The organism is Ferrimonas marina, assembly GCF_900129905.1.
Lineage (GTDB): Bacteria > Pseudomonadota > Gammaproteobacteria > Enterobacterales > Shewanellaceae > Ferrimonas > Ferrimonas marina.
The window spans coordinates 1-111,975 of record NZ_FQXG01000009.1; the positions used below are offsets into that span (position 1 = coordinate 1).

109 protein-coding genes, 7 tRNA genes and 1 riboswitch are annotated in these 111,975 nt (G+C 60.1%); of the genes, 69 read left to right on the forward strand and 47 right to left on the reverse strand.

Annotated elements, in window-relative coordinates; all coding sequences use genetic code 11:
• Nucleotides 1-1,171 precede the first annotated feature (1,171 nt).
• From BUC04_RS19505 to BUC04_RS19545, 9 genes are all read left to right on the forward strand, one after another.
• Nucleotides 1,172-1,744, forward strand: coding sequence for a glutathione S-transferase family protein (locus tag BUC04_RS19505; protein ID WP_067665983.1), 573 nt, complete (start codon nt 1,172-1,174; stop codon nt 1,742-1,744).
• Nucleotides 1,745-1,825: 81 nt separating this feature from the next.
• The gene (locus tag BUC04_RS19510; protein ID WP_143165802.1) at nt 1,826-2,128 is read left to right on the forward strand and encodes a hypothetical protein; all 303 of its coding nucleotides are present in this window, start codon (nt 1,826-1,828) and stop codon (nt 2,126-2,128) included.
• A 220-nt stretch (nt 2,129-2,348) separates the two neighbouring features.
• Nucleotides 2,349-3,164, forward strand: coding sequence for a phosphate ABC transporter substrate-binding protein (locus BUC04_RS19515; protein ID WP_067665978.1), 816 nt, complete (start codon nt 2,349-2,351; stop codon nt 3,162-3,164).
• A gap of 95 nt (nt 3,165-3,259) precedes the next feature.
• Nucleotides 3,260-4,174 (forward strand): phosphate ABC transporter permease subunit PstC, encoded by a 915-nt coding sequence (gene pstC / locus BUC04_RS19520; RefSeq protein ID WP_067665976.1) that lies wholly within the window; start codon nt 3,260-3,262, stop codon nt 4,172-4,174.
• Between the two features lie 2 nt (nt 4,175-4,176).
• A complete protein-coding gene (gene pstA, locus BUC04_RS19525; protein ID WP_067665975.1) occupies nt 4,177-5,022 on the forward strand; it encodes a phosphate ABC transporter permease PstA in 846 nt (281 codons plus the stop codon).
• A gap of 22 nt (nt 5,023-5,044) precedes the next feature.
• A complete protein-coding gene (gene pstB / locus BUC04_RS19530; RefSeq protein ID WP_067665973.1) occupies nt 5,045-5,794 on the forward strand; it encodes a phosphate ABC transporter ATP-binding protein PstB in 750 nt (249 codons plus the stop codon).
• A gap of 129 nt (nt 5,795-5,923) precedes the next feature.
• A complete protein-coding gene (locus BUC04_RS19535; RefSeq protein WP_067665971.1) occupies nt 5,924-6,277 on the forward strand; it encodes a TM2 domain-containing protein in 354 nt (117 codons plus the stop codon).
• Nucleotides 6,278-6,441: 164 nt separating this feature from the next.
• A complete protein-coding gene (locus tag BUC04_RS19540) occupies nt 6,442-7,605 on the forward strand; it encodes a dicarboxylate/amino acid:cation symporter (RefSeq protein WP_067665969.1) in 1,164 nt (387 codons plus the stop codon).
• 220 nt (nt 7,606-7,825) lie between these two features.
• Complete coding sequence (locus BUC04_RS19545; protein WP_067665967.1) at nt 7,826-8,452, forward strand: YchE family NAAT transporter; 627 nt, start codon at nt 7,826-7,828, stop codon at nt 8,450-8,452.
• Between the two features lie 29 nt (nt 8,453-8,481).
• Here the strand turns inward: BUC04_RS19545 and BUC04_RS19550 are convergent, their stop codons facing one another.
• The 9 genes from BUC04_RS19550 to BUC04_RS19590 all read right to left on the reverse strand — a co-directional run bounded on the left by BUC04_RS19550 (nt 8,482) and on the right by BUC04_RS19590 (nt 15,678).
• The gene (locus tag BUC04_RS19550; RefSeq protein ID WP_143165803.1) at nt 8,482-8,712 is read right to left on the reverse strand and encodes a hypothetical protein; all 231 of its coding nucleotides are present in this window, start codon (nt 8,710-8,712) and stop codon (nt 8,482-8,484) included.
• A 163-nt stretch (nt 8,713-8,875) separates the two neighbouring features.
• Nucleotides 8,876-10,264 carry a DUF4397 domain-containing protein gene (locus tag BUC04_RS19555; RefSeq protein WP_067665962.1) on the reverse strand — a complete coding sequence of 463 codons (1,389 nt, stop codon included), beginning with the start codon at nt 10,262-10,264 and terminating at the stop codon, nt 8,876-8,878.
• 57 nt (nt 10,265-10,321) lie between these two features.
• Nucleotides 10,322-11,653 carry an anti-phage deoxyguanosine triphosphatase gene (locus tag BUC04_RS19560; RefSeq protein WP_067665959.1) on the reverse strand — a complete coding sequence of 444 codons (1,332 nt, stop codon included), beginning with the start codon at nt 11,651-11,653 and terminating at the stop codon, nt 10,322-10,324.
• Nucleotides 11,654-11,709: 56 nt separating this feature from the next.
• Entirely contained in the window at nt 11,710-12,312 is a 603-nt protein-coding gene (gene yfbR, locus BUC04_RS19565; RefSeq protein WP_067665956.1) for a 5'-deoxynucleotidase, read from the reverse strand.
• A 9-nt stretch (nt 12,313-12,321) separates the two neighbouring features.
• Nucleotides 12,322-13,536, reverse strand: coding sequence for a pyridoxal phosphate-dependent aminotransferase (locus tag BUC04_RS19570; RefSeq protein ID WP_067665953.1), 1,215 nt, complete (start codon nt 13,534-13,536; stop codon nt 12,322-12,324).
• A gap of 224 nt (nt 13,537-13,760) precedes the next feature.
• Entirely contained in the window at nt 13,761-14,285 is a 525-nt protein-coding gene (gene fldA / locus BUC04_RS19575) for a flavodoxin FldA (protein WP_067665950.1), read from the reverse strand.
• Nucleotides 14,286-14,323: 38 nt separating this feature from the next.
• Nucleotides 14,324-14,611, reverse strand: a complete 288-nt coding sequence (gene ybfE, locus BUC04_RS19580) for a LexA regulated protein (RefSeq protein WP_067665947.1) — start codon at nt 14,609-14,611, stop codon at nt 14,324-14,326.
• 12 nt (nt 14,612-14,623) lie between these two features.
• On the reverse strand, nt 14,624-14,845 hold the full coding sequence (locus tag BUC04_RS19585; RefSeq protein ID WP_067665944.1) for a DUF2788 domain-containing protein: 222 nt from the start codon (nt 14,843-14,845) through the stop codon (nt 14,624-14,626).
• Between the two features lie 38 nt (nt 14,846-14,883).
• Nucleotides 14,884-15,678 (reverse strand): alpha/beta fold hydrolase, encoded by a 795-nt coding sequence (locus BUC04_RS19590; RefSeq protein WP_067665942.1) that lies wholly within the window; start codon nt 15,676-15,678, stop codon nt 14,884-14,886.
• A gap of 139 nt (nt 15,679-15,817) precedes the next feature.
• On the opposite strand from BUC04_RS19590, the gene seqA reads away from it, so the two are divergent.
• The 4 genes from seqA to ylqF all read left to right on the forward strand — a co-directional run bounded on the left by seqA (nt 15,818) and on the right by ylqF (nt 19,943).
• Entirely contained in the window at nt 15,818-16,387 is a 570-nt protein-coding gene (gene seqA / locus BUC04_RS19595; protein WP_067665939.1) for a replication initiation negative regulator SeqA, read from the forward strand.
• Nucleotides 16,388-16,414: 27 nt separating this feature from the next.
• The gene (pgm, locus tag BUC04_RS19600) at nt 16,415-18,055 is read left to right on the forward strand and encodes a phosphoglucomutase (alpha-D-glucose-1,6-bisphosphate-dependent) (protein WP_067665936.1); all 1,641 of its coding nucleotides are present in this window, start codon (nt 16,415-16,417) and stop codon (nt 18,053-18,055) included.
• A 324-nt stretch (nt 18,056-18,379) separates the two neighbouring features.
• Nucleotides 18,380-18,895, forward strand: coding sequence for a GNAT family N-acetyltransferase (locus tag BUC04_RS19605; protein ID WP_143165804.1), 516 nt, complete (start codon nt 18,380-18,382; stop codon nt 18,893-18,895).
• Between the two features lie 118 nt (nt 18,896-19,013).
• Nucleotides 19,014-19,943, forward strand: coding sequence for a ribosome biogenesis GTPase YlqF (gene ylqF, locus BUC04_RS19610; protein ID WP_067665930.1), 930 nt, complete (start codon nt 19,014-19,016; stop codon nt 19,941-19,943).
• Nucleotides 19,944-19,999: 56 nt separating this feature from the next.
• Here the strand turns inward: ylqF and msrA are convergent, their stop codons facing one another.
• A complete protein-coding gene (msrA, locus tag BUC04_RS19615; protein ID WP_067665927.1) occupies nt 20,000-20,482 on the reverse strand; it encodes a peptide-methionine (S)-S-oxide reductase MsrA in 483 nt (160 codons plus the stop codon).
• Nucleotides 20,483-20,622: 140 nt separating this feature from the next.
• Between msrA and astE the strand changes: the two genes are divergently transcribed.
• From astE to BUC04_RS19660, 10 genes are all read left to right on the forward strand, one after another.
• Nucleotides 20,623-21,630 (forward strand): succinylglutamate desuccinylase, encoded by a 1,008-nt coding sequence (gene astE, locus BUC04_RS19620; RefSeq protein WP_073326103.1) that lies wholly within the window; start codon nt 20,623-20,625, stop codon nt 21,628-21,630.
• A 170-nt stretch (nt 21,631-21,800) separates the two neighbouring features.
• A complete protein-coding gene (locus BUC04_RS19625; protein ID WP_067665924.1) occupies nt 21,801-22,982 on the forward strand; it encodes a thiamine pyrophosphate-dependent dehydrogenase E1 component subunit alpha in 1,182 nt (393 codons plus the stop codon).
• Nucleotide 22,983: 1 nt separating this feature from the next.
• Nucleotides 22,984-23,961, forward strand: coding sequence for an alpha-ketoacid dehydrogenase subunit beta (locus BUC04_RS19630; RefSeq protein WP_067665921.1), 978 nt, complete (start codon nt 22,984-22,986; stop codon nt 23,959-23,961).
• A gap of 9 nt (nt 23,962-23,970) precedes the next feature.
• Nucleotides 23,971-25,572 carry a dihydrolipoyllysine-residue acetyltransferase gene (locus tag BUC04_RS19635; RefSeq protein ID WP_067665918.1) on the forward strand — a complete coding sequence of 534 codons (1,602 nt, stop codon included), beginning with the start codon at nt 23,971-23,973 and terminating at the stop codon, nt 25,570-25,572.
• A gap of 100 nt (nt 25,573-25,672) precedes the next feature.
• Nucleotides 25,673-25,867, forward strand: coding sequence for a hypothetical protein (locus BUC04_RS23760; protein ID WP_143165805.1), 195 nt, complete (start codon nt 25,673-25,675; stop codon nt 25,865-25,867).
• Between the two features lie 58 nt (nt 25,868-25,925).
• Complete coding sequence (gene nadA / locus BUC04_RS19640; protein ID WP_067665915.1) at nt 25,926-26,990, forward strand: quinolinate synthase NadA; 1,065 nt, start codon at nt 25,926-25,928, stop codon at nt 26,988-26,990.
• Between the two features lie 60 nt (nt 26,991-27,050).
• Nucleotides 27,051-27,827 carry a CHAD domain-containing protein gene (locus tag BUC04_RS19645; RefSeq protein ID WP_067665912.1) on the forward strand — a complete coding sequence of 259 codons (777 nt, stop codon included), beginning with the start codon at nt 27,051-27,053 and terminating at the stop codon, nt 27,825-27,827.
• A gap of 253 nt (nt 27,828-28,080) precedes the next feature.
• Nucleotides 28,081-28,168: transfer RNA gene (locus BUC04_RS19650), tRNA-Ser, on the forward strand.
• Nucleotides 28,169-28,391: 223 nt separating this feature from the next.
• Nucleotides 28,392-28,479 (forward strand) — tRNA-Ser (locus BUC04_RS19655).
• Between the two features lie 581 nt (nt 28,480-29,060).
• A tRNA-Ser gene (locus tag BUC04_RS19660) sits at nt 29,061-29,148 on the forward strand.
• 125 nt (nt 29,149-29,273) lie between these two features.
• On the opposite strand, the gene BUC04_RS19665 is transcribed toward BUC04_RS19660, so the two are convergent.
• The 5 genes from BUC04_RS19665 to BUC04_RS19685 all read right to left on the reverse strand — a co-directional run bounded on the left by BUC04_RS19665 (nt 29,274) and on the right by BUC04_RS19685 (nt 32,982).
• The gene (locus BUC04_RS19665; protein ID WP_073326105.1) at nt 29,274-29,621 is read right to left on the reverse strand and encodes a hypothetical protein; all 348 of its coding nucleotides are present in this window, start codon (nt 29,619-29,621) and stop codon (nt 29,274-29,276) included.
• 157 nt (nt 29,622-29,778) lie between these two features.
• A complete protein-coding gene (locus BUC04_RS19670) occupies nt 29,779-30,258 on the reverse strand; it encodes a DUF2878 domain-containing protein (RefSeq protein ID WP_067666138.1) in 480 nt (159 codons plus the stop codon).
• On the reverse strand, nt 30,255-30,701 hold the full coding sequence (locus BUC04_RS19675; protein ID WP_067666141.1) for a nuclear transport factor 2 family protein: 447 nt from the start codon (nt 30,699-30,701) through the stop codon (nt 30,255-30,257). Before BUC04_RS19675 ends, BUC04_RS19670 begins: the two co-directional genes overlap by 4 nt.
• Nucleotides 30,685-32,031, reverse strand: a complete 1,347-nt coding sequence (locus BUC04_RS19680; RefSeq protein WP_067666144.1) for a cryptochrome/photolyase family protein — start codon at nt 32,029-32,031, stop codon at nt 30,685-30,687. Before BUC04_RS19680 ends, BUC04_RS19675 begins: the two co-directional genes overlap by 17 nt.
• Nucleotides 32,032-32,034: 3 nt before the next feature.
• A complete protein-coding gene (locus BUC04_RS19685; protein ID WP_067666147.1) occupies nt 32,035-32,982 on the reverse strand; it encodes a YbgA family protein in 948 nt (315 codons plus the stop codon).
• Nucleotides 32,983-33,096: 114 nt separating this feature from the next.
• Here BUC04_RS19685 and BUC04_RS19690 point away from each other — a divergent pair, with 114 nt between their 5' ends.
• Genes BUC04_RS19690 through BUC04_RS19700 form a run of 3 tightly spaced genes read left to right on the forward strand, consistent with a single transcriptional unit; the run spans nt 33,097 to nt 36,017 of the window.
• Nucleotides 33,097-33,594, forward strand: coding sequence for a putative 4-hydroxy-4-methyl-2-oxoglutarate aldolase (locus BUC04_RS19690; protein ID WP_067666149.1), 498 nt, complete (start codon nt 33,097-33,099; stop codon nt 33,592-33,594).
• Between the two features lie 9 nt (nt 33,595-33,603).
• Complete coding sequence (locus tag BUC04_RS19695) at nt 33,604-35,430, forward strand: AsmA family protein (protein WP_159437710.1); 1,827 nt, start codon at nt 33,604-33,606, stop codon at nt 35,428-35,430.
• On the forward strand, nt 35,430-36,017 hold the full coding sequence (locus BUC04_RS19700) for a BsuPI-related putative proteinase inhibitor (RefSeq protein WP_082766823.1): 588 nt from the start codon (nt 35,430-35,432) through the stop codon (nt 36,015-36,017). The genes BUC04_RS19695 and BUC04_RS19700 overlap by 1 nt, the downstream gene beginning before the upstream one ends.
• Here BUC04_RS19700 and BUC04_RS19705 read toward each other — a convergent pair.
• A complete protein-coding gene (locus BUC04_RS19705; protein ID WP_067666158.1) occupies nt 36,006-36,701 on the reverse strand; it encodes a YIP1 family protein in 696 nt (231 codons plus the stop codon). The genes BUC04_RS19700 and BUC04_RS19705 overlap by 12 nt on opposite strands.
• 83 nt (nt 36,702-36,784) lie before the next feature.
• Here BUC04_RS19705 and BUC04_RS19710 point away from each other — a divergent pair, with 83 nt between their 5' ends.
• Both BUC04_RS19710 and BUC04_RS19715 read left to right on the forward strand, forming a co-directional pair.
• Nucleotides 36,785-37,615: an ABC transporter ATP-binding protein gene (locus BUC04_RS19710; RefSeq protein WP_067666161.1), complete on the forward strand. Its 831-nt coding sequence runs from the start codon at nt 36,785-36,787 to the stop codon at nt 37,613-37,615.
• On the forward strand, nt 37,593-38,795 hold the full coding sequence (locus tag BUC04_RS19715) for an ABC transporter permease subunit (protein ID WP_067666164.1): 1,203 nt from the start codon (nt 37,593-37,595) through the stop codon (nt 38,793-38,795). The genes BUC04_RS19710 and BUC04_RS19715 overlap by 23 nt, the downstream gene beginning before the upstream one ends.
• Nucleotides 38,796-38,850: 55 nt before the next feature.
• Here BUC04_RS19715 and BUC04_RS19720 read toward each other — a convergent pair whose 3' ends face one another.
• Both BUC04_RS19720 and gloB read right to left on the reverse strand, forming a co-directional pair.
• Nucleotides 38,851-40,416 carry a LysM peptidoglycan-binding domain-containing protein gene (locus tag BUC04_RS19720; RefSeq protein WP_067666167.1) on the reverse strand — a complete coding sequence of 522 codons (1,566 nt, stop codon included), beginning with the start codon at nt 40,414-40,416 and terminating at the stop codon, nt 38,851-38,853.
• Nucleotides 40,417-40,500: 84 nt separating this feature from the next.
• A complete protein-coding gene (gene gloB / locus BUC04_RS19725) occupies nt 40,501-41,265 on the reverse strand; it encodes a hydroxyacylglutathione hydrolase (protein WP_067666170.1) in 765 nt (254 codons plus the stop codon).
• 165 nt (nt 41,266-41,430) lie between these two features.
• On the opposite strand from gloB, the gene BUC04_RS19730 reads away from it, so the two are divergent.
• Nucleotides 41,431-42,180, forward strand: a complete 750-nt coding sequence (locus BUC04_RS19730; RefSeq protein WP_067666173.1) for a methyltransferase domain-containing protein — start codon at nt 41,431-41,433, stop codon at nt 42,178-42,180.
• On the opposite strand, the gene rnhA is transcribed toward BUC04_RS19730, so the two are convergent.
• Nucleotides 42,177-42,653: a ribonuclease HI gene (gene rnhA / locus BUC04_RS19735; protein ID WP_067666176.1), complete on the reverse strand. Its 477-nt coding sequence runs from the start codon at nt 42,651-42,653 to the stop codon at nt 42,177-42,179. The two genes, BUC04_RS19730 and rnhA, sit on opposite strands and share 4 nt — an antisense overlap.
• A 66-nt stretch (nt 42,654-42,719) precedes the next feature.
• Between rnhA and dnaQ the strand changes: the two genes are divergently transcribed.
• The 6 genes from dnaQ to BUC04_RS19765 all read left to right on the forward strand — a co-directional run bounded on the left by dnaQ (nt 42,720) and on the right by BUC04_RS19765 (nt 50,961).
• Nucleotides 42,720-43,451, forward strand: coding sequence for a DNA polymerase III subunit epsilon (dnaQ, locus tag BUC04_RS19740; protein ID WP_067666179.1), 732 nt, complete (start codon nt 42,720-42,722; stop codon nt 43,449-43,451).
• Nucleotides 43,426-44,703: a TIGR03503 family protein gene (locus BUC04_RS19745; protein WP_067666181.1), complete on the forward strand. Its 1,278-nt coding sequence runs from the start codon at nt 43,426-43,428 to the stop codon at nt 44,701-44,703. The genes dnaQ and BUC04_RS19745 overlap by 26 nt, the downstream gene beginning before the upstream one ends.
• A 131-nt stretch (nt 44,704-44,834) precedes the next feature.
• Nucleotides 44,835-44,911 (forward strand) — tRNA-Asp (locus tag BUC04_RS19750).
• 76 nt (nt 44,912-44,987) lie between these two features.
• Nucleotides 44,988-45,064, forward strand: a tRNA-Asp gene (locus BUC04_RS19755).
• A 108-nt stretch (nt 45,065-45,172) separates the two neighbouring features.
• Nucleotides 45,173-45,249, forward strand: a tRNA-Asp gene (locus BUC04_RS19760).
• A 1,086-nt stretch (nt 45,250-46,335) separates the two neighbouring features.
• On the forward strand, nt 46,336-50,961 hold the full coding sequence (locus tag BUC04_RS19765; protein WP_073326107.1) for a DUF3320 domain-containing protein: 4,626 nt from the start codon (nt 46,336-46,338) through the stop codon (nt 50,959-50,961).
• Nucleotides 50,962-50,967: 6 nt separating this feature from the next.
• Here BUC04_RS19765 and cls read toward each other — a convergent pair whose 3' ends face one another.
• Together cls and BUC04_RS19775 are read right to left on the reverse strand one after the other, a co-directional pair.
• Nucleotides 50,968-52,428 carry a cardiolipin synthase gene (gene cls, locus BUC04_RS19770; RefSeq protein WP_067661852.1) on the reverse strand — a complete coding sequence of 487 codons (1,461 nt, stop codon included), beginning with the start codon at nt 52,426-52,428 and terminating at the stop codon, nt 50,968-50,970.
• Nucleotides 52,429-52,495: 67 nt separating this feature from the next.
• Nucleotides 52,496-53,314, reverse strand: a complete 819-nt coding sequence (locus BUC04_RS19775) for an endonuclease/exonuclease/phosphatase family protein (RefSeq protein ID WP_067661854.1) — start codon at nt 53,312-53,314, stop codon at nt 52,496-52,498.
• A 143-nt stretch (nt 53,315-53,457) separates the two neighbouring features.
• On the opposite strand from BUC04_RS19775, the gene BUC04_RS19780 reads away from it, so the two are divergent.
• Nucleotides 53,458-53,970: a lipocalin family protein gene (locus BUC04_RS19780; RefSeq protein ID WP_067662114.1), complete on the forward strand. Its 513-nt coding sequence runs from the start codon at nt 53,458-53,460 to the stop codon at nt 53,968-53,970.
• A 51-nt stretch (nt 53,971-54,021) separates the two neighbouring features.
• Here the strand turns inward: BUC04_RS19780 and BUC04_RS19785 are convergent, their stop codons facing one another.
• The gene (locus tag BUC04_RS19785) at nt 54,022-56,082 is read right to left on the reverse strand and encodes a M13 family metallopeptidase (protein WP_067661856.1); all 2,061 of its coding nucleotides are present in this window, start codon (nt 56,080-56,082) and stop codon (nt 54,022-54,024) included.
• A 227-nt stretch (nt 56,083-56,309) separates the two neighbouring features.
• On the opposite strand from BUC04_RS19785, the gene BUC04_RS19790 reads away from it, so the two are divergent.
• Nucleotides 56,310-56,684, forward strand: coding sequence for a VOC family protein (locus BUC04_RS19790; protein WP_067661858.1), 375 nt, complete (start codon nt 56,310-56,312; stop codon nt 56,682-56,684).
• Here the strand turns inward: BUC04_RS19790 and BUC04_RS19795 are convergent.
• Nucleotides 56,669-57,565, reverse strand: a complete 897-nt coding sequence (locus BUC04_RS19795) for a DMT family transporter (RefSeq protein ID WP_067661860.1) — start codon at nt 57,563-57,565, stop codon at nt 56,669-56,671. The two genes, BUC04_RS19790 and BUC04_RS19795, sit on opposite strands and share 16 nt — an antisense overlap.
• An 80-nt stretch (nt 57,566-57,645) precedes the next feature.
• Between BUC04_RS19795 and BUC04_RS19800 the strand changes: the two genes are divergently transcribed.
• Complete coding sequence (locus BUC04_RS19800) at nt 57,646-58,473, forward strand: AraC family transcriptional regulator (protein ID WP_082766733.1); 828 nt, start codon at nt 57,646-57,648, stop codon at nt 58,471-58,473.
• A gap of 33 nt (nt 58,474-58,506) precedes the next feature.
• Nucleotides 58,507-59,145 (forward strand): pyridoxamine 5'-phosphate oxidase, encoded by a 639-nt coding sequence (gene pdxH, locus BUC04_RS19805; RefSeq protein ID WP_067661863.1) that lies wholly within the window; start codon nt 58,507-58,509, stop codon nt 59,143-59,145.
• On the opposite strand, the gene BUC04_RS19810 is transcribed toward pdxH, so the two are convergent.
• A complete protein-coding gene (locus BUC04_RS19810) occupies nt 59,036-59,554 on the reverse strand; it encodes a GNAT family N-acetyltransferase (RefSeq protein WP_073326110.1) in 519 nt (172 codons plus the stop codon). The genes pdxH and BUC04_RS19810 overlap by 110 nt on opposite strands.
• Before the next feature lie 171 nt (nt 59,555-59,725).
• Between BUC04_RS19810 and BUC04_RS19815 the strand changes: the two genes are divergently transcribed.
• From BUC04_RS19815 to BUC04_RS19825, 3 genes are read left to right on the forward strand one after another with little or no spacing between them, the layout of a single operon-like run.
• Nucleotides 59,726-61,933: a sensor domain-containing diguanylate cyclase gene (locus BUC04_RS19815; protein ID WP_143165806.1), complete on the forward strand. Its 2,208-nt coding sequence runs from the start codon at nt 59,726-59,728 to the stop codon at nt 61,931-61,933.
• A gap of 41 nt (nt 61,934-61,974) precedes the next feature.
• A complete protein-coding gene (can, locus tag BUC04_RS19820; protein WP_067661868.1) occupies nt 61,975-62,631 on the forward strand; it encodes a carbonate dehydratase in 657 nt (218 codons plus the stop codon).
• 13 nt (nt 62,632-62,644) lie between these two features.
• Entirely contained in the window at nt 62,645-63,136 is a 492-nt protein-coding gene (locus BUC04_RS19825) for a hypothetical protein (protein ID WP_067661869.1), read from the forward strand.
• 75 nt (nt 63,137-63,211) lie between these two features.
• Here BUC04_RS19825 and BUC04_RS19830 read toward each other — a convergent pair whose 3' ends face one another.
• The gene (locus BUC04_RS19830) at nt 63,212-63,391 is read right to left on the reverse strand and encodes a hypothetical protein (RefSeq protein ID WP_067661871.1); all 180 of its coding nucleotides are present in this window, start codon (nt 63,389-63,391) and stop codon (nt 63,212-63,214) included.
• Between the two features lie 74 nt (nt 63,392-63,465).
• On the reverse strand, nt 63,466-65,226 hold the full coding sequence (locus BUC04_RS19835) for a M61 family metallopeptidase (RefSeq protein ID WP_067661873.1): 1,761 nt from the start codon (nt 65,224-65,226) through the stop codon (nt 63,466-63,468).
• 166 nt (nt 65,227-65,392) lie between these two features.
• On the opposite strand from BUC04_RS19835, the gene hinT reads away from it, so the two are divergent.
• The 3 genes from hinT to BUC04_RS19850 all read left to right on the forward strand — a co-directional run bounded on the left by hinT (nt 65,393) and on the right by BUC04_RS19850 (nt 66,732).
• The gene (hinT, locus tag BUC04_RS19840) at nt 65,393-65,743 is read left to right on the forward strand and encodes a purine nucleoside phosphoramidase (RefSeq protein WP_067661874.1); all 351 of its coding nucleotides are present in this window, start codon (nt 65,393-65,395) and stop codon (nt 65,741-65,743) included.
• A 151-nt stretch (nt 65,744-65,894) separates the two neighbouring features.
• A complete protein-coding gene (locus BUC04_RS19845) occupies nt 65,895-66,227 on the forward strand; it encodes a hypothetical protein (protein WP_067661875.1) in 333 nt (110 codons plus the stop codon).
• Between the two features lie 163 nt (nt 66,228-66,390).
• Nucleotides 66,391-66,732: a hypothetical protein gene (locus tag BUC04_RS19850; RefSeq protein WP_143165807.1), complete on the forward strand. Its 342-nt coding sequence runs from the start codon at nt 66,391-66,393 to the stop codon at nt 66,730-66,732.
• 318 nt (nt 66,733-67,050) lie between these two features.
• Here BUC04_RS19850 and BUC04_RS19855 read toward each other — a convergent pair whose 3' ends face one another.
• Nucleotides 67,051-67,380: a DUF3861 domain-containing protein gene (locus BUC04_RS19855; RefSeq protein WP_067661880.1), complete on the reverse strand. Its 330-nt coding sequence runs from the start codon at nt 67,378-67,380 to the stop codon at nt 67,051-67,053.
• 101 nt (nt 67,381-67,481) lie between these two features.
• Complete coding sequence (locus BUC04_RS19860; RefSeq protein WP_067661883.1) at nt 67,482-67,973, reverse strand: DUF2798 domain-containing protein; 492 nt, start codon at nt 67,971-67,973, stop codon at nt 67,482-67,484.
• A gap of 102 nt (nt 67,974-68,075) precedes the next feature.
• Between BUC04_RS19860 and BUC04_RS19865 the strand changes: the two genes are divergently transcribed.
• Nucleotides 68,076-68,504, forward strand: coding sequence for a MarR family winged helix-turn-helix transcriptional regulator (locus tag BUC04_RS19865; protein ID WP_067661885.1), 429 nt, complete (start codon nt 68,076-68,078; stop codon nt 68,502-68,504).
• A 12-nt stretch (nt 68,505-68,516) separates the two neighbouring features.
• Here the strand turns inward: BUC04_RS19865 and BUC04_RS23765 are convergent, their stop codons facing one another.
• Nucleotides 68,517-68,747 carry a hypothetical protein gene (locus BUC04_RS23765; RefSeq protein WP_143165808.1) on the reverse strand — a complete coding sequence of 77 codons (231 nt, stop codon included), beginning with the start codon at nt 68,745-68,747 and terminating at the stop codon, nt 68,517-68,519.
• 243 nt (nt 68,748-68,990) lie between these two features.
• Between BUC04_RS23765 and BUC04_RS19870 the strand changes: the two genes are divergently transcribed.
• A complete protein-coding gene (locus BUC04_RS19870) occupies nt 68,991-69,215 on the forward strand; it encodes a hypothetical protein (protein ID WP_067661887.1) in 225 nt (74 codons plus the stop codon).
• Between the two features lie 15 nt (nt 69,216-69,230).
• On the opposite strand, the gene BUC04_RS19875 is transcribed toward BUC04_RS19870, so the two are convergent.
• Nucleotides 69,231-70,613, reverse strand: coding sequence for a magnesium transporter (locus BUC04_RS19875; RefSeq protein ID WP_067661889.1), 1,383 nt, complete (start codon nt 70,611-70,613; stop codon nt 69,231-69,233).
• A gap of 424 nt (nt 70,614-71,037) precedes the next feature.
• Here BUC04_RS19875 and BUC04_RS19880 point away from each other — a divergent pair, with 424 nt between their 5' ends.
• The 13 genes from BUC04_RS19880 (at nt 71,038) to BUC04_RS19935 (ending at nt 80,973) form a co-directional block, all read left to right on the forward strand.
• The gene (locus BUC04_RS19880) at nt 71,038-71,532 is read left to right on the forward strand and encodes a PaaI family thioesterase (protein ID WP_234977463.1); all 495 of its coding nucleotides are present in this window, start codon (nt 71,038-71,040) and stop codon (nt 71,530-71,532) included.
• Nucleotides 71,533-71,964 carry a PaaI family thioesterase gene (locus BUC04_RS19885; RefSeq protein WP_067661892.1) on the forward strand — a complete coding sequence of 144 codons (432 nt, stop codon included), beginning with the start codon at nt 71,533-71,535 and terminating at the stop codon, nt 71,962-71,964.
• Between the two features lie 53 nt (nt 71,965-72,017).
• Complete coding sequence (locus BUC04_RS19890; RefSeq protein ID WP_073326113.1) at nt 72,018-72,404, forward strand: YcfL family putative periplasmic lipoprotein; 387 nt, start codon at nt 72,018-72,020, stop codon at nt 72,402-72,404.
• Between the two features lie 160 nt (nt 72,405-72,564).
• Nucleotides 72,565-72,723, forward strand: a complete 159-nt coding sequence (locus BUC04_RS24030) for a hypothetical protein (protein ID WP_156480022.1) — start codon at nt 72,565-72,567, stop codon at nt 72,721-72,723.
• A 91-nt stretch (nt 72,724-72,814) separates the two neighbouring features.
• A riboswitch (TPP riboswitch) is annotated at nt 72,815-72,935 on the forward strand.
• A 42-nt stretch (nt 72,936-72,977) separates the two neighbouring features.
• The gene (locus BUC04_RS19895; RefSeq protein ID WP_082766735.1) at nt 72,978-75,110 is read left to right on the forward strand and encodes a TonB-dependent receptor; all 2,133 of its coding nucleotides are present in this window, start codon (nt 72,978-72,980) and stop codon (nt 75,108-75,110) included.
• A gap of 9 nt (nt 75,111-75,119) precedes the next feature.
• A complete protein-coding gene (locus BUC04_RS19900) occupies nt 75,120-75,380 on the forward strand; it encodes a YkoF family thiamine/hydroxymethylpyrimidine-binding protein (protein WP_067662121.1) in 261 nt (86 codons plus the stop codon).
• The gene (pnuC, locus tag BUC04_RS19905; RefSeq protein WP_082766736.1) at nt 75,364-76,008 is read left to right on the forward strand and encodes a nicotinamide riboside transporter PnuC; all 645 of its coding nucleotides are present in this window, start codon (nt 75,364-75,366) and stop codon (nt 76,006-76,008) included. Before BUC04_RS19900 ends, pnuC begins: the two co-directional genes overlap by 17 nt.
• Nucleotides 76,009-76,066: 58 nt before the next feature.
• Entirely contained in the window at nt 76,067-76,813 is a 747-nt protein-coding gene (locus tag BUC04_RS19910; protein WP_067661903.1) for a phosphotransferase family protein, read from the forward strand.
• Between the two features lie 2 nt (nt 76,814-76,815).
• A complete protein-coding gene (locus BUC04_RS19915) occupies nt 76,816-77,652 on the forward strand; it encodes a DUF6279 family lipoprotein (RefSeq protein WP_073326117.1) in 837 nt (278 codons plus the stop codon).
• Nucleotides 77,653-77,731: 79 nt separating this feature from the next.
• Nucleotides 77,732-78,322 (forward strand): HvfX family Cu-binding RiPP maturation protein, encoded by a 591-nt coding sequence (locus BUC04_RS19920; protein WP_067661907.1) that lies wholly within the window; start codon nt 77,732-77,734, stop codon nt 78,320-78,322.
• A 63-nt stretch (nt 78,323-78,385) separates the two neighbouring features.
• Nucleotides 78,386-79,795, forward strand: coding sequence for a DNA-3-methyladenine glycosylase 2 family protein (locus tag BUC04_RS19925; protein ID WP_067661909.1), 1,410 nt, complete (start codon nt 78,386-78,388; stop codon nt 79,793-79,795).
• Nucleotides 79,796-79,807: 12 nt separating this feature from the next.
• A complete protein-coding gene (locus BUC04_RS19930) occupies nt 79,808-80,296 on the forward strand; it encodes a methylated-DNA--[protein]-cysteine S-methyltransferase (protein WP_067661911.1) in 489 nt (162 codons plus the stop codon).
• Nucleotides 80,297-80,424: 128 nt separating this feature from the next.
• The gene (locus BUC04_RS19935; RefSeq protein WP_067661913.1) at nt 80,425-80,973 is read left to right on the forward strand and encodes an NAD(P)H nitroreductase; all 549 of its coding nucleotides are present in this window, start codon (nt 80,425-80,427) and stop codon (nt 80,971-80,973) included.
• On the opposite strand, the gene BUC04_RS19940 is transcribed toward BUC04_RS19935, so the two are convergent.
• Complete coding sequence (locus BUC04_RS19940) at nt 80,939-82,042, reverse strand: SMP-30/gluconolactonase/LRE family protein (RefSeq protein ID WP_067661915.1); 1,104 nt, start codon at nt 82,040-82,042, stop codon at nt 80,939-80,941. The genes BUC04_RS19935 and BUC04_RS19940 overlap by 35 nt on opposite strands.
• A gap of 136 nt (nt 82,043-82,178) precedes the next feature.
• Here BUC04_RS19940 and BUC04_RS19945 point away from each other — a divergent pair, with 136 nt between their 5' ends.
• The 4 genes from BUC04_RS19945 to BUC04_RS24035 all read left to right on the forward strand — a co-directional run bounded on the left by BUC04_RS19945 (nt 82,179) and on the right by BUC04_RS24035 (nt 87,016).
• Nucleotides 82,179-85,157 carry a DUF748 domain-containing protein gene (locus tag BUC04_RS19945; protein WP_143165809.1) on the forward strand — a complete coding sequence of 993 codons (2,979 nt, stop codon included), beginning with the start codon at nt 82,179-82,181 and terminating at the stop codon, nt 85,155-85,157.
• 247 nt (nt 85,158-85,404) lie between these two features.
• The gene (locus BUC04_RS19950) at nt 85,405-85,812 is read left to right on the forward strand and encodes a hypothetical protein (RefSeq protein ID WP_067661918.1); all 408 of its coding nucleotides are present in this window, start codon (nt 85,405-85,407) and stop codon (nt 85,810-85,812) included.
• A gap of 2 nt (nt 85,813-85,814) precedes the next feature.
• The gene (locus BUC04_RS19955; protein WP_067661920.1) at nt 85,815-86,846 is read left to right on the forward strand and encodes an HlyD family secretion protein; all 1,032 of its coding nucleotides are present in this window, start codon (nt 85,815-85,817) and stop codon (nt 86,844-86,846) included.
• A 29-nt stretch (nt 86,847-86,875) separates the two neighbouring features.
• The gene (locus BUC04_RS24035) at nt 86,876-87,016 is read left to right on the forward strand and encodes a hypothetical protein (RefSeq protein ID WP_156480024.1); all 141 of its coding nucleotides are present in this window, start codon (nt 86,876-86,878) and stop codon (nt 87,014-87,016) included.
• A gap of 61 nt (nt 87,017-87,077) precedes the next feature.
• On the opposite strand, the gene mnhG is transcribed toward BUC04_RS24035, so the two are convergent.
• The 12 genes from mnhG to BUC04_RS20015 form a co-directional block, all read right to left on the reverse strand.
• A complete protein-coding gene (gene mnhG, locus BUC04_RS19960) occupies nt 87,078-87,383 on the reverse strand; it encodes a monovalent cation/H(+) antiporter subunit G (RefSeq protein WP_067661922.1) in 306 nt (101 codons plus the stop codon).
• The gene (locus tag BUC04_RS19965) at nt 87,380-87,664 is read right to left on the reverse strand and encodes a cation:proton antiporter (protein WP_067661923.1); all 285 of its coding nucleotides are present in this window, start codon (nt 87,662-87,664) and stop codon (nt 87,380-87,382) included. The genes mnhG and BUC04_RS19965 overlap by 4 nt, the downstream gene beginning before the upstream one ends.
• A complete protein-coding gene (locus tag BUC04_RS19970) occupies nt 87,657-88,133 on the reverse strand; it encodes a Na+/H+ antiporter subunit E (RefSeq protein ID WP_067661925.1) in 477 nt (158 codons plus the stop codon). The genes BUC04_RS19965 and BUC04_RS19970 overlap by 8 nt, the downstream gene beginning before the upstream one ends.
• Nucleotides 88,130-89,629, reverse strand: a complete 1,500-nt coding sequence (locus BUC04_RS19975) for a Na+/H+ antiporter subunit D (RefSeq protein WP_067661927.1) — start codon at nt 89,627-89,629, stop codon at nt 88,130-88,132. The genes BUC04_RS19970 and BUC04_RS19975 overlap by 4 nt, the downstream gene beginning before the upstream one ends.
• Nucleotides 89,626-89,982, reverse strand: coding sequence for a Na+/H+ antiporter subunit C (locus tag BUC04_RS19980; protein ID WP_067661929.1), 357 nt, complete (start codon nt 89,980-89,982; stop codon nt 89,626-89,628). The genes BUC04_RS19975 and BUC04_RS19980 overlap by 4 nt, the downstream gene beginning before the upstream one ends.
• A complete protein-coding gene (gene mbhE / locus BUC04_RS19985) occupies nt 89,982-92,678 on the reverse strand; it encodes a hydrogen gas-evolving membrane-bound hydrogenase subunit E (protein ID WP_200804711.1) in 2,697 nt (898 codons plus the stop codon). Before mbhE ends, BUC04_RS19980 begins: the two co-directional genes overlap by 1 nt.
• A 265-nt stretch (nt 92,679-92,943) precedes the next feature.
• Entirely contained in the window at nt 92,944-93,831 is an 888-nt protein-coding gene (locus tag BUC04_RS19990; RefSeq protein ID WP_143165810.1) for a YjjW family glycine radical enzyme activase, read from the reverse strand.
• Nucleotides 93,828-95,375 carry a YjjI family glycine radical enzyme gene (locus tag BUC04_RS19995; RefSeq protein ID WP_143165811.1) on the reverse strand — a complete coding sequence of 516 codons (1,548 nt, stop codon included), beginning with the start codon at nt 95,373-95,375 and terminating at the stop codon, nt 93,828-93,830. The genes BUC04_RS19990 and BUC04_RS19995 overlap by 4 nt, the downstream gene beginning before the upstream one ends.
• Before the next feature lie 277 nt (nt 95,376-95,652).
• Nucleotides 95,653-96,774, reverse strand: a complete 1,122-nt coding sequence (locus tag BUC04_RS20000) for a hypothetical protein (protein WP_067661935.1) — start codon at nt 96,772-96,774, stop codon at nt 95,653-95,655.
• A 1,165-nt stretch (nt 96,775-97,939) separates the two neighbouring features.
• Nucleotides 97,940-98,016, reverse strand: a tRNA-Pro gene (locus BUC04_RS20005).
• 70 nt (nt 98,017-98,086) lie between these two features.
• Nucleotides 98,087-98,452: a hypothetical protein gene (locus BUC04_RS20010; RefSeq protein ID WP_143165812.1), complete on the reverse strand. Its 366-nt coding sequence runs from the start codon at nt 98,450-98,452 to the stop codon at nt 98,087-98,089.
• Between the two features lie 73 nt (nt 98,453-98,525).
• Entirely contained in the window at nt 98,526-100,835 is a 2,310-nt protein-coding gene (locus BUC04_RS20015) for a penicillin acylase family protein (protein WP_067661937.1), read from the reverse strand.
• A gap of 238 nt (nt 100,836-101,073) precedes the next feature.
• Between BUC04_RS20015 and BUC04_RS20020 the strand changes: the two genes are divergently transcribed.
• The gene (locus BUC04_RS20020) at nt 101,074-101,298 is read left to right on the forward strand and encodes a hypothetical protein (protein ID WP_067661939.1); all 225 of its coding nucleotides are present in this window, start codon (nt 101,074-101,076) and stop codon (nt 101,296-101,298) included.
• Nucleotides 101,299-101,381: 83 nt separating this feature from the next.
• Nucleotides 101,382-103,145 (forward strand): DUF885 domain-containing protein, encoded by a 1,764-nt coding sequence (locus tag BUC04_RS20025; protein ID WP_067661941.1) that lies wholly within the window; start codon nt 101,382-101,384, stop codon nt 103,143-103,145.
• 138 nt (nt 103,146-103,283) lie between these two features.
• Here the strand turns inward: BUC04_RS20025 and BUC04_RS20030 are convergent, their stop codons facing one another.
• On the reverse strand, nt 103,284-103,472 hold the full coding sequence (locus BUC04_RS20030; RefSeq protein WP_067661942.1) for a hypothetical protein: 189 nt from the start codon (nt 103,470-103,472) through the stop codon (nt 103,284-103,286).
• A 100-nt stretch (nt 103,473-103,572) separates the two neighbouring features.
• On the opposite strand from BUC04_RS20030, the gene BUC04_RS20035 reads away from it, so the two are divergent.
• The 3 genes from BUC04_RS20035 (at nt 103,573) to BUC04_RS20045 (ending at nt 107,359) form a co-directional block, all read left to right on the forward strand.
• The gene (locus tag BUC04_RS20035) at nt 103,573-104,148 is read left to right on the forward strand and encodes a TetR/AcrR family transcriptional regulator (RefSeq protein WP_067661943.1); all 576 of its coding nucleotides are present in this window, start codon (nt 103,573-103,575) and stop codon (nt 104,146-104,148) included.
• Complete coding sequence (locus tag BUC04_RS20040) at nt 104,148-105,305, forward strand: aromatic ring-hydroxylating oxygenase subunit alpha (RefSeq protein ID WP_067661944.1); 1,158 nt, start codon at nt 104,148-104,150, stop codon at nt 105,303-105,305. The genes BUC04_RS20035 and BUC04_RS20040 overlap by 1 nt, the downstream gene beginning before the upstream one ends.
• A 455-nt stretch (nt 105,306-105,760) precedes the next feature.
• On the forward strand, nt 105,761-107,359 hold the full coding sequence (locus BUC04_RS20045) for a BCCT family transporter (protein WP_082766740.1): 1,599 nt from the start codon (nt 105,761-105,763) through the stop codon (nt 107,357-107,359).
• 136 nt (nt 107,360-107,495) lie between these two features.
• Here BUC04_RS20045 and BUC04_RS20050 read toward each other — a convergent pair whose 3' ends face one another.
• The 3 genes from BUC04_RS20050 to BUC04_RS20060 form a co-directional block, all read right to left on the reverse strand.
• Nucleotides 107,496-108,239, reverse strand: coding sequence for an SDR family NAD(P)-dependent oxidoreductase (locus BUC04_RS20050; protein ID WP_067661945.1), 744 nt, complete (start codon nt 108,237-108,239; stop codon nt 107,496-107,498).
• 711 nt (nt 108,240-108,950) lie between these two features.
• Nucleotides 108,951-110,567, reverse strand: a complete 1,617-nt coding sequence (locus BUC04_RS20055; protein WP_067661948.1) for a hypothetical protein — start codon at nt 110,565-110,567, stop codon at nt 108,951-108,953.
• A 714-nt stretch (nt 110,568-111,281) separates the two neighbouring features.
• Nucleotides 111,282-111,860 carry a DUF1826 domain-containing protein gene (locus BUC04_RS20060; RefSeq protein WP_200804712.1) on the reverse strand — a complete coding sequence of 193 codons (579 nt, stop codon included), beginning with the start codon at nt 111,858-111,860 and terminating at the stop codon, nt 111,282-111,284.
• Nucleotides 111,861-111,975 lie beyond the last annotated feature (115 nt).

The following is a 111,975-nucleotide window of genomic DNA, read 5'->3' on the forward strand; positions in this document are numbered from 1 at the left end:
GGCCTGTCACGCCGGGGGTCGCGGGTTCGAGTCCCGTCCACTCCGCCATCTATAAGTCAAAAAGGCTCTGTCGAAAGACAGAGCCTTTTTGCATTTCTGGAGTTCGAAGAGTGGACGGTTCTTAGGAGTTTGATAGTTCTGCACTAACAACACTTCCATGTGAGATCCCTCCTGTCGCCATCCTTGGCTCCACCTGAGCGAACTGCGAAGCTGCGCTTCGGTTTCGCTTCGCCCCTGGTGCACCCCTCCGCTCGGCGTCCTGCCTCGCGCTCAAGCGCTGCGTTGCTGATGAGGTTCGCACTTGGTGTATTACCAACATCACCTCCATGTGGCGGTGCCCTGTCGGCGTCCTGCCTCCACCTCAGCGAACTGCGAAGCTGCGCTTCGGTTCCGCTTCGCCCGCCATTATTTGCATAAAGCCTGAGTCGGAAGACTCAGGTTTTTTTGCGTTTAAAGACTATTGAGTTGGAGTGGACGGTTCAGTGGTTCGTGTTGGTTTGGCACCAGCAACGCGATGGAGCTCACTGCCACCTCTTGAAGTATCAACCCCTCCCTGGTGTTTCCCTCCTGTCGGCTTCCATGCCTCCACCTCACCAAGCTGCAAAGCTTCGCTTTGGTCTTGGTTCGGCCATGGCAGCCGCTTCGGGCCTGCGTTGCTGATGAGGTTCGCACTTGGTGTATTACCAACAACACCTCCATGTGGCGGTGCCCTGTCGGCTTTTCATACGGCCATCCATGGCCTCCTTCAAAGTCCGGCTGCGACTCCTGTCTCCGCGTTCGAGCACTGCGTCGCTTCGCGACGGTCGCTCTCACCCTGCCTCCACCTCAGCGAACTGCGAAGCTGCGCTTCGGTTCCGCTTCGCCCGCCATCTATGAGTCAAAAGGCTCTGTCGCAAGACAGAGCCTTTTTGCATTTCTGGAGTTCGAAGAGTGGACGGTTCTTAGGAGTTTGATAGTTCTGCACTAACAACACTTCCATGTGAGCTCCCTCCTGTCGCCATCCTTGGCTCCACCTCGCCAGCTTGCGATGCTGCAGGTTGGTTCGGCTTTGTTTGATGATGGAAGATCAGCGTTCTCTTGATCTTGCCCATGGGGGAGGGGGAATTAGGCTTTACTGGGTTGGTTATCTGCTTCAAGGTGAAGTTAGGTCAATGGTGCTTTAGGAGGTTTCATGCTGCCTTTGGTTCTTTATGGCAAGGAGAGTCAGCTGAGTTACTGCATCCTCTCCAGAGTGTGTGAGCTCACCGGTGTGGCCTATTTGGAGCAGGCCTATATGGAGCAGACTGAGATAGGGCAGGGGCACTCCCCGCTCGGTGAACTGCCCATTCTGCGTTACCAGGGAACGCCTGTCTCCAGCCCAGTTGCAGCGCTGATACTGTTGGATACCCTGACCGAATCCCTGCCTTTGTTGCCGGAGGAGCCCGGTTTGCGTGCGCAGAGCATTCAATGGGTGGAGGCGCTGTTTGCAATCTATGGGGCTGGCCCGGCAGCCGGTGACGCCGTAACCCTCGAACACGCGATTCAAACCAGCTTACAGCGTTCTTCCTATCTGATTGGTAAGGGCTATAGCCTGGCTGACCTCTGTTTGCGTCAGTGCCTGCTGAAAGCGGGTCTGTCGCCACACTGGTCTGGGGAAACCAGAAACTTGCTGAAATACTGGCAAAAACGGGTTGAGAGCGAAGAGCAAAGCTTACGCCGGCGCCTCCAGGATGTGAGCCCACAGCCGGACCTGTTTCTGCCCTAGGGGTATACTGGCCCTCTGGTGCTTCACAACAATGTCATCATGCTAACGAAAATCCTATTTACCCTTTTGATTGTGGCCTCCGTGGTTTGGTTTTCCCGTCGGCGTGCTGGCATGGCCGGCGTGCAGGTGGAGCAACCCAGGGAAAATCACCGCTGGGTGCCCCTGGTAGCGGGGGCACTGCTGGCAGCGGTAGTCGCCTATGGTGGCTACGGACTGCTTCAGCAGCACCAGGTGCTGGAGGTCTCAGTGACTAATCAGCAAGGTGAAACACAGGTTTACCAGGTGAAAAGGAAAGACCTGGCTGAGCGGGCCTTTGTCACCGTAGAGGGTGTCAAAATCACTCTCAGCGATCTGGATCGTATGGTGGTACGGCAACCGGGCTGAGCCCCAGTCAAACTGTCATAATTGACCTGCCCGGTTTGTGCTTCCGGCAGGGCAGTAAAGCACAAAAAACACCCCGTTAACTGCAAAATCTGGTTGAAACCCATACAGATTTCGGTGACACATAACTGGCACCGTAATGAAATAAAACTGTCATCTAAGTTTGGCCTAATGCACTCGCCGCCAAGAAGTGCGGCCAAACAAGGAAAACAGGGTTTTTACCATGAAAAAATTTGCTGCTGGCGCTCTGGCGCTGATGTCTATGTTCACCGCTTCCAGCGCCGTTGCTGGCGAAACCATCACTGTATCTGGTTCTAACTCCATGACCAGCCTGATGGAAGTTCTGGCTGAGACTTACACCAACAAGACCGGTAACTTCGTAGAAGTTCAGGGCCCGGGTTCTTCTGCCGGTATCCGTGCAGCTAACCAAGGTACCTCTCACATCGGTATGGCTTCCCGTACTGTTGCTGACAGCGAAGTAGAAGCGGGCGTTGAGCGCATCGTTATCGCCAACGACGGTATCGCCATCGTTGTTCACCCGAGCAACAAGGTCGAGAACCTGACCACTGAGCAAGTTGCTGGTATCTACCGCGCTGAGATCACTAACTGGAGCGAAGTTGGCGGCGAGAACGCCCCGATCGTTGCCGTTACCCGTGACTCCGCTTCTGGTACTCGCGCTGGTTTCGAAGACGTTCTGTCTCTGAAGCAAACCATCAACGGTATGAAGGTTTCCGCCATCTCCCCGCGCGCCCAAGTTGCCAACGGCAACGGCATGGTTAAGACCACTTCTGGTCAGAACCCGCGCGCCATCGGTTACATCTCCCTGGGCACCGTAGACAGCAGCGTTAAGGCGCTGGACGTAAACGGTGTTGATGCTCTGGTTGCTAACGTTCAGAACGGCAGCTACCCGGTAGCACGTTCCTTCGTAGTTATGACCGGTCCGAAGACTCCTCAGTACGCTAAGGATTTCATCGACTGGATTCTGTCCGAAGAAGGTCAGGACATCGTTGCCAAGAAGGGCTACGTACCGGCCAAGTAAGGCATACACTGTCTTCTAAACCGATTCGGTTTACAGCGGGCTGCGGCAGGGGTGCTGCAGCCTGTTTGCGGGTTTTATAGGGTTGTTAAAGTTTTATGTCTGAAGTTAACGCAGCACTTCAAGCGCAAGAGACAAAGGCGGCATTGGCCAGCTCCAAGCGCCGCGATTTCGTCGAGCACGCGTTTCATGCTCTGTTTCTGCTAAGTGCATTCATTGGCGTTGCGTCAGTGATCATCATCGGCTTCTTCCTGGTGAAAGAGAGCGCAGCCTCCTTCCAGGAAGCGGGTGTTACCGGCATGGTGTTCGGTATGAACTGGCTGCCGCCGGCGCTGTACGGCATCGCGCCGATGATTGCTGGCTCCCTGATGGCCACCGCTGTTGCGGTTGTTATCGGCGTACCGGTAGGTGTCCTGACCGCCATCTTCCTGGCTGAAATCGCCCCAGAGCGATTGGTTAAGGTAATGCGTCCGGCCATCGAGCTGTTGGCGGGTATCCCGTCGGTTGTTTACGGCTTCTTCGGTCTGGTGGTGATTGTGCCGCTGATTGAAGACGTCTTCGGTGTGCCTTCCGGTGCCACCATCCTGGCCGGTGCCGTGGTGTTGGCGGTAATGATTCTGCCGACCGTGATTGCGGTATCCGAGACCTCACTGCGCGCCGTGCCGCGTCAGTACAAAGAGGGCTCTCTGGCGCTGGGTGCCTCCAAGATCTACACCATCTTCAATGTTCTGGTTCCCGCTGCACGCTCCGGCATCTTGACCGGCGTGATCCTGGGTATCGCACGTGCCGTGGGTGAGACCATGGCCATCATTATGGTGATGGGTAACACCCCGGCGATGCCGCAGGGCATTCTCGATTCCGCCCGTACCCTGACTGCCAACATCGCCCTGGAGATGTCCTACGCCACCGGTGTTCACGCCAGTGCGCTGTACGCGAGTGGTGTTGTGCTGCTGGTGTTTGTGATGCTGCTTAACGGCACCCTGATGTACCTGAACCGTGAGAAGGCCAAATAATCATGTTGACCAACGACAATAAAGACAAATTGTTGACCGGCGTGATCTGGTCCGCCGCTGTCCTGACCATGGGCTTTCTGGTCTGGATCCTGTTCTACATCGTCAGCAACGGCCTGGCCTTCGTAGACTGGAGCTTCATCACCGACAACTACACCCGTACCGGTGATGAGGAGGGGATCTGGCCGATGATCGTGGCCACGGTTTACATCGTGCTGCTGTCCATCGCCATTGCCGCGCCGATCGGCATCATGACCGCTATCTACCTGACGGAATACGCCAAGCCCGGTAGCAAGCTGGTCAAGCTGATCCGTTTCTGTACCGAGGCCCTGGCGGGTATCCCGTCCATCGTATATGGCCTGTTTGGTATGACCTTCTTTGTGGTTGCCCTGGGGCTGGGATTCTCCGTGCTCTCCGGTGGCCTGACCCTGGCAATCCTGATCCTCCCGGTGATTATTCGTACCACCGAAGAGGCGATCATTGCTGTTCCTTTGTCCTACCGTGAAGCCTCCTTTGGTCTGGGTGCCTCGCGTCTGTACACCATCTGGCGGGTGATCCTGCCGGCCGCTATGCCCGGGATCGTGACCTCACTGATCCTGTCCATCGGTCGTATCGTGGGCGAATCTGCCCCGGTATTCCTGACTGCGGGCATGGTGGCGCGGATCCCGGAGTCGGTATTCGACTCTGGCCGAACCCTGACGGTGCACCTCTACATGCTGACCACTGAACTGTACACGCAGCACGATTGGGACATGGCGTTTGCCACCGCCACCGTGCTGGTATTGGTCGTACTGGGTATTAACCTGCTGACCAAACTGATCTCCAAGAAATTCAGTAAAGCGACCTACTAAAAGACTTTTGCGGTAAATGACAATGAACACTTTTGAAATTAAAGACCTGGACCTGTACTACGGCGACAACCAAGCGCTGAAATCCATTCAACTGGCGATCCCGCAGAAGCAGGTGACCGCTTTCATCGGCCCGTCAGGCTGCGGTAAGTCCACCCTGCTGCGCGTGCTGAACCGCATGAACGACCTGATCGCCGGTGTTCGCATTGACGGCAGCGTCAAGATGGACGGTGCGGACATCTACGCCGACGTGGACGTGCGTAAGCTGCGCATGCGCTGCGGCATGGTATTCCAGAAGCCCAACCCGTTCCCGATGAGCATCTACGAGAACGTCGCTTACGGTCAGAAGGCCCAGGGCGTAAAAGACAAGAAGACCCTGGACAAGATCGTGGAAGACGCCCTGCGCGGCGCCGCCCTGTGGGATGAGGTGAAAGACCGCCTGCACAGCCACGCGTTTGGCCTGTCCGGTGGTCAGCAGCAGCGTCTGTGTATCGCCCGTACCATCGCTATGAAGCCCGACGTGATCCTGATGGATGAGCCGACCTCTGCACTGGATCCCATCGCCACCGCTCGCATTGAAGAGCTGATGGAAGATCTGCGCAAGGAGTTCACCGTGGTCATCGTGACCCACTCCATGGCCCAGGCCCGTCGTATCGCCGACAAGACCGCCTTCTTCCTGATGGGTGAACTGGTTGAGCACGGCGACACCGAGCAGATCTTTACTGCACCCCAAGACAAACGTACCCACGGTTACATTACCGGGGACTTCGGTTAACCCACCCGCAAGTCAAAGCGCCCTTCGGGGCGCTTTTTTTGTGCCTAAAGAAAAGGTTGTGACCTGCCTCTACGATCCGGCGTACAGCTGTACGCTAAACTGCGGCGAAACAAGTAGAGGAATAACACCATGGCCCTATCTCAATGCGATCAATGCCGCAGCGCCCTTCAACCCACCCTGATGGTCTGTCCGCAATGCGGCGCCGGGCAAGGGCTGGATGCCTTGGCGGGTGTCGAGCCCAAACTGTCCCTGCGTAGTCAGCGTCGCGCCAGCCGCCTGGGGATCTACCTGGGCACCTTTGGCGTGCACCAATTCTACCTGGGGAACCGTGCCCGGGGAGCGCTGTACCTGGCGCTGTGCTGGAGCCTGGTGCCTACCCTGCTGGGAGTCTGGGAGGGTCTTCGTGTGTCTCGAATGAGCCCTGAGGAGTTCTATCGTCGCTGGTGTCTGCCGCAACAGAAGGCCGCCAACATCGGGGGTTGAACCCCTGTTACTGCGATGTTGTTGATGCACAACGAGAATGAATGGTTTCTATCTTGTTTTGTGCGTTAATGCTCGGTAAACGGTGGTGATGGGCAGTGGAATTGAGTAGTATCCTTCTGGCATAAGTTCTAATAAAAACAATGCACTCTAAGAAGGAAACTGTTATGAAACTGATTCTTCGGCTGCTGGCCGGGATCTTGGCGGGCCTGCTGATTGGCCTGTATGCACCGGATGCCCTGGTGCGACTGATGCTCACCGTGAAGATGGCCCTTGGCCAGCTGATTGGCTTCGTGATTCCCTTGATCATCCTGTTCTTCATCGCCTCGGGCATTGCTAACCTGCAGGCCAATGGCGGCAAGTTGCTGGGCCGGACCGTCTCCATTGCTTACGGCTCCACCCTGACCGCGGGGATCCTGGCGTACCTGGTGGCGTCCAGCCTGGTTCCGATGCTGGTGGAGTCGCGTCCGCTGCAAGAGGTCGCGGGCAGCAGCCTGACCCCCTTCGTGGTGATCGAGGTACCGGCGCTGTTTGGGGTGATGAGCGCTCTGGCGGCCGCCTTTATCTTTGGCCTGGGGATCTCCGTTACCGGCGCCTCCAGCCTGAAGAAGGTGGTGGACGAGGGTAAAGGGATCATCGATGCGCTGCTGGCCAAGGTGATCATCCCGATGCTGCCGTTCTACATCGCTGGTGTGTTCGCGGGCTTTGGTGCCGATGGCTCGGTGTTCGAAACCCTGAAGACCTTCGGTGTGGTGCTGGTGATGGCGATCCTGATGCACTGGCTCTACATCAGCGTGCTCTACATCGTTACCGGCCTGCGCAGCGGTCGCTCGCCCTGGGCGCTGATCCGTACCATGCTGCCGGCTTACGTGACCGCCCTGGGTACCATGTCCAGTGCCGCCACCATTCCGGTCACCCTGCGCCAGGCTAAAGCCAACGGCGTGACGCCGGAGGTGGCCAACTTCTCCATCCCGCTGTTTGCCTCTATCCACCTGGCGGGTTCCACCATCACCCTGACCACTTGCTCCATCGCAGTGATGCAGATGATGCCGGACCTGGCGATCCCGGGTCTGCTGGAGATGCTGCCCTTTATCATGATGCTGGGCGTGGTGATGATCGCGGCACCGGGTGCACCGGGTGGTGCGGTGATGGCGGCGCTGGGTCTGCTGACCGCGATGCTGGGCTTTGGTGAAGCGGCGGTGGCGCTGATGATCGCTCTGTACATGGCGCAGGACAGCTTTGGTACTGCCTGTAACATTACCTGCGATGGCGCGCTCTCCATCTGGGTCGATAAGGCGGAAGCTGCCGAGGTCGCTCAGGCCAAAGCCTGATAAGAGAAAGCTCAATGAATCAACGGCCTGCCATCTGCAGGCCGTTTTTCGTTCAGGCACTATACTTGAGCCGTGATCCCGTTCACATGCCGTGTTCAAGCATTAGGATATCTAATCTTTACCCGGTTCAGGCGCGGGAAAAAATTCATTATTCCGGGCCGGTGAATTGCCGTAAAGTACGCCTGAATTTTTTGACCCCTAATGCTGAGGCAACTGTGCAGTGGACCTGACTCTTTACCTTCAATTTTTCCTGGGCCTGGTGGCGATCGTTAACCCCATCGGCCTGCTGCCGGTGTTCGTGACCCTCACCAGTCACCAAAGTGAGGTGGAGCGTCGTCGCACCGCAGCCATTGCCAATTTCGCGGTGGTGGTGATCCTGCTGGTTACCCTGATCGCAGGCCAGCTGATCCTGGATATGTTCAGCATCTCCCTGTCAGCCTTCCGTGTCGCCGGTGGCACCCTGATCGTGTTTATCGCCATGTCGATGCTGCAGGGCAAGCTCGGTGAGGTAAAGCACAACAAGGCGGAAGACCGGGAAGCGGCGGCGATGGAGTCGGTGGCCGTGGTGCCTTTGGCCTTGCCGCTGATGGCCGGTCCTGGCGCGATCAGTTCGGTGATCGTGTATGCCGCTGAGTACAACAGCTGGGTGAATATCCTGGGTATGGCTGCAGCGGTCCTGGTGTTTGGTCTAATGAGCTGGGCGATCTTCCGAATGGCTTCGGTCATCTTTAAGGTATTGGGGCAGACCGGGATCAACATTATTACCCGTATCATGGGTCTGTTGATGCTCTCCATCGGCATCGAGGTGATCTCTGCGGGGATAAAGGGCTTATTCCCAGGGGTGTAAAACAACGCGGCCGTGATGGTCGCGTTTCTTTATCCGGCTAAACCGGATTGAAGAATGGCGTGGGCCAATGGTGCCAACACCATGATGATGATGATGGCGACGCAGGTGAATTGAACCCAATGATCCTGCAGCTCCGCCAGCTGCTCCTCCCGCTCGCGGCCGTCTATATTGCGGTTGGCTTCGGTATGGCGGTATCGATACCACCAGTAGAGGTTACCGGCCACCATAACCAACATGACAATCAATAGCCGAGATTCCATGGCTGCTACTCCCTGTTGTCTTGTTACCTTTAATATACATACTCTTTACAGGGAAATGCCGGTGCAGGCGGCAGTGACTGAAATACGGCAGACTGTGCTGGGAAAAGACAATTCAGACATAAAAATGGCGCCTGTGGGCGCCATTTTCAGTCTGTGTTGGTGTTTATTCAGCCGGAGCCGGTTCCGGCACGAAGTCGTCCATCAGGATCAGACCCAGAGGCAGGCCGCCTCCCACCTCATCGCGGGCGATGGCGGTGTAAAGCATGTTCGCTTCCAGCGTCACCATCAGCGGACCGATGGCGGCGTCCTTGGTGCCAGTAGGGGTCACGGTGACCACGTAATCGCCAGCAGCCAGGGACAGACGGCCAGTTTCCATGCCGATGGGGACGCCGGTGAAGGCCGGCTCTTCGTCACTGATGTCCATGTCGGTGCCCAGGTAGATGTCGACCGGGCCGGCGGTGGGTGAGGCGTGGAACAAGCGCAGGCCCGCCTCGGTGGCGATACGGCGACGATTTTCGTCAACGACCACCCAAGGGGCGATCTCGGCCACGTTGTTGATGGCCAGCACGGTGTAGGCCATGTCCTGCTCGGCGGTGATCATGGCATCAATCACGAAGGTTCCCGGGGCTTCAGTCGGTTCTACCTGAATCTGGTAGTCGCCGGCCGGCACGTTCAGGTAATCACTGAAACCGGTGTAGGGCACATCGGTCAACGCAGTCATGCCATTAGCTAACACGTTCACGTTGGGAGCGTCCGGTGAGGCGTGCACCACACGCAGTTCAGCGCCGGCGTTCATGTCGGGGATCGACATAGTGCCTTCGGCAGACCAGGCCACCAGGGCAATGGGCGCTTCGCCGGTGACAGTGTTGGTCACCGCGGCCAGAAGCAGATCAGTGCCTGCTGCCAGGCTCAAGGTGCCGGTGTCATACACAACGTCTTTGGTACCCGCCACGGTAACGCGGGCCTGGTAGTCCCCAGCGGCGACTTCGATCAGGTCGCTGTTTTGCGTGAACTCCACGGCGGCCAGGGCCGGATCCATCATAGCGATGTCGGCCATCGGCTCGGTCAGGTAGATGTCTACCGCCGGCGCGTCAGGGCTGGCATGCAGGATCTGCAGGCGGATGTTGCCTTCACCAAACTCAGCGCGGGGACGGCTGAGCAGCAGCGGCTGCAAGGTCTCGTCTGCGACCTTACCAACGGCAATGACCGAGTATTCCATCTCCGATTCGATCAACACGTCCGGCACTTCGATAACCCGGGCGGTCATGTCGCCGGGCAACAGTGCATCGACCGCAAAGGTGTAGGCTGCCGGTTCCAGCTCTACAAAGCCAGAACCTGCGGCGTAGTCCACCGATTCCAGTGCGACAGCATCGTTGACCAGTACGTTGACCAGCGGCGCATCCGGTGAGGCGTGCAGTACGCGGACGTAGCCGGATTCAATGGGGGCAGTCGGCGGCGGGGGCGTGACGACGATGTCATCGTCATCGTCGTCACAAGCGGTCAGGGCGAGCGCGGCTAAAATAGCCACACCATATTTGGCGAAAGGTTTCATCGGTCTTCTCCGTCGTTTTGTTCGCGTTGAACAGAACGCAGGAAAAAAAACCTTGGATCACAAACGTGATTGTAATTCGAACAAATTGCCTTTTGTCATACCAAACAGGTTGTTGTGCAAACGGGCGGCAAAGTCGTCGGTCATGCCGGAGATGAAATCGGCGATAACCCGGCTGCCATGCTGGCCCTGGTGCACCTGCTGCTGCCAGCGTGACTGGGTATCCAGCGGCAGTAAACGCTCCGGATCGGAGCTGAAGGCTTCGAACAGTTCCATCACCACTTGCTGACCCTTGTACTCCAGCAGTTGCACCTCGGGCTTACGGATCACATTGCGGAACACGAACTGCTTGAGTACCTGCAACAAGCCTTGATGTCGGGGAGCCAGGCGAGCACGAAAACCAAACAGCGGGTCCGGATGTTCCAAGTTGTCCGTTAGCTCCACCGAGGTGATCAGGGCGTTGACCAGGGTTCCGATGGCGTCCTTGCGTCGATAGTGATGGCGGCAGAACAGGTCGTCGCTAAGCTGACTCAGTTGCGCCGGGGTAAAGGGGCTTTCCTGCTGGGTCAGCGGGCTAACCACCTCCGCCTGCCAGGTGTCGCGATGGACAATCCCCAGCACGATGGCGTCCTCCAGGTCATGCACTGAATAGGCGATGTCATCAGCCAGCTCCATGATGGAGCAGTCCAGTGAGCAGTGCAGCGGACGGCGGTGGGGTTCGCCGGGCTCGCTGGCCTGGAAGGCTTGGCGCGCTTCAGCCGCCAGTGGGGTTAGTACCCACTCCAGTGCCTCTTTGTCGTCGTCGTAGATCGCCTTGGCGGGCACCCAGTCCTGGGCTTTGAGCTGACGATAGGAGGCGACCGGTGCAGGGGGCGTCGCCTCGGCAACCTGACGGTGGCAGACCGGGTATTTGAGTACGCCCAGCAGGGTGCGACGGCTGAGGTTCATGCCCGCCGTTTGGGTGTAGGGCTCCAGCCGGGTCAGGATGCGGAAGGTCTGGCCATTGCCTTCAAAACCCCCGTGCTCACGCATCATGTAGTTCAGCGCCACCTCACCGCCGTGACCGAACGGGGGGTGGCCGATGTCGTGGGCCAGGCAGAGGGCTTCGATCAGGTGATCATCCAGCACCGAGGCGAGCTGCGGGTATTTTTGCCTCAGTTGGGCATTGAGACCGGTTCCGATCTGCGCCGCTTCGATGGAGTGGGTCAGGCGGGTACGGTAGAAGTCGTTCATACCGACGCCAAGCACCTGGGTCTTGGACTGCAGCCGTCGAAAGGCGGCGGAGTGCAGCACCCGGGCCTTATCGCGCTGATACGGGCTGCGCTGATCGGCACTGCGGTGCTTGTTTTCCTGGTAGGGGCGTTGCTGCCACAGATCCTGTTCTTCTTTCATAACTGCCTCAAAATTCAGTTACTTAACTTCAGTGTGGTTCAGCAACACCGGTGTGGTCAAGTGGGCTTGGCCAGGCTGTCCAGGGTGGCACCACAGGAGGCCATGAACACATCAAGGAAGTAGGCCACCTCGGGCAGCTGGCGCAGCTCAGCCAGCTTGGGATCCAGCTTCTCGACCACGTGTTCGAATTCGTGGTTGTGATGGGCCAGCTCCTCTTTTGCCTTGAGGTAGGCACAGATCACGTCCGCAGCCTTCACCAGCCGAGCGTATTCGGGGTCCACCCGGGACTGGATCAGCAGCTCGGCGAAGTCCTGTTGCAGCTCCTTCGGCAGACTGGCGAGGCATTGCTGCTCTGCCGCCGCTTCCAGCTCCTTAAACTCTTTGGTGATCTGAGGGTTGGAGTACTTAACCGGGCTGACAATGTCGCCCAGTCGGGTCTCCGAACACTCGTGATAGAGTGCCAGGGTGGCCGCCCGGTCCGGATTGTAGTTACCGCCATACAGGCGGTTGGCGATCACCGCTAACAGGTGGGCAACGATGGCCACCTGATGGCTGTGCTCTGCCACGTTCTCCGGTTTGACGCAGTGCATCAGGCTCCAGCGCCGGATCAGCGGCATCCGGAACAGCCAGGCGAGGAAGGTGCTGGAGGGGGTAGCCATGGGTGTCTCCTACTGACGGTAGCGGTGAAGGAAGTGCTCGAACTTGTCCATGGCGCGGTCCAGATCCTCAAGGTGGGGTAGGAACACGATGCGCAGGTGGTCCGGTTCGGGCCAGTTGAAGGCGGTGCCCTGGACCAGCAGGATTTTTTCCTGCATCAACAGGTCCAGCACCAGTTTCTCGTCATCCACCAGGTTGAAGCGTTTGACGTCCAGCTTGGGGAAGGCGTACATCGCCCCCTTGGGCTGCTTGCAGCTGACCCCGTCGATGGCGTTGAGTCGCTCCACCACCAGATCACGCTGCTGGCACAGACGTCCGGTGGGCAGCAGCAGCTCGTTGATGCTTTGGTAGCCCCCCAAGGCGGTCTGGATGGCGTGCTGCATCGGCACATTGGCGCACAGCCGCATGGAGGCGAGCATCTCCAGCCCTTCGATGTAGTTGTGGGCCCGACTGCGATCGCCGGAAAGCATCATCCAGCCGGAGCGAAAACCGGCGGCACGGTAGGCCTTGGACAAGCCGTTGAAGGTGATGATGAACAGATCCTCCGCCAGGGAAGCGGTGGGGATGTGCTCGGCCTCATCGTACAGCACCTTGTCGTAGATCTCGTCGGAGAACACGATGAGGTTGTGCTCGCGGGCGATCTGAAGCAGCTCCAGCAGCATCTCTTTGCTGTAGACGGCGCCGGTGGGGTTGTTGGGGTTGATGATCACCAAGCCACGGGTTTGCGGGGTGATCTTGCGGCGGATGTCGTCCAGATCCGGCATCCAGTCCGCTTCTTCGTCGCACAGGTAGTGCCGTGCGGTGCCACCCCCTAGGTGCACGGCGGCGGTCCACAGCGGGTAGTCCGGCGCCGGTACCAGGATCTCATCGCCGTTGTTGAGCAGGCCCTGCATCGCCATCACGATAAGCTCAGAGACGCCGTTGCCGATGTAGATGTCGTCCACATCGACGTCACGGATGCCGTGGGGTTGGTAGTGCTGCATCACCGCTTTACGGGCGGAGAACAGGCCGTGGGACTCGCAGTAGCCCTGGCTTTCCGGCAGGTTGTGGATCACATCGCGGATGATCTCCTCCGGTGCCTCGAAGCCAAACGGCGCGGGGTTGCCGATGTTGAGTTTGAGCACCCGATGTCCCTCCTCCTCCAGCCGTTTCGCTTCCCGGGCGACCGGCCCACGAATGTCGTAACACACGGAGTTGAGTTTGTTGGATTTATTGATTGGGTGCATGGTTGTCCTTACGGCGATAAAAGGGCAAAGGGGACTTTGCAACATAGCGAAAAGTAAGGAAACAGGGAAGGGGGAGTTGGCGTCAAAGCCGCAACAAACCGGCCCTTAAGCGGGGTTTGATTCGGGTTTGGGGGTGGCTTTGGTGGGGGGAGTCGAACGAGGAGAAGCGGGTAACAAAAAAGGACCCGATATGGGTCCTTTTTCAGCGACGATGCGGTGGGCGTTTAGCCCTCCAGCTCGGCCAGGCACATCTCTTCGTAAATCTGCTTAACCCAGGCGTCTACGCGCTGCTCGGTCAGCTCCGGCTGACGGTCTTCGTCGATGCCCAGACCGATAAAGGTGTTGTCGTCTACCAGTGCCTTGGAGGCTTCAAATTCAAACCCTTCGGTGCTGGTGTGGCCAACGATGATGGCACCGCGCTCCTGCACGATGTCACCCAGCTGGCCCATGGCGTCGAGGAAGTACTCGGCGTAGTCCTCTTGGTCGCCACAACCGAAGATGGCCACCAGCTTGTCGGTGAAGTCCAGTTGCTCCAGCTCGGGGAAGAAGTCATCCCAGTCGCACTGGGCTTCGCCGTAATACCAAGTGGGGATACCGAACAGCAGCAGACTGAATTCGGCGATCTCCTCTTTACTGCTCTTGGCGATGTCCTTGACGTCGACCAGTTGTCCAAGTTTCTTCTGGATCATTTTGGCTACGGCTTCGGTGTTGCCGGTGTCGCTGCCAAAGAACAGACCTACGCTTGCCATTCGCTTACCTATATCTGTTGGTGAATACCTGCACCCGCTTATTGGTGCTCCGAGTCGACGTCAAACTGCGCTTGCAGGATCGACTCAATCAATTGACTGCGGGTGATGTTACTTTCCAGGGCTTTGTCATTCAAGGCGTTGTACAGCTCTTCAGAGACCTTGAACTCAATGCGTTTCAGCCCTTTCGATCTATCTCTCAGTATTTGATTTCGTTTGTTGACGCGCAACTGTTGTTCGCGAGGCAGCGGGTTGGTGCGGGGACGTCCGCGCCGCTTCTCTGAGGCGAACATATCCAGTGTGGTTCTGTCGCTTTTTTCGATGGCCATTATTTTAATGCACTAGCCGATCCCGCTTCCCTCCCAAAAGAGTTGGATCACCCCTTTGGCGACGAAGCCGGCACAGCCTAAAAACAGTACTAACCAGACGATAAAGCGGCCAAAAGCGGGCACTTTACCCTGTTTCAACACGTCCCTGATGGACATCCCGATCAAGAAAAAGATCGAGGCAAAGAACAGGTTCAAAGCCAGCGCTTCGATCTGCTCAAATTGACCGTTGATCATGACACTACCTTCCTGGCTGATCGTGGCGGCGCACTATATCACAGGCCCGGGGGGGCCGCTACGACCGGGGTGTGTGCTTGAAAAAAATCGCTGGCGTGGCGATTGAAGGCCTCGGCCTTCTGGCTGTGCAGCCAGTGACCAGCCCCGGCAATGATTCGAGCCTTGGCCCGGGGAAAGCGTCGCTGGATCCCCGCCTGGTGCTCGGTGGTGAGGTAGTCTGACAGCGCGCCCTTGACGAACAGTGTGGGCCCTTCAAACGGCGGCTGGTCAGGAATGGCTGCGATCAGCTGCGGATAGCAGCGGCGGATGGCATCGATGCGGATCTTCAGCTCAAAGCCGCCCTGTGGCCGGGAGACTAGGTTCTTGGCCAAAAAAGCGGTGGTGGCGCTGTCGATCCCCAGCGCGGTCAGCGCTTGCTGAGCCTGGCTGCGATTGCTCAGGTTGGCCGGGTCGAGCTCGGCCAAAGCGGCCAGGATGGTGTCATGACGACGGTGATAGCCCTCCGGGGCGATATCTGCCACCAGCAGGGCCCAGCAGCGGTTGGGGTTTGCCTGCGCGTAGGTCATTGCCACCTTACCGCCCAGGCTGTGGCCCAGCAGGCCCCACTGCTCGATCCCCAGTTGTTGTCGCAGCGCTTCCAGATCGGCGGCCATCTCGGCAAAGCTCATGGAGGATTGCTCGGCTTGGCCATCGTGGTTACGCAGGCTGACCCGCAGGGTCTGGAATCCGGCGGCCTGCAGTGCCCGGGCACAGGCATTGAGGTTGTTCAGATCCCCGAACAACCCGTGTATCAGCACGATACAGGGGCCTTGGCCGTCCAGCTGGTAATGCATACTCCTACTCCTTGGGGTGAGAACCGGCGCGCATTGTCGCAATCGCTCAACCGCCATTGCAAGTTTGGGCATGGTGGTCGGTCGGGGCTGGCGATATAATGGCGCTGATTTAGTACGGAAAACTGAAACCAGAGACCCTATGAAATACATTGAGATCGATGATGAGTTGTACCAGCACATTGCCAGCAACACCCAACGGATTGGCGAGAGCGCATCCGATATCCTGCGCCGCTTGCTGGGCCTGACCGTACAAGCTGAGGTGCCGGCGGCACCGAAGACCATCAGCGAACCGAGCCTGGAGCCCAAGGCCGTCGCGGAGCCGACCGCCCCTGTGCGTACCAGCGCTCCGGTACGCTCCGCCGTAGCGGAAGCCGGTGTCTTCGAGGAGCTGCTGGTGGATGATCTGCTGGACAAGCAGAAGGGCGCGGTGGGTCGCTTTATCTACCTGCTGGACAGCGTCTATCGCCAGTACCCGAGTCAGTTTGACCGGGTGCTGCAGATCCGCGGTCGTGACCGTCTCTACTTCTCCAACGGCAAAGAAGCCCTGCTCAAGGCCAGCAAAACCGCCAACCCCAAGCAGATTGGCAGCAGCCCATACTGGGTGTCCGCAAACAACAACACCAAGAAAAAACAGACTATTCTGGAAGAAGTGTTGAAAGAGATGGGTTGCCAGGCAGAGCTGGCAGCGCAGATCGCTCAGCGAATCTGAAGCCATCAAGGAAGAGAGTGGTCGCTCATGAGCATGCATCCCCGCGCCGGGCAACCGGCACAATCGCAGGATCTGGTGGACATTCCCCATCTGATCAGCTGCTACTACACCCTCAGCCCACGGGCGGATAAGGCGTCGGAACAGGTCAGCTTCGGTACCTCTGGTCACCGCGGCTCGGCCCTGAAGCGCAGCTTCAACCAGTGCCATATCCACGCCATCGTTCAGGCGGTGGTGGACTACCGTCAGCAGGCGGGGATCCATGGTCCGCTGATCCTGGGCTTTGACACTCACGCCCTGAGTCAGCCCGCCTTCTACTCGGCGCTGGAGGTGCTAACGGCCAATGGTGTCGCGGTACAGGTCCAGCGCGACCGGGGCTTTTTGCCCACGCCGGTGCTGTCCTACAACGTTATCGAACACAATCGCCAAGCCGAGGCCCAGGCCGATGGCCTGATCCTGACCCCAAGCCACAATCCACCGCAGGATGGCGGCATCAAGTACAACCCACCCCACGGTGGGCCGGCGGACACCCAGATCACCGACTTTATCGCCGAGCGGGCCAATCGCTACCTGGCTGATAACCTGCACGGGGTGCGTCGCATTGGCATGGATGTGGCCAAGGCCACCGGGCTGATCGAAGAGTGCGACCTGATTGGCCGCTACATCGAGGGGCTGGCCAAGGTGGTGGATCTGGACGCCATCCGTAAGGCCGGCCTGCGCCTTGGAGTCGACCCCATGGGCGGCGCGGCGGTTTCAGTCTGGTCTCGCATCGCCCAGCGCTATGAACTGGATCTGACGGTGACCAATGATCGGGTCGATGCGGCCTTTGGCTTTATGGCACTGGATAAGGACGGCGCCATTCGGATGGATTGCTCCTCGGCCGCGGCAATGAGCCCGCTGCTGGCACTGAAGGAGCGCTTCGACCTGGCTCTGGCCAATGATCCGGACGCTGACCGTCACGGCATCGTCTGCCAGGATGGCGGGTTGATGAACCCCAACCACTTCCTGGCCGTGGCCATCAACTACCTGCTGGGCCATCGCCCCCACTGGCAACCCGAGTGGGCCGTGGGCAAGACCCTGGTGTCCAGCGCCATGATCGATAAGGTGGTGTCTCGCCACCAGCGCACCTTGATGGAGGTGCCAGTGGGCTTCAAATGGTTCGTTGACGGTATGAGCCGGGGCGAGCTGGCGTTTGGCGGCGAGGAGAGCGCCGGTGCAAGTTTCCTGGATCAGCAGGGGCACGCCTTCTCCACCGACAAGGACGGCTTTATCCTGTGCATGCTGGCGGCGGAGATCCTGGCGGTGACCGGGAAGTCCCCGGCAGCCCACTACCGCGCACTGGAAGCAGACTTTGGTACTCACCACTACCGCCGCATCGATGCCCCGGCCAATGACAAGGTCAAGCAAGCGCTGAAGCAGCTCAATGCCGACGCTGTGCGCAGCGATGTGCTGGCCGGCGAGCCCATTACGGCGGTCATGACTCATGCGCCGGGTAATGGCGCTGCCATCGGCGGGGTAAAGGTGTGTGCTGAGCATGGCTGGTTTGCTGCTCGCCCCTCCGGTACCGAGGCGATCTACAAGATCTATGCGGAAAGCAGCCTGAGTGAGGCGCACCTGGAACAGTTGTTGGCGGACGCCCAGCAGTTGGTGGACCAGGTAACCCAGGGATAAGCCCGTTCACTCTGTTAAAGCCCCGCCTTGTGCGGGGTTTTTTGTACATATGTATCAAATTTACCTCTTTTTCTTTTCCTGCTCGCTGTGCAGTTATTCGCCGTTTATGCCGGTTCTGTCAGGGCAATCTGCTGGGCTGGGTGTGAACCGTGGGGTTTACACGGCAAGATTCGTGGCGAGCTGAGATTACGAGAATATTATCCAAGTGTAATCAAGGCGTTGGTGTGTTGATGCAGTTTGCATCAACGGATAATCTCAATGCATGGCCTGGGCAGGAATCCCGGGCATTACCCGTATTCACTCAGTCGGGGGACAGGGATGACAATGCGCCGAACTCATGTGTTTTTCAGCACGCCAAATTTGCTGATCCGAAGCTGCGCCGAGGAAGACATCGGCTGGCTGGGGGCTTTGCTGTCTCATGCCGATCCGGATGCCACCCAGCGTTTGATGACCCTGTTTGAAACCCAGAACCTCCAGACCATGAGCGATCGCCTACTGGATCTGCCGGCGGGAGCCTACCTGTTGGTGGCACTGGGGCAGGGGGGAGACCCTATCGGCGCGCTGTTCAGCTGGCCTTGTACCGCATCTCGCTTTCAGATCGAGATGATATTGGAACCGGAACAGCGCGGCCGCGGCCTGGGCAGCGAGTTTTTGCGAGCCTGGAGTCATCAGTTTCAACAGCACCATGGCACCACCTCACTGCAGATTGTGGTGCCCCAAGGTTTCCCCTGTGAAAGCTCCCTGTTCACCAGCGTGGGCTTTGTCTGCTGCGGAGAAGTCGATGGACACAAGGTGGTGGAGCTGGCAGCCGCTTGCCCCTCACCGGCCATGGCAGACTGATCCCAACCGGCTAACGATTTGGCCGACACCTGGCAGGCTCGCCCCTGCACAAACCTCATGAATTTCCCCGCCATACCCGTTACACTTCGCCGCCAAAGCAGCAAGTAGAGGAGGTGCCATGGCACTGCAATGGTTTCCGGGCCACATGAACAAAGCCCGGCGGGAGATCAAAGAGGTGATGCCGCAGATGGACGTCATCATCGAGGTGCTTGATGCACGGGTGCCCTTCAGCAGTGAAAACCCCATGGTGGCCAAGCTCCGTGGCGATAAGCCGGTGATCAAGATCCTCAACAAGGCGGATCTGGCCGATGCCGAGATGACCGAAAGCTGGATGAGTTACCTGGAGCAGGAGCAGGGGGTTAAGACCCTGGCTTTTGACCAGGACAAGGCCAGTCAGGTGCACAAGATCGTTGAGCTGTGCCACAAGATGGTGCCCAACAAGGTGGGCCAGGATAAACAGATCAAGGCGATGATCATGGGGATCCCCAACGTGGGCAAGTCTACCCTGATCAACACCCTGGCCAAGCGCGTGGTGGCCAAGACCGGTAACGAGCCGGCGGTCACTAAGGCACAGCAGCGGATCAAGCTGGAGCAGGGGATCATGCTCTATGACACCCCGGGAATGCTGTGGCCGAAGCTGGAGAACGAGCACTACGGCTACCGCCTGGCGGCGATTGCGGCCATTCGCGACACCGTGGTGGACTATGAAGACCTCGGCAGCTACGTCTCCGAGTACCTGATGCAGGCTTACCCAGACCGCCTGATGGAGCGCTACAAGCTGGATGCGTTGCCGGAAGAGGATTGGCAGTTTATGGAGGCGGCCGGTCGTAAGCGTGGCTGCGTCCGCTCGGGCAACCAGGTGGACTACGCCAAGTTTGGCAGCCTGCTGATCAACGAATTGCGCAGTGGCATTCTGGGGGGGATTACCCTGGAGACGCCGGAGATGCGGGATAAGGAGATGGCCGAGCTGGAGATCGCCCGGGCCAAGGCCGAGGCGGAGAAAGCGGCCAAGCTGGAGCAAAAGAACAAGGGCTCGCGCAAGCGCTAAGTCGATGAGTTCAAACAAAACCGGGCCTGGCCCGGTTTTTTTGTGTCTGTCGCTGGTTAGTAGAAGGGCAGGTGGCAGCTGGGCTGCTCGTTCTTGGCCAGGTAGTTTTGGTGGTACTCCTCCGCCAGCCAGAAGCGTTGCGCCGGAGCGATCTCGGTGACGATGGTCTTACCCGCCCAATACCCCTGCTGTCCCGCCTGCTGCTTGGAGCGCTCCGCCTCCGCTTGCTGTTCTGGTGAGTGGAAGAAGATCACGCTGCGGTACTGACTGCCCACATCCACGCCCTGACGGTGCAAGGTGGTGGGGTTGTGATGCTGCCAAAATACCTCCAACAGCTGCTCGAAGCTGACCTGCTGCGGGTCAAACTGGATCTGCACCACCTCCGCATGGCCGGTCTCGCCGGTTTTCACCTGTTGGTAACTAGGCTGGTCAAGGTGGCCGCCCATGTAGCCACACAGCACCTCTTCGACGCCTTCGATCTGTCTAAGAAAGTGTTCAACGCCCCAGAAACAGCCGGCGCCCAAGGTTGCAATGGCCATAGTTACCTCTAGATGTTTGGATGTCTAAATGTCTATACGGCGACTTTACGGTATTGCCGGAGAAATGACAACCCGGGGTAGCGCATCCTTTACCGGCATGTTGCTACAATGGCGCCAGCATTGATGTAAAGGAGATAAACGTGCTGCAAAAGGAGCAAGACCTGCTGGCGATGACCCTGGCTTCACCGGGAAAACTGGATCAGCCTGAGCGCTTTACCCTGGCGGATGATGTGACCGTCAGTGTCGATGGCGTGGGCATCGTGCGGTTTGAGCCAGCCCAGCCCAGTGAACTGGACCTGGTACTGTCTGCCGGAGTGCATGGCAATGAGACCGCCCCGATTGAGCTGGTCAATACGCTGGTGCAGGGGATATTGCAGGGGGCGATCCGCTGTCGCTGTCGATTGCTGGTGCTGCTCGGTAACCCCCACGCTATGGTCGCCGGGCAACGGGAGCTGGAGCATAACCTCAATCGTCTGTTCAGCGGCGCTCATCGGGATTACCAGGGCAGCGAAGCTGACCGAGCCGAAGAGCTGGAGCAGGCGGTCAGCGACTTCTTTGCAATACGCGCTGGCCGTCGCTGTCACTACGACTTGCACACCGCCATCCGCGCCTCGCAGCGCGAGAAGTTTGCCATCTATCCCTACCGTCATGGCCGGCCCTGGAAGCGTGAGCAGATCGGCTTTTTAGGGGCGGCAGGGGTGGACACCATCCTGCTGTCACACGATCCGACCCACACCTTCAGTTACTTCAGCTCCGACCGTTTTGGTGCCGATGCCTTCACCGTGGAACTGGGTCGGGTACGCCCCTTCGGTCAGAACGACCCCAGCCGCCTGAGTGCGCTCAAGGCCCAGCTGACGGCGCTGATCGAAGACCGGCCGGTCTCCTATCTGCCCCAGGAGCAGGTCACGGTGTTTGATGTGGCGCAGGTGATCAACAAGGGCAGTGACGCCTTTACTCTCTGTTTTCCCGACGATGCGGCCAATTTTACCGCCTTTGAGCCGGGCACCGTGTTGGCCCAGGACGGCGGGCGCGCGGTCCGGGTGGGGGCTCAGCCGGAAGCCATTGTGTTTCCCAACGCCAAGGTGGCGGTGGGGCAGCGCGCCTGCCTGACCGTGGTGCCGGTGGGGCCGGAACAGCCATTCGAATAGGCCACATGTAAATCCGACGATACACTCCCGCTTGGGCGATCGACCCGGCACCGGGTTGTCATATTGTTCTGTCGTTTACGTAAAGGTAACTTGGTAGGCGATAATAACGAACAGTCCACTGCAATGGTCCTCGGCCTCGGTCGGGGACTTTCAGCAAAGGAAGCCCAACGATGACAGACAACACGGTCCGCCCCCAGGCGGTCTACCAGGCCCATCTGCTGGATGGCCAAGGCAGTGCCATTCCTACCCTCAAGGTGCTGCAAGCAGATGGCAGCCTGTACCCCGATGCCACCCTGCCGACGCTGGATCGCGACACCGCCCTGAAGATCTACCGCAGCTGTGTGTTCACCCGGGTGCTCGATGAGCGGATGCTGGCGGCCCAACGACAGGGCCGGATCAGCTTTTACATGACCTGTACCGGCGAAGAGGCTGCCGTGCTGGGCGCCGCCGCGGCGCTGGAGCAGGAAGATATGATCATGGCGCAGTACCGGGAGCATGCGGCGCTGCACTGGCGCGGTTTTACCACTGAGCAGTTTATGAACCAGATGTTCTCCAATGAGAAGGATCTGGGCAAAGGGCGGCAGATGCCGATCCATTACGGCTCCCGTGCCCTGCACTACATGACCATCTCCTCTCCGCTGGGCACCCAGATCCCCCAGGCAGCGGGTTACGCCTACGGCCAGAAGATGCAGGGGCAGGACCGCTGCACCTTGTGCTTCTTTGGTGAAGGCGCCGCGTCGGAAGGCGACTTCCATGCCGGATTGAACATGGCGGCGGTGCACAAGGCGCCGGCAATCTTCTTCTGCCGTAACAACGGCTACGCCATCTCCACCCCCACCTCGGAGCAGTACGCCGGTGACGGCATCGCCCCGCGGGGCCTGGGCTACGGCATCAAGTCGATCCGAGTGGATGGCAACGACATGCTGGCGGTGTTGGCCGCCACCCAGCTGGCCCGCGAAGTGGCCCTGCGCGAGCATTGCCCGGTGCTGATTGAGGCGATGACCTACCGACTGGGCGCCCACTCCAGCTCCGATGACCCTAGTGGCTATCGCAGCAAGGAGGAGGAGGCCCGCTGGCAGGAGCATGACCCGGTGCGTCGCTTCAAGCTGTGGCTGCTGGCCCAGCAATGGTGGAGCGAGGGGGAAGATGAGGCGCTCTATCAAGCCTACCGCGATGAGGTCCTGGCTGCGGTGAAGGTGGCAGAGAAGCTGGCCAAGCCGGCTCTGGACACCTTGGTGACCGACGTCTATGACCAGGTGCCGGAGCACCTGCAACAGCAGCTCGATGAGGTTCAGCAGCAGGTTCGCCGCTACCCGGAGCATTACCCCATCACCGCCGGCAGGGAGCAGTAAGATGGCACAGATGAACATGCTGCAAGCGATCAACCAGGCGCTGCATCAGGCGATGAGCAACGATGAGCGGGTACTGGTGTTTGGCGAGGATGTCGGTCACTTTGGTGGGGTATTCCGTGCCACCGCCAAGCTGCAGGAGACCTTTGGTAAAGATCGCTGTTTCAATACGCCGCTGACCGAGCAGGGCATCGTCGGCTTTGCTAATGGCCTGGCAGCCCAGGGGATGCGACCGGTGGCGGAGATCCAGTTCGCCGATTACATCTTTCCGGCGTTTGATCAGATCGTCAACGAGACCGCTAAGTTCCGCTACCGCAGCGGCAACGAGTTCGATGTGGGCGGTTTGACCATCCGTACCCCCTACGGCGGTGGCATCGCCGGCGGCCACTACCACTCCCAGTCGCCTGAGGCCTACTTTACCGGGACTCCGGGGCTCAAGGTGGTGATCCCGCGAGACCCTTACCAGGCCAAAGGCTTGCTGCTGGCGTCCATCCGTGACGATAACCCGGTGATCTTTATGGAGCCCAAGCGGCTTTACCGTGCCTCTGTGGGTGAGGTACCGGAGGAGGATTACGAGCTGCCGCTGTCCAAGGCGGAGCTGATCCGCGAAGGGTCGGACATCACCCTGGTCGGCTGGGGTGCGCAGCTGGAGCTGATCCTGAAGGCGGCGGAACGTGCCGCAAAACAGGGGATCCAGTGTGAAGTGATCGATCTGCGTACTCTGCTGCCCTGGGATGTGGATAGCGTCGCCGCCTCGGTGGAAAAGACCGGCCGGCTGCTGATCAGCCACGAGGCGCCACTGACCGGCGGCTTTGCCGGTGAGATCGCCGCCACCATCGGTGATCGCTGCTTCCTCTACCTGGAGTCGCCCATTGCCCGTGTCTGCGGTCTGGATACCCCCTATCCCTTGGCCCTGGAGCAGGAACACATGGCCAATGAACACAAGATCTACGAGGCCATCGTGGCCAGCGTACAGTTTTAAGGAGCGGCCATGTTAAAGGACTTTATTCTTCCCGATATCGGGGAGGGCGTGGTGGAATGTGAGCTGGTGGAATGGCTGGTGGGCGAGGGCGATGACATCGCCGAAGACCAGCCGGTGGCCGATGTGATGACGGATAAGGCGCTGGTACAGATCCCCGCTCCATACCAGGGCCGGGTCACCAAGCTTTACTACAACAAGGGCGAGATCGCCAAGGTGCATGCCCCGCTATTCCAGGTAGAACTGGAGGGCACGACGGCCGCAGCGGACGCACCTGCTGCTGCAACCGAAACGCCCATGCCGGCTGCAGAGGTACCCAGCCAGGGGATGGTCAGCCAGGACTTTATCTTACCGGACATTGGTGAGGGCATCGTCGAGTGTGAGCTGGTGGAGTGGCTGGTGGCCGAGGGCGACCAGGTTGAGGAAGATCAGCCCATCTGCGATGTGATGACCGACAAGGCCCTGGTGCAGATCCCGGCCAAGGAAGCGGGGGTGATCAGCAAGCTTTATTACCAGAAGGGGGAGATCGCCCGGGTGCATGAGCCGCTGTTCGCCCTGTCGGTGGCCAGCAGCGTCCCTCAAACCGCACAGCAAACGACCGCGCAGCCAGATGCTGCCCCGGTCAGCCCCACCCCGATTAGCGCCGCCACTGCATCCAGTGCCGCTGGCAATAATAGCCAGGCAGCGACTGCCGTATCGGCGGCGGCCCCTGGCAAGGCTCTGGCCAGCCCGGCGGTACGTCGCTTGGCTCGCGAGCATGACCTGGATCTATCCCAGGTACCCGGCAGTGGCAAGAATGGCCGGGTGCTGAAAGAGGATGTGCACCACTTCCTGGCCCAATCCAGCAACGCACCGGTTGAGCCGCAGCGTGCTTCTCAGCCCGTTGCTGCGCCGGTGGCAGAGCAGGCTGGCGCCCGGGTTGAACCGATCCGCGGTGTCGCTGCTGCCATGGCCAAGCAGATGACCCATTCGGTTCAGACCATTCCCCACTTTACCTACTGCGATGAGTTCGACCTGACCGAACTGGTGGCACTGCGTCAGTCGCTTAAAGGCGAGTATGAGCAGCAGGGGGTGAAGCTGAGCTTGATGCCCTTCTTCATCAAGTCGCTGTCGATGGCCCTGACGGCCTTCCCACGGCTGAACAGCCGGGTGAATGCGGACTGCACCGAGTTGACCTACCTGCCGGAGCACAACATCGGTCTGGCGGTGGACGGCAAACTGGGACTGATGGTGCCCAACATCAAGGGCGTGGAGCAGCGCTCCCTGCTGGAGGTGGCGCAAGGGGTAAACCAGCTGATTGAGCAGGCCCGCGACGGCCGGGTGGCCGCCTCGGATCTGTCCGGCGGCACCATCTCCATCTCCAACATTGGTGCCATCGGCGGCACGGTGGCGACCCCCATCATCAATGCGCCGGAGGTGGCGATCGTGGCACTGGGCAAGCTGCAGACCCTGCCGCGTTTCAACGCTGATGGTGAAGTGGAGGCCCGCACCCTGATGCAGATCAGCTGGTCTGGCGATCATCGGGTGATCGATGGGGCCACCATGGCGCGTTTCTGTAACCACTGGCGCGCCTTGTTGGAGAAACCGGAGCGGATGCTGATGCACCTGCGCTGATCTTCAGCTCTACACCCACAAGGCGCCTTTACCGGCGCCTTGTTTCTTTTCGCCGGGCTGGTTAGGTTGGGAATACAGAATCTTACAAGGGGTAAGGACGATGTGGCTTATGCTGCTGGCAACGGGATTGAACGTGGTGGGCCTGGTCGGGGTGGTCGGAGGCAATATTCCCGGCGCACCCTGGCTGCTGCTGATGGGAGTCGTGCTCAGTGCGGATCCCTGGCTGAGACAGATCAGCGGACACGGATGGTGGGGTTTACTGCGTTCTGGCAAAGCCCGTCGCGTGGGTGGTTAACCTCGGACTAGGGTGTCTGTATAATGGCAGGGACTAGTAGTAGAGGCCTGACAGCGAAATGATTGAAGCCCCCGTCGTAGACGACTTGCATTACCCTTTTCCGCCCAAGCCCCTGCCTCTGACCGAGCAGGAAAAAGCGGAATATAAAGAACGGATTAAGCGTCTTCTTAAGGAGAAGGACGCGGTCTTGGTTGCCCACTATTACACCGATCCTGAGATCCAGGCGCTGGCGGAAGAGACCGGCGGCTGCGTAGCGGACTCGTTGGAGATGGCGCGCTTTGGTAACGACCACCCCGCCTCCACCCTGGTGGTGGCTGGCGTGCGCTTTATGGGGGAGACGGCAAAGACCCTGACCCCGGAGAAGCGGGTACTGATGCCGACGCTGGAGGCCACCTGCTCCCTGGATCTGGGCTGCCCGGCTGACCAGTTCTCTGCGTTTTGTGATGCCCACCCTGATCACACCGTGGTGGTGTACGCCAACACCTCGGCGGAAGTCAAAGCCCGTGCTGACTGGGTGGTGACCTCCAGTATCGCACTGGAGATCGTTGAGCACCTGGATAGCGAGGGGCGCCCCATCCTGTGGGGGCCGGATCGCCACCTGGGCAGCTACATCGCCAAGCAAACCGGTGCCGACATGCTGATGTGGCAAGGGGCCTGTGTGGTCCATGATGAGTTCAAGGCCCGCGCTCTGCTGGATCTGAAGGCGCAGAATCCCAATGCGGCGGTGCTGGTGCACCCGGAGTCCCCGCAGTCGGTGGTGGACGTGGCCGATGCCGTGGGATCGACCTCGCAGCTGATCAAAGCCAGCCAGGAGATGGACAACGATACCTTCATCGTCGCCACCGATAAGGGGATCTTCTACAAGATGCAGCAGCTGTCTCCGGAAAAGACCTTTATTGAGGCACCCACCGGTGGCAACGGCGCCACCTGCCGTAGCTGTGCTCACTGCCCCTGGATGGCAATGAACGGTCTGGCCGCGATTGAGCAGGCCCTGACCACAGAAGATACCGCCGGCCACGAGGTGTTCGTAGACCCGGATCTGGCCAAGCGCGCGATGATCCCGCTCAACCGGATGCTGGATTTTGCCGCCGAGTTGAAGATGAAGGTAAAAGGCAACGCCTAAGCCGCACTCTATACTTTGAAGCGTCGCAATTGCGGCGCTTTTTTTGTTTTGGGGGAAGCGATGAATCTAGGCGTGGAGGGGGCGATCCAGCAGCGAGTGCTGAGGCTGTATCAGCAGGCGCTGGCGCAGCTGCCCGGGGTCGAGTTGGGAGCAGATGTGGAGGCGTTGCACCAGTATCGGGTCAACCTGAGAAAGGGCTGCAGCCTGTTGCGGCTGTACCGAAGTCTATTGGCCCATACCCCGGCTTCATCCCTTTGTCTGAGCCTGCGGGCTCAGTGTCGCGTGGCTAACCGTCTGAGGGATTTGGACGTGTTTCATCAGCAGTTGCCGGACGGTCCGCTGCGGGATTGCATCGCGGGCTTACGCTTTGAGGCGCGTACGGTCTTGCTCTCCTCTTTGGGCGAACTGGCGCGAGAGCGGGAGCTTTGTCTGGCGTTGTTAACATTGACCTGGTCAGAACAGGGGCAATCCTTTGACCAGGCAACGGTGCAGGTGGAACACAAGGTGGCGCGCCAGCTGGAGAAGAAGCGTCAGTGCGCGATCCGACGCCAACGCAGTGAGGATTGGCACGCCTTAAGGATCATGATCAAGAAGCAGCGCTATTTCAGCGAGCAGTGCCTGGGGGAGGGAAAGCTGTCCTGGCAAAAGGCCTGGCAGCAGCGGCTCGGCGAGTTTAATGACCTTTGTTGCCAGCTGGAGATGCTCGAACAGTTAGAGGCATCGGTACCGACGCTGGCGGACGCGCTGCAGGCCCGACAGCGACAGACGCGGCAAGCCCTGGAAAGACAGAAGGCGGCTCTTGTCAGCTTGGCGGAGACGGAACTGCATAGACATTGAGCGAACGGCTTAGGTTGATGCAAAAGGGGTTGACTCCGGCGGGGGCTCGCCCTAAGATGCGCAACCCAAGACGAGGGCGGTTTGTCATTCGTTGGCGTGATAGCAACACGTAAAAACAAACAAAATGGTCAGGTGTCCGAGTGGCTGCTCGGAGGTAAGGCCGACATAAGTCGACACGCTGGCGTGCGACTCAGCCACGAAAATGCATAGCAATATCGTGGCCGTGATGACAACACGACAAATCAAACAAAATGGTCAGGTGTCCGAGTGGCTGAAGGAGCACGCCTGGAAAGTGTGTATACGGCAACGTATCGAGAGTTCGAATCTCTCCCTGACCGCCATCTTTAGAGAAAACCCCATCCGCGAGGATGGGGTTTTTTCGTATAGGGCTGCGGTGCAGAAGCTTGATGGAATTGACCTTGCTGCTTGTTGTTTGAGCGGTCAGTCGTATCCGTCCAAACTTGCCCTTGACCTCGGGGCGGTCGGGCCTTAAAGTTACGCCCCGTTGAGAGAGCAATGCCTCGAAACGAACCTGTGATAGCAACACGTTAAAACAAACAAAATGGTCAGGTGTCCGAGTGGCTGAAGGAGCACGCCTGGAAAGTGTGTATACGGCAACGTATCGAGAGTTCGAATCTCTCCCTGACCGCCATCTTTAGAGAAAACCCCATCCGCAAGGATGGGGTTTTTTCGTTTGGTATGGTTTCAGCCGTTGGTGGGAACGGTTGCGACTCCGGCGTTACAGTGTGGGCTGGTTTGAGCATGCCACTAACGAAGGGGTTGTGTTGCCCGGCGTCTAGCGCGCTTAGCCAATGTCAGCGCCATTAAAACCAAGATGGCCATTATCGCGAGTTTGGTTGGCGTTGGCCCGGGCGTTTAATGTGGATGCCTTATGGGCCGGAGAATATCTGTACGCCTGTGGCCGAATTGCTCGGCGATCGGTTTGAAAGCTAGGCAAACGCGCTTTCAGAGACCAAAAAAGCCTTGTTACCAAGCTAAGAAGGGATTAAAGTGCGTCCCCGTTGAGAGGCGATACCTCGAAACACCAAAGTGATGGCGACACTAAAATCGCGACGTGATGACAACACGACAAATCAAACAAAATGGTCAGGTGTCCGAGTGGCTGCTCGGAGGCAGGGCCGATAAAAGTCGACACGCTGGCGTGCGACTCAGCCACGAAAATGCTCTGCAATATCGTTGGCCGTGATGACAACACGACAAATCAAGCAATAAGGTCAGGTGTCCGAGTGGCTGAAGGAGCACGCCTGGAAAGTGTGTATACGGCAACGTATCGAGAGTTCGAATCTCTCCCTGACCGCCATCTATAGAGAAAAGCCCCATCCGCAAGGATGGGGCTTTTTTCGTTTTCAGGTTTGGGGGCTGGGCAGGAATAATCGATGCCGTGCGCCACAAAACAAACAAGCAGCCTAGGCTGCCTGTGAATGATTAATCGCTGTTGTTGCGCTGTTTGCGTTTGACCGATTCCATGTCTGTCATGGTGGTCAGCAGCTGCTGATAGCTTATCCCCAGTTCCTTGGAAAGGTTAATCAGCTTGGCTCTATAGGTTTGTAACCGTTCGGCTTTCAAGGCGGCCTCGTGACGTTCTGCCACCATGGTATCAACCACCTCTTTGAATAACCCCAGCTGTTTGTCAGACCATTCGAGCTGATCTAACACATTGCGCATCTGTTTCTGATTACGCATGGACGGGGTTAATTGCGTGGGACCGGACTGTTCTTGTTCCATTTCCACTAATGCAGAGCGAAATGCGTCTTCAATCTGGGGTTTGTTCATATCACCAACAAATAATAACGCTAATAATAATTCAACATCCCTGCGTCATATTCTGTGGGCATCCTGCCGCTATTCCTGAATCATCATAAAGCAATGGGCCTATTGCGCAAGTTTTACCCGATGCCATTTTACAGTGCAGGATACCCAATAAATGAATTTAGGCCATGCGGTGTTGCAATCGTTTGACCACAAGCGGAAACAAACCCGCCCACGCCAGGGCAATCACTAAGGCGCCAATCCAGGCGGTGGGCTGTAGCTGGGTTGCTCCCAGCCAATCTCCCAGCAGGTAACTGCCGCCACCGCTAAGGGCGCAGATCAGGGCAAGGGGAAACCAGCCTGAGGGCAGTTTGTCCAGGATCGCCGCGATACAGAGCGCGAACTGCAACCACAGCACCACCAGGAACAGCGGCAGGCCAGGGGTGGCAAACGCCATCACACCGGAAGCGGTGAGCAGGCCGTCAATGGCGATACCGGTAAGGGCCAATAGGCTGGCATTGAGCCAATGAGTGCGGGGAATGCAGGCCAGTATTGCAATGGTTAGCAGCACCTGCCAGCCAAGCCAGCGGCCGGTGCCAAAGATAGCCAGTGCCCAGGCGACATCAAACAGCAGCAGGGCGACGATGATACGTTTGCTCATGGACTGACCCGGTTCTTAACCAGCCTGACCAGTGGGCCCACCAGGGGGATCGATTCATACAGCATCTCTCCCATGTCGAAATAGTCCCGGTGGGAGACGATCTTGCCGCTTTGGGCAGTGAGCAAACTGATGCCTTCAACGTAGACTGGGTCGCCTCCCGCCAATCTTGGATGCCTCAGGGTCATGGTCCAGGGCTGAGCCACCCGCTGATTGTCCTGTACCACAGGCTCGTGCAGCTGGAAGCTGGCTTCATCAACGTTTTGGTAGAGTTTGGCTAGGTGCGCCTTGAAATTGATCCGGCCATGGATCTGACCGCTCGGGTCTTCGAACAACATCTCGGAGTGGTATACCGAATCGAGAGCGTCCAGGTTGTGGTTGCTTAGCTCCTGTTGCCAGACTACGGCAAACTCGAGCAGCCAGGCCGGCTTAGGATTCGTCGACATGGGTCATCTCCTTGACCATCTGGGTAAAGCGTTGGCTTTGCGCTTTATGGTCGATCATCTCATTAGGGTAATGAAGTTCACCGTCACCCAATTCGGGCAGAAAACGCCTCTGGTAATCCCCTTGGGCGTCAAAGCGCTCAGCTTGTCGACTGGGACTGAAGTGACGGAAGTAGGGGGCGGCGTCGGCACCACAGCCGGCCGCCCACTGCCAGCCCCCGTTGTTGGAGGCAAAATCGCCATCGAGCAATTGCTGCATAAAGTAACGCTCGCCCCAGCGCCAATCGATGTGCAGATCCTTGACCAAAAAGCTGGCGCACAGCATGCGAGTGCGATTGTGCATCCAGCCGGTCTGGTTGAGCTGTCGCATCCCGGCGTCCACCAAGGCAAAGCCAGTCTTGCCCTGGCACCAACGTTCGAACCAGGCCGAGTTGTTGTGCCAGATGGGCTCTTTGTCGGGGTACATTGCCTGATCCCGCGATAGCTTGGGAAAGTGATGCATCAGATAACGATAAAACTCACGCCAGAGCAGTTCGTTTAGCCAACATTGCTGGCCTTCGCCGGCACCAGCCCGGGACAGTGCATGGTACACCTGAACCGGAGAGATTATCCCTAATGCCAGGTAGGGGGACAGGCCACTGGTGCCGCTCTGGGCGGGAAAGTCGCGGCACTGGTGGTAGGTTTCAACGCCCTGCTCGATGAAGTCCTGCAGTCGGGTCCAGGCAGCCTCTTCTCCTGGTTGCCAGGAAAAGCGGTTACTGACACCGAGTGGCCATTGTGCCTCCGGCTCTACCGGTGCGGAGAGTGGGTAGGGGTCCGGAGACACAATGGGCTCGGATACGGTCGGCAACAGGGTGCGCGCTTTGCGGGCGAAAGGGGTGAAGACCCGGTAGGGCTGCCCCTGGCCATTGAACAAAGAGTCTGGCTCCAGCAGATTGCGTTCACTGAAGCGGTGCCAATAGAGGCCGCACTGCTGCACGGCCTGTTGAACTTGCCGATCACGCTGTGCCTCGTCGTAGCCGGGCTCAGCGTTGAGGTAGAGGTGCGACATGCCGCGCTGCTGCATCAGCGACACCATGCAGTCCGCCGCGTCCTCAAAACGCTCGGCAACGGCGATATGAAGCGGGATCCCCAGGCGCGCGAGGCGCTGCTGCAGGGCAGCCAGGTTGAGGCGTATCCAGTCGAGCTTGTTATCCCCTAAGCCGTGTCGACGCCATTGTTCGGGCGCGGCCAGATAGACCGCCTCAACCTGTCCAGGCTGCGCGCAGGCATGGGCGAGTGCCGGATTATCGCCCACGCGCAGGTCATTGCGAAACCAAACCAGATGTTTCATGGCTCAGAGCACACAGCGCAAAGCCAGGCTGTCCGGATGCGGACGCAGGTAGCTTTGGCCAGTGATGTAAGGCTTGGGAAAGCGCGTCAGCAGGTGCTGGACGATGCTCAGGGGCGCCATCAAAGGCAAGCGACCACGGCGGTAGGCCAGGATGGTGTCGTGCAGGTGCTGGCGCTCCTCGCCGGCAATATCCTTTTTGAAGTAACCCTGGATGTGCTGCAACACGTTGGTGTGACCCTTGCGGCTGGCGGGCCGTTTCAGCGCGTCCATCAGCATCTGGCCGTACTCCTGCATCGCGCCCTCGACCTGGTCATTGCGCAAAGAGGCGACAAAGCGTCCCATTTGGCGATAACCGTCCTGGTTGTGAGACAGGATCTGAAGTTTGTGCTTCTGGTGGAACGCCAGCAATGCCGCCTTGCTGGGCTGCTGCATCAGTTGCTGCAGCTCTTGATAGATCAGCACCCGGACGACAAAGTTCTCTCTCAGGTGTGGGTCGTTGAGCCGGCCGTCTTCCTCGACCGGCAGTAAGGGGTAGCGTTTCATCAGTGCGTCAGTGAACAGCCCCCGGCCATTGCGCTCAGCGCCTTTTCCGTCTTCTTGAACCACCTTGACGCGCTCCATGCCGCACGACGGCGACTTGGCACACACCACATAACCACTGAGCGAAGCCAGACCGGGCAGCGCACGTTCATTAAATGCGTGCATCGCGTCGCTGTAATCGACGTTGTTTTTGTCGTCCATGATCCGAACGCTTTCGCCTATCTTGCGCAGGCGTACGGTCGGGCGGGGAACGGTCATGCCCGCACCCACTTCAGGACACAGCGGCTTAAGCTGAACCCATTGGCTCAGTTGATCATCAACAAAATGGGAACGTTTGTGGCCGCCGTCGAAGCGAACGGGTTGGCCGATGATGCAGGCGCTCACACCTACCAGGGGCTTTGGCTGGGACATAATGCACTCTCCGCTTTGCACTCGTTGCTTCTTACGTCGATAGTTACGGCATTGGATCATGTGAGTTAAGATATTGTCAGTAAAGTGACTTTGCCAATGGATGGAGGCAAGAACATGAAGGACTTGTTGCCGGATCTATGTGATGCCTACGGAGATCGATTGACCCTGCTCCCGCCCATCTTCCGCGGCTTTGGCGGAAAAACGGAGTTCTGGGGGGAAGTGGTGACGGTGCGTTGCCCGGAGGACAACGGCCTGGTGCGTCAGCGGCTGTCTGAGCCGGGCGAGGGCCGGGTGTTGTGCGTCGATGGTGGTGGTCTGGCACGCTATGCCCTGCTGGGAGACCAGTTAGCAGCGCTGGCGGTCGACAACGGTTGGGCTGGGGTTGTCGTGTTTGGCTATGTCCGGGACGTGGTGGCACTGGCAGGCTTTGAACTGGGAGTCCAGGCGTTGGGCTCGGTGCCGATGAAGACGGAAAAGCGGGGCTTGGGCGAGGCGGACGTGGTGTTTCAGATCGAGGGGCGGACAGTGCGGCCGGGTCAGTGGTTGTATGCCGACAGTAATGGCATCGCCCTCAGCGAAGAGGCGTTGGCGATGGAACAGTGGAGCGAGTAGGGAATCATGATGGCGACATTAAAGTGGATACTCCTGGGTTTTCTCGGTGTGGTGCTGGCCCTGGTGCTCTACCTCACCCTGATCTTTGACCTGAACAGCTTCAAGCCGGAGATCTCGGCGCAGGTGGCAAAACTGACCGGTCGTGAACTGACCATCGATGGTCCCATCGGGCTGTCGGTGTTTCCCACCCTTGGGGTGGAGCTGGAGAAGGTGGCCCTGTCCAACCTGCCTGATGAAGCGCTTCCTCCCCTGGTGGCCTTTGAGCAGGCCTCGGTGGGGGTGGCGCTGATGCCTCTTCTAAAGCGCCAGCTGGAGGTGAAATCGCTGGTGATCCGGGATGCCGTGCTCAACCTGGTGACCCTGGAGGATGGCCGTACCAGCCTGACAGGGCTGGGCGGGGAGGGCGAACAGACCCCGGCGGCGGAGCAAACCCCAACCCAACGTAAAGAGTCCGATTGGCGCCTGGGCCAGTTGGAGGTACTTAATATCACGGTCAATAACGACAACCGTCAGACCGAGAGCTACCAGAGCCTCGCTCTGGAGAGCCTGACCCTGCAATCGATTGAGCCCGGCCGCGCCGCGCCTTTAGCGCTCAAGCTGGCGCTGCAGGACCCACAACTTAGTGTCGCCACCGAAGCCGAGGCTTTGCTGACCCTGAGCCGGGACTTCAGCAGAGTACAGATCGACGGCTGGGACCAGCAGATAGAGCTCAGTGGTGCCGCCATCGGTGAGCAGCCCCTGACACTGGCACTGGCGCTGGATGCGGATCTGGACATCGCGCAGCAGGCGTTCCAGTTACCCCGCTTCCAGGTGGTGCTGGACCAGTTCCAGTTCGAAGGCAATGGCCAGCTGGACCTAGCAGGCGTGCGTCCCAAGCTGACCCTCAAGGGTGAGGGCAACCATCTCGACCTGACCCCCTGGATGCCAGAGACCACCGACGAGCCGGAGCAGGCGCCCTCAACACCGGAGACACCGCCGTCTGACGGCCCGGCCCAGGAACCGGATCTCAGTGCCCTGGGGCTGTTTGACCTGGACCTGGCCGTGGGACTGACCCAGATCTCGGCGCCGCCTTACCAGATCCTCAACCCCCGCATCGAGGTGCAACTGACCGAGGGCGTGCTGTCACTGAACCGACTGGCCGGTGGCATGTTCGAGGGGCAGTTCAATATGACTGCCAAGCTGGACAGCAACCCCCAGCCGGCCCGGTACCAGTTTGAACAGCGCATTGAGCAGCTGGCGATCCAGTCACTGCTCAAAACGGTGGCCGATACCGAGGTGATGGCGGGCACCGGCCTGTTCACCCTGAAGGGCCAGGGGCAGGGCTTGACCGCCGACAGCGCACTGCCGGCGTTGCAGGCCCAGGGCCAGCTGGCCCTGGAGGATGGCGCGGTGTACGGCGTCAATGTCGCCAAGATGGTGCGGGACGGCCAGGCCCGTCTCAAAGGTGACATGACCAGCAGCTCGGAGGCGCAAAAGACCGATTTCTCCAGCTTCAGCACCCAGCTGGCCATCGCCAAGGGCTCGTTGACCACCTCGCAGATCAAGCTGGCCTCGCCGCTATTGCGCCTCGATGGCAATGGCCAGGTAAACCTGCTGAGTCAGGCACTGGATTATGACCTGGTGGTTTCCATCGTGGGCAGCCTTGAGGGGCAGGGGGGCAAAGGCATTGATCAGCTCAAGGATGTGCCCATCCCGCTGAAGATCGCCGGCACCCCGGATGCACTCAGCTATCAGCTCGACCTGGATGCGATGATGAAGCAGCAGTTGGACCAGGAGAAAGATAAGTTAGAGAAGAAACTGAAAGACAAACTGCTGGAAAAATTGGGAGAGTTTTAATGCGGATAGCGATGATGGCAGTGGTGCTGCTGGCCGGTTGTGGCAGCCAGACCCAAGCTGAGAACGAAGCGGAGGCTCAGCCGCAGTTAACCCTGGTGGCGGCGGAGCCCACGGCGGTGACGGCGCCACCGGCAAACGCCCAACCTCAACTGGTGGGCGGGAGCCAGCGCCAACCGCCGTCGCCCACCCCAAAAGCGGAGTACACGCCCTTGCAAGCCACATTGTCGACCCAAGCGGTCTGGGATAGGTCCCTGGGCGCAGAAGCCGCACTGGAGGTGGTGAATACGGCCGAGCATAACGTTAGCTACACCGTCGCCTCCGGCATGCTGGCGGATTTTTGGCTGGTGCAGGGCAACAAGGTCGTGTGGCGCTATTCGCAGGAGATGGCCTTTACCCAGGCCTTGACCGAGTTTCGTCTGCCTGGCCAGGGCCAGCGAACCATCTCGGTGCGGGTCGCCCCCAGCAGTCTGACCGGCTTAGCCGACGGTCGTTACGAACTGCGCTCCAGCCTCAACTTTTTCCCCCGAGAAAAGGCACCGGCAGTGGCGCCAGTGACGGTGACCCTGGTCTCCGGCTCAGAACAGTAGCGCCCACAGGCCGTACAGCAGTACCGGTGGCAGCAGGGTAATAGCCCAGCTGACGCCGGTGCTCAGGCTGGTCCAGCGGCGGATCCCCAGTTGCAACAGCCACAGATGCAGCGGCAGCAGCAGGGTCAGGCTATCCAGCACCCCCTGGCCCGGCTCGCCATACTCCAAACCCACCAGGCGATTGAGCGCCAGCGGATTGAGCCAGTCCGGGTCCAACTGGTTGCCCCCAAACAGGATCGCCAGCAAGGCGATGGCGATGGCCAACAGGCTTGGCAACTGCACCCACCAGCACAAACCAAACCAATCCCCAAAACCCTGCAGGTTGTCATCGTCCAGCTTGGTCATCTGCGCGAGGTAGAAGGCCATGAGGCTCTGGCCTATCAACCAGAAAGCCAGACCGGAGAACAGGGTGATCCCCAGAAAGTAGGGCCGGGTCAGGCTGGCCAGCATGGTTTTCTGGTCCGCCGGGGAGAGCTGGCTGAACATCGGGGCAACGTGTTGCTGGGTGTACCAGTCAAAATCCACCCGCAGGAAGTAGCCAAGGTAAACCAGCACAAAGCCGCCCACCAGCAGCAGGGCCGGTAACCAGGACCAACCCCGCGCCTGTTTCAGGGCGAGGAGGACCGAGCCGGGCTGGCGGGGGAAGGTGAGCAGTGCGTCTTTAGCCTGAGTGGGAGACACCATGGTTTACAACATCCCTGTTGGTTTAAGTCAGCTAAGCAAGATACCATGGTGGTTTGACGCATCAAAGACAGGAAGTCGATGAAATGATTGAAGTAAATCAGCTAGGGAAGCGGTTTGCCCTGGGCGATCCCAAGGCGGCGGCCCAGGAGCACGGCGCCGATCCCCGCCAACGGGGGCGTTTTTTCTACTCGGTGGAGTCGGTCAGCTTTAGCTGTCCCCCCGGGGCGGTACTGGGGCTGGTGGGGCCCAATGGCGCTGGCAAAACCACCACCTTGCGGATGCTCTCCGGGGTGTTGACCCCGGACAGTGGCAGCATCCGCATTGATGGGCAGGACCTGCACCAGGGCGGCAATGCCGTTCGGGCCCAGGTGGGCTTTCTCTCCGGCACCACCGCGCTGTATGAGCGCCTGTCGGTGGCCGAGAATCTCACCTATTTTGGTCGTCTCTATGGCTTAAGCCCTGCCCAGTGCCAAGAGCGCATCGAGCTGCTGTCTGAGCAGCTGGGGATGACTGCCTACCTCAAGCGCCGGGTCAAGGAGCTGTCCACCGGCATGCGCCAGCGTGCCAACATCGCCCGTGCGGTCGTGCACGATCCCAAGGTGATTATCCTCGACGAGCCCACCACCGGGCTCGATATCATGTCCACCGAGACGGTGCTGGGCTTTATCGCCGAGCAGAAGGCCGCCGGTCGCCCGGTGATCTTCTCCACTCACCACCTGGATGAGGTGTCGCTGCTGTGCGACCAACTGGCGGTGATCCTGCTGGGTAACAGTGTCTACTCCGGCGCGCTGGAAGGGTTTGCCGGTAGCCGCGACAGCGATGCCATCCGCAAGGAGTTCATGCGTCGCCACCATGAGACCGAGGGACAGCAAGCGATGGAGGAGGTGCAGCATGCTCAAGCTGATCTGGCTTAAGGAGATGAAGGAGGTCCTGCGGGACAAGAAAACCTTCTGGTTCGTGGTACTGATGCCGACGGTGATCCTGCCAGCGCTGATGGGGGCCGGGGTCTATGTCGGGGTGAAGAGCGTGGTGCAGATGCACGAGGCGGAGAAGCCCTTTGCCCTGGATGCGCCCTCGCCCTGGCGCGAACAGATAGGGGCGGTGCTGGATGAGCACGAGCGCCTGGTGTGGCAATCGGAGCAGCGTCTCAGTGGTGAAGCGGAACTGAGTGCCGCCGTACGCGCCGGCGAGGTGGATTTTGCCCTGCAGCTGCCGGCCCAGTTTGACCCGACACAGCCGGTGGCCAGTGAGTGGCAGCTGTATTACAACCAGGCGGACGATGTCGGCCAGTTCGCCTCGGTGGAGGAGGCGCTGGAGCCGCTGTTTGAGCAGTGGCGGGCCCAGCACCGCAGCAACTGGTCGCTGACCCTGGAGCAAGCGGAGGTGCTGAATCAGCCGGTCACCCTGAACAAGGTGGGCACCGCTGCTGAGCGCGAAGATCTTGGTCAGAAACTGGGTGGCATGCTGCCCTACATGCTGTTGCTGCTCTGTCTGATGGGGGCGATGATGCCGGCGCTGGACATCGGCGCCGGTGAGAAGGAGCGGGGCACGTTGGAAACCCTGCTGATGGCCCCGCAGCCACGCACCACCCTGGTGTTGGCCAAGTTCGGTGTGATCGTTGCCTGCAGCGCCCTGGTGGCGGTACTGACCATCGCCAGTGGCCTGATCTGGGCACTGGTGCTGGGGCAGGTGTTCGCGGTGAACGCTCTGGTCAGCGCGGTGTCCGCCATCGGCGCGATGGATCTGCTGCTGATCCTGGCGTTGCTGCTGCCAATCATCGGCTTCTTTTCCGCCCTGCTGCTGGCCCTGTCGGTCTATGCCCGCAGCTTCAAGGAGGCGCAGAACTACATGGCCCCCATCAACCTGGTGGCGATCCTGCCGGCCATGGTGGCGCTGTTCCCCGGGGTGGAGCTGACCACCGGCCTGGCCTGGGCTCCTATGGTCAACGTCACCCTGGCCAGCAAGGAGCTGATCAAGGGCACCATGGATTACGCCCTGTTGCTGCCGGTGTTTGCCTCCAACCTGCTACTGGCGGGGCTGTTACTGGCCTTCTGCTGCCACTGGTTCCGCCGCGAATCGGTGTTGTTCCGCTAAAACCGCCACACACAAAAAAGCCCGCATCGCTGCGGGCTTTTTTATTGGCACAGGATCAAACCTGAACGCGGGTGACGTCGACGTAGAGGGTCAGGCGCTGGCCCGGCTGCAGGTACTTTTGGCCTTCCAGCTTGTTCCAGCGGATCAGATCCGCCACGGTGACGTTGAAGCGTTGACCGATGCGAGCCAGGGAATCGCCGTTGCGCACGGTGTAGTGGATCTGGCGCATCACCGAGCTCTTGGTCTGGTTCTGGGCGATCTTGTTCACCCAGATCACCAGCTTACGACCGTTGCGCAGGGTGTCGGACGGGGCCATGCCGTTCCAGGCAGCCAGCTGCTGAACGGTGACGTTGTTGGCCCGGGCGATGGTCCACAGCGAGTCGCCAGACTTCACCACGTGCTCAACCTTGAAGTCGGCACGCTTGTTGGATTGCTGTCGGGCTAGGCGCTGCTCGGCGCTGAAGACGTAGTCTTCCTGGTCTTTAGCGGCAACCGGGATCAGCAGGGTCTGACCGGCGCGGATGTTGTTACCTTCCAGCTTATTGACCGATTGAATGATCCCCACCCGGGTGTGGTACTTCTGCGCGATCACGCTCAAGCTGTCGCCGCTCTTGATGGTATAGCGCACCCAGTTCACCCGCTTGGCGTTGTCGGTGTCGGCCAGGGCGACCTGGAACCCGTCTACCTTATCCAACGGCAGCAGCAGGGTGTGCGGCCCTTCCGGGGCGGTGGCCCAACGGTTGTAACCGGGGTTGAGCTTATGCAACTCAGCCACGGACATATCGGCCAGATCCGCCGCCAGCGACAGATCAATCTGTGAACCCACATCCACCAGCTCCAGCGCCGGTTCATTAGCGATGGGCTCCAGCTTGATGCCGTACTTGTCGGCATTCTTCACCACGTCTGCCAGGGCCAGCAGTTGCGGCACATAGCGCTCGGTTTCGTTGGGCAGGCTCAGGGCAAAGTAATCGGTGGACTTGCCGGCGTCGCGGTTGTTGCGAATGGCCCGGAAAACCCGGCCTTCGCCGGTGTTGTAGGCGGCCAGGGCGTAGTACCAGTCGCCATGCAGCTTGCCGTGCAGGTACTCCATCATGTCCATGGCGGCAATGGTGGAGGCGTACACATCACGGCGACCGTCGTACCACCAGTTCTGGGTCAGGCCAAAGTGACGACCCATCGGAGCGGTGAACTGCCAGATCCCGGCAGCGGCGCCGTGGGAGTAGGCGAACACGTCAAAGGAGCTTTCTACGATAGGCAGCAGCGCCAGTTCGATCGGCAGTTCCCGGCGCTCAACCTCCTCGACAATGAGGTGCATAAAGGGTGCCGCACGGCGGGAGACGATGTTCAGGTGGTTGGGGTTATTGATGTACCACTGACGGAATCGGTCGATGCGCTCATTATCAGGCACCTCCAGGGTCATCTGATCGGCGATCCGCTGCCACACATCGGTTGGCGGCAGCTCAGGCTCCGGCTCTGCCGGGGTGGCCGGTGCCACGGTCTCCGGCGTCTTCTGCGCCTGTTGGGTATCAGCCTGGTTGGTGTCCTTAGCGGCTTTATCATCCAAGCTCTGACAGCCCCCCAGGGCCAGGATCATCGCCAGGAAAGATAGCTTTAACTTCATCAAATCGATTCGCTCTGGTGTCCCGAAAAAAAGACCGTCCTATGGGCGGTCCGGCGAAAAAAGCAGCGCAAGTTTAGCAAGTCGTCAGTAATTGTCTTTCCAACGCCTCAGCGCTGCAAAGCGGCTCACGTTATCGGATAGTGCCGCTTGCGTATGTTGTTCCAGGCTGTTAGCCAGATCTGGCTGGTCACAGCGCAGGAAGGGGTTGATCTGTCGCTCCTGACCGATGTTGCTGGGCAGGGTCGGTTGCTGGTCTTGCCGCCGTTGTTGGCAGCGTTGGTGGTATGCCTGCAACGCCAGGTTGTTCGGCTCCACCGCCAGGGCAAAGGCCAGGTTGGCCAGGGTGTACTCGTGGGTACAGTAAACCCGGGTCTGCTCCGGCAGGGCCGCCAGGCGCTGCAGCGAGGCATGCATCTGCGCCGGGCTGCCTTCGAACAGTCGACCACAGCCGCCGCTAAATAAAGTGTCACCGCAGAACAGTCGGTCCTGGCCCAGGTAGCCCAGGTGATCCAGCGTGTGACCCGGCAGGGCCAAAACCTCCAGGGTTAGCCCCAGTGGCGCCAGGGAGACCCGGTCGCCCTCAGCAACGGGGTGATTGACCCCGTCTATCTGGCCCGGCCCGACCACCGGCAGCGGCCCATACTGCGCTACCAGTTGGTTAATCCCGCCGGTGTGATCCCAGTGGTGATGGGTGATCAGGATGCCTTTTAGCCGCAGATTCTGTGTGGTTAAATGGCTGATAACGCTGTCGCCGCAGCCGGGGTCAACCACCCAGGCACTGCCATCCTGGTGCAGGCACCAGATGTAGTTGTCTTGAAAGGCTGGGATGGGAAAAACCGAGACGGACATGAGCGCAGGCGTGTGGTGTAATCGGACCGCTAGGTTACCCCATGTTTTACGCCGGATGCCAGCGTTGTGCCAGCGCTACGCCACCCTGTGGCAGCTTATGTTCAGGCTTAAGCCGGGGCGAACACAGCTGCTAAGCTTGGCAAGTTAACGATGCAGAGGATAAAGATGCGTCCAGCCTATAGCACCGACAAGATTGTCGCCCCCTCCCAGTGGGAGGAGTTTCCCGATGGCCCATGGTTGCAGGAGCAGATTGGGGCGGGTTTGGATGCCTGGTGGCCACGGATATTCGGCTATCACCTGCTCAAGCTCGGTGCGCTGTCCCGTCATCTGCCCTCGGGCCTGTGCCCGGTGCCCCATCAGTTCTCCCTGGCCAATGACCAGGCCGAGGTGCTGGGCAAGCTCAATGCCTTGCCGTTTCAGGCCACCAGCATTGATGCCTGTCTGGCCACCTTCTGCTTGGAATACCACCAGGATCCCCACGGCCTGCTGCGCGAGATCGACCGGGTGCTGATCAGCGGCGGCCACCTGATCCTGGTGGGCTTCAATCCCATCAGTGCCCTGTCACTGGGTTACCTCTGGCCGCCCAATCACAAACGTCTGCCCTGGCGTGGCCGGCTGTTTACCCCGGCCCGGGTGCAGGATTGGCTCGGTGTATTGGGTTACAAGGTGCTCGCCCAGGAGTGCATCAGTCAGCACTCGATGCTGTGGTCGCCCTCCCGCTTTGTCAGTGCCCAGCAGGCGATGACGGATCTGGTGCCGGGGCTCGGTTCGGTCTTTCTGATCGTGGCGCAGAAACTGGACTGCCCACTTACCCCGGTGCAGCAAAAGTGGAAGGTGCGCCGTCCTCTCGTGGTCAATCCGGTGCCCGAGCTGGCCTCCCGCGACGCTCGACGGACCGGCAAGTCACAGTCTTAAGCGCTCTCCAGGTAGCCGGTGTCCGGCTCGGAGGGTTTAGCCGAGGCCGCTTCCCGGGCCAGGTCATCACAACGCTCGTTCTCCGGATCCCCGGCGTGACCCTTGACCCAGTGCCATTGCACCTGGTGTTGACCCACCGCCGAGTCCAGTCGCTTCCATAGGTCAACGTTCTTCACCGGCTGCTTCGCCTTGGTTTGCCAGCCATTGCGCTTCCAGCCATGGATCCATTGGGTGATCCCCTGGCGCAGGTATTGGCTGTCGGTGTGCAGGTCGATGTCGCAAGGCTCGATGAGGGTCTCCAAAGCGACGACAGCAGCCAGCATCTCCATCCGATTATTGGTGGTCTGCGCAAATCCTCGATGGATCTCCTTGCGATGCTGCCGGTAGAGCAGGACAATGCCATATCCCCCAGGACCCGGGTTTCCCAGGCAGGAGCCATCGGTATATATGGTGACCCGTTTTCGTTGTGTCATTGATGTTGGTACCATTTTTGAGCCCAAAGCGGCACAGTATACCTGAACTGTTTGCAGAGAAGAGTCATGTCAGAGCTAACGCCTCCCCTTCGTCAAATCGTCTTCGATACCGAAACCACGGGGATGAACCAAGGGGCCGGTCCCCACTACCTGGGCCACCGGGTGATCGAGATCGGCTGTGTCGAGCTGGTCAACCGTAAGCTGACCGGCAATAACTTCCACGTCTACATCAAGCCGGACCGGCTGGTGGATGAGGAGGCCATTGAGGTTCACGGCATTACCGACGAGTTTTTGCAGGATAAGCCGGACTTTGCCCAGGTGGCACAGCAGTTTTACGACTACGTCCGCGGTGCCGAGCTCATTGCACACAACGCCAACTTCGATATCGGCTTCCTGGATTACGAGTTCGAGATGCTTGGCCGCTTTGGCAAGCTGACCGACCACTGCACCGTGGTGGATACCCTGCAGCTGGCGCGGGAGAAGAAGAACCGCGGTGAGATCCAGGGCAACCTGAACCTGGATGCCTTGTGCCGATTCTACGGTATCGATAACTCCCACCGGACCTTGCACGGCGCATTGTTGGATTCCGAGATCCTGGCGGACGTCTACCTCTACATGACCGGTGGCCAGACCAAACTGGAGTTCAGCAGCGAGGCGGGAGGGGAGGCCGGTGGCATCATCCGCCTGCCGGAGTCGCGGCCCCGCACCCGGGTGATCCGCGCCAGCAGTGAAGAGCTGGAACGTCACAGCGAAAGGATGGAGGCGGTCAGCGATGCGTTGTGGTTCCGTCAGTCGTAACGGCTTACTGTTTTTCCTGCTGACCCTGGTTTGGCCGGCAGCGGCCAATGACCCCCAGGTGCTTGCGCTGCTGGATAATCGCTTCCGCATCGATCACGCGGTAGAGCAGGTTACCTTGTTGGTGCGCCGTGAAAACGGCAGTGCCCCGGTGGTGGTAGTGCAGCCCAACGGCAGTAAGTGGTACATCAACCGACACCCTGAGAGCGTACGTTGGAGCGCCACCGACAGCAGCGACATGATCCTGGTGGATAACCCCACCCCGGGGCCCTGGCAGCTGATTGGCGCGGTGGATCAAGGCTCAGAGATCCGACTGATGAGCGACGTCAAGCTGCATCATGAGCCTTTCCCCAGCAAGCTGTTCCGGGGTCAGCGGCTGAAGCTGACCGCGGAGATCGCCGGCGACAGTGAGCGCATCGAAATGCGTGACTTCTATGCCCAGCTGGCCTGGAAGGTACAACTGCGCAGCGCCAACCGTGCCGGCGATGAGAACTTTGCCTCCGGCCCTTACGACATCGGTACCTATTACGATGACGGCTCGGGCCTGGATGAGCGCCCCCACGATGGGATCTTTACCGCCAACCTGGACTTTGATTACCCCACCGGTCTGTACGAGTTGCAGATGACGGTTGAGAACCCGGTATTCAGCCGGCAAAGCCGTCAGCCGATCCTGGTGGTGCCTCAGCCGCTGCGCTTGCGGGTCGACGGCAGCCTGGAAAGTGGCTATCAACTGCATGTCAGCATCGAGCCGGAAATCCTGCCGCAGCAGGTGCACCTGGCCCTGACCGTACACACCCCGGAGCAGCAGCGGATCGATCTGCCGCTGCAGCCCACTCAGCTGGAGCAAAGCTGGGCCCTGCCCATGCTCAGTGAGTTGGGGGGCTACAGCATCAGCGGCCAGGTGGCTGGCACCACTGGCGGTCGTGAGGAGTTCTTCCTCGAGCTGCCTCAGCTGCACCTCTTTGTTGCGCCGGCGGCGCCGGAGCCCTTAAGTCACGAAGCGATGACGGACCTGGCCTTCGAGCAGGCCGAGGTCGACGAGCAGCAAGCCCGTGAGCGTGTATTGTGGGTGGTCGGTGGCATTAACCTGGCACTGCTGGTTTTGGGTGGCGTCGGGCTGGGCCTCTGGTTGCGCCGTCAGCGTCAACATCAGGCCCGTCAGGCGCAACCGGAGCCGGAGGCGGAACTGACCCCGGAAGAGGTGGATCTTTCGGCCCTGGTCAGTGACTTGGCGCCAGAAACTAAGCAGTCTTAGTCGCTTCTTTGAGCGCCTGGCTAAAAAGTAGCGACTTGGCATCCAAATTGGCAAAAACCGGTTGACGCTCTTGGGAGCGGACCGTAATATGCGCCTCGTCTTCCGGGGCAACGCCTCAGGAAGCACGGTGCGGAGTGGTAGTTCAGTTGGTTAGAATACCGGCCTGTCACGCCGGGGGTCGCGGGTTCGAGTCCCGTCCACTCCGCCATTTATTTACGCTCTTCGGAGCAACAGGGGATTGAGACCACGCCAGGCTCAGTCAGCTGTCTAAACCAGTTTTGTGCGGAGTGGTAGTTCAGTTGGTTAGAATACCGGCCTGTCACGCCGGGGGTCGCGGGTTCGAGTCCCGTCCACTCCGCCATCTATTTTGATGTTTCGATTTAGTCGAGACATTGGCAAAGCGAAAGCGACGCCAACAGGGGATTGAGACCACGCCAGGCTCAGTCAGCTGTCTAAACCAGTTTTGTGCGGAGTGGTAGTTCAGTTGGTTAGAATACCGGCCTGTCACGCCGGGGGTCGCGGGTTCGAGTCCCGTCCACTCCGCCATCTATAAGTCAAAAAGGCTCTGTCGAAAGACAGAGCCTTTTTGCATTCTTGGAGTTCGATGAGTGGGCGGTTCAGCGACCCGTAAGCGCTGGGCACCATCAACCCATCCATGGTGCACCCCTCCGCTCGGCGTCCTGCCTCGCGCTCAAGCGCTGCGTTGCTGCTGCGGTTCGCACTTGTTGTATTGCCAACAACACCTCCATGTGGCGGTGCCCTGTCGGCGTCCTGCCTTCACCTCAGCGAACTGCGAAGCTGCGCTTCGGTTCCGCTTCGCCCGCCATCTATAAATGACAAGGAAATGGTAGAGACGCCGCTACGGGGCACCACGCCCATAGGTTCGTTCTGCCAATTGTGCTAACGACACCTCCCTGTAGCACCCCCCAGGCTACCTTCCCTGGTAGCCGCTTCGGGCCTGCGTCGCTGCTGTGGTTCGCACTTGGTGTATTGCCAACAACACCTCCATGTGGCGGTGCCCTGTCGGCGTCCTGCCTCCACCTCAGCGAACTGCGAAGCTGCGCTTCGGTTCCGCTTCGCCCGCCATCTATTTCGATAAAGCCTCATCTTCGGATGAGGCTTTTTTCGTTGTTATTTAGAAATTGGAGTTGGAGTGGACGGTGCAGTGGTTCGTGCCTGGTCTACATGAACAACACGTCCTTGTGGGATCCCTCCTGTCGCCATCCCTGGCTCCACCTCAGCGAACTGCGATGCTACGCATCGGTTTCGCTTGGCCCCTGGTGAATCTCTCCTGTCGGATTCCTGCCTCCACCTCGCCAGACTGCGATACTTCCTATCGGTTCAGGCTTGCCCTGTCTCCGCGTTCGAGCACTGCGTCGCTTTGCGACGGTCGCTCTCACCCTGCCTCCACCTCGCTTAGCTGCGAAGCTCGCCATCTTTCTCGGCCAATCGCTGCGCTGCTGCCAAGCGCTCGAGTCCAGTGATGTTCAGTGCTAAGCCTGTGATGTCAGCATGAGGCGCTCTTTTTAGGGCTTTAATGGCGGAAATTTAAGAGGTTACCGGAAGAATTCCGATTTTCTTCATAAGCTTAAAGCTGCTCCCTTTTCGCCAATGGATCCGGACGACTCGGTTATGGAATCTCGAACCCGACAGCAATTGGACAGCGCCCGGCAGGAGTTGCTGGATATGGGGCTGCGCGGCAATGCGCTGCTCAGCTTCCGACACTCGGCTCGCCGTACCCTGGAGATCCTTGATGAGTCACCTCAGCCCCTGTACGACGCTCTGGTGGAGCAAGGCAAGGCGCTGAGCTTTGCGCCGCTGCCACCGCCCTGGGACGCAGAGCAGGCTGAAACCCCCAGCGAGGAGGCCCTGGTCAAACATCTGGACGCACTCAAGGGGGAGAAGCGACACCAGGACCGTTTGTTGCAAACCCGGCTCAAGCCCAAGCCACTGGATACCCGGTTGCGACGCATCGCCAATGAGGCTCAAAGCTGCATCCAGGAGATGGGGATCGACATCCTCTACCTGGCGCTCGGTTTCCTGCACTGGCGCTCAGAGCCGGACCAGGTCCGCCGTGCCCCCTTGGTGCTTATCCCGGTTCGCCTGCAGCGCAATGATGCCCGTAGTCGCTATCAACTGGTCTACAGCGGCACCGAGCTTGGGGAAAACCTGGTACTGGAGGCCAAGCTGGCCAGCGACTTCGACCTGACCCTGCCTCGCTTTGACAGTGAGACATCGCTGCAAAGCTACTTCGACCAAGTGGCTGAGGCCGTTGCCGGGGAATCTCAATGGCAGGTGGCACCGCAGGAGCTGGCCCTGGGCTTTTTCGCCTTTGGTAAGTTCCGCATGTATCAGGACCTGAGTCAGGACCAATGGGGCCTGGAGCAGCTCGAGGGTTCGCTGCTTAATCGGCTGTTTGACCAAGGCTTTGCCCCCATTGAGCCGGAGTCTGCCGACACGCCTCTTTGCCTGATCAAGGACGCCGATGCCAGCCAGTCGGAAGCGGTGCAGGCCAGTGGTCAGGCTGAGGGGCTGGTCATCCAGGGCCCGCCAGGCACCGGCAAGTCCCAGACCATCAGCAACATCATTGGCCAGGCACTATCAGAGGACAAAAGCGTGCTGTTCGTGTCGGAAAAGATGGCGGCCCTGGAGGTGGTGAAACGACGCCTGGATGCCTGTCACCTGGGCCATGCGGTGCTGGAGCTGCACAGCCACAAGAGTAACAAGCGCTCGGTTCTCAGCTCCATCGCCGATGCGTTGGCCCAGGGGCAGCCGCAATCACCGGATCGCACCGAGCAGTGGCAGCAGCTTGAGCAGCTGGAACAACAGCTGGCTCGTTACGCCGATAAGGTCAATCAGCCAGTAGGACAGAGCGGCGTCCCCTTCGCCGATGCGGTGGCTGAGGCCATGAGTTTGCGGCAGCAGCACGGCGATGATCTGCCCAAGGTGCCATTTCATGCCATCTCCGGTTGGGATGAAAGCCAGTACCGAGCCCAGCTTCAGGATACAGAGGCATTGGTGGCTCAGTTGGAAAAGATGGGGCCGCCGTGCGATCACCCTTTTGCCGGCAGCGAGCTGCAAAGCTTCTCGCCTCAGCTGGAACAGCACCTGTCAATGAGATTGGCCAGTGCCGAGGGACGACTGAAGGGGCTGCTGAGCAAGTTAAACACGCTTAGTGAAGCCATGGCCATCGCACCGGCCGACAGCTTAAACGAAGCCGAGCGGCTGCTGCTAACCGCCAGACAATGGCAACAGGCGCCGGACCTCAGCGGGGTTGAGAGTGATGACCCCCAGTGGTCAGACCCGCAAATCCTGGCACAGATCGGCCAGGGGCAGCGCTTGCAGGCGTTAACGGGCAGTATCGAGCAGCGCTTTGTCCCCACCATGGTATCTCAGCCTGTGCTGTCATTACGCCAACAACTGCAGGCCTCGGTGGGCAAGTGGTGGCGCTGGCTCAGCCCAGGCTATCACCGCGCCAAGCAGCAGCTTACAGGCTTGCTGCGTACGCCCTTGAGCCAGGGGCCGGGTCAATGGGTGCAGTGGTTGGATGAGGTGCTGGAGTATCAAAAGCTCGAACAGGAACTGGCGGGGCACAGCGAGCGGATGGGCAGTCTGTTTGGACAGCATTGGCGGGGTCAGGACAGCGACTGGCCCCTGCTTCAGGCCCAGGCAACCTGGCTGGAGCACTACCACGGTCTGAGTCAGCGAGACCAGGTGGACCCGGAGCTGCTGTTGTCTATCCGTCAGGACGACGCCAGCCCCTTGCCGGAGGGGGCCTTGGCCGGGGCCGAGCATCACATGGAGCAATGGCAGCAAGCGGTGGAGTCGCTGAGCCAGCTGCTGCAATATCGGGCGTTAATCGAGGACAGCGAACGCAGTTGGCCCCAGTGGCAGCAATTGCTTGGACAGTGGCAGCAGGCCGAGGGGCTGTATGAACTGGCCCGATTCAATCAGCTGCGCCATCAGCTCAACCTGGCGGGTCTGGCAACCCTGACCTCCAAGGCCTTCCGCTGGCGGGAAGCGCCAGAGCGTTTGTGCCATGGCTTGGCACTGAGCTGGTACGAGGGCTGGGCGGCCTACGCCTATGAACATGAGCCGGAGCTGAGCCTGTTTGACCGGCTGAGTCAGGAGCGGGCCGCAGCGCAGTATCGCAACCTGGCGGGGCAGGCCCAGGGCTTTCATCAGGAGGCGCTAACCGCGCGACTGTATCAGCACCTTCCCAGCGCCATGGCCCGGGGCGAGGTGGCACTGCTGCGCAAAGAGTGCAGCAAGAAGCGCCGTCATCTGCCCATTCGTCAGCTGATGAGCAAAGCGGGCAGGGCGGTACAGCAGATCAAACCGGTGTTTATGATGAGCCCCATGTCGGTGGCGACCTATCTGCCCGCCGAGGCGATGGAGTTTGATCTGGTGGTGTTTGATGAAGCCTCCCAGGTGAAGGTGGCGGACGCCCTTGGCGCTCTGCTGCGCGGGCGTCAGGCCATCGTGGTGGGGGATACCCAGCAGATGCCACCCACCGACTTCTTTCAACGTGCCTTCGAGTTGGATGACGAAGCGGCCCTGGACAGCGACAGCGCCGACGTGGAGAGCATCCTCAGCCTGTTTTTGACCAAAGGCGCACCACAGCGCATGCTGCGCTGGCATTACCGCAGCCGCGACGAGTCGTTGATCGCCGTTTCCAACCAGGCCTTCTACCAAAACCGTCTGGTGGTGTTCCCCAGTGCCGGCCAGGACCCCGACGCTGCCGGCCTCTCCCTCACCCACCTGCCCAACACCCAGTACCAGCGAGGCAGCAGCCGCACCAACCCCGAGGAGGCCAGTGCCGTGGCGCAAGCGGTGATGCACCATGCCCAGCAGCGACCACAGCGAAGCCTGGGGGTGGTGGCCTTCAGCACCGCACAGCGTGAGGCGATCATTGAAGCGTTGGAGTCCCTGCGTCAGGCGTCACCGCAGCTTGAGCCCTTTTTCCAGCAGCATGAAGAGGAGCCGTTCTTTGTCAAAAACCTGGAGAACGTCCAGGGAGATGAACGGGACAGCATCTTCATCAGCCTGGGCTACGGCCGCAGTGAGGATGGGGCGTTGCGGCAGAACTTTGGTCCACTTAACCAGCAGGGCGGGGAGCGTCGCCTGAACGTGTTGATCACCCGGGCGCGTCGACAGATGCGGGTATTCAGCAACTTTATCGCCGATGAGTTAACGGTGACGGAGAACACCCCACAAGGGGTTCGCGCCTTGCAGCAGTTCTTGCGCTTTGCCGCCGATCCCCGTCAGGTGCAGGCTCAGGCGGCGGTCAGCCAGCCCGGTGGGGCCCTGGCGCGTTGGCTGCACCAGCAGGCCGCCCAGCAGCATACTGGGCAGACATTGGGGGATATGGGCACCTGCGGCGTTTACATCGACGCGGCCCTGGCCGACAGTCACCAGCCTCACCGCTACTTGTTGGCGGTTGAGGGGGATGGCCGCAACTATGCCAGTGCCGCCTCGGTGTACGATCGGGAACGCACCCGGCCGGCGGTACTGGAGGGGCTGGGTTGGCGTCGTTATCGGAGCTGGAGTGTGGACTGGTATCGTCAGCCTATTACCGAGCAGGAGCGACTTAATCGGGCCATTGCCGAGGCTCAGGCCGCCGCGCAGCAGCCTTTGGACAGCGAGGTCGAACCGGCAGCATCGGCCCAGGGGGCGGAGATTGTTCGCTTGGCACCGGCCCCCAACAGCGCCTTGACCCAGCCCTACCAGGCCTTCGATCCCCGCGTGCTTCGCCCCCGCACCGCTTGGGAGCTGACCGAGGACAGCCAGTTGCAGAGCGAGCTGATGCAGATCTTGGCGCTGGAATCGCCGATCCACGAGAAGCGGCTGGTGTCGCTGATCTGCCAGGCCTATGGGCTCTCCCGGGCCAGCAGCAAGATCCGTGAGCGGGTGGAGCGGCTGTTGACCAGCGCCAAGCCCAGCCCGGGCCAGCAAGCCCCCTTCTGGTTTCATCCGGAGCAGGGGGTACGGGTACGGGACCGTACCGGGTTGGAGGCGCCGCTGCGCAAACTGGAGTGGATCAGCGATGCCGAGCTGTCCCAGGCGCTGTTGCTGGCGGTGGAGCACAGCCTGCAGATCCGGTCAGAGGCGGCGATGGACTTGGCGATGGACCTGCTCGGGTTCCAGCGCTTATCCGCCAGTGCCAAGTCACGATTGGCGCTCTGTCTGGCCCAGCTGCTGGACTCCGGGCGGCTGCAGCAGCAGGGCGAAACCCTGTCGCTGGCGGCCAGTCAGTAGGCGCTGCTACAGCAGTGGCGCGAACATGTAGAAGAACTGCTCAGTCAGCTTCTTGTTGAGCGGGCGCTGCTGCCAGAGGTGATGATCCAGCTGATAGGAGTGATTGCGGTAGCTGGCCATCAGCTCGGTCAGCTCGGAGCAAAAGTCCGGATCATCCACCGCCAGGGTTACCTCACTGTTGAGCTGCAGGCTGCGCATATCCAGGTTAACCGTGCCGATCAGGCAGTGGTCATCGTCAATCAACACCGCCTTGGTGTGCAGCAGGCCGCCCTGGAATCGGTAGATCCGCACACCCGCCCGCAGCAGCTCCTCGAAGTAGCTACGGCTGGCCCACTCCACCATGGTGGAGTCGTTCTTGTCCGGCAGGATAAGGTCCACCCGGATGCCACTTTGCGCTGCGGTAACCAGCGCCTCCATCAGGTGCTCTGAGGGGACAAAGTAAGGGGTACAGAGGGTCACGCTGCGACGGGCGTGGAAGATCCCCAGCAACAGGGTTTTCTGTATCACGGTTTCCGGCAGCGCCGGGCCTGAGGGGATCACCTGCACCGTGTGGTTATGGTTGGCGCTGCCCAGCGGCGGTGTTGCTGTGGGCAGCCGGTCCAGCAGGCAGTCGCCGCCTTCCACCTGCCAGTCCCAGGCTTGCAGTGCGGCCAGGGTGGGCACGGCGGGGCCGGTGACCCGCACCATCACGTCGATCCACTCGCCAACACCGGCACCCTGCTTGAAGCAGCGGGGATCCACCAGGTTCATCGAGCCGGTATAGCCGATTTGGTGGTCAATGGTGATGATCTTACGGTGCTGGCGCAGATCCATGCGCCGCAAGAACATGCGGAACATGTTTACCGCCAGGGCCTTGGATACCTGGATGCCGGACTGGCGCATCCGCTTGGGCCAGTCGGTACGGAAGAAATCGCGGCTGCCACTGGCGTCCAGCAGCAGGTACACCTCCACCCCTCGCTCGCTGGCGGCGATCAGCGCTTCGGCCACCTCGTCGGCGCGGCCGCCGGGGTGCCAGATGTAAAACTCCAGCTGCAGGTGGCGCTGGGCTTCTCCAATGTCCTTGATGATGGCATCGAAGATGTCGTCCGGGGTGCTGATCAGGGTCAGATCATTGCCCAGGGTACTGGGGATCCCCAACTGGTTAAAACACAGGGCGTGGATAGGGTGGGCGTTCGGGCCCATGTTGCCCTGGTATTGGCGATGATCCCGCTCGATCAGCTGAAACCAGTCGCGGTAGCCGGAGAAGATCTGCAGCGCCCGGCTGCGACGGCTTCGGCCCAGGTTGGCCTCGCCAAACAGCAGGTAGAGGGCAACGCCGAACAGCGGCAGGATGAAGATGATCAGCAACCAGGCGGCGGAGACACCCACGGCGCGGCGCTTGAGCGCAATGCGCAGCGACACCCCGGCGACGATCACCCAGTAGAGCGCCACGCTCAACCAGCCCGCGATCAGATAGATCTTGTCCATGCCATCCCGTTTTATAAAAGCAAACTCAATAATTTAAGTCGAAGAGCCCTGGTCAGACAAGTGTTTGTCACTGGGCTTGCTGGGCATCGTCACGTATGCGGAAGCGAACCACCATGGGATAGTGATCGGAACTCTCGAATTCGTGGCCGATCCAGGCGAGATCCGCTTCCAGGTGCGGACTGTATAGAACATGGTCGAGGGGCTGGCCCATAAAGGTGGCCGATAGCTTGTCGCCAAAGTCCACCGGCTGCAGCCCCAAACTGGTGGCCATCGCGGTCAGCTGGCGCTGGCGGGCGCCGCTCCAGCTGTTGAAGTCGCCGGACAGGATCAGAGGGCCCTGGTGCTCCCGCACCGCCTGCTCCAGCTGGAACAGCTGGGTGTTGTAGGTGGTGGCGGAGACGAAATTGATGGCGTGGATGTTCACCACCATCAGTGTCTCTTCCCGCTGCTCGATGGGATATTCGGTCAGGACGAATACCTTGGCAGTGGAGAGCAGCGGTTCGCGGGCATCCGACAGGAAGGTCTGGTAGCGACTGGGATTGACGTTGGCAGCAGTGAGCACGCCGGAGCGCTGTTTTTCATCCAATACCAGGTTGGGGCCAAAGACGTAGCCATGGCGCTCGGCCACGGCCAGGTGCGCCGGACCCAGGTTGGCCTCCTGCAGGGTGATAAGATCCGGCTGAAACTGGGCGTGCAGCGAGCGAAACTCCTGTTGCCACTCGGGGTTGTTGACCTGCTTGAAGATGTTCCAGTTGAGCAACACGATCTCATCCGCCAGTGCCGGTGCCATGGGATCAGGCTGATGACGCACCGCTTCCGCCACCGGGGTGTAGGGACAACCGGCGAGGGTTAAGGCGAGGGCGACGGGGAGCAGCGGGCGTAGCATGGTTGGACAAACTTCCTATGGACGACAGGCCTCAGCCTATTGCATCGTTTGAGTTGGTGCAATGTCAGGGGCCAACGCTGAGTGACTTGCGGGCCGGCTGTCCAGGGACTTGAACTAAGGAGAATGGGATGGGATTGAACAGGATAAAGCGCTGGCTGAGCGTAGCGATGGTGTCTTTGCTGATGGGCTGTACCGGCTTGCCTGAAGGGGTGGAGCCGGTCGAATCGTTTGAGCTGGATCGCTACCTGGGCACTTGGTACGAGATAGCGCGGCTGGACCACTCATTTGAGCGGGGCATGGAGCGAGTCACTGCTGAGTACCAGATGCGGCCCGATGGCGGCGTCAGGGTGCTCAACCGCGGCTTTGACACCGAGCAGGGAGATTGGCAGGAGGCGGAAGGGCGGGCCTATTTCGTCGGCTCCGACGAGGTTGGCCACCTTAAGGTCTCCTTCTTTGGGCCCTTCTTCGGCAGCTACGTGGTGTTCGATCTGGAGCCGGAGTACCAATACGCCTTTGTCGCAGGGAACAGCACCGATTACCTCTGGTTGCTGGCACGCACCCCGCAAGTGAGCGCCTCGGTGCGCCAACGCTTTATCGAGCAGGCTGCCGCGCGGGGCTTCGATACCGACGCGCTGATCTGGGTGGCCCAGGAGTAAGCCAACAAAAAAATCCCGGCCATTGGCCGGGATTTTCAGTGAACACTCGAATCACCAGATCTTGACCCGGTCCTCTTCCGGGATGTACATCGCATCGGACGATTTGACGTCAAAGGTGGTGTAGAACTCCGGCACGTTCGACAGCGGGCCATTGGCACGGAACTGCGACGGCGAGTGGGGATCGGTGGCAACCCGGTTGCGCAGTGCCTCCTCCCGGTACTTGGCGCGCCAGATCTGGGCAAAGCCGTAGAACAGGCGCTGTTCGCCGCTCATGCCGTCAATCACCGGCGCGGGCTGGCCATTGAGCGAGAGCTGGTAGGCCTTGAGGCCGATGGTGATACCGGAGAGGTCACCGATGTTCTCACCCAGGGTCAGCTGGCCATTGACGCTGAGATCGTCAAACACCTGGTAGCTGGCGTACTGCTTGACCAGCTTGCGGCCACGGCGCTGGAACGCCATCAGGTCCTCTTCGGTCCACCAGTTGGTGAGGTTGCCGTCGGCATCAAAGCGGGAGCCCTGATCGTCAAAGCCGTGGCCCATCTCGTGGCCGATCACCGCGCCAATGCCGCCATAGTTGACCGCATCATCCGCTTCCATATTAAAGAACGGCGGCTGCAGGATGGCGGCGGGGAACACGATCTCGTTCATGGTGGGGTTGTAGTAGGCATTCACCGTCTGCGGGTTCATGTGCCATTCCCACTTGCGGATCGGGCCGGCCAGCTTCTCCAACTCGTGCTGGTGACTCCATTGGGCGGCACGCATGGTGTTACCCACCAGATCGTCCGCCTGAATGCTCAGAGCGGAGTAATCGGTCCACTGGTCCGGATAGCCGATCTTGGGCGTGAAGGCCGCCAGCTTCACCTTGGCCTTGGCCTTGGTTTCCTCGCTCATCCAATCCAGCTCGTCGATGCTCTGGCCATAGGCCTTACGCAGGTTCTCCACCAGCTCCGACATGCGGGCCTTGGCTTCGGGAGTAAAGTGACGCTGAACGTAGATCTTGCCGATCACCTCGCCCAGGTCGGCGTTGACCTTGTCCACGCCACGCTTCCAGCGCGCCTGCGGCTCCGCCTGACCATTGAGCTTGCGGGCGAAGAAGTCGAAGTTCTCGTCATCCAACGCCTGGTTGAGGCTGCCGGCGTAGTTGGTCAGTACCGCCCAGGTCAGGTAGGTCTGCCACTGGTCAACGCTGAACTGGTCAAACACCTGGTTAAAGCCCTCGATGTAGGTGGGCTGGTTGACGATCAGGTGAGGCTGCTCATTCAGGCCCAGTGCGGTCAGGTAGGCGGTCCAGTCAAAGTTGTCGGCGAGGTCAGGCAGCTTGGCCAGCGGGATCTTGTTGTAGATCTTCTCGCTGTCACGATTCTCTACCCGGGTCCATTGGTGCTCAGCCAACGCGGTTTCCAGTGCCAGCACGGTATCGGCCGCCTCGGCGCCGCCCTCCAGGCCGGCCAGCTCATACATCTTCTCGACGTGGGCGCGGAACTGGTCACGCAGGGTGACGAAGCGCTCCTCTTCGTTGAAGTAGTAATCCCGATCCGGCAGTGACAAGCCGTATTGATACAGATAGGCCGCGTACTCGGTGGATTGCTTGGCGTCGACGTTGATGTAGTAGACGAAGGGGACGCCGACTCCCAGGGTCTGGGCATGGCCAAAGTAGGCTGACACCGCTGACTTGTCGTTGAGCTGAGCGATACGCTCAAACTCGCCATTGAGTGGGGTTACCCCCAGCTGTTCGACGGTGTCGGTATCCAGCACAGAGCGGTACAGATCTGCCACCTTCTGCTCATCGCTGCCCTGGGTCAGCCCGTCGGTGGCGGCCAGCTCGTCGATGATGTCGCGCACGTCTTTCTGGGCTTTCTCGCGCAGATCATAGAAGGCGCCGGTGGTGGTGCGATCCGCGGGGATCTCTGCGGTCTTGAGCCAGCTGCCGTTCACATGGCCGTAGAAGTCGTCCTGGGGCCGGATGCTTTGGTCAAAGTTGGCCAGCTCGATACCGGAGTTCAGGGCTTGCTGCACCGCTTCAGCGGTAGCGCTGGGCTGGCTGACGTTTTGGCTGCAGGCCGCCAGTACCAGGGCGGACGCGCACAGCCCGCCAATGATGACTTTCTTCATCCACTTATCCTTATGGTTGAACAATTTATAATCTTGCCAGTGTCGGATACTACGAGAGCACCGAACAGATTCAAAGCATCCAGGCCACAAAGTTGTAACTCCAGGTGTCAATTAACACTGCAATTTCTATGCGTTAGCCAAAAAGGGAAGGGGATTGAACAGGCAGCGCCTTGGGCCGGGCACTACTATGGGATCCAGGCCCATTGCTCCAGCAAGGAGAGTTCGAGATGAACGACGCAAACCCCGGCAGTTTTGTCTGGCAGGATCTGACCGTGGACGATCCGGTGCCGGTCGCCCACTTCTATCAACAGGTGGTGGGCTGGCAGATCCAGACCGTGGCGATGGAGGGCTACGACGATTTTGCCATGGTCGCGGGCGATAAGATGGTGGCGGGGGTGTGCCACGCCCGTGGCGGCAATGCGGATATGCCGCCGCAATGGCTGCTCTATGTGGCGGTGGCCAATTTGGAGGAGAGCCTGGCCAAGGTAGCCCAGGCCGGTGGTCAGTGCATCGCCGGGCCCAAGGCCTTGGGGGAGGATCGCTATGCGGTGGTACAAGACCCGGCGGGGGCGGTGCTGGCGCTGTATCAGTCCGCCGGCTGAGGACGCAGGCTGGGCAGCGCCCGGCGCCACAGCTGAGCCAGCAACACACCGCTGAGGATCAGGCTGCCGCCGACCCCATGGGCCCAGCTGAGTTGCTCCCCCAGCAGCACGACGGCGCTGGCGGTGGTCATCAACGGCACCAGGTTCATAAAGATGGTGGTGTTATTGGCACCAAGGATATCGATCCCTTTCATCCAGCAATAGGGGGCGACGATGGAGGCGGCGATGCCGGCAAACAGCACCAGCGGCAGTGCTTCGTTGCTCACCGCCATGCTGGGGCTGAGCAGGGCAGCGGGGGAGAGCCAGACCAGGCCAAACAGGATCTGCACGTACAGCGACTGCCACAGGTTCAGTGGGATCACCCAGCGACGGATCAGCACCCCATACAGGGCGTAGGCGCTGGCGCCGGCCAACAGCAGCAGATCACCTCGGTTTACCCCTTGGCTTGATAGGCCAGCCAGGTCACCACCGGAGAGCAGGATTGCCAGGCCGGTAAAGGAGATTAGTGCACCGAACAGGCCACCCAGGGTGGGGGCGTCACGCAGGATCAAGGTACTGAACACCATGGTGATCAGCGGCACGGTGGCGCCGATCAGCCCCATGTTGGTGGCGCTGGTACTGGCCGCCGCCACGTAGGCCAGGCTTTGAAACGCCACGATCCCCAATCCCGCCAGCACGGAAAGCTTAAGCAGGTTGGCCGTTACCACTCGGCGCAATCGCCAGACCTGGGGCAGGATGAAGGGGGTTAGGATCAGGGCCGCCAGGGCCCAGCGGTAAAACGAGATGGCTGCCGGCGAGATCACCTCCGCTGAGACCTTGCCAACCAGGGTATTCCCGGCCCAAAGGACGACGGCGATCAGGGGGTAACAAAACGGGTGCACGGCAACTCCTCTCTGGCCTGGCGGTAAACTGCGCGGGCATTGTATAGTGTCGATTAACAATCAAATAGCTCAAATCGGACATGGTGCACGGGGATCAGGACAAGTTGAATGACGGGGTGGATCGCTACCCCCTGCCGCTGGAGCCCGAAGGGGAGATATACCTGTTAAAAGAGGAGGTAGCGCCGGAAACCACCTTTCTGCCGCACCGCCATCAATGGGGTCAGCTCAACGTGGTGGACCGAGGTGTTATGGAGATCGGGGTAGAGCAGCAGCGCTGGCTGTCGCCACCCCAGTACGGGATCTGGATCCCGCCGGATGTGATCCACTCCAGCTACAGCCGCCAGCGGGTGGCCTACCGGGCGCTCTACCTCAATCGCCAATGGTCCGGGCAGCTGCCCAGCCAGCCCTGCATGATCAAGATATCGCCACTGCTGCGGGCGGTGGTGGCGGATCTGTCCCGGCGTGAGATCAACAGCCCCACCAGTGCGGCAGACCGTCGCCTGGCCCAGGTGATCTTCGACCAACTGCTGCAAGCCGATCCTGAGCCGGTCTATCTGCCCGACAGTGATGATCCCTTGATCAAGCCCATCCTGCGCGCTTTGCAAAGTGCCCCAGCCAATGATGACCCCCTGGCGGTGTGGGCCCAGCGGCGCCACAGCACCGAGCGTACCCTGGCACGGCATTTCCAGCGGGAGCTGGGCATGAGCTTCAGCGAATGGCGTGGCCGGCTGCGCTTTCTTGCCTCCCTGTCGCTGTTGCGAAAAGGTTTGTCTATCAAAGAGGTGGCCCTGGAGCTGGGCTACAGTACCTCGTCGGCCTTCATCGCCCTGTTTCGTCGTCATGCGGGAATGTCGCCGGAGCAGTATCGTCGCGAGCGGGGGCTCAACGCGCAGCGACAACTGGGGTAGACTGGCGGAGAAAAGAGGTTATGGAGAGACGACGTGCGTGATCTGAGCGATATACGGCGAGAGTACCTGCAGGGTGGCTTGCGCCGCAATGATCTGCCGGACAACCCGATCCAGCAGTTTGAAACCTGGATTGATCAGGCCAAGGGGGCAGAGCTGGCGGATCCTACCGCGTTCAGCCTGGGAACCGTGGATGAGCGCGGCTGTCCGTTTCAACGCATCGTGCTGCTGAAGCAGTTTGATGAGCGGGGGTTCGTGTTTTACACCAACCTGGGCAGTCGCAAGGCCAAACAGATTGAGCACAACCCTTTGGTCAGCATGCTGTTTCCCTGGCACGAGTTTGAGCGCCAGGTGCACATTACCGGCCGCGCCGAGCGGCTGAGCACCGCCGAGGTGATGCGCTACTTCGTCAGCCGGCCCCGGGACAGCCAGATCGGCGCCTGGGCGTCGCCGCAGAGCAGTACCCTGAGCGCGCGCAGCGTGTTGGAAGGCAGCTTTATGAAGATGAAGGAGAAGTTTGCCAAAGGCGAGGTGCCGCTGCCGGATTTCTGGGGCGGCTACCGGATCATTCCAGATACCATCGAGTTTTGGCAGGGAGGCAGTCGTCGGTTGCACGATCGCTTCCTGTATCAGCGTCAGCAAGACGGCTGGTCCATTGAGCGTCTGGCACCCTAGTACCGCCCTGGGCCGCCGGCAAACGGCGGCTCCATAACCCATCACCACGGCGACATTGCCAGCCCAGCGCCCGGTAAAAATGCTGGGCGGGGCGGTTGACCGCACAGTGCAAGGTGGCGCGCTTCACGCCGAGTTGCTGCAGATAGGTCTGGGCCGTTTCCATCAGCGCCCGGCCTAGCCCCTGTCCCTGGCTTTGCGGCTCCACATAGAGAGCGTGGATCCCCGGGCTGACCTTATTGACTGCCACAAACGCCGTCACCTCACCATCAACCTGGGCGACGAAGGTACGACCCTGGCTGGCGATGAATCGAACCAGCCGGGACATATCCAGCTCGTCGTTACTCTCGCAACTGAGAAACACCTGACGCAGCTTGTTAATATCCTGTAAGCTAGCTTGGCGAATGACCATAAACACTCTCGTGACCGGGTGGAAACAGGGGCGCTATGCAGACCTGGCGCCCCGAGAGACTCGCCTTGTCGCATTCAGCGCAGGGTGAGCGAGCCTTAGAGACAAGCCTTAGGTGTAGACCCCAGTACCACAGAGGGCAACCTCGTTGGCCGCAAGCAGGAGCAAGACCGGATGACATGGAAACGTTTTGGCGGCCCCCGTGGCCGCCGTCGTCTGATGATGGCGACCGGACTGGGCCTGGTCGGCCTGCTGGTTAATCTGTTCCCCATTCCCCTGTTCTCCAACATCCAGCTGGTGCTGGGCAACGCCCTTTTTATCTTCTGCGCCAGCCGGCTGGGTTATGCGGCGGTCGCCTGGTGTGCGCTACTGACCCTGACCGGGCTCTACATCAGCTGGGGCCACCCCATCATCTACCTCACCTTTGGCCTGGAGGCGCTGTTTGTTACCGCCATGCGGCGCCGGGGTTGGTACCTGCTCTACGCCGATCTGCTCTATTGGGTATTGATCGGCATGCCGCTGACTGCACTGCTGTTTGCCACCCTGTTTGATCTGCAGCGGGAGTACATCGCCTTTACCGTGCTCAAGCAGGGCTTCAATGGCATGCTCTACAGTGCTGCGGCCAGTGTGGCGGTGCTGATGGTGCCCAAGGTCTGGTCCAAGGGCTTGCGTCAGCAACCGGTGCTGGTTCGAGAGTTTCGCCACAAGCTGAGCCACGCCCTGGTGCTGTTGACCACCCTGATGCTGATGGTGTCGCTGCTGGTCTACACCTCCCACCTAATGCGCGCCCAGCAAACCCTGCTGTTCAGTCAGATGAAGGACAACAGCGCCCAGCTGGCCGGTCAGTTCGATGATTTTCTCCAGCGCCACATGGACGCCCTGACGATTGCCGGCCATTGGCTGCCGGATGTGCGGGTCGACCAGCGCACCTCGCTGCTGCAGTTGCAGCGCCAGTACCCGGATTTTCTCCGCCTGGGGGTGACTGACGATCGCGGCGTTATCCTGGTGGATACCGATCCCGGTGCGCCGCTGCGCTCGCAAAGTGCCGAGAACGCGGCCTACCAAAGTGCGGTGCGCCACGCCCGCCCTTACCAGTCGGCGGTGTACGCTGGTGGAGTCGGCGGACTGGAGCCGGTGTTGGTGATGGCAGCACCTTGGTACCAGTCCGACGGCAACCTAGGTGGGATGGTGGAGGCAACCCTGGCGTTGTCGCAGCTGCACCAGTTCAACGATCTGGATAAGACCCAAAAGATGGTGCTGATGGATCAGCGTGGCCGGGTGATCTCCGCCTCCAACGGCTTGCCCCTGACCCTGCTACAGCCAGCCAAGCTGTATATCCGTAAGCCTGAAACCGGCGAACACGCCGCCGAATTGTCGCTGACCCAGCCGGAGATCCCGCTGCCGGAGTACTTCAGCAAGTCCTACACCATGAATAACGACTGGCAGTTGCAGCTGCTGGTGCCCTACCGGCCGGCGGCCGAGCGGGCAGAGCAGCAGTTTGTGTTGGGGCTGGGGATGCTGCTGCTGGCCCTGGTGCTGACCTCGGCGCTGACCCGATACCTCAGCAGCTACCTGACCAAGCCGCTGGAGAATCTGGCCCGGGCCATTGCCCAGCCAGAATTGGGCGAGCGCCCCTTGCCGGGACTGCCCAGTGGGTCAGCCCGTGAGATCCTGGTGTTGCGGGAGGAGCTGGAGACCCAGCGCCAGGCGATCCATGCCCACCACGAGGAGCTGGAGTGCAAGGTGGCACGGCGTACCGAGGAGCTGGCCCAGGCCAATGCCCGGCTGGAGCAGTTGGCGATGCGCGATGGCCTCACCGGGGCATTCAACCGGCGCTATTTCGAACAGCAATTCGAAACCCTGCGCCAGCTTTGCTTGCGTGCCGGCCAGCCCATGACCCTGGCGATCCTGGATATCGACCACTTCAAGTCGATCAACGATCTGCATGGCCACCTGGTGGGGGACCAATGCCTGCGTGCCTTTGCCAACACCGTCGCGGAGCAGTTTGGCCGTCGTAATGATCTGTTGGCCCGCTATGGTGGCGAAGAGTTTGTGCTGCTGCTTCCACTGCTGGACCGGGAGAATGCTCAGCAGCAGCTCAATGCGCTGCGTCAGCGCATCGCCTGCACCCCGATGGCCCAGACCGACACCGAGCGGGCCCTGATGCTCACCGCCAGCATTGGGGTGATCAGCGTGGACAGCCAGTGGTCGGATTGCGCCCAGACCTGGCTGGATGCCGCCGATAAAGCGCTGTATCGGGCCAAGTCCAATGGCCGTAACCAAGTCTGTTTTCACGCTAACCTTCAGGAACCGAACAAAAATCCTGCAGTCAGCCTGGAAAACACAGCTACCCCGACCACCGGTACCAAGGGTTCGGGTTAGACTGGGCGCCATTGCATAGACAACAGACTCAATGGATGAATATGGCGGAACTGACGCACCTCTTTCAGCGCAACCAGGCGTGGGCCCAAACCAAGACCGACCTGGATCCGGAGTTCTTTAGCAAGCTGGCCAATCAGCAATCGCCGGAGTATCTCTGGATCGGCTGCTCTGACAGCCGGGTGCCGGCCAACCAGATCATCGATCTCAACCCTGGTGAGGTGTTCGTTCACCGCAACATCGCCAACGTGGTGGTGCATTCCGACCTTAATGCTCTGTCGGTGATCCAGTACGCGGTGGATCACCTCAAGGTGCGTCACATCATGGTGGTGGGCCACTATGGCTGTGGTGGGGTGAAGGCGGCGATGGACAACCAGGCGATCGGCTTGGCTGGCAACTGGGTGCGCCATGTGCGCGATGTGTATGAGTCCCATCGTGAGGAGCTGGAGAGCCTGCCGGAAGAGACCCGCTTCCGTCGCCTGTGTGAGCTCAACGTCATCGCCCAGGTGATCAATACCTGTCAGACCACCATCGTGCGGGATGCCTGGCAACGGGGCCAGGAGCTGAATGTTCACGGCTGGATCTACGATGTGGCCGATGGCCTGCTCAATGACCTGGGCATGCGGATTGATTCGGAGACGCCGCTGGCGGCCACCGCTCAGCGTGCCATCCTGAAACTGGGACAAGAACACACCGAATGACAAGGAGGCGCCGATGCGTGCGATGGTGTTGCTGTGGTTGTGCAGTTTTTCCCTGAGCGCGGAGTTGGCGCCGGCCTTTGAGCCTTTGGCCCCCATGGTCGGCAAGACCTGGCGGGGCGAGTTCAGCAACTCGACCCCAGAGCGTCCTATGGTGGACATCTCCACCTGGGAAGAGGCGCTGCAGGGCCAGGCGGTGCGGATCCGCCACAGCCTCAATCAGGGGGAGTACGAGGGTGAGACCTTCATCGTCTACAACAAGGCGCTGGAGGAGCTGGAGTTCTTCTACTTCACCACCGCCGGGTTTTACACCCGAGGGCAGGTAACCTTCGAAGGCGACACCATGATCTCCCATGAGACGGTGACGGGCTCGGAACAGGGGATCACCGAGGTAAAGGCCGAGGTTCGCCTGTTGCCCGATGGCTCCATGGCCCACCAGGCCTATTACCTGCAAAACGGTGAGTGGGTTAAGGGCCATGCCGCCGAGTATCGTGCCATCGAGCCCTGACGCCAATGTCCCATAAAAAAACGCCACCCATTCGGGTGGCGTTGTTGTATCCGGTCAGGTCACTGTGCCTGTTCTCTATGCCTGCTCTTGCTGCTCGCCTTGCTCTTGGCTGACGAAGCGGGACAGCTCGTCGGCAAACACCGCGTGCAGCTCCTCTTCCACATCACGAAGGCACTCTCGTAGCTCAGCGATGGACTCGGCGTTTTCAAAGCGCTCATGCAACAGGGCGACGAGCTGGGATTCTTTTGTAGTCATTAAGGTACCTCCATGCTTCGCTTAATGAAAAAGCCCTTACTTCTGGCCTCTAAACTGGACCGATTGGCCGGGGCTTAGAGCCAACGCTGGCTTTTTTCACTGTCGATTTCAGTGATAACGACAGTATCCGCCGGGGCCGCCTGGAGTGCAAGTGTTGCGCTCATCAACTCGTCGCGACGGAACCAGTGGGCGGTCAGGGTCGCGCCCGGGCCGTAACGCTCCAGCTGCTTGTGTACGTCGGCCTGGCACTGCAGACCGTCCAAAGCAATCAGGCGATCACCCGCAGCGATGCCGGCGCGGTGGGCGCTGCCCCCCTCGCTGACGGCCAGCACCTTAACCCCCAGACCTTCCGCTTGCACCCGGGCACCCAGGGAAGCGCTCAGGACCTGCTTGCTGCGGCCTCCTTTGTCACTGCCGCTGGCGGCTGCGCGCAGTTTCAACTCAACGCCGAAGCCCTCCAGCAGCTGCGCCAGGGGCAGATCCTCGGTGCTGTCCAGGTAGGCAAACAGGTCCGAGGCGTCTCGGCCCAGCAGCTCGGCGACGATGCGCTGATGGCTGTCCTCGGCGGTGCCGACGCCGGTTTGGCCGTGGTCTTGCCAGAGGCGCTGCATCACGTCATCCAGGCTGTAACGGCCCTGAGTCTCGTGGCGCAGGGTCAGGTCCAGCAGCAGGGCAAACATCGCGCCCTTGGTGTAGTAGCTGACGATGGCGTTCTGGGCGTTCTCATCCTGCTTGTAGAACTTGGTCCAGGCGTTAAAGCTGGAGTCGCGCAGGCTCTGCTTGAAGCGGCCCTGACCGCGGGTCACCCGGGTCATCCCCTGGGACAGCATGTCCAGGTAGGTGGCTTTATCGACGCAGCCAGCGCGGTAGACGAACAGGTCGTCGTAGTAGGAGGTGATCCCCTCGTAGGCCCAGAGCTGGCGGGTGTAGCTTTCCTGGCTCAAGTCGTAGGGCACGAAGGTAGCGGGCTTGATCCGCTTGACGTTCCAGTTGTGGAAGTACTCGTGGGAGCAAAGCGACAGGAAGGTGCGGTAGCCGTCGCTCTGCTCAGGCTCGGTCACCGAGGGCAGATCGCCACGGCCGCATACCAGGGCGGTGGAGGCACGGTGCTCCAGGCCGCCAAAACCTTCGCCCACCACCTGGGTCATGAACAGGTAGCGGTCAAACGGGGCCTTGCCGCCAAACAGGGCGATCTGGGCTTCGCAGATCTTCTTCAGATCGGCGCAGATGCGATCGGTGTCCGCTAGGTGGCGACCGGTCAGCACCAGGTCGTGGGGCACCCCGGCGGCCTCAAACTGGGCCAGGGTGAAGGTACCCATCTCCACCGGGTGGTCGATCAGCTCGTCGTAGCTGTCGGCGCGGTAGCGACCGAACTCGTAGCGCTGGGCACCGTCTTCCTGCATCGCGGTGGCAACCCGCCACTGCTGGTAATCGCTGCCCTCCGGCGCCAGGATCTGCACCGATACCGACTTGTCCTCCTGACCCACTACCGCCAGGAAGGTGGCTGAGCCGTTGAAGAAGCCGTGGGTCTGGTCCAGGTGAGCGCCGCGAACGGAGAGATCCCAGGCGTAGACCTGGTAGCGCAGGGTGACCTCGGCGCCGTTGTTCACCAGCGCCCAGCTTTGCTTGTCCAGTTGCTCAAGCTCGACCGGCTGACCTTGGCTGTCCAGCGCGTGGATGCCGATGATGTGGCGCGCAAAATCCCGCACCATGTAGCTGCCGGGCAACCAGGCGGGCAGGGTGAATTGCTGACCGGGGGCCGCCTCAGTGAGCTGGATCTCCACCGCAAACAGGTGAGCCTGGGGGTCAATGGGTTGGATTTGGTACTGGATCATGGGCGCTTTCAACCTCCTTGCGCAATATCATTCAGCGATTGTATGCGCACTGTTAGGAGAATGTCAGCCATTCAGGCGCCGCCGAGTGCGATAGCAGCTATCGGTTTTTGCCTTATCCGCCGTATACTAAGGCGATTCTTAGCTGGCCTGACACAGGGAAACCACCATGGCTGAAGAGACCATTTTCTCCAAGATCATCCGCAAGGAGATCCCCGCTGACATCCTCTACCAGGACGAACTGGTCACCGCCTTTAAGGACATCAGTCCGCGGGCGCCGCACCACATCCTGATCATCCCCAACCACCAGATCGCCACCAGCAACGACGTCACCGAAGCCGACGAGCCGGCACTGGGTCGATTGTTCACCGTGGCGGCCAAGCTGGCTAAAGAGCTGGGCATCGACGAGGACGGCTACCGTTTGATCATGAACTGCAACCGTCACGGTGGGCAGGAGGTCTACCACATCCACATGCACCTTCTTGGCGGCAAGCCGCTGGGGCCGATGTTGAGCGTATAAAAGAATTCACCTGCATTATTGGCACGTGATATTAGATAAAGAGGTTGCCATCTTTTGGCAACCTCTTTTCAGTAGGGAATGGGTAGTAGCAAAAAATAATGAGTATGATTAGAGCCAACGAAGTTGGTCTCTTTCTGAAAATGGATTTTCAATGGTTATTTTTATCTTCGCACTGTATTGTGCCTTAGCAATTACGATAGTTTATGTTTCTGATGCGTTGCTGAAAATACAATACACAGAGTTTTCCTTAGTCTGGAAGAGAGACAAGCGCCCACGGGGCTACTTCTTCGTCCCGAAAGGAAGCAGCGTGGCTAGCTTCTGGGAACGGGCACATAAAGATGTTGACTCTCAGTATGACTGGGTTAAAGGTCATCAGAGAGCCGCCCGGTTGTTTAGGATCTACAAAGCACTGAAAAGGGTGTTTATCGGCTTCACCATAGTACTGATCCCACTCATGCTGGTGTTAAAGGTATTTGGTTACTAGCGCGGGATCTTATGGTTTCTTTTACTGTGAAGTCCGGTGGTGATTTTCCCATCAATTCGATATGTTTTGGTAACTGTTAACCAGGCTAGGCATTAGAAATTGGAATAATTAATGTTCCAATTCACTTTTGCTCCCCAAGAGGTATTAGAATTAGGCGATAACAATGAAAGATGTAACAGACCGTAGATTTTCAACCATTGCAGCCAGAGTATTATTATGTCAGATCGTTGCTTCACTTGGCATTTTGATGTTCTACAGAGAGATTATAGCTGGCATAGACAAAGTCTTGATGGCGGTGGGTTTGTATATAGCTTTAGAACCTGTCACTATGGGATTCTTTTTCACGCTGTTATCGATTTCCTTGTTCATTCCAATTCTGTCAATAACTGTAGCAGAGTTGCGTGTATGGAGATCGGGATGTAAGAAAAGGTTTCGTCTGGCGTTCTATTTCATTGTTGTTTTTATTAGCGTGCTTAGCACCTACTTGTTTTTATTTGGAGTGTAGGGCACCTACTCGCTACCTTTTCTAATATACGGGTTGACCATAGGCGTCAGAGGAGATTGAAACTCTTTGATGGCGCTACGGGGCTTGCTGCCGGTCAGTCGGGCATCGCTCGGGAAAGATGAGGGCGTCAATGCGTCAAGCCCTCACCAGTGGGGCGTCCAGTTTGCCGCGGTACCGCTACCAATTCGGCGGCAAGCCGCTGGGGCCGATGCTGGCGGTGTAGTATTCCCTCGAGGAAATGAAACCGGCGCAATGAGTGATCACCGCGCCGGTTGGGTTTAGGGCAACTTTGTTCGCTTAAATGTCTCGCCGCGGGACTCATTTGCCCAGGCCGCGCTTCACCGTGCTTTTCAGGTTGAGCATGAAGTCTTTAAAGTGAGGCATGAAGTTCACAAACAGCGGGTGTTTGCGCTGCTGCATCATCATCGGCCCCAGGATCCGCAACCCCACCGCCAACTGGGTGGCGGACTGGGCATCCAGTTCAGTGTGGGCCTTAATGTTTTCCACCGTGGCGAACACGTTCTCCCGGTCTTCTACCTCAAACTCCAGCCGCTGATCCGCCATTTCGCCTACCGCATCGATGGGCTCGATGATGACGCGAAAGCCTTTGCTCTTGCCAGTTTTTACTTGGTTAGTTTCAGATTGCATCTTGGACTCCTATGGGAATGGGGGCGACATTCATTGCGCTGAGCTCATGGCTTGAGCGCGCCAGCTTTAGTGCAATGGCATCAGGGTGGGGTCGCAGGGACTTAGCTTTTCAGAAAGGCTTCCAGCTTGGGCTTGATGGTCAGTGAGATGATCATCATCAGCATCAGTCCCACCGGCAGCGCGGCAATAAAGCCACTGCGCCAGGCGTCGGTAAAGGCAGCGGTGTCTGCAAAGCCCACATTGCGGGTTGCGGTGGTAAAGGCCATCAAGGATTCCATGACCACCGCCATGCAAAGGCCTACCAGGGCATTGCGCCGATTTTCACCGGCCTTGGGCAATGCCACGGCTGCCAGTTTGGTTAGCCCGGTCATGGCTATTGCCCCTGCGGGCATCATCACCAGTGCAGTGACCAGGAAGGCGCTGCCCCAGGCGGAGAAGAACTGGGCGTTGTAGCCCAGGTTGACGTAGGTCATTACGCCGGTCAGGGTGCCGCCCATCAGGCTCATCATGGCGGCCACCACCAGTACCTTGAGATACAGCGGGGTCTTATGCGGTTCGACACCCTCAACGGGCAGTGCAAGTTGTGCGCTCATAGTGGCTCCTGTCTTGATTCGTTCACCGATTAAGTTGATAATGTCAACTATAGCGAAATGGTTGATAATGTCAACCATGTTTTGGTTTGTAGGAGCTTATTGATGTCCGATCCTTCCCTGCTAGGCAGCCTGTTCCGCCTGGCGCACTCTTTAAAAAGGCAGACACATCAGCAGATTGAGCAGATGGACCTGGCCATTGCCCCGATGCACGTGCGGGTGATGAAGATCATTGATGGCAGTGCGCCTTGCACCGCGAACGATGTGGTTCAGTTCCTCAACCGGGATAAGGCCCAGGTGACCCGGTTGCTGAAGACCCTGATTGAGCAGGATCTGCTGCAGCGCGAACCCAACCCTAATGACAAACGCAGTCAGCTACTGACGGTGACCGAATCGGGGGCGGCACTGATGCAACGGATGGCGGTGGTGGATGCGACCACCTACCAGACGATGACAAAGGGTCTCAGCGCGGACGAGCTGGATGCCTTTCATCGTATTGCCGATCAGATGGCACAGAACTTGGCGGAGCGCTGAAAGGCTGGGAAGTTAGGGCTTGGGTGAGAGCACAGCACAATCACGCAGCAGTTTGCCGGCGGCAAACAGTCCACAAGCCAAAGAGGAGACTGTGGTGACCAGCCATCGGCTGCTTATTGCATGTCCCTGGCTAAGGTCGAGATAAAGAAACAAGCCGCCATAAGCAACCAGCCCGGCTGTCAGGCCGATAGTCAGGCTGCAACCCAGGGTGGAGAGGGTGCTGAAAAGTCCAGGTTGTGCCACTGCGCTTCTCCCGTTGTCGTTAGCTTGAATCAACGTTAGCTGGCACCGTGATTACCCACCTGACGTCATTTGCCCCACTCTGTGTAAGACCCAAACGCTATCTTCCGCAGGCATTATCTGCTGGCTTTTCACCCGGTAACGGCGGGGAGGCTGGCGGTGACGGGGCAGGGCGGTATACTGGGCCGCGCAATGGGCGGGCAGCTTGTCAGCCACCAATTCGTTCCCCGTGAAGGTAAGTAAGCAATGAGCAAAAAAGGCGACCCGCGTCAGCTGTCCATCCAGGTCCAGGCCAAGAACGAAGCGATGGCGATGGCGCAGTACCAGTTGCTGATTGACCAGGCCCGGGGCCAGTGCCCTGAGGTAACCGACAAGGTGCAGTGGGATGCCAGGGCCAAGTGTCTGGTGGCGACCTTAAGCTTCCCGGATGCGGTAGAGCGCCAGCGCTTCGAGCAGTCCTTTAACGGCTAAGACGCTGGGCCGGGCCTAGAGCAACAGGCCCTGGGCCAGGAACAGCACAAAGAAAAACGCCACGGCATCGGTCAGGGTGGTCAGCAGTGGGCTGGCCAGCATGGCCGGGTCCAGCCCCAGCCGCTTGAGCAGCAGCGGCAGCACCCCTCCGATGGCCACCGCCAGGATACTGGAGACCGAGTAGGCCAGGCCGATCACCAACGGCAGCAGCACCAGTCCTTCGTCGCTGCGAAGCGAGGCCAGGCCCGCCAGCAGGGTGCCGATCACCAGCCCCACCACTACCCCCACCGGGATCTCCTTGGCCACCACAAAGCCCAGCTTGTTGGGGCTGAGTCGGTCTACCGACAGCTCACGGATCGACACCGCCACCGCCTGGTTGCCCACCGCGCCACACAGGTTGGCCACCAGTGGCAGGAACGCCGCCAGCACCACCAGCTGGTCCAGCACCGGCTCGTACAAGGCGATCACCGACACCGCCGCATAGCTTAAGGCCACCGAGGGCAGCAGGAAGGCCAGACGACGCAGGATCCGGCTGCCCAGGCCCATGGTGCGAAACTCCTCGCCGCCGAGGATACCCCCCTGCTCCAATAGCTCCCGCTCGGCCTGTTCATACAGGGCTTCCTGCAAGTCCTTGTGATCCACCACGCCGATCTGGCGACCGCTGACGTCCACCAGGGGGAACACCGAATAGCGCAGGTGATCGAACACACTCTTGAGTTCGTCCAGCGGCATCGCCGGATCCACCGTGGGGATGGCGTCGTCCACCAGGGACTGCAGTTGCTGATCCTGATCTGCCAAAAGCAGCTCCCGCATCGCCACCGCCCCGGCGTACTGGTGCTCTTCATCATGCAGATAAACGTAGCGCTGCTCGAAATGCTCAATCTGCTCGGTGCTGGCCCGCAGGGTGCGCACCACGTCCGCCACCTTGGCCTGGGAGGCGAAGCTGAGCATCTCGGTCTTCAGCAGGTTGCCGGCACTGCCCGGCTCGTAGCGCAGGGCCAGCCGTAGTGACGCCACCAGGGGCTGGGGCAGGGCGGCCAGCACCGCCTCGCGCACATCAAAGGCCAGCAGGCCGATCACGTCCCGACGGTCGTCTGATTCCATCCGCAACACCAGATCCGCCGCCAGGGTTGCAGGCAGCTGGCTGAGGATGGCGGCGATGCGCAGATCCGCTAGGTGGTCGAGCAGGTCGGTGGCCAGCTCAATCTCACTGCAGGCCATCAGCCGCCAGAAGCCCACCGCCTCCTCCTCGCTCAGGCTGCGCAGCAGGCGACCCACGTGGGAGGGGGAGGTGGCCCGAATAAGCTCAGGTAGGCCGGCCATCTCGCCCTGACGGATCTGCTTTTGCAGCTGACGATAGGGTGACGGGCTGGCGCTGGAAACGCTGGACTCAGACATGATGGCGAGGACTCAATTGGTGACTGGGTTAGGGTTGCAGTCACTCACGGTAGCATTGTGCAGAGGACAAAACACACCTTGGTATATCAAAACCTTGAGCCCGATAACGTGGTAACGCTGGGCGTTTCTGATGGTAACGCTGAGAGCACACCCGATGCAGGCGGCGGGCTTTGGGTGACTGCGGCGATAAGTCCGATTCGAATCCCCCAACACGGGCTGAGCGTATCGTCCTCGCTACATTCTCGCTTCACGATTACCGCGCAAAGGGCTGCGCCCAGTTTGACGGACGGGGTACACTTAGCCGTGCAAAAGCCCGGGAACGTCAGCAAAGTCAGACGGTCACGGCGCTTTGAAACAAGGAGTATCAGGATGGCCATCGTTTGGCATGGAACACACCGTATTCGCGGCGGTGAGGAGGGGTGGCGTGCACCCCGATAATCGCGACTTCTTTCCCCTGACCGGCTTTGCCCAGCGCTTCGTCGATCAGCTGGCCCAGTGCCGCGCCCTGGGGGTTCGCACCCTGGAGGGTAGCGAGCACCATGTACTGCTGGAACTGCCCTATCACCGCCGGTTGGTGGGCGATCCGGAAACCGGCGTTATCCACGGTGGGGTGATCACCACCCTGATGGACACCGCTTGCGGTGCCGCAGTGATTTGCGCCCTGCGCCACAAGACCGGCGAGGTTGAGCTCAGCCCCACCCTGGATCTGCGAGTGGATTACATGCGTCCCGCCAAGCCCGAGAAGCCGGTTTACGGCTTTGCCGAGTGCTATCGGCTCAGCTCCGCGGTGGCCTTTACCCGCGCCATCGCTTACCAGGACTCCACTGACAAACCCATCGCCCACGCGGTCGGCTCCTTTATGCTGATCGGCTCCGAGTTGATGACCGAAGAGTTTCGTCGTGCGCTGGAGGGGGGCTAGATGGCGTTTTCTGATCAGATGAAGGCCGCCGCGGCCAATAACGATTACAGCGCGGTTCTGGCGAACGTGCCCTATGCCCAGTTTCTGGGGATGGAGTGCGACCGCTTCGGCGATGAGCTGGTGTTCCGACTGCCGGCGCAGGAATCCAACCTGGGCAACCCGATGCTGCCGGCACTGCATGGTGGGGTGATTGCCGGCTTTATGGAGATGGCGGCCACGGTGCAGCTGATGGTGATGATGCAAACCACCAAGGTGCCGAAGATCGTCGACTTTTCCATCGATTATCTGCGTGCAGGTTATGCTCGAGAGAGTTATTGTGAGTGCAAGATCACCCGTCAGGGCCGACGCGTCGCCAACGTCAGCATCAGCAGTTGGCAGACCAACCGGAAGCAGCCCATCGCCACCGCGCGGGCGCACTTCCTGATCGAGTGACGCCAGACTAAGACAGTTACCGGAAGGATGAACCAGGAATGGTAGGAGGCAGTATGAGAGTCCTCGTTGTGCTTTTTGCCCTGTTTTTGACAGGGTGCAGCTCCATCACCGCCGGGGTGGCGGCGCGCTCAGATCAGCCTCAGCTGCGCATCGACTCCAGCACCGTGGCCCGTGAGGTCAGCATTGAGAAGGTGCAGAAACGCCGGGTGGGGGATCTGCTGCAAGCCTCCGCGACTCTGATCTCCCGGGTCAGCACCGATCGCTACCTGCAGTACAAGATCACCTTCTTCGATATTGACGGGGTGGTGGTGGAGCCGGGCACCTCCAGCTGGCGTCCGGTTAACCTGCATGGCGGCGAGCGCCTGCCGGTGACCCAGACCGCCCGCACCCCCCAGGCGGTGGAGTTTGAGATCTACGTTCGTCGCGCCACCGACGAGTAGCTAAACGCCAACTGAACACACTGGTGAAATTAAATTACATTGCTTTGTGATCATCGTTCATGTTTTGTGTAAACAGCTCAGTACAATGTGCGGCAAATGATGCCCGTTGGGAATGAGCAATCCTAAGGGCAGTCCGATTTCTGACTTAGGAGTGTGAGCAATGATTGATATGGCAGTGGAATTCTCTCCGGCGCTGATGACTACCCCGGTAATGAGCAGCATCGTCACCGGTCTGTTGACCGCCGGCCTGCTGGTTTGGGCCCTGATTGGTTACGACTACGTTCGTGCCGAGACCGCCCCCAAGCTGTGGCAAAAGTAATCAGGCCCTAACGCGGCCCCAATGCGGCAAAAGGCGCTCCCACTCGGGGGCGCTTTTTTTTGTGCGTTGATTCACTAATTTCTTTATACTGTGCGCCGCCACGGGGTGCGCCAACCATCACTGAGTTTTGATGGTAAGGCACTGAGATCCATTGGAAACCCGTTGAACCTGATCCGGATAGTACCGGCGTAGGGATGGTGTTGGTCCAACAGGATGGCGCGCCGCCCTCGCCCTCAAGCATGAGAACCTTCGCGATGCGACGCGCAGCAACAGCCCTGGCGGTCTTGGCCGCCTTCTCCTCCCAAGCCGAAGAGGCGATGGAAACCCTCACGGTCACCGCCGATCTCCGCCAGATGAGCCTGGAGCGTTTGCCCAGCTCCGCCACCGTGCTGGATGCCCAGCAGCTGGAGGACGGCGCCGCCGAGCACTTCGAGCAGGCGCTGGAGCGGATCCCCAACCTCAACTGGTCCGGCGGCAGCTCTCGCCCCCGTTACTTCCAAATCCGCGGTGTGGGGGAGCAGGAGGAGTACCAGGGCGCCCCCAACAGCTCCGTCGGCTTCATCGTTGATGACATCGACCTGTCCGGTATCGGCATGGCCGCCAGCCTGTACGATCTGCAGCAGGTTGAGGTGTTGCGCGGCCCGCAGGGAACCCGCTACGGCGCCAACGCCCTGGCGGGGCTTATCTACCTGAAAAGCCAGGACCCCACCGAAGCGTTCGAGGCCGGCACCGAGCTGACTTTGGGGCAGGACAACCAGCGTACCCTGGGGGCCTTCGCCTCCGGTGCGGCCACCGGTGAGGGTGACCTGCTCTACCGGGTGGCGGTACAGCAGCATCAGCAGGATGGCTTTCGCCACAACGCCTACCTGGACCGGGACGACACCAACGCCCGGGATGAAACCACGGTACGGGCCAAGCTGCGCTGGCTGCCCAGTGACTACTTCCAGGCCGACTTGACCTTCCTCCACGCCAACCTGGATAACGGCTACGACGTCTGGACCCTGGATAACAACGGCTTCACGACCCAGACCGATGAGCCGGGTGTCGACAGCCAGCGCACCAACGGTGCTTCACTGGTGTTGGATTGGCAGGTGAGCGACGCCGTGGTGGCCAAGTCCATCACCAGCTGGGCCAATACCCATGCCCGCCACGCCTACGACGGCGATTGGGCCAACGGCGATTACTGGGCCGGTCTGGAGTGCAAGGAGTATGACGACGACTGGAACGAGATCGGCTCCGGGCCCTGCCAGTACGACTACTTCTGGGACAAGCGCTCGCAGCGCGACACCCTGAGCCAGGAGGTGCGTTTTGCCTCCGCCGAGGCTGGGCGGCTGTTTGCCGGTACCACCGACTGGCTGGTGGGGCTGTATTACAACAAACTGGAAGAACACAACGATCTGGAGAGCTATTACAACGGCTACCCGGATCAGTTCCTGATCAGCGATTACCAGGCCAAGAGCCTGGCGGCCTTTGCCCAGCTGGATAGCCAGCTGGGGCGCTGGGATCTCTCCGCCGGTGTGCGGGTAGAGCGCCGCGATGCCGAGTACCAGGACGACAGCGGTGAGGCGTTTGACCCGGCAGAAACCATGTGGGGTGGACACCTGTCCGCCGCCTACGCACTGCACGCCAACCACAACGCCTACCTGCGCCTGGCCCGGGGCTACAAGGCCGGCGGCTTCAACATGGGCCTACCCCCGGTGCTGGGAGAGGAGCAGGAGTTCAGCTCCGAAACCCTCTACAACTACGAGCTGGGGCTGAAAAGCCGCTGGCTGGATGGCGCCCTGCGCTCCGATCTGGCGCTGTTCTATATGGACCGCCAGGATCAGCAGGTGGAGGCCTCGCTGCAGGACCCGAACAACCCGCAGCGCTTCTTCCTCTACACCAACAACGCCGGGGCCTCAGAGAACTACGGCCTGGAGTGGGAGCTGGCCTGGCAGGCCACCCAGGGCCTGGAGCTCTACAGCAGCCTGGGTTTGCTCAAGGCACGCTACAAGAGCTACCAGCTGACCGAAGCCGATGGCAGCGTCACCGATCTGTCTGGTCGTGAGCTGGCCCATGCCCCCAGCTACCAGTACACCCTGGGCGGCACCTACCGCTCCGCCCAGGGCTGGTTCGCAAACCTCAACCTCAACGGTAAAGACGGCTTCTACTACTCTGACAGCCATGATGCCCAATCCGAGGACTATCAGGTGCTCAATGCCAAGCTGGGCTACGAGGCGCAATCCTGGGGGCTCTACCTGTGGGGCCGCAACCTGACCGACGAGCAGTACGGCGTGCGTGGCTTCTACTTTGGCAACGAGCCGGATCAGGACTGGGCGGAGAAGCTGTACGTACGCCACGGCGATCCCCGCCAGCTGGGCATCACCTTCAACTACCACTTTATGTGAGGACACCCTATGCAACTCTCTGTTGAGATCAGCCTCTATCCGCTCAAGGACAACTACCTGGAGGTCATCAAGTGGTTTATCCAGCGCCTGGATGCCTACCCGGGGGTTCAGCGCCTCACCAACGGCATGAGCACCCAGCTCGGGGGCGACTACGACACCATCATGGCGCTGCTGGCCACCGAGATGAAGGCCGCCCACGCCCAGTGGGGCAAGGGCGTGTTTGTCTGCAAATTCATCCCCGGTGGGGTCAACCTTGACCACAGTGAGTGAGCTTCTCCAGGGGCTGTGGGCCGAGACCCACGCCCTGACCGGCTGGGAAGCGCTGGCGGTGGTGTTGGCCATCGCCTACCTGCTGCTGGCGATGCGCCAGAACCAGTGGTGCTGGGCCGCCGCGGCAGTCAGCACCATCATCTACACCGCCCTGTTTTGGCAGGTGGCGCTGTTGATGGAGTCGGCCCTGAACCTGTTTTACCTGGTGATGGCCGGGGTGGGCTTCTGGCAGTGGCGCTATGGCGGCGGCCAGGGCCAGGGGGTGGCCATGGTCAGCTGGTCCTGGCAACGGCATCTGGGCCTGATTGCCGTGACGGCGCTGGTGGCCCTGGGGCTGGGCTACCTGATGGATACCCGTACCCACGCCGAGCTGGCCTACCTGGATGCGATGACCACCTGCTTTGCCGTGGTCACCACCTACCTGCTGGTGAAGAAGGTACTGGAGAACTGGATCTACTGGGTGGTGATCGATCTGGCCTCCATCTACCTCTACCTGCAAAAAGGCTTTATGCTCAGCTCAGGGCTCTATCTGCTCTACGTAGGGATGGCGACGGTCGCTTACCTGCGTTGGCGCCAGGAGTATCGTCAGTCCGCCAGTTACGCTGAGGTCAGGCTTGCAGGAAGCTGAAATCACCGCACTGTTTCACAGGGCTCGGCCATCCGCCGGGCCCTGTGTCGTTACGCCCATGGCCGGGGCCAGCAGCAACCGGCTCTATCGCATCGCCTGTGATGGCGATGATTACGTGCTGCGGTTGCATCAAGCCGACAATGCCTTTGCCGTGTCGAGGGCCGATGAGCATCGGGCCTGGCAGCTGGCGGCCGAGGCCGGTGCTGCCCCGACGCTGCTGCATTGGAGCGACAACCCGCCTTTCTCCCTGGCCCGCTATGGTGGCGAATCGGTCACGCAGCCAGCGCTGCCGGCACTGCTGGACCTGCTCGAGCGATTGCATCGCTTGCCGGTCAAAGCCAAGCCTTTGCCATACGCTGATCTGATTGAGTGCTACCTGTCGGGGCAGCAAACAACGGAACTGGATTCGTTTTTACGACTCTTACCTGTATGGCTGTCGTCACTAAACGGTAGTGGCGTATCGCCAGGATGGTGCCATCATGATCTGCATGAGGGTAATCTGCTGTCGCCAGAACCGGGACGTCTGTGGGCAGTGGATTTCGAATATGCTGGCTTCGGCCACCCCTACCTGGACCTGGTGGCGGTGTCGGTGAACTGGCCCGCTGGTCGGCAACGTACCTTGCTGTATGCCTACTGCCAAGCACGGGGCCTGCAGGCCAACGCACCGGAGCTTAAGGCATGGCAGGGGGCGCAGGGGATCTACTGGCTGCTGTGTGCAGCCTGGGCGACCCGCATGCCAGGGCCGCAGGCGCGCCGCTGGCGCGTTGAGGCCCTGTCGCAACTGGAGCGGTTAAACGGGAGGTAAGAGTGCTAAGGAAAGTGCTGATTGGGGTTGGATTACTGCTGTTAACCGGCTGTTCCACCCGCTTCGTTTACAACTGGCTGGACTGGATCATCCCCTGGCAGGTGGACGATTACGTCACCCTGAACAAGGCCCAGGAGAAGCAGCTGGATGAGATGATCGACCGCAACCTCGGCTGGCACAAGGCCGAGGAGCTGCCGCGCTACATGGAGCACCTGGAGGTGCTGCGCCAGGACGTGGCGGAGCCAATGGCACCGGAGCACATCCAATCCCACCTCGACCTCAGCGCCGCCCACTGGGACCGTCTGTTTGACCAACTGCTGCCGCAGCTGGTGCCCTTTATCCAGTCCTTTTCCGATGAGCAGGTGGCGGAGATCGTCGCCAAGGCCCGAGAGGAGGAGGAGGAGCTGCACGAGAAGTACGCCGACATGACGCTGGAGAAGCGGATCAAGCGCTCCAACAAACGGATGGAGAAGTCGGTACGCAAGAAGATCGGCAAGCTGACCAAAGAGCAGAAGGCGATCATCCACGACTACAATGAGAACCGTCACAGCACCCTGGATCTTTGGTTGAGCTACCGCGAGGTCTGGCTTGACCGCTTCATCGCCGCGCTGGAGAACCGTCAGGATGGCGAGGCGCTGGCGTCGGAGCTGCGGGTCCTGATGGTGGAGCCGGATACCCTTAAGTCGGAGCAGTACATGGAGCTGATTGAGGATAACCAGCGCCGATTCACCGCCGGCATGGCCGCCATACAGCAGAGCATGACGCCGAAGCAGCACCGACGACTGCAGCGGGAGCTGGGCAAGATGCACGACGATTTTCTTTACCTGGCGCAGCGATAACAACGGCAGTGCAACAAGTTGTGGTCTGTGTCGGTCTCTGGTTAAAGACTTCAGCTTTTGGCGAAACGGGACAATCACCATGCAGGCACTGATCCAAACCTGGCAGCGCGTCTTTGCGGCCACCCAATCCCTCGAGGGGCTCGCGCCCCTGGCGATCCGACTCTACCTGGCCCCGGTCTTTATGCAGGCGGGCTGGAACAAGTTCTCCGCCTTCTCCGACACCGTGGCGTGGTTTGGCAACCCGGAGTGGGGCCTGGGGCTGCCGTTTCCCACCCTGATGGTGATCCTGGCCGCCGGCACCGAACTGGTTGGCGGCTTGCTGTTGATCCTGGGCCTGTTTACCCGGCTGATCAGCCTGCCGTTGATGGTCACCATGTTGGTGGCGATCTTCGCGGTGCACTGGAGCAACGGCTGGCTCGCCATCGCCGACACCAGCTCCTGGCTGGCCAATGAGCAGGTAATGGCCTCAGCGGAGAAGCTAGAGCGGGGCAGGGCGATCCTGCAGGAACATGGCAACTACGACTGGCTCACCAGCTCTGGCAATTTTGTCATCCTCAACAATGGCATCGAGTTTGGTGCCACCTACTTTGTGATGCTGCTGGCGCTCTACTTCCTCGGTGGTGGTCGCTACACCAGCCTCGATTACTTCCTTTCCCGTAAGGCCAGCTGAGGCCCTAAGCCTCATGTCCGAAACTGGCTAGTCTGAGATGCCGTCGGCGGTTATGCTGACGGCATGAAGATTGATACCTCCCCCACACTCTGTTCAGAGCAGTGCCGACAGGCGCGACTGGCACGGGATGTGCGCTTTGACGGCCGCTTCTTCACCGGGGTGTTCAGTACCGGGATCTACTGTCGACCCGTGTGCCCGGCCACCCCGCCCAAGGAGAAGAACGTCGGTTACTTCCCCAGTGCCGCCGCGGCGGAGCAGGCCGGACTGCGTCCCTGCCTACGCTGTCGGCCAGAGCTGGCGCCTCTGCGCAGCGACTGGCGAGCCCATCAGCCGCGGCTGCACCGGGCGGTGCAACTGTTGCTGGCCGGTGAGGCCAGCTCCATCGCCGAGCTGGCCGAGCGCAGCTTCGTCAGCGAGCGTCAGCTGCGACGCTTGTTTGTTCAGCACCTCGGCGCGGCGCCGTTGCAGTTGCTCGCCACCCAGCGTCTGCTCAATGCCAAGCGTCTGCTGACAGAAACCGCTATGGCGGTGACCGATGTGGCCTACGCCTCCGGCTTTGCCAGTGTGCGTCGCTTTAACGACGCCTTCGTCGCGGCCTACCGGCTCAGCCCCAGTGATTTTCGTCGCCAGCAGGGCCAGGCCAGCTCGAGCCTGACCCTGCGCTTGCCCTACCGTCCACCGCTGGATTACCCGGCGATGCTGGCGTTCTTTGCCAAACGGGCGGTTACCGGGTTGGAGTGGGTCGAACAGGACAGCTACTACCGCCGACTGGGGCCAGACAGCGAGATGCGCATAGCTCCGGGTCGGGCCGATGAGCTGACGCTCACCCTCAGCGGTGTAGAACCGGCCAATATTCCCGCCATCTTGCAGCGGGTGCGGCGGATGTGGGATTTGGACGCTGAACCCTCCGCCGTTCTGGCGCCGTTATCGGCGGATCCGGTATTGGCGGCCTCCCTTGAGCAGCATCCAGGTGTGCGCTTGCCCACCTACTGGAGCGGCTGGGAGGCCCTGGTGCGTGCGGTGATTGGCCAGCAGGTCTCGGTGGCCGGCGCCGTGACCCTGGTGGGGCGGCTGGTGGCGCGCAACCAGGCGGCCGGGGGCTGGGGCTTGCCCTCGCCAGAGCAGTTGCAGCAGTTAGATCTGACCGGGCTGGGCATGCCCACCGCCCGCATCGCCGCATTGCAGCGGGTAGCGGAATTGGGACCGGCCGAGCAGTTTGAGCCCTGGCAGGATCCGGACGCCATCAGTACCCGGTTGCTGGCGCTCAAGGGGATCGGCCCCTGGACCGTCAACTACTGGCGGCTGCGCAGCGGCGCTGATCCCGATGCCTTTCCCGCCACCGACGGGGTACTGGTCAAACAGGCCGAGCAGTTGGGCCTGGCCGACAACAGCCGTCAGCTCGACGCGTTATCCGCCCGCTGGCAGCCCTGGCGCGGCTATGCCGCCAGCCTGATCTGGCAGGGACAATCCTGATAGGAGTAAGAGATGCAATATTGTGAGATCCCCAGTCCCTTGGGGCCGATCTTGGTGGCCGCCGATGACGCCGGATTGCGCTACCTGAGCTTTCAGGCGGGCGCGCAGCCGCTGACACCGCAGCCTCAATGGCAACAGGACCCGGCGCGTTTTACCGAGGTGCGAGCCCAGTTGGCCGCCTATTTTGCCGGCGAGCTGTCTCAGTTTGATCTTCCGCTGGCGCCCCAGGGTACAGAGTTTCAGCGCCAGGTGTGGCAGGCCCTGACCGAGATCCCGTTCGGTCACACCGCCAGCTACGGCGATATCGCCAAGGCCATCGGCCGGCCCAAGGCGGTGCGCGCGCTCGGTGCCGCCAATGGCCGCAACCCCATCGCCCTGGTGATCCCCTGCCATCGGGTGATTGGGGCGGATGGCAGCCTCACTGGCTACGCCGGCGGACTGGCCATCAAGCAGCAGCTGCTCACCCTGGAGCAGGGCAGCGCGGCGGCCATGGCCAGTTAAGCCTGCTGAGGGTATTGCTGCGTGGTCAACGCCAACGCTGCCTTATTAGCAGCTCGAGGTGGCTTAGGGTAAGCTGAGCGCGGTTTACTATTTGATGTCGTCTGGTCTCAGACATGGAGGTTATTTCGTTGAACAACATTGAGTTTTTGCTAAGCCGCCACTCCTCTCCGCGGCTGGTGGCACCGGGTCCGGATCCGCAACAGCTGGAGACCATCCTGCAGGCGGGACTGACTGCACCGGATCATGCCGGGCTCAAACCGTTCGAGTTTATCCTGGCCCAGGACGAGGGGCTGGCGCGGCTGGGGGCGATCTACGTCGAGGCCGCCAAGGCGGACGGTGCCGATGAGGAGGTGCTCAAGCGCGCGGCGCAGCTGCCATTGCGGGCGCCTTTGGTGATTACCGTGGTGGCCAAGGTCACCGAGCATCCCAAGGTACCGAGCATCGAGCAGCACCTCAGTGCCGGCTGCGCCCTGATGCAGATGCAGCAGATGGCACGGGCCCTGGGCCTGGGCGGGATCTGGCGTACCGGCAGCTACGCCACCCATCCCTATGTGCGCGAAGCGCTGGGGGTCAGTGGCGATGATGAGATCGTCGGTTTCCTCTACCTGGGGACCCCCGCCACCGACGGTGCGGCCAAACGCACTACCGATCCGCAACCCTATACGCGCTCGTTGTGACCGGAATGGGCCAGGGCAGCCTGCCCAGGGCGTCCTCATGCAGGCTGCTCAGGTAGAGCCAACGCCCGGACACCACTGCACCTGTGATGTAGGCGTAATGGCCGGAAGGCCCCTGCAGGTTGTGATGGATGACCCCCTGCTCGTCAAACCCCACCAGGTGGCCATAGGGCCGTGCCTGGGGGCGAACAAAGGCGGGCAGGCGCTGCACCACTTTGCGCAGGTAAGGCCAGTTGGAGAGGCTGTCCAGCGGCGCACTGCGCGGTGACACCAACCCCAGCCAGAACAGGCCGTCCGGGCCGGGGTTGAGGTTGTCGGGAAAGCCCGGCAGGTTGCTGATCAGCACCTCGGTCTCACCGGCCCGCTCCCCTTGCAAGTGATGCTTCAGCACCCGGTAACGTCCGGTTTCACTGATCAGCAGCGCCTCACCGGAGGGCAGTACCGCCACACCATTGGCAAAGTTCAGCCCCGTCACCAGCTCCTTCACCTCTTCCCCATCCGGCGAGACGGCCAGGACCCGGCCGCTGCCGCCGTGCTCATTGATGTCCAGCAAGCTGGCCTGGTAGGTGCCGTACTCCGCCGCGGCATGACGCTGGGTCGACTCACTGACGTAGAGGGTGCCGTCCGGGCCGATGGCGACGGAGTTGGCATAGCGCAGCGGCTGCTCGCCGACGTGGGTCAGCACTGGCGTCTGCTCCCCCTCTGCATCGATGCGCAACACCCCCTGGAAGGCATCGGCGACGATAAGATCGCCCTGGACATCAAAGGCCATCCCCAGCGGCCGGCCGCCGGTGTTCACCCAGGTCTCAACCTGGCCCCGTGCATTGAGCCGATCGATGGCACCGGACAGCATCGCCATGTGGACTTGCCCCTCGGGGCTGACCGCCAGCATCTCAGGCCCTTCATCCTGAAGACGCAGTCGCTGTACGTTGTCCAGCACGGTGTTGGCTTCGAAAGGCGGCAGGTAGCCACGGTTTTTCGGTGCCTGCCAGGCGACAGGATCGATAGGGACCGGCCAGAAGAGCAGATAAGCCAGGCTGACCACGGCCAGGACCAGAAGCGATGCCTTCATTTTTAAGATCCTAAAAGTAAATGAAAAAAACTTGAGTTAAAGTAAGGTTAACACCAAATTTTCATTTCATTATCCAATGTGAGCCCGAAGTCGACGGCTACAATGGAGATTACAGATTTTGGGGGGAGGTTCGCCGGTGGATTGGAAGGCAACGTGGCAGAAGCGTTCGGTGCGTTGGTCGGTGTACGGAACGGTACTCTTTGTGCTTTACCTGTTGCTGGCGGGACTGGGTTTACCGGCCCTGATCCAGTCACAGGGCCCCAAGTGGGTAGACCAGAACCTGGCCGGCAAGCTCAGCCTGGGCGATGTCCGCTTTCACCCCCTGCACTGGATCCTGACCGTCGAGCAGGCGGAGCTGGTGGATGAGCAAAGCGAACTGGTGGCCGAAGTGGGCCGCCTCACCGTTGACCTGGACCCCTGGCGCTCGCTGTTCAGCTGGAGTGGCCGTACCCGCTACATCGGCATCGAAGAACCCAAGCTGATACTACGCTCCTATCCCGAAGGCGACACCAACCTCAATCGCCTGGTTGCCCCGCTCTCGGCCAATGCCGAACCCGCTCCCGAGCCCAGCCCCGAGGAAGAGTCCGGCATGCCGGCACTCATCTTTGATGATATCGCCCTGGTCAATGGCGGTTTCGAATACCATCACAATGATCAACTGGACCTGGCCTTTGGCCAGCTCAGCATCACCGCTGAGGATCTGCACCTGGCGGGGCAGGGCAACCAGATCAAGCTGGCCCTGACCGGCCCCGGCGGAGGCCAGGTGGACATCGATGCCGCCGCGACCTTTGCCCCGCTGGCACTGCAGGCCAACCTGGGCCTGCACAACGGCGATGCGGTGCGCTTTTGGCCGCTGTTGGCTCACCAGTTCCAGTTTGACCTGGACAGCCTCAAGCTGGACTTTGATGCCCGGATTGAGGCCAAACAACCCGCCGAAGGACCACTGCAACTGCAGCTCAGTGACGGCCTGCTTGTATTGCGCGAGCTGGCCATCAGCCATGATAAGGCCGAGGTGCTGGCACTGGAGCAACTGCAGGTGCAAGAAATCGAGGTAGGGCTGATTGAACAGGCGGTCACCATCCGCAGCGTCGATCTGCAAAATGGCAGCCTGCAGGCCAAGCTGCTGGAGCAGGGAGTCGACCTGGCCGAGATCTTTACCCCGGTTGCCAGTGAGGAAGAGCCGCAGGCTGAACCTGAACCGGCCAACGCGTCAGACGAGGCCGCCGCCCCCTGGACGGTGGAGCTGAGCCAGTTCAACCTTAAGGCGTTCACCACCACCTTGCAGGATGCCACCATGGCGCCGGAGCCCGTGGATTGGGTCCTGACGGTGGACAGCCTGGAGCTGGGGCCGCTGGGGACGGATCTCTCCGTGCCCGTGCTGGTGGATCTGGATGCCTCCATCAACGAGCAGACCGAGCTCTTTGTGGATGGCGAAGCGGTGATTGAGCCCCTGAGCCTGGCGCTGGAGATCGATCTCAAGGAGTTCCTGCTCAAGGACACCATCCCCTATTGGGAGGAGATGATTGCGCTGGATCTGAGCGACGGCCGCTTTGGCACCAAAGGCAAGGTGACCCTCACCGAGGTCGAGCCGTTGACCGCACAATACCAGGGCGAGATCAGCGTCTCCGACCTGATCACCAAAGACAAGAAGGCCGGGCGGGACTTCGTCAAGTGGAAGCAGCTGACGGTACAGGCATTGGATGTTACCACGGTGCCGCTGGCCCTGAGCATCGACACCATCGATATTGTCGAGCCCTATGCCCGGGTGATCATCAACGAAGATGGCAGCACCAACCTCAGTGAGCTGACCGCCACCGATGAAGAGGGCGGAGAAGAAGAGGGCGGCGAAGCGGCTGACAAGGGCGACGAGCCATCCGCGGGGCAAGCAGAGAGCGCACCGGTGGAGGCAACGGCCTCTACCGAGCCGGCCGAGGCGGAAGCCAGCAGCGAGCCCATGGCCATCGCCATCAACACCATCAAGCTCAGTGATGGCGGCGCCTTCTTCGCCGACAACACCCTGACCCCCCGCTTTGCCACAGGCATCGAGACCCTGGGAGGCAGCATCACCGGGCTCAGCTCCGAGCAGGAGCAGCGAGCCAAGGTAGACATCGAAGGGGCGGTGGACCGCTACGCCCCGATGAGTCTCAGAGGTGAGATCCAACCCCTGGCGCAGAAGCAGTTCCTCGACCTGGCGCTGGACTTCAACAACATCGATCTCACCACCCTGAACACTTACTCCGGTACCTACGCCGGCTACTTTGTCGACCAGGGCCAGATGGACCTGGCACTGAACTATGCCCTGGATGGTACTGCACTGAAGGGCAACAACAAGGTGGTGCTGGATCAGCTCAAGCTGGGCCAGCGCAGCGACTCCGAGCAGGCCACGGATCTGCCGGTGGCGCTGGCTATTGCGCTGATGCAGGACAGCAACGGGGTGATCGATCTGGACCTGGCGGTCGAGGGCGATCTGGAGGATCCCAGCTTTGCCATTGGCCCGGTGATCGCCGAGGCACTGGGCAACATGATCGCCAAGCTGGTTACCGCCCCCTTTGCCCTGCTGGGTAGCCTGGTGGGTGGTGAGGAGCCACCCAATCCGGAGGTGAGCTTTGCCCCCGGCGAGTCCACCATCGGTGAGGACCAGAAGGCCGACATGAACCGCATCGTTAAGGCGATGGAGCAGCGGCCGCAGCTGAGCCTGTCGGTGATTGGCGCCATCGATCCGGCCACCGACAGTGAGGCTCTGGCGGCCCCCATCCTGGCTCAGCAGCTGGGCTTTGAAGAGGGCTTTGACCTGGCGGATCTGCCCCGCGGCGGCCAGAAAGCGCTGATTGAAGCGTTTGAAGCCCAGGCCGGTGATGGTCAGGCGGAGGTGATCCTCGACCAGGCCGAATCGGAAGAGGTGGGCAACCAACGCATGTACCAGGCGCTGCTGGACAACATCGATGTTTCCAATGACGCCCTGGGCGACCTGGCCCAGGCTCGGGCAGACCAGGTCAAGGTGGTGCTGACCGAGGAGTTTGGCATGGCCCAGAGCCGGGTGTTCGTGCGGGAGAGTAAGGTCAACCTGGAGAAGCGTGGCAGCAAGGCGGTGATGTCGCTGGAAGCCACCCAGTAGCCTACCAATTTTCACCAGCTAATCAGCCCGATGCCCATGGTATCGGGCTTTTTTCTTGTTGTTTCTCATATTGTTAAGTCCGGCTTAATCGGCATTTAAGGTGATGCTGCTCACTGCGTTCTCACCCTGGGGAGGCCGGGATGAAAAGATTTCGGCATCATTGGCGGCCAACAACCAGCGTCACAGGTGACTTTCTATCGAAGGTGACTGGGGTGCCCCACCAATTCCCCTGATTGATGAGGACTTTATGCTTAAAACGATCCTTAAGGTAATGACCGGTATCGCGCTGTTCGTCGCCGGGGTCGCGTTCTTTATGCAAGGCAGCACCATTCATGGAACGGAGATCCAGGAATTCGACCAGATGCCCACCATTTTGCCACTGATGGAGTCCACCGCCTTTGTCGGGGTGATTGTGATGATAACCCTGGCGGTGATGGTGTATGTGCTTTACCTGCTTTGGCAACTGCACGAGGCCGGCGTGCACAAGGCACAGCGCAATATGCAGCAGCACGTTGAGGTGGTGTTCATCCTCTCGTTGTGTGGCCTGTTTATCGCCAAGGTGTTCTGGGTGGCGGCGCTGGTGATCGCCTTTACCAACTGGAGTGCGATGGCCGATTCCGCCGTTGCCCTGGTCAAACGCTTTAAGGAGGCCTGAGCATGAAAGAGATTATGTTGCCCTACATCCTGGTGTGCTGGGTTCTGGTGAAAACCGGCGTGGTACGTTGGACCCTAGCCAACGCCGTGCGCATGGTGGGCCTGGGGGCGCTGCTGGCGTTCTCCCTGTTCACCGCCTCCCGCTACTGGTCACCGGTGGATCTGACCAACAGCACCACGGTAAAGGCGCCGCAGACCATCCTCAGCCCGCTGGTGCAGGCCCGGGTTGACCAGGTTTACGTTGACCATAACCAGAAGGTAAAGGCTGGGGACCTGCTCTACACCCTGGAGGATGACAACCTCAGCGGTCAGATCCAGGCGACTAAGGCGCAGAAGCTGGCGGTCAATGCTCAGATCGATGCCTTGGCAGTACAGCGCCAGAACGATCTGGAGCGACTGGATCGTCGTCTCAACACCCGCGAGTTCGTTAGTGATGAAGAGGTGGAGGACCTGCGCGCCAGCATCGCCGTGGCGGAGGCGCAGATCGCCAGCCATGAGGCCACCAAGCAGGAACTGCTGGCCAACAAGTCGGTGCTGCGCTACGAGCAGGGCAAGCGGGCGATCTACGCCCCTCACGATGGCCAGATCAGCACGGTGAACATCAACACCGGCAGCCTGACCGGTAACATGCATCTGTACGATCTGGACAAGCGCTTCCTGGAGATGCGTCTGGCTGATCAGGCCTACGGCTTCGTGCGCCCGGGCCAGTTTGCCGAGTTCTATGTGGATGCCTACCCCGGCCACGTATTCCGTGCCAAGGTACACAGTATCCGTGCCGGTACCGGTGAAGCCGCGGTTCGGGTTTTGGCGGGGGACACCCACGTCCGTCAGCACGTGGGCAATAACGCCGGCAACCACGGTCGTACCGTGATCCTGGAGTTCTATGAGCCCGAGGGCTTTGATATCCCCATCGGTGCCACCGGCGCGGCCTGGATCTCCGCCGACAAGCCTCACAGCGCCCTGGGCTTTATGGACATCATCGGTGCCGCAATCGTGCGTTTGCAATCGATGAAGGCCTACCTCAACGCACTGTAACCCTGAGCTGGTTTTGAAGAGGGATGCCCATGAAACGCAAAACGCGTAAGCCGATGCCGGTGAATCTGGTTGAGATACTGCGCATCAGCGTGGTGGCCATCGTCATGGGGTTTGGCCTGTTTGTGCTGCTGCGCCGTACATTGGATAGCCCCATCCTGGCGATGCTGTAACCCCGAAAAGGCCGCTTGTTCTCAAGCGGCCTTTTTTCTTTCCTGTCCGAGATAAGCCGGGTTACTCGTCCGGGTTGCCTCGCCAGATCTTGTAGCCCTTTTGCATCATCGCCTTGCCCAGCAGGTGCGCCGCCACAGGCGCGGTGATCAGGATAAAGAACAGGATGCTGACGATGCGGGAGGTGACCGTCACCTCCTGCAGCGTGATGGCCACCGGCAACAGCAGAAACGCCAGCCCCACGGTGCCGGCCTTGGTGGCGGCGTGCATGCGGATGAACAGGTCCGGCAGGCGCAGCAAGCCGACACTGGCGACGATGACGAAAAAGGTGCCAATCAACAGGCAAACGGCGGACAGGAAGGCACTCATGCGCGGGGCTCCTCGTCACTCTTGGCGATAAAGCGGGCAAAGGCGATGGTGCCGAGAAAGGCCACCAGCGCCAGGGTGATCGCCACATCCAGGAACGACTCCTGGCCGCTGTCCAGGGTGTAGACGGCGATAAAGCCAATGGTGAGAAAGGCGATCATATCCAGTGCCACCACCCGGTCGGCTAGGGTCGGCCCCTTGACCAGCCGCACCAGCGCCAGGGTAAAGCTCAGCAGCAGGCCGGTGTAGGCGAAGGTGATGGCAAGGGCGAGAAACTCAGTCACGGGTCACCTCCAACAGCTTTTTCTCCAGGCCGTTTTTGATCTCGTCGATCACCTCGGCGTGGTCTGCAGCAAACATGGCGTGGATCACCAGGTATTTGCGGTCTTCGCTGACGTCCAGGCTCAGGCTGCCCGGGGTCAGGGATAAAAGGTTGGCCAACAGGGTGATCTCCAGATCGCTGCTGGCGGTCAGGGGCACATGAACGATGTCGGGTTCACTGAGGTGGGTGGGGGTCAGCACGTCCCACACCACCCGCATCACCGAGACGATCATCAGGTAAAGGAAATAGAACAGCAGCTTGACCGCCGCCTGGGTGCGCTTGAAGTAGCTGGTGCTCAGGCCAAAGGGCTGGCTGAGCGCCAGCGCCAGGTAGCCCACGCCGTAACCGATAAGAAAATCCAGGCCGCTGTAGGCGCCGTTGACCAGCATCCAGGCGACCGCCAGAAACAGATTCAGCAGGAAGTAGGTCATGGTTGAGGCTCCAGCACCGCTTGGATGTAGGCCTGCGGGTCGAGCAGCTGCTCAGCCGACTGCATGGCGATGCGGTAAAACGGTTCTGCCACGGTGCCGATCACCAGGGTCATCAGTGCCAGGGTGATGATAGGGGCCAGGTAAAGCCGGCGGTCACGTTTCGACAGCGCCTCCGGCTCTCCCTCCGAAACAGGTGCTGGTTTCCAGAACGCTTCGTGCCAGATCTTGGTCATGGAGAACAGGGTCAGCAGGCCCACCGCCAGTGCCGTCCCCGCCAGCAAAAACTGCTCGGTTTGCAGGCTGGCCTTGATCACCAGGAACTTGCCCCAGAAACCGGACAGCGGCGGAAAGCCTGCCAGCGAGAAGGCGGGGATCAGGAACAGCAGCGCCAGACCCGGTGAGGCGCGGTACAGTCCCCCCACGTCCGCCAGTTCGTCGGTGCCAAAGCGGCGCTGGATCACCCCGCCAATCAGGAACAGGTTGGCCTTCACGATGATGTGGTGGATGAGGTAAAAGATCGCCCCGGCCAGCGCCAGCGGGGTAAACAGCGCCAGCCCCATCAGCATGTAGCCGATCTGGCTGACGATGTGAAACGACAGGATTCGCTTGATGCTGTACTGGCAGGCCGCCCCCAGCACACCGGTGAGCATGGTTAGCCCTGCGACGGTGATCAGCAGCGGCTGCCATTGCCCCTGGTCCAGAGGGAAGACCAGGGTAAACAGGCGGATAAGGGCGTACACCCCCACCTTGGTCAGCAGCGCGGCAAACAGTGCCACCACGCCACTGGGCAGGGTGTGGTAGGAAGCGGGCAGCCAGGCAAACACCGGGAACAGCGCCGACTTGATGGCGAAGGCAAACAGGAACATCGCGGTCAGCAGGGCGGCGGTGGCGCCGGGCAGGGCAGCGGCCTTGGTGTGCAGATCCGCCAGGTTGAGGGTACCTGTGGCGCCGTACAGCAGGCCAATGGCCAGCAGGAAGAACAGGGTGGAGATCAGGTTCAGCACCACATAGCGCACTGCACCGCGTAGCTGCTGGCCCTCGGCGTCCAGCACCATCAGGCCAAAAGAGGCGATCAGCATCACCTCGAACCAGACATAGAGATTGAAGATGTCGCCGGTAAGGAAGGCGCCGGCCACCCCTGCCAGCAGTACCTGGAACAGCACCTGGTACAAGCCATAGCTGGGCTTGTTCCAGATGTCGGCGGCACCATAGATAACGATGGCCAGCCCCACCAGGGTGGTGATCAGCGCCATGGCAGCACCCAGTAGGTCGGCTACAAAGACGATGCCAAAGGGCGCCGCCCAGCTGCCAAAGGCCACCGCCTGTGGGCCCGCGCTAATCACCTGTTGCATGAGCAAGATGGCGGCCAACAGCGACAGCGCAGAGCTGACCAGGCACAAAGCGGTGATCGTTTGCGGACGATGGCGCAGGAAGTAGCCGATGCTGGCGCAGGCCAGCGGCAGGATGACGGGTAGGGTCAACCAGAGTCCGCTCATGGGCCCTCACTGTCGCTGTCGGACATGCCATCGATGTCGGCACTGTCACTTTGGCGGAAGGCACGGAAACAGAGCATCAGGGCAAACACCAGCAGGCCAAAGCCGATGACGATGGCGGTCAGGATCAACGCCTGGGGCAGCGAGTTGGCGGCCCCCTCCGGCGGCAGCAGGGCATCGGCGGCGATCAGTGGTGGCACCCCCGGGGTCAGCCGGCCGGCGACAAAGATGGCCAGGTTGATGGCGTTGCTGAGCAGGATAAGGCCAAAGATCACCCGCAGCACATGGCGCTCCAGCATCAGGTAGATGCCCGCGGCAACCAGCGCGCCCGCCACCAGGCTCCATAGCGTCTCCATCAGTCCATCTCCTCGTTGATGCGCAGCAGGATCCCCAGTACCGCACCGAACACCGCCAGGTAGACCCCCAGGTCAAACAGCAGTGGGGTGCCCAGCGGCAGTACCGCTTTCCACCACAAGCCGGTGAGGAAGGGTTGATCGGCCATCAGGCTGAGGGTGCCGGCCAGCAGGGCTGCCAACATGCCGCACAGGGCGATGTGCACCGGCGAGAGGCGCAGCCTTTGGCGTACGTAACGGGCGGACTCGGCCAGCATCAACAGGGCGAAGCCGATCACCGCGATCAGGGCGCCAATAAAGCCCCCGCCGGGCGCATTGTGGCCACGCAGCAGCAGGTAGAGCGAGAACATCAGCATGATCACCACCACCACATGGGCGGTGGTTTGAAAGATGAGGGAATCGACCCGGTTGCCGCCGCGGCGCTGGCTGCGCAGCAGCGAGATGGAAGCGATGGCGGCGATCACCACCACCACCACCTCGCCGAAGGTATCAAAGGCACGAAAGTCCACCAGGATGACATTGACGATGTTGCGGCCGTGACCACCGGGTACGCTGTTTTGGGCGAAGAACTCGGTCAGACGGGGATCCATTGGCAGGCTCACCACACTGTTGAGCAGCAGGGTCACGCTGAGGCCGATGGCCAGGGCCAGCCCGGCGTTGAGCAGGCGCCGCCGGGGCGGGTGCGCAGATACGCTGTCGAGGCTGGGCAGGTAGCGCAGCAGCAGCATCAGGATCACCACCAGCAGGGTTTCCACCAGCAACTGGGTTTTGGCCACATCCGGTGCGCTGTAGAGCATAAAGATCAGGGTGGAGAGAAAACCCACCATCCCCAGTGCGGCGATGGCCAGCAATTTAGAGCGGGCCAGCAGACAGGCTGCCACCGCCGCCAACAGCAGCAGTGCCAGTGCCACTTCGTAGAACGCCAGTTGTCCCAGCGGGGGCAACAGGCTCCAGGACAAGCCGGACAGCGGCCACAGTAACAAGGCGGCGATCACCGCGAAGAACATCAACACCGTCATGCTCAGGGTGCGCGGCTGCAGCAGGGCGGTTTGCCAGCGGCCCAGGCGCTGCATGCCATCCAGCAGCTGTTGATAGGCCGCAGGCCCTTGGGGCAGGGGCTGGATAACGCTGGCGATCCCCCGGCTGAGGGGCAGGAAGTAACGGTATGCCACGCCTCCCAGTAGTAGCGTCAGGGCGCTGAGCAGCAGCGGCAGGTTCCAGCCCTGCCATAGTAGCGCGGTGACCGGCGCCTGCTCCGGGGCGATCGCCAGGCTTCCTGGCGTCAGGATCTGGCTTTGCATGGGCCCGAGCATCAGTGCCGGCAGCAGCAGACTCAACAGCGCCAGCAGCAGCGCCGGCAGCCACAAGCCCCAGTCCCGCTCAATCGGCTTGGTCAGGGTGCTGTCTGCTTTGCTATCGCTGGCCTGCTGGCCCAGGAAGGGCTTGGACACCACCGCCAGGGCCAGCACCACCATCATCACATTGGCCAGCATCACCAGTAGTGATGGCAGCAAGCCCACCCCCAGTGCTGCCTTGTACATGTACTCCTTGCTGAGAAAGCCCATCAGCGGCGGCAGGCCCGCCTTGGACAAGGCAGCCAGTACCGCCGCCGAAAAGCTCAACAGCAGCACCGGGCGCAGTCCGGCCAGCTGGCGATAATCCCGGGTGCCGGTAGCCTTGTCGATGTTGCCCACCACCATAAACAGGGCGGCCTTGTAGAGTGCATGGGCCTGGATAAACAGCAGGGCGGCAGTGATGGCGTAGTCGGTACCCAGCGCCAGCAGCATGGTGAGTTTGCCCAGTGCAGTGTTGGTGCTGTAGGCCAGCATCAGCTTGAGATCGGTCTGCTTCAGCGCCAGGATGGCCGACCATATCGCGGTGATCCCACCCAGGGTCAGCAGGCTGTAGAACCACAGATCGGAATGGGCGTAGACCGGAGAGAGCCTTGCCAGCAGGTAGATGCCCGCCTTGACCATGGTGGCGGAGTGCAGGTAAGCGCTGACCGGGGTGGGGGCGGCCATGGCACCAGGAAGCCAGAAGTGAAAGGGGAACTGGGCAGACTTGGTGATACCCCCCAGCAGCACCAGCACCATGGAGGGCAGAAACAGCGGGTGTGATTGCAGCTCGGGGGCCTGCTGGAGGATCTGGGAAAGTCGGTAGCTGCCGGTCATCTCACCGAGCAGGATCAAGCCGGCCAGCAGTGCCAGTCCGCCAGCACCGGTCACCAGCATCGCCTGCAGGGCATTGCGCCGGGCGGTGGGGTCTTCGTGGTTAAAACCGATCAGCAGGTAGGAGGTGATGGTGGTCAGCTCCCAGAACACGAACAGCAGGATCAGGTTATCGCTGAGTACCAGGCCCAGCATGGCCAGCATGAACAGGGTCAGGTAGAGGTGGAAGGCCGCGCGCTTGGCCTTGCCGCGCAGGTAGGACAGGGCGTAGACCTGGATCAGGGTGCCGATACCACAGATCAGAAGCACAAACAGGTAGGACAGGCCATCCAGTGCCAGGGCGAGGTTGATCCCCAGCGAGGGCACCCAATCAACAACCCAATAAACCCCCTCGGGACGATACTGCTGCCAGGCCCAGAACAGCAGCAGAGTCGGGAGCAGTGCAAACAGCCCCAGCCAGGCTTGCCGTTGGGGCGGGGAGGGCGTTGGCTCTGGCCGTTCCGTCGTCCGCATAAAGGAGGTGGGGCACACGATATCGTCTCTTCAGCCTAGTTCAGTTCGGCCTTAATCACGGCGATACAGCCCATTAAGAGGCCTGTCAGCAGCTCAGCCCCTTTCTACTCCCAATGTCACTTCAGTCGATCAGTTTTGTTTTCTTGCAGTCCCGCACCCCGCACCCCCGCACTCTGGAGGCGATGCGGGTCATCTGCGTCTGGCAATTCAGCTTGAGGGATATCTAACCGGGGCGAGGAGGTGTGCCTGTTAGCGGGGGGGCGTTCAGTGAGGCGCGACGGGTTCAGGCCGTGACGCAATGGCTGCTGATGCCTTGGTGCGCCAACTGTTGTGCCAGCGCCTGTAATCGAGCGGAGTCGGTTTGCGGCCACTGTCGCCCCGCTTCGCGGACGCCATGGTGGCGGTAGCCATTGAGGCGCAGCGAAATGCTCTGGGGCAGGGCCTTAAGCAGTTCGCACAAGGCGGTGAACTCCGCCTCAGTGTCGTTCAGTCCCTGGACAACCAGCCAGCGCAGCTCGGTCAGTTTTTGTTGGGCTGCGAGGTATTCAATGCTGCGGATGACCCGCTGGGGATCGCGTCCGGTGAGTTGCCGATGCAGCGTGGCCTCCATCGCTTTGATGTCGATCATCACGCCATCACAGTGGGCCAGCAATGCAGGCCAATGCTGCGGCGCCAGCAGGCCGTTGGAATCGATCAGCAGCGACAGGTGCGCACATTGGGGGTCAGCCTTCAGCCTAGCCATCAGCGCCGCCAGGAAGCGGTGCTGGAGGGTGGCTTCACCACCGGAAAAGGTGACGCCGTCCAGCAGAGGCGCATGGGTACGAATGGTGGCCAGCAACGCTTCCACACTGGTGACCTGGCTGCGCGGGTTGCCGCTCCGGGGGCACTGGGAGATGCAGTGGTCGCACTGCTGGCAGCGCTGGGCATCCAGCTGGCGCTGACGGGGCGCACCGGTGGGCGACAGCGCCTGGTTCGGACAGCTTTCCACGCAGCTAAGGCAACCATCACAGTGGCCTATGGTGTGGGGGTTCTGGCAGCCGGGGCAGTCCATGTTGCAGCCTTGCAGGAATACCACCATGCGGCTACCTGGGCCATCGACACAGCTGAACGGCAGGATATGGCTGATCACGCCCAGCAGTGGGTCGGGCATCGCCGCGCGAGGTTGTCTCAACGCCACTGCTCCAGCGGCACGGTTTCGTGGCTGATGATCCGAGCCCGTCGGTCCAGGATCTTGGCAACGTCGACCGCTTCCGCCCCGAGCACGGTGGACTGATGACGTTCGGCGCCCTGGCGCAGCTTGTCGATGTCAGAGCGTTTGACCAGGTAGCCGGTGATCCGCACCAGGTCATTGTTACTGACATTGGCAGTGAAACAGCGCAGCCCCAGCTGCAGCCCGCCCCGGATAAGCCGTGTCAGGGCGGAGGGGTTATTGGCGATGGTCGGCTCCACCACGAAGATGTCGCTGATGCCGGCATCGAAGTAGCGGTGCAGGCGGGCGCAGCGACGGATGTAACTGACCGCATCCGGCTCCTCGCCAATCGGGATCCGGGTGCCGGCGGTCTCCTCGCTGTCACTGGAGATCCCCGACTGGGAGTGGAACATCAGGCGCTCGCCCTGGCAGTGTTTGACTCGATGTTGGCGCAGCTGTTGCTGGTACGCTGCAACGATCTGCTCCGCCAGCACCATCGCTTCCTCATCATGGCCGTAACGACTGTGGCTGCCCTTGGCTTCCAGCAGTTGATTGACCAGTTCCGCCAAGCCATAGATACCAAACATGGCACTGAACCGGTCGAGGCTGATCAGCCCCTCGGTGGCGAGGAAGTTGCCTTGATAGAAGCCGGAGCGCTCCACCAGGAAATCGATGCGGTGGCTCATCGCCTCCACCATCAGCGAGGTGCAGTGGGGCACCGTGTTGGCCAGGTAGTCGTCGATGCTGCCGTCGCACTGGAAGAAGGATTGGCGCAGGTTGAGCCGCATCATGGTGTGGGCCCCGCCGCCGATTGGCAGGGAGTTGTAGCAGCTTACCTGGCCATAATCGCCATCGAAGTCGCGGCTGATCATCTGGTGGTTGGCGATGTGGGGCTTGTTGCAGGCGACGATGTTGTCACTCAACTGGCTGAGCAGATCCGCCGGGGTTACCCCCTCCTGGTAGCGGAAGGTGAGGTTGGGCACCGATTGCGCCAGCTGGGCATCCACCCGCAACACCGAGCGGCCAATGCGGCTGTCCGCCGGACCAAGGTTGGCGTGGACAAAGGAGTCAGGCAGGGTACGGTCGATCGCCTGCCAGAAGCGTCGGATCTTATCGTCCAGTTGCTGGTCGGTCAGTTGGTCGCTGACAAAGGGCTCCAGCAGCTGATCGATATGACCCACAAACACCGGGTAGGTGGTGACCGACGGTACGCTCTGGTAAAGCACCAGCAAGAACTGGATAGCCTCGTCCAGGTTGCTGGGGGCTGCCAGCTCCAGGTACTCACTGCCCAGTTGCAGCGCTTTTTGGTAATCCGGCAGCAGGTAGCGCGGCTTAAACGGCGCGGCGCTTTCGAACATCTCATGCAGCAGCCCCTGCTCGACCGCCTCGGCCACGGCCGGGGAGTAAGAACAGGCCGGCAGCGCCGCTTCCAGGGTTTGGTACAGCGCCAACTGCTTTTGCTGGGGCGTCAGGCTGGGGTTCTGGATCAGGCTCATCGCCTGTTGCTGTAAGGATTCGAGTGACACGGTGGGGCTCAGACAGTGATAGGGATCTACCCACCATTTTATCGAATCACTCACACCACAACCGTGAGAGGCGTCCAACTCCCCAGTGTATACAGACAGATATCAGCGTTTTTTCTGGTTGAGGGTGGCAGCTTGTCTGGTCGGCCAGGGCGGTTACCCATGCGAGGAACTGAGCGGCCGGCGCTCTGACCCGAGCGCGAGCCGAGGAGTAGAATAGATGCAAAAACACCAAAGCCGACTCACTGTCATGAGCCGGCTGATGGCTAAGGATACCCAGTTATTGTTGAGGCGCCAGGGTGATCTGAGCTTCTCCGTCAAACAGGCCTGCACTGCCGTCGGTAATACGCCAAATCAGGTTTGAGCGGCCCAGGCCTGCCTCGAGGTAGTCATCGCGAAACTCCAGGTCGTAAGCCTGAAATGCCTCCTCAACGCTGTTGGCATAGCCCTCAAAACACAGCCCCGATACACGGCCGTCGGCCAGGCGGGTCAGGCGGCAATCCTCTCCGGTCAGAGCCACACGGGTATAGTAATTGACCCAACCGGTAGAGATCTCCTCCACGACGTTCACATCCCCTGCAGCGGCAACAAAACCGATAGCGGGGTAGGGCGTAACGCGCGGCTGGCTCTCTTCAGAGCCGGTAGAGACAACCCAAACCCCCTCTTCCTGCTCGCTGTAGCTGCTGACGTTGATCATGGCGACTTCGGCACCAATGGGCGCATCGCCGCCAATGGAGATGTTTTTGTCCCCCCAATCTCGATCGGGACCACCGATGGTCGCGTCGCCATCTGACAGGAAGTAGTGGTAGTGCATGCTCACGTCTGCGTCACTGTTGTCCTGATAGTGGCCCATCTGAGACTCCAGTTCGAAGTAGTAGCGCTCGCCCGTGACGAAACCATAACGATAGCTGGCGTCCTCACTGCTGATCATCGGGGTGTCAGAAAGGTGAGCCCAGAGGATGTAGGGTGACTCCTCCACGGTGACAAAAGAAAAGTGCTCGTTGTGGGTGCGGATGGTGAAACTGGACTCGCCAATGGCTACCGTGTGATCGCCTTCGACGGTCCAATCTTCTGCCAGGCCTGAGGCCAGAGCTGCACCCAAGCTAGGGTGTTCGACGGTGAGCTTGTAGCCGTCGCGGATCTCAACCTCGTAAGTACCGCCCAGGCAGACGTCGGAGTAGACCACTTCGCCATTAGCTTTCAATTGATAGCCGCAGCTTTGCAGGTATTTCTCTGCCTTGGGGTTATCGCTCATCGGCGAGATCTCCCGATCGACACTGAAACCGACGGTGGCAGTGCGTGCGGTGTTGTCGGCTCCGCCATCGCTGTCGCTACAGCCACTGGCCAGGATGGCAACGATGGCGATGGTCGTAGCCTTGAGGGGAGATTCGATATTACGCATGAGTTGGGTTTCCTCTTGGATTTTTTTGTTCGAGCGGAGCTGCAACTCTCGCCCTTGCTTGTGCAGCAGGTACAGGTCTCGGACAGCGGTGGTTGTCTGCGGAGATAGTGAGCAAAACCAAAAGAGGAGAGAGCGGGTCGATGGCTCATCCTGGGGCTGGCAATCGTCAGTCAGGATGTGGAGCGGTCGACATACTGTCTACCAGCGCCATGCTAAGCTGTGCCCGCATCTCAAGATTTCCTCTTGGTTCGATGCTTGGAACCTGTCGGTGCTGCAACGCCGGCAGGTTCAACTCAATCCTTCGAGGTGGGCGCATCTTAGGGGCACGGCCAAACCGCATCCACTTAAGAATCAGTTAAACCAGGCTTATCGTTAGTTAGCTGATTTCATTGCCATAACATCTGAATAACGCTATCGAACCCAGGCTCACTCCAGCCCCTATCTCGGTTTCGAGTCTGCAGTTTGAAGCGTTGCCCGGACGACGATAGAAAAGCCCGCGACTTAGACGAATCGCGGGCTTTCTCTGTTGTCTGGTCGGCCAGAGAGGATGACTCTCTCGAAGAGCTTAGGCGCCGGGCTCCGGCTACGACCCGCTGGCCAAAGGCCCACTTGGGGCGGACCCTAAAACGAAAAAAACTCCAACCTTACGGTTAGAGCTTTTTCCTGTTGTCTGGTCGGCCAGAGAGGGTTTGGTCTGGCCGGCGTCCCGGTCCGACCGCAATCTGTAGGATTGCTGGGGCGGAGGCACAAAAAAACCGGCTCACTTTCGTGAACCGGTTCTTTCTGTTGTCTGGTCGGCCAGAGGGATTTGGCCTGGCCGGCATTCCGGTCCGACCCCGTAGGTCGAAGAGCTGCTTGGGGAGGAACGAAAAAGCCCGCGACTCTGACGAATCGCGGGCTTTCTCTGTTGTCTGGTCGGCCATAGGGGATTTAACGCGCCGGGCTTCCGGCTACGACCCGTGGGCCCAAGGCCCACTTGGGGCGGACCCTAAAACGAAAAAAGCTCCAACCTATCGGTTAGAGCTTTTTCCTGTTGCCTGGTCGGCCAGAGTGGGTTTGGCCCGGCCGGCGTTCCGGTCCGACCGCAATCCGCAGGATTGCTGGGTCGGAGCTCTAGAACGAAAAAGCCCGCAGTTCTCTCGAACTACGGGCTTTCTCTGTTGTCTGGTCGGCCAGAGAGGATTTGAACCTCCGACCCCCGACACCCCATGACGGTGCGCTACCTGGCTGCGCTACTGGCCGACAACGAGAAGCCATTCTATGCAGAATGGTCAGACTTGCAAGCGCTTTTTATTTAATTCTATTCGATCGTTCAGCCATTCGCCAAAGCGATGCTTACTTGGTCAACCTGCTGTTTTCTGGCGCGTTTTACCGCACAGCGACAGAGGCCACCGGCCTTGGCTGGGCATCCGCCGCAGGGCTTGCGCTTGAGCGGTACGTCCAGTGCTACCTGGTTATCCGGGTAGAAGGGCACCACGTTATCCAGCAGCGCCTTGTTCAGTGCCTCGGACAAATCCTGGGCCAGGGCCTGCTTCTGCGCCTTCTTCAACTTGGCAACCGGCTGGGTCAGCTCCTGTTTAAGCTGCTTCTTGAAGGCCTTTTTTGCCAACTTAACGACTTGTTTTAGCTCTTTTTCTGCCTGTTTATGGGCTTTCTTCTTGGAGATCTTCTTGGCCATGTCGCAACCACACATCGAGAAAATACTCGGTCACGTTAGCAAATTTATTATCAAATGAGAATGCCTCCCAATATTATTGCGCTGTGGATCCCGCTTCTGGCAGCAACGTGATTTCCCCGTCTCGCGGGGCTTGCAGCGCGATCGTGCGGTATTCGCCGCGCTGATACATCTGCGCCTGATCGGCAAAATGCACCGACATTCGATGGCCGCTTTGCCCCAATGGACTGATCACCCAGGTTTTATCCGGCTGGGCCAGGTCCACCAGTCGTCGGGTCGAGGGGCCAAAGCTGGCCCGTTCCGGGTGGGCACGGTAGGGGTAGGAGACGTTGTTGATCGCCCGCTTGGAGCCGGTCACCCCCAGCCGGGGGCCCTCAAACAGCCACTGCAGTGGGCCGTTGACACCCATGGCATGGCGGTGGCGATAGCGTACCTGCTCACCCCAGGTCGTCGGCTCGTTGGCCAGGGTGGCGTCCCAGGCGGTTTGGATCAGCGCCGACCGGTCGGCAGGGGCGTCCGGCTGAGGTTGCCACCAGGGTGAGTTGGCGTCCGCCAGGGCCTCGAACAGGATCTTGTCTACCAGTCCTTGACGCAGCAGCGCATCGAACTGCTGCTCGGTCAGCTTGGGCTGGAACAGGGCGATCTGCAGTTGATGGTAGAACTGTTCAAACAGCGCTGGGGCCTGGGCATCGGGCCGATACTGGCCATCCCAGCTTAACAGGGTCTGGCCCAAAGGGTGCTGCCTAGCAGAGTCCGGCAGCAATGCCAGCAGTTGATCAAAGCGCAGGTTGCGGCTGTCGGTTTGCAGCTGCTGGAAGGCATCGATCGACCAGATCTGTTGGCGCTCCAGCTGCTCGGCCAGGCGTTGTGGCCGGAACTTGGGGGCGTAGTAATGGGAGGCCTCCTGTTCACCCAAAGGCGCCTGGTAGGGGTGATTGGCGGAGAACACCATGCCGGACTCGGGGTTGATGCTGCGCGGGTTTTGCTCGAAGGGATAGTAACCCTGGGGCCAGTGGGCCGAGTTGCTGCCATCGATCAGAGTGCCACCACTGACGCCATCGGCGCGGCGAATGTAGCGAGCCACCGCCCACTTGGCGATGTTGCCCTCGGTATCGGCATACATCAGGTTGACGCCGGGGGACCAGATCGCCTCCAGGCTCTGTTCCGTTTCCATAAGCGAGCGCGCATTGACCAGCCCATACAGGCCTATCAGCGGCTGGTTATCGGGCAGGGTAAAGGTCCAGTTCAATGCAGTGGACTGGGGCAGTGCCAGCACCTCATCCACTAACGGCCCCAGCTCGGTTTGCTCCACCGTTAAGGCCACAGGCTCGCTGCCCTTAACCGGGATGCTGTGCTTGACGCTAGTCATAGGCCGCCACTGGCCATCCACTTGGTAGCTGTCGAGGTTGCGTTCCAGCAGGTAAAGATCCGCATCGTCGTTAAGCAGCATGGTCAGGCCCCAGACCCGGCTTGGGGTTTGCCCCAGTAGCGGCAGCGGCAGGCCGGGCAGGAAGTGGCCATAGAGCTGGCGGCTGGGGGAGTGGATCTGCGCCTCGTACCACACCTGGGGGCTGGAGAAACTGATGTGCGGATCGTTGGCAAACAGTGGGGCACCGCTGTTGCTGCGCTGGGCACTGACCACCCAGGCGTTGGAACCCTGCAGCTGGCCCAGCGGCAGCCATTGGTCCAGTTGGGGGATCTGGCGATACCAGTCATTCAGCGCCACCTGGGGCAGGGCGCTGCCCTGGGCCAGCGGCGACTGCCAGTGTGCGGTGAGGCTGGGGTGGTGATCGCTGGGCAGGCTGTGCAGCAATTCGGTCAGCAATGGGTCCTGGCGAAAGGCCGAGGTAAAGCTGTGGGCCATGTAGCTGAGGGTGGCGTAGATATCGACCCGCTCAAAGGGCTCCGGGCTGGCCCCGAGCAACAGGTACTCCGTTGGGGTGGGGAGGGTATCGATGGCCTGGTTGACCCCGGACAGGTAGGCATCGACCAGTTCGGTCAGCTCCGGTTGGCGCTGGGGCAGGCTGGCGGCCTGGGTTTCGCTCCAGTCCCGGGTGCCGAGGGTGCGAAACAGTTGGTCTGTGGGCAGCGCGTCGGCACCCATCAGGGCGGCCACTTCACCTTTGCCGACCCGGCGAAGCAGATCCATCTGGAACAGGCGTTCTCGGGCGTGCAGCCAACCCAGGGCCTGCCAGGCGTCCAGGTCGTTGGCGGCGGCGATGCTGGGTACACCGAACAGATCCAACTCAATCGCCACCGGGGCCTGTAAGCCTTCGATGTGGTAGCTTCCCTGCGTGGCGGGAACCCGAGTCCAGATCAGGCCAGCTGCCACCGCTGCCAGGGCAAGCACCGCCGCCAAGCCCCACCACACTGCCCGTTGCCACATCCTGCCGTTTCTCCCAAGTCCGTTAATTCTAAGGGTGCCCTTTCAGGCGTTAGTGAATCCAAGTGTATCGGGAATACAATGATTAAACAGCACTTAACAACGGCTTAAGTCGTTATCTGACGTCCGTCTCAGTAGCCTTTTGGGTGGGAAAACAACCGCAGCAGCATGGAAGCCTGCCTCCTCATCGGGGCGGGCTTTTTGTTGCCCGGCAAACACACCAGCGTCGTGCGGAGGCGAAATGCATCAACCGGAAACCTTTCATCTTTTGAGCCAGGACGCCCTGGACACCATCAAGCAGGATCTGACCCGCCGTCTCGGGGTGCAATGTCTGGCTTACGTTGAACTGCTGCAGCGCCAGGCTCCAATGGAGATCGTCGAGCAGGCCTACCGGGCTGTCGCCCAGTACCACCAGGCGTTGGCGTCGGTTCAACAGGTGCTGTGGGATAAGCAGCAAGCGGCTTAACACTCCGCCCAGTGGCAGACGGTGGGTTAAGCGCAACAATCTGGTTACAATGCGACGGTGTCACACTATAAGGAAGTAGAAAAATGAAGCAGTTAGCCACGGCAGCGCTGGTGGTCCTGGCCCTGGGGGGATGCCAGAGCTCGGCCCCCCAGAGTAGTGAGATCGCCCCAGTCTGTGACGTCGCCTGTCAGCAGGCCCAGTTCGATACCCTTGCCAATACCTTCATCGATGAGCTGCTGGCCCTGCAGCCGGAGTGGGCGCTCTATGCCGGTGACTACCAGTACGCCCAGCAGCTCACCATTCCCGATGCCGCCTATCGTCAACGCCAGCGGGACTTTGCCGCACAATGGCGTGCGCGCTTCGATGACCTTGGTGAGTTGGATGAGGCTCGACAGATTGACCTGGCGCTGATGCGCAATCAGCTGGATAAGATGCTGTGGTACCTCGACAGCTACCAGGGCTGGCAGTGGAATCCCGCTAACTACAACGTGGCAGGCCCCTTTGGCCGGTTGTTGTCGGAGAGCTGGGCCGATGAGGACACCAAGCTGCGCACCGTGCTGGCCCGGATGGAGGGCGTTCCTGCCTATTATCGCGCTGGCCGAGAGGCCTTGAGCAACCCCACCCAAGAGCACCTGCAATTGGCGGTGCTGCAAAACCAGGGGGCGCTGTCAGTATTCGATGACAGCCTGTTGGGTCGGGTGGCCGAGTCCAACCTGGATGCGCAGGAGCAGGCCCTGTTCGAAAAGCGCTACTGGCGCAGCCGCCAGGCGATCCAAAGCTACATCTCTTTCCTTGAGCGGTCATTGACCGAGTTCGACCCGCAAACCGGTCGCGACTTCCGCCTGGGCGAAGCGCTCTATGAGCAAAAGTTCGCCCTGGATATCCAGGCGGAGATGACCGCCGCCCAGTTGTACGACAAGGCCAAGGCGGACCAGGCCCAGGCACGCAAGCAGATGGTGGGGATCACCAAGCAGCTGTGGCCCAAGTACTTCCGTGGCACCGCCATGCCCCGTGACCCGCAGCAGGCTGTAAGAGCGATGGTGGATCACCTGTCACAGTCCCATGTATCCCGCGACAACTTTGTCGCCGAGGTGAAGCGACAGATCCCGGAGCTGGAGCAGTTCGTGGTGCAGCAGGACTTGATCACCCTGGATCCGGATAAGCCCCTGGTGGTGCGCGAAACCCCGCCCTACATGCGTGGTATTGCCGGTGCGTCCATCTCGGCGCCGGGCCCGTTCGAGAAGCAGGGTAACACCTACTACAACGTGACGCCGCTGGATGGCTTGAGCGATGAAGCCGCCGAGAGCTACCTGCGGGAATACAACGACTGGATGCTGCAGATCCTCAATATCCATGAGGCGATCCCCGGCCATTACACCCAGCTGGTGTACGCTAACCTGTCACCCAGCCTGGTGAAATCCCTGCTGGCCAATGGCGCGATGATTGAGGGTTGGGCGGTGTACGCCGAGCGGATGATGCTGGAGCAGGGCTACGGCGACTTCGAGCCGGAGCTGTGGCTGATGTACTGGAAGTGGAACCTGCGGGTGATCAGCAACACCCTGCTGGATTATGGCGTACACGTGAAGGGGATGAGCCAGGAGGAGGCGATGGATCTGCTGGTCAACCAGGCCTATCAGCAGGAGCAGGAAGCCAAGGAGAAGTGGCGCCGGGTGACCCTGAGCCAGGTGCAGCTGACCTCCTACTACGCCGGGTTCCGCGAGATCCTTGACCTGCGCGAGCAGCTCAAATCCCAGCAGAAGGAGGCGTTTGAGCTCAAGGCGTTCCATGAGCAGTTCCTCAGCTATGGCAATGCCCCGGTGGGGATGATCCGCCAGCTGATGCTCTAAGCTATTGAGCGAACCCAATACGCTAACGTAAAAGCCCGCCATCTAGGCGGGCTTTTTGACTGGCGAGTTTGTTGGGCTACGAAAACGGCGAATTAGTTGGCTACGAAAACGGCCACTTGAACGGCAGAGGTTGGATGCTCATCCGCTGTAGCCAAACCCCAGCGTCCAAAACGCCAGCCCAGTCCAGGCCAGCATCAGCGCCCAGAAAAACATCGGCTCCTTGGTCCGCGCGATGCGACGATGCAACCAGGTTTGGCCGCGGATGATGTCGTACAGCACCCACAAAAGCAGACCAGCGCCAAGGATCAGCCAAAGGGTATCGGTCATGCGCCACCTCCATCGGATGTCATAGGTTGTCAAAATTGACCATCTATAATCTGGCTGCTAGGTTATAAATTGTCAATTTTGATAATTTATGGATGTGCCGATGCCCAGACCCAGCCTCAAAGCCCAGCGCCAGGATGCGATCCTCGATGCAGTCGGGCACTGCATCGTCCAGTACGGCGTTGGCGGTACCACGCTGGAGAAGCTGGCCGAGACGGCGGGCATGAGCCGCAGCTTGCTGCGCCACAACATCGGTAATCGCGACGCCATCCTGGCCGCCTTTCTGGATCGCTTCTTCAGCGAGTCGGAGCGCGAGGTTGAGGCGATGTTGGCGATGTTGCCAGAGCACAATGCCATGCCGGTGCTGCTTGATATGCTGTTTGACGGGGAGGGCAACCAGACCACCCTGGTGGCCCTGTCACTGACCGCAGCTGCGGCCTCGGATGAGCCTATCCGTCGTCGTTTGAGCCAGTGGAACCAGGCCTTTGCCGATACCCTGACCGAGCTGCTGCAAAGCGCTTACCCGAAGCAAACGCGGCAAGCGGTCGAGCCGGTAGCCGCCGGGGTGATGGGGATCTATTTCAACGCAGAATCGCTCACCGCCTTGCACGGCATGCAGGCCCTGCGTCGTGCTTCCAAGCAGGCGGCCCATCAGCTTATCCAAACCCTGGAGTCATGATGCCGATCCTAGACCGACAGCAATACGCCCAGTATTTGGCCCAGCCACTGGAGCAGGCCCAGGCCTTACCCTTCGGCGCCTATACCGACTCAGCCTTGCTCGGTGAAGAGATAGCGACGCTGTTTCACGGCGATTGGGTCTTTGCCTGTGCCCAATCGCAACTGAGTCAGCCGGGGGACTACTTCGCCTTCATCCTGGCTGGTGAGCCGGTGGTGATTATTCACGGCCGGGATGGCCAGCTGCGGGCGTTGTCCAACAGTTGTCGCCACCGTGGTACGCCCTTGCTGGACGACGGCTACGGTCAGCTCAAAGGCAATATAGTCTGCCCCTATCATGCCTGGAGCTACAGCGACGGCGGTGAGTTCAAGGGCGCGCCGATGACTGGCGCCATCAAGCTCGATAAGCCATCTCACTGCCTGCCACGCTATGCCCTGGAGAGCTGGCAGGGGCTAGTGTTCGTCAATCTCAATGGCCAAGCCCGGTCACTGAGTCAGCGTCTGGCTGGCGTCGCGGAGTATCTCAAGGCTTACCCACTGGCGCAGTTTACCCAGGCTTACAGCAGCGCCCCTGAAACCTGGCAATGCAACTGGAAACTGGCGGTGGAGAACGGCATCGAAAGCTATCACCTGTTTCAGGTGCATCGTGACACCCTGGAGACGGTGACCCCGACTCGGGATGCGTTCTATCTGGCCGGTGGCTCGGAGTGGACACTCACTGCCGGGCGCATCAAGGAGCAACGCTCTGGCGTATCTCGCTGGCTGCTCGGGGAGACCCCACCGGCGATGCAGCACTACGTTCTGATTTTTGTGCCACCGTCTTTCATTGGCGTACTGACCTATGAGTCGTTCGACTGGATCTCGGTGCTGCCGCTGGGGGTAGACAGCTGCCAGATTCGATCCGGTGGCATCAGCACCGACACCCCCAGTGATGACGCCCCGGAACAGCAGTTTTCCCAGGCGTTTCTGGCGGAGGACAAGGCCCTGTGCGAGCGAGTTCAGCAAGGGATGTCAGCGCGCTTCGGCCGCGGTGGCAAACTGGTGGAGCTGGAGCGGATCCTGGTGGATTTTCGTCAGTACCTGCTCAGCCGGCAGTTTAAGCAGCGGCCAGTGCCGCTGTTCCAGGCGCTGGGGCCAGCGCAGTTTCTCAGTGAGGATTGAGGCGGGTAGGGCGAAGATGCTGGCTTGATTGCTGCTAACTTTGTGAATCTAGCTCACTTCTTGTTGTATCCACCTTGCACTTGAGCGGGCCACTCTCTATAGTGCGCCGCTTGTGCCGTTTGCCCTCTTGCACGCTTCGAGGGCTGAATGGCGATGAACCGGCTGTTCATCGCCGGATTTATCCAGCGCGTCTTTGTCCAGACCGCAGCGGCATAGTGTTCAGCACCTTGTACCCCTAGCAAGGTGTCGTCGTTCGCTCTGACGGAGCAGCGCGCTGAGCATGTGAATCTGATCCAGCCAGAGACCAGCCTTTCCAGATTGCAGCCCCGCTGCATTTCATTTGACGACCCTTGTGTCCGTCCTCCTGTATCGCGACTGCGCGATCTTTCCAGCCTCAATTGGCCCGTTTATTTGTTTTCACTGCGCGCTGTTTGCCCGCGGTGATGGAGCTTTTTATGAGTTTAAGTACAGGTGCGTCTGCCGACGTTGAAGAAACACTGATTAACCCGAACCACTGGGCCCAGCAGATCGACATTCCAGTTCTGCTGCTCAGTGGTGGTGGGGTGTTGCTCTTTGCCCTGGCAGCCCTGTTGGATATCGATTTGGTCAGCGGCCTGGTGAACCAGGGCTTTGGCTTTGCCACCCGTTATTTTGGTGCCTACTGGCAGCTGTTGATGCTGGCCACCTTTTTTATCGGCCTCACTATCGCCATGGGGCGCAACGGCCGGGCCCGTATGGGCAACCTGGAGAAACCTGAGATCTCCACCTTTAAGTGGACCTCGGTGATCATGTGCACCTTGCTGGCCGGTGGTGGGGTGTTCTGGGCCGCCGCCGAGCCGATGGCCCACTTCGTCTCACCGCCGCCGTTGTTTGCCGATGAGGTGGGCACCGAGCGGGCGGGCTACAACGCCCTGGCCCAAAGCTTCATGCACTGGGGCTTTCTTGCCTGGGCCATCCTCGGCTGTTTGACCAGCATCGTGTTCTCCTACCTGCACTACCAAAAGGGCTTGCCGCTTAAGCCCCGTACCCTGCTGTACCCGCTGTTCGGTCAACGCATCATGACCGGCTGGGCCGGTGCCTTGGTGGACGCTTCCTGCGTGTTGGCGGTGGTGGCCGGTACCGTTGGCCCCATCGGCTTTCTGGCGCTGCAGGTCGGCTTTGGCCTGGAGTCTCTGTTTGGGATCAGCAACGGCTACGACAGCCAGATGTTGATCCTGGTGGGCCTGGTAACCCTCTATACCGCTTCAGCCATTACCGGCGTCACCCGCGGTATCCAGTTGCTCAGCCGCTTTAACATCGTGCTGGCGGCGGTGTTGATGTTGTACCTGCTGCTACTGGGCCCGACCGCCTTCATCGTTGATGGCTACATCCAGGGCATGGGCACCTATCTCGACCGCTTTGTGGCGATGGCCACCTTCCGGGAAGATCAGGCCTGGCTGGGCTGGTGGACTGTATTTTTCTGGGGCTGGTTCCTCGGTTACGGACCGCTGATGGCGATGTTCGTGGCGCGGATCTCCCGTGGCCGTACCCTGCGTCAGATGATCCTGATGATCTCCGTGGTGGCCCCGGTCATCACCTGCTTCTGGTTTACCATCGTTGGTGGCAGCGGGATTGCCTTTGAACTGGCCAATCCGGGGGTGATCTCCGAGCCCTTCTCCGGAATGAACCTGCCCGCGGCACTGCTGGCCATCACCGGTGAGCTGCCCATGGGCCTGCTGATCTCGGTACTGTTCCTGGTGCTGACCACCATCTTCGTCGCCACCACCGGTGACTCCATGACCTACACCATCTCGATGGTAATGACCGGCACCGACCACCCCCATACCGCCGTACGAGTATTCTGGGCGGTGATGATGGGGGTCCTGGCGGCGATCCTGCTCTCCATCGGCGAAGGCGGTGTGGGTGCCCTGCAATCCTTTATCGTGGTGGCGGCGGTACCGGTATCGTTGATCCTGCTGCCGTCGCTGTGGAACGCCCCCAGCCTGGCCAAGACCATGGCCGAGGAGCAGGGGATTGTGCCCTCTGGCTCGAGTGCTCAGGCCAGCGCAAGCTAAACACCGGCTTCGCCATCAGCGCCGAGCCTTCTGCGATAAGCTCAAGCGCTGAGCTTCCAAGATAAAAAGCCCGATGCACTGCATCGGGCTTTTTTGATTGAGGATGAGCGAGATGATGAGAGCTAACAGCTGAGTCTTACATCGTCATCGACAGGCCGCCGTCGATGGGCAAGGTGACACCGGTGATGGAGCTGGCGGCGTTGGAGCTGAGGAAGATCATGATCTCCGCCACCTCTTCCGGTTCGGCCATACGCTTAAGCGGTACGGCTTGAACAATCTGGTCCATCATCTCTTCGGTGTTGGTGGTGACCATCGGCGTGCGCACCGGGCCAGGGTTAACCGCATTCACCCGGATGTTGTCTTTGGCTAAGTCTACCGCCATCTGCCGGGTCAGCGCATCAACACCGCCCTTGGCCATGCTGTAAGCCGCATGGTTGGGCACGCCTACTAACGAGGTGGCGGAGGACATGTTCACAATGGCACCGCCACCCTTGCGCTTCATCTGCGGCAGCAGGGTTTGGCTACCCAGCCAGTGGCCCTTGAGGTTGATGTTCATGATCTTTTGCCACAGCTCGCCGGTGAGGGTATCGATGCTGTCCTCCAGCACACTGAAGCCAGCCACGTTGATCAGGGTATCAGCACCGCCCGCGGCTTCTGCCAGTTTGGCGGTTTGCTGCCAGGTGTTGGCGTCACTGACATCGCCAGCAACGAACTCGGCCTTGCCACCAGCTTTTTGAATCGCCGCTGCGGTATCGGTGGAGGGCGCCAGATCGATGCCGATCACCTGGGCGCCGCGCTTGGCGTAGGCCAGGCTGGTGGCCGCGCCGATACCGGAGGCGGAGCCTGTAATGATGACTACCTTGCCGTTGAATTCGCTCATAATGCTCTCCCGTGTTCTTTCTGTCTCGGCCAGTGCTTGGAGACTGACTCGATGTGTTTGATGGGGGAGATGATAGGCCGTAGCGTTGTATGCCAGTAGGTGGGCAATACCTACAAAGCTGTTAGCTAGAGGCTAACAGTGAAGGCGCGTGCATAATGGCACTTGATGTCATCTGGTTGTCGTTGGGGAGCAGCGCAGCGTTTCAGCGCTGTTGGTGGTAGTCCTGCGGGAGCTAGTGGCCGCGAAAGGCGCAGTAGGCCAGCAGTAACCAAGGTAATGCCTTAAGAGGCACGATCACCAGAAGTACAAGGATTAGGAGCTCAAGGTTGGTGCTCATAATGGCCTCCTTGTCTGTGTCACACCTTTATTTTCGGGTGTGTGGGCACGGGAGTCGACAATCCCAGCTCTGTGTTGGCGGCTTTGATGATCGTGATCAAACCTGAGTGCTGTTTGCCGCCTCGAGTCTGATTCGGGTGTGCGCTCTCTCCATTGGAGGCTGGTTTGGTGCAAAAGTCGGCCGTTCAGGGGTTCAATGTATCTGACCCATTGAACCCATAAGCGCAAGGAGAATTTCGAGTGTCAATTGGTGCGCTGCGGCTACCGGACCCGTGGCGCCAGCACCAACTGGTTCGTTCACTACTTCATGTGATCGAGGCCCAGAACAGAAAGCGCCGCCTAGCGCAGTGCGTTAGGCGGCGCTTTCGTGCCAGGTTACTTCTCGAGCAGAGTGAACTCTATAATGGGGAACCCATTGTGAATGTGGGTCTCGTCAGAAACCGTTCCGTCTCGTAGATCCACCGTTGTCAGGATCTTGTCATATACAGTTTCGCCATCAGACATGTAGGTAATGTAGGGCGGGTGTAATTCAAAGCTGCTAGCCAACGATGGCTTCACTATTTCAGACCATACATAGCCAAACTCGGCATCCCCGAGCGTGTACGAACCGGCCCAGAGGTAGTCGGTCCACTCCAGTCGCACGGCATGACCTTCTGCGGTGCAATAAGCGGTGCCGTCGATGACACTGCCTTTGTGGTATCTGTGGTCCGTTAGCATGTCGTCAACCACTTCAATGGGCCGCATGGAGATATAGCTGCCTTCAGCTTGGTTCCAAACCAAGCACTGATTGGTCAGAAGTAGCGACTTATCCTCATCGATATAGGCGATACCTGAACCCACACGAACCTTCTGTGCGTGTGGGCTGTCATCTCGGTAGTATTCTGGTAGCGCTTGGAACACCAGATCCTCACCCTCTACAGATGACAGCCTGACCAACCCCAGCTCATTGGTGCTGCCGTCCATTGCGCCATAGGAATAGGTCCATACGTGCCCTTGGTAAATGTACGGTCGCTCAATTTTCATTGCTTGCCAGTTCTGGTAAGTCCTGAGGATCTTGCCCGTGGCAACCTCGATGGCACGGTACGAGCCATCATAGTTGGCAAAGTAGACATCACCAAGAAGGACCCCAGGGGCGTTTGTGGGTGCCAGGTATCTCAACGTCGGCACTTCACCCTCATCGTCCGGCAGCAAAAGCTCTGCGGCGAAGTGTCTAGTCGCCTCATTGCCGTAAATCGAACCGCGAATGATCGGATAGTCGCCATCATTGTAAACTGAGCCAGGACGGTCGATTTGGTCATAATCAATATGGAATCGTTCGCTTTCTGAGATATTCGGTTTGAAGTAGTACATCCCTTTCTCGGGATGAGAGACCATAACAACCACTTCATGCACCGTGTAGCAATCGATTACTTCGGTTACGGCATCAAGAAAGAAAAATAGCCAGTCGTTGCCGAGGCTACGAATCTCCGTTGCGATCGGTGGGGCGATGTCGGCGCATTCACTGCTAAGTTGCTGCTCCACTCCATCGATGCTGAACTCGAAATCAAATTCGATGGGCTCTACAGTGTTGTCTTCGGTGATCCCCACCATGTATGTGTGGTACGGATAATCCACATTGCGGGTTTGCGCAGCGGTGGAGGAATCCAGGTAGGGGTCAACAAGCCCTACGGCACGGTAATTATGCAGTGTGGTACTGGTGTAGGTAATAAAGCCACTTCGGTGGCCGTCTGGCTCGGGTGTCTCTTGATCGCCAGAGTCAGTGCCATCGCCGCTATCGCCACCGTCACCGGTGTTATCGCCTTCTCCGGCCTCTTGGTCGCCTCCCTCAGTCTCTGATCCGTCTTCCTCATTGTCGTCATCATCCGAGTCAGTCGGTGGCGGAACTTGGGTAGTGGGTGGGGTTGTTTTTTGCGGTGAATCGTCACCTCCCCCACCACATCCAGAAAGACCTATAGCTAGGAGAAGGATAATTATAAAATAATTAAATGACATCAGGTTGCACTCCTTTGCAATTAGATTAAAAGATTGCCACTAAATTATATGTCGCTCAACAAAAGTTGGGGTTTGTTATAATTAATGAGTCTCGTCAGTTAAATGCATAACGCTATAGAGGTTATGCATTTAAAATATCCTACCAAGTTAGTAGGGAATTGTGAGCCCGCTAATATCCTCAGGGTTGAGAGTGATATGCCATGTTAACCGACTCCAGCCGGCCACGAAGCGGGATTAATTAATGTCTGTTTTATCGATGCTGAAAAACCAAAGGGGTCAGAGAGGATTGAAAATCCTCATTAACCCCTTTGGGGCGAATGAGGGCGGCTGTGTTCAGGCAATTGAGAGGTGCAACCCACCTCCTTGTGCCGTCGGCCCTCGTGTTGCCTTATAGCGATGCGACGGTTACCCCGTTCTCACCCCAAGCCGGATATCGGCGCTCATCGCTTCGATGGAGCCTTGTGGCTCCAGCAGCAGGCCGGTGCCGCTTCGATAGCGGCTGAGCAGCATGTCGGTGCTCAGGGAGTGTGGCGAGGCGCCACGGGCGGTGGAATAACCAATGGGGCCAGAGTGGATTGAAACTCCCCACTGACCCGAATGTGCTTTCGAGGTGGTTTAGGGATTCAAGAGTTCAGAACGATCGAACTTACCCAATCAAAGTGATGGGGCGAGTGCTATTCGAAGCGCTGTCGGACTCCCGATCTTACTGTTGCCTCACTCCCGCCAAAACGGGTCCAACGTCACCAGGGTTCGCAGAGGTGCATTTACCGTCAGTTCTGGCGAGCGGTGAATGGCACCATAGCCTTGGTTTCCCTGCCAAATCGCGCCCTTAAGCAGCACGATCTCACCTGGAGTTGCCTCGACTGCGCGGCCATTTCTTACTTGTTCTGAGCGGAGCTGCCCTCGGTCAACGTTCTGATCTTCCAGCCACTGTGTGCCAGGCCCTTGGTAGGTGCACACCAGGCGTATCCCCACTTTGTCGACGTGCCAGCCAGGACACATGGCATGGCCCAGTCTGGCTAGGCGCATGCCGGCCGCTTCGCTGCCCAGCAACTCGCACAGGATGTCGCGCAGCAGAGCAAGGTCATCGAGCAGCGCTGTTTTACCAGGATGCTCGGGTAGGGCACCGATCTCCGGTGGATCTGTCGGTACCAAGGTCTCAAGCGCCTGGAGCTTGCGGTTCAACTCCAGCCCGCAGAGGTATTGTGCGATGGCCGGGTCGAGTTGCCGCTGCCAGCTGCAGATCTGTACCTCGGGGTCAAAGATCTCAACCAGATCGGTCAGTTCGTTCACTCGGCGCCATACAGGTGTCGAACCGAGTGTACTCGCAGTCAGGGTCTCTGCTGCAGTGCTCAGTTTTTCGGTGGTCATTTTCGGGGAGGTCGTTGTTGTCATAGATCCGCTTTGG

Coding starts and splice junctions, on each gene's coding strand:
- BUC04_RS19505 (WP_067665983.1), top strand. CDS start 1,172: ATGCTGCCTTTGGTTCTTTATGGCAAGGAGAGTCAGCTGAGTTACTGC.
- BUC04_RS19515 (WP_067665978.1), top strand. CDS start 2,349: ATGAAAAAATTTGCTGCTGGCGCTCTGGCGCTGATGTCTATGTTCACC.
- pstC (WP_067665976.1), top strand. CDS start 3,260: ATGTCTGAAGTTAACGCAGCACTTCAAGCGCAAGAGACAAAGGCGGCA.
- pstA (WP_067665975.1), top strand. CDS start 4,177: ATGTTGACCAACGACAATAAAGACAAATTGTTGACCGGCGTGATCTGG.
- pstB (WP_067665973.1), top strand. CDS start 5,045: ATGAACACTTTTGAAATTAAAGACCTGGACCTGTACTACGGCGACAAC.
- BUC04_RS19535 (WP_067665971.1), top strand. CDS start 5,924: ATGGCCCTATCTCAATGCGATCAATGCCGCAGCGCCCTTCAACCCACC.
- BUC04_RS19540 (WP_067665969.1), top strand. CDS start 6,442: ATGAAACTGATTCTTCGGCTGCTGGCCGGGATCTTGGCGGGCCTGCTG.
- BUC04_RS19550 (WP_143165803.1), bottom strand. CDS start 8,712: ATGGAATCTCGGCTATTGATTGTCATGTTGGTTATGGTGGCCGGTAAC.
- BUC04_RS19555 (WP_067665962.1), bottom strand. CDS start 10,264: ATGAAACCTTTCGCCAAATATGGTGTGGCTATTTTAGCCGCGCTCGCC.
- BUC04_RS19560 (WP_067665959.1), bottom strand. CDS start 11,653: ATGAAAGAAGAACAGGATCTGTGGCAGCAACGCCCCTACCAGGAAAAC.
- yfbR (WP_067665956.1), bottom strand. CDS start 12,312: ATGGCTACCCCCTCCAGCACCTTCCTCGCCTGGCTGTTCCGGATGCCG.
- BUC04_RS19570 (WP_067665953.1), bottom strand. CDS start 13,536: ATGCACCCAATCAATAAATCCAACAAACTCAACTCCGTGTGTTACGAC.
- fldA (WP_067665950.1), bottom strand. CDS start 14,285: ATGGCAAGCGTAGGTCTGTTCTTTGGCAGCGACACCGGCAACACCGAA.
- ybfE (WP_067665947.1), bottom strand. CDS start 14,611: ATGGCCATCGAAAAAAGCGACAGAACCACACTGGATATGTTCGCCTCA.
- BUC04_RS19585 (WP_067665944.1), bottom strand. CDS start 14,845: ATGATCAACGGTCAATTTGAGCAGATCGAAGCGCTGGCTTTGAACCTG.
- BUC04_RS19590 (WP_067665942.1), bottom strand. CDS start 15,678: ATGCATTACCAGCTGGACGGCCAAGGCCCCTGTATCGTGCTGATACAC.
- seqA (WP_067665939.1), top strand. CDS start 15,818: ATGAAATACATTGAGATCGATGATGAGTTGTACCAGCACATTGCCAGC.
- pgm (WP_067665936.1), top strand. CDS start 16,415: ATGAGCATGCATCCCCGCGCCGGGCAACCGGCACAATCGCAGGATCTG.
- BUC04_RS19605 (WP_143165804.1), top strand. CDS start 18,380: ATGCGCCGAACTCATGTGTTTTTCAGCACGCCAAATTTGCTGATCCGA.
- ylqF (WP_067665930.1), top strand. CDS start 19,014: ATGGCACTGCAATGGTTTCCGGGCCACATGAACAAAGCCCGGCGGGAG.
- msrA (WP_067665927.1), bottom strand. CDS start 20,482: ATGGCCATTGCAACCTTGGGCGCCGGCTGTTTCTGGGGCGTTGAACAC.
- BUC04_RS19625 (WP_067665924.1), top strand. CDS start 21,801: ATGACAGACAACACGGTCCGCCCCCAGGCGGTCTACCAGGCCCATCTG.
- BUC04_RS19630 (WP_067665921.1), top strand. CDS start 22,984: ATGGCACAGATGAACATGCTGCAAGCGATCAACCAGGCGCTGCATCAG.
- BUC04_RS19635 (WP_067665918.1), top strand. CDS start 23,971: ATGTTAAAGGACTTTATTCTTCCCGATATCGGGGAGGGCGTGGTGGAA.
- BUC04_RS23760 (WP_143165805.1), top strand. CDS start 25,673: ATGTGGCTTATGCTGCTGGCAACGGGATTGAACGTGGTGGGCCTGGTC.
- nadA (WP_067665915.1), top strand. CDS start 25,926: ATGATTGAAGCCCCCGTCGTAGACGACTTGCATTACCCTTTTCCGCCC.
- BUC04_RS19645 (WP_067665912.1), top strand. CDS start 27,051: ATGAATCTAGGCGTGGAGGGGGCGATCCAGCAGCGAGTGCTGAGGCTG.
- BUC04_RS19665 (WP_073326105.1), bottom strand. CDS start 29,621: ATGAACAAACCCCAGATTGAAGACGCATTTCGCTCTGCATTAGTGGAA.
- BUC04_RS19670 (WP_067666138.1), bottom strand. CDS start 30,258: ATGAGCAAACGTATCATCGTCGCCCTGCTGCTGTTTGATGTCGCCTGG.
- BUC04_RS19675 (WP_067666141.1), bottom strand. CDS start 30,701: ATGTCGACGAATCCTAAGCCGGCCTGGCTGCTCGAGTTTGCCGTAGTC.
- BUC04_RS19680 (WP_067666144.1), bottom strand. CDS start 32,031: ATGAAACATCTGGTTTGGTTTCGCAATGACCTGCGCGTGGGCGATAAT.
- BUC04_RS19685 (WP_067666147.1), bottom strand. CDS start 32,982: ATGTCCCAGCCAAAGCCCCTGGTAGGTGTGAGCGCCTGCATCATCGGC.
- BUC04_RS19690 (WP_067666149.1), top strand. CDS start 33,097: ATGAAGGACTTGTTGCCGGATCTATGTGATGCCTACGGAGATCGATTG.
- BUC04_RS19695 (WP_159437710.1), top strand. CDS start 33,604: ATGGCGACATTAAAGTGGATACTCCTGGGTTTTCTCGGTGTGGTGCTG.
- BUC04_RS19700 (WP_082766823.1), top strand. CDS start 35,430: ATGCGGATAGCGATGATGGCAGTGGTGCTGCTGGCCGGTTGTGGCAGC.
- BUC04_RS19705 (WP_067666158.1), bottom strand. CDS start 36,701: ATGGTGTCTCCCACTCAGGCTAAAGACGCACTGCTCACCTTCCCCCGC.
- BUC04_RS19710 (WP_067666161.1), top strand. CDS start 36,785: ATGATTGAAGTAAATCAGCTAGGGAAGCGGTTTGCCCTGGGCGATCCC.
- BUC04_RS19715 (WP_067666164.1), top strand. CDS start 37,593: ATGCTCAAGCTGATCTGGCTTAAGGAGATGAAGGAGGTCCTGCGGGAC.
- BUC04_RS19720 (WP_067666167.1), bottom strand. CDS start 40,416: ATGAAGTTAAAGCTATCTTTCCTGGCGATGATCCTGGCCCTGGGGGGC.
- gloB (WP_067666170.1), bottom strand. CDS start 41,265: ATGTCCGTCTCGGTTTTTCCCATCCCAGCCTTTCAAGACAACTACATC.
- BUC04_RS19730 (WP_067666173.1), top strand. CDS start 41,431: ATGCGTCCAGCCTATAGCACCGACAAGATTGTCGCCCCCTCCCAGTGG.
- rnhA (WP_067666176.1), bottom strand. CDS start 42,653: ATGACACAACGAAAACGGGTCACCATATATACCGATGGCTCCTGCCTG.
- dnaQ (WP_067666179.1), top strand. CDS start 42,720: ATGTCAGAGCTAACGCCTCCCCTTCGTCAAATCGTCTTCGATACCGAA.
- BUC04_RS19745 (WP_067666181.1), top strand. CDS start 43,426: ATGCGTTGTGGTTCCGTCAGTCGTAACGGCTTACTGTTTTTCCTGCTG.
- BUC04_RS19765 (WP_073326107.1), top strand. CDS start 46,336: ATGGAATCTCGAACCCGACAGCAATTGGACAGCGCCCGGCAGGAGTTG.
- cls (WP_067661852.1), bottom strand. CDS start 52,428: ATGGACAAGATCTATCTGATCGCGGGCTGGTTGAGCGTGGCGCTCTAC.
- BUC04_RS19775 (WP_067661854.1), bottom strand. CDS start 53,314: ATGCTACGCCCGCTGCTCCCCGTCGCCCTCGCCTTAACCCTCGCCGGT.
- BUC04_RS19785 (WP_067661856.1), bottom strand. CDS start 56,082: ATGAAGAAAGTCATCATTGGCGGGCTGTGCGCGTCCGCCCTGGTACTG.
- BUC04_RS19790 (WP_067661858.1), top strand. CDS start 56,310: ATGAACGACGCAAACCCCGGCAGTTTTGTCTGGCAGGATCTGACCGTG.
- BUC04_RS19800 (WP_082766733.1), top strand. CDS start 57,646: ATGGTGCACGGGGATCAGGACAAGTTGAATGACGGGGTGGATCGCTAC.
- BUC04_RS19810 (WP_073326110.1), bottom strand. CDS start 59,554: ATGGTCATTCGCCAAGCTAGCTTACAGGATATTAACAAGCTGCGTCAG.
- BUC04_RS19815 (WP_143165806.1), top strand. CDS start 59,726: ATGACATGGAAACGTTTTGGCGGCCCCCGTGGCCGCCGTCGTCTGATG.
- can (WP_067661868.1), top strand. CDS start 61,975: ATGGCGGAACTGACGCACCTCTTTCAGCGCAACCAGGCGTGGGCCCAA.
- BUC04_RS19825 (WP_067661869.1), top strand. CDS start 62,645: ATGCGTGCGATGGTGTTGCTGTGGTTGTGCAGTTTTTCCCTGAGCGCG.
- BUC04_RS19830 (WP_067661871.1), bottom strand. CDS start 63,391: ATGACTACAAAAGAATCCCAGCTCGTCGCCCTGTTGCATGAGCGCTTT.
- BUC04_RS19835 (WP_067661873.1), bottom strand. CDS start 65,226: ATGATCCAGTACCAAATCCAACCCATTGACCCCCAGGCTCACCTGTTT.
- hinT (WP_067661874.1), top strand. CDS start 65,393: ATGGCTGAAGAGACCATTTTCTCCAAGATCATCCGCAAGGAGATCCCC.
- BUC04_RS19845 (WP_067661875.1), top strand. CDS start 65,895: ATGGTTATTTTTATCTTCGCACTGTATTGTGCCTTAGCAATTACGATA.
- BUC04_RS19850 (WP_143165807.1), top strand. CDS start 66,391: ATGAAAGATGTAACAGACCGTAGATTTTCAACCATTGCAGCCAGAGTA.
- BUC04_RS19855 (WP_067661880.1), bottom strand. CDS start 67,380: ATGCAATCTGAAACTAACCAAGTAAAAACTGGCAAGAGCAAAGGCTTT.
- BUC04_RS19860 (WP_067661883.1), bottom strand. CDS start 67,973: ATGAGCGCACAACTTGCACTGCCCGTTGAGGGTGTCGAACCGCATAAG.
- BUC04_RS19865 (WP_067661885.1), top strand. CDS start 68,076: ATGTCCGATCCTTCCCTGCTAGGCAGCCTGTTCCGCCTGGCGCACTCT.
- BUC04_RS19870 (WP_067661887.1), top strand. CDS start 68,991: ATGAGCAAAAAAGGCGACCCGCGTCAGCTGTCCATCCAGGTCCAGGCC.
- BUC04_RS19875 (WP_067661889.1), bottom strand. CDS start 70,613: ATGTCTGAGTCCAGCGTTTCCAGCGCCAGCCCGTCACCCTATCGTCAG.
- BUC04_RS19885 (WP_067661892.1), top strand. CDS start 71,533: ATGGCGTTTTCTGATCAGATGAAGGCCGCCGCGGCCAATAACGATTAC.
- BUC04_RS19890 (WP_073326113.1), top strand. CDS start 72,018: ATGAGAGTCCTCGTTGTGCTTTTTGCCCTGTTTTTGACAGGGTGCAGC.
- BUC04_RS24030 (WP_156480022.1), top strand. CDS start 72,565: ATGATTGATATGGCAGTGGAATTCTCTCCGGCGCTGATGACTACCCCG.
- BUC04_RS19895 (WP_082766735.1), top strand. CDS start 72,978: ATGCGACGCGCAGCAACAGCCCTGGCGGTCTTGGCCGCCTTCTCCTCC.
- BUC04_RS19900 (WP_067662121.1), top strand. CDS start 75,120: ATGCAACTCTCTGTTGAGATCAGCCTCTATCCGCTCAAGGACAACTAC.
- BUC04_RS19910 (WP_067661903.1), top strand. CDS start 76,067: ATGGCCGGGGCCAGCAGCAACCGGCTCTATCGCATCGCCTGTGATGGC.
- BUC04_RS19920 (WP_067661907.1), top strand. CDS start 77,732: ATGCAGGCACTGATCCAAACCTGGCAGCGCGTCTTTGCGGCCACCCAA.
- BUC04_RS19925 (WP_067661909.1), top strand. CDS start 78,386: ATGAAGATTGATACCTCCCCCACACTCTGTTCAGAGCAGTGCCGACAG.
- BUC04_RS19930 (WP_067661911.1), top strand. CDS start 79,808: ATGCAATATTGTGAGATCCCCAGTCCCTTGGGGCCGATCTTGGTGGCC.
- BUC04_RS19940 (WP_067661915.1), bottom strand. CDS start 82,042: ATGAAGGCATCGCTTCTGGTCCTGGCCGTGGTCAGCCTGGCTTATCTG.
- BUC04_RS19950 (WP_067661918.1), top strand. CDS start 85,405: ATGCTTAAAACGATCCTTAAGGTAATGACCGGTATCGCGCTGTTCGTC.
- BUC04_RS19955 (WP_067661920.1), top strand. CDS start 85,815: ATGAAAGAGATTATGTTGCCCTACATCCTGGTGTGCTGGGTTCTGGTG.
- BUC04_RS24035 (WP_156480024.1), top strand. CDS start 86,876: ATGAAACGCAAAACGCGTAAGCCGATGCCGGTGAATCTGGTTGAGATA.
- mnhG (WP_067661922.1), bottom strand. CDS start 87,383: ATGAGTGCCTTCCTGTCCGCCGTTTGCCTGTTGATTGGCACCTTTTTC.
- BUC04_RS19970 (WP_067661925.1), bottom strand. CDS start 88,133: ATGACCTACTTCCTGCTGAATCTGTTTCTGGCGGTCGCCTGGATGCTG.
- BUC04_RS19975 (WP_067661927.1), bottom strand. CDS start 89,629: ATGAGCGGACTCTGGTTGACCCTACCCGTCATCCTGCCGCTGGCCTGC.
- BUC04_RS19980 (WP_067661929.1), bottom strand. CDS start 89,982: ATGGAGACGCTATGGAGCCTGGTGGCGGGCGCGCTGGTTGCCGCGGGC.
- BUC04_RS20000 (WP_067661935.1), bottom strand. CDS start 96,774: ATGCGTAATATCGAATCTCCCCTCAAGGCTACGACCATCGCCATCGTT.
- BUC04_RS20010 (WP_143165812.1), bottom strand. CDS start 98,452: ATGGCCAAGAAGATCTCCAAGAAGAAAGCCCATAAACAGGCAGAAAAA.
- BUC04_RS20015 (WP_067661937.1), bottom strand. CDS start 100,835: ATGTGGCAACGGGCAGTGTGGTGGGGCTTGGCGGCGGTGCTTGCCCTG.
- BUC04_RS20020 (WP_067661939.1), top strand. CDS start 101,074: ATGCATCAACCGGAAACCTTTCATCTTTTGAGCCAGGACGCCCTGGAC.
- BUC04_RS20025 (WP_067661941.1), top strand. CDS start 101,382: ATGAAGCAGTTAGCCACGGCAGCGCTGGTGGTCCTGGCCCTGGGGGGA.
- BUC04_RS20030 (WP_067661942.1), bottom strand. CDS start 103,472: ATGACCGATACCCTTTGGCTGATCCTTGGCGCTGGTCTGCTTTTGTGG.
- BUC04_RS20035 (WP_067661943.1), top strand. CDS start 103,573: ATGCCCAGACCCAGCCTCAAAGCCCAGCGCCAGGATGCGATCCTCGAT.
- BUC04_RS20040 (WP_067661944.1), top strand. CDS start 104,148: ATGCCGATCCTAGACCGACAGCAATACGCCCAGTATTTGGCCCAGCCA.
- BUC04_RS20045 (WP_082766740.1), top strand. CDS start 105,761: ATGAGTTTAAGTACAGGTGCGTCTGCCGACGTTGAAGAAACACTGATT.
- BUC04_RS20050 (WP_067661945.1), bottom strand. CDS start 108,239: ATGAGCGAATTCAACGGCAAGGTAGTCATCATTACAGGCTCCGCCTCC.
- BUC04_RS20055 (WP_067661948.1), bottom strand. CDS start 110,567: ATGTCATTTAATTATTTTATAATTATCCTTCTCCTAGCTATAGGTCTT.